We start from the raw sequence: 105,057 nt of genomic DNA on the forward strand, positions 1-105,057 counted from the left end.
AATTCTGTACAGATAATGGTGCGATGATCGCTTATGCGGGTATGCAGCGCTTGAAGAATGGCGAAACAGCGGATTTATCCGTTCACGCCACACCGCGTTGGCCCATTGACCAACTAGAGCCAATTGCGTAATTGGCTATAGTGTTTCGATAAACGGTCGCTTGGTGCGGCCGTTTTTATATATTGTTGCTTTATCAGCTTAACGATGTTCGTAGATAGATATTAGGGAAGAAAATGAATCACTTTACTGTAGATAATCAGTCAATGACCTACCTCGATGAAGGTCAAGGTCCAGTTGTTGTATTCGGTCACAGCTATCTTTGGGATAGTGCGATGTGGAAGCCACAGATCGAAGCATTAAAGACTCAGTATCGCTGTATTGTTCCAGAGCTTTGGTCACATGGTGAATCTCAATCGGCACCCACTTCGATGCGTAACTTGAAAGATTATGCTCAGCACGTTTTGGCTCTGCTTGATCATTTAGAGATCGAAGACTTCTCAGTGGTTGGACTATCGGTTGGCGGTATGTGGGGGGCTGAGTTAGCAGAATTAGCTCCCGCTCGCATTAAGTCATTAGTACTGATGGATACTTTCGTTGGTCTCGAACCAGAAGTGGCTCATACGAAATACTTCAGTATGTTGGATACCATCACTCAAACCAAGACGGTTCCTCAACCAATTGTTGAAGCGGTTGTGCCATTGTTCTTCGCGAATGATGCTCAAACTCAGACTCCGGCTTTAGTCGAAGGTTTTACTCAGCAGTTGTCACAACTTGAGGGGGAGAGAGCTGAAGAGGTGGCGCGCATCGGTCGCATGGTCTTTGGTCGTCGAGACATGATTGAAGCGATAGAGAGTTTTGCATTGCCCGTTTTGATAGCGGTAGGACAAGAAGATAAACCACGTCCGGCACTGGAGTCATACTTAATGCATGATTGCATAACAGGCAGTGAATTGGTGGTGATTCCAGGGGCTGGTCATATTAGCTCGTTAGAGCAACCCAAGCTTGTGAACACCATGCTGAAAACGTTTTTAGATAAACATCTGCTGTAAGCACTTAAAGAGCGAATAGTATTGACCAATCAGATTGACGTCGGTTCAAACGTATCTCGGTTTAAAATGTTCGGCTTAAGCATCAACGTTTAAGCCGATTTTTTTTGTCCGAGTTTTGGTTCACTGCCATCGAGTAGTCGACGGATATTTTGATGATGGCGTAGCACAATCAAACAACACAACATGGCAACGGGCAGAGTATATTGTGGTTTGACGAGCCAAGCGTAAAACGGAGCAAGGAGCACGGTAACCAGTGCGGCTAGAGAAGAGTAACGAAATAGAAACGCCACAATCAACCAAGTTGCCATGAGCATACCGGTTAAGTCGAACCCAATTGGGGCGATGGCTCCGAGAGCGGTTGCCACGCCTTTCCCCCCTTTGAAGTGGAAGAATATCGGATACATATGCCCTAGACACGCGGCAATGGCGACAACCCCTAAAATGATTGGAGCGATATTGAGATAATAGCCAAGCCATACAGGAATGGTGCCTTTAAGCATGTCACACAACAACACAGAAGCCGCTGCGCCTTTACCGCCGACACGCAGAACATTGGTGGCGCCAGGGTTATTCGAACCCACCGTTCTAGGGTCAGGAAGTCTTAAGATTCGGCATATCAAGACCGCACTAGAGATTGAACCTAGCAAATAGGCTGCAATGATCATGATTAGTGCCAATGGGGTCATGTCTTTCCTTAAACGGTTATAAGCCTAACGATGGGAAAATAATGCTCAATCCAAGAGTAATTGATATCATATCTCGAATTACGCAAATAATACGTTTTTTTCCCCAATATGGGTATCCGACCTCTAAAAGGACAAGTCATGGCGCTGGATAAAGTTTTCATTGAACAGCTAGAAGTAATTACAACGATCGGTGTTTACGATTGGGAACAAGAGATTAAACAAAAACTGGTGCTTGATATTGAAATGGCTCATGACAATCGCCCTGCGGGCAAAAGTGATAACGTGGTCGATGCGTTGGATTACTCAACGGTGAGTACTGCCGTGCTTGACCATATTGCGAATGGCCGATTCTTATTGGTTGAACGTGTGGCAGAAGAAGTCGCGGAATTGATCATGACTCAGTTCTCTGTGCCTTGGATTAAAATCCGCTTGGCAAAACCGGGCGCAGTACCACAAGCGAAAGCGGTAGGCGTGATCATTGAACGAGGTCAAGCATGACAATAGCCTATGTTGGTGTTGGCACGAACATAGACCGCGACAAGCATGCAAGGGTGGCATGGACAGAGCTTCAATCGTTAGGGATTAACCTCAAATGCTCTAAAATCTATCACTGTGAGCCTGTGGGGTTTAAAAGCTACCCGTTTTATAACTTTGTCATAGAACTCGATACCTCACTCTCACTGACTGAATTTTCCCAGCAGCTGCGTAACATTGAGTTTAAATGGGGTCGCTCTCAAGATGCACATAAACTCCAAGATCGAACGCTCGATCTTGATGTGGTGTTGTTTGGAGAGGTGGTGTCTGAGCGTGATCCAGAACTGCCTCGCAGTGATATATTTAAATATCCTTTTGTAACACAACCACTTTATGATCTCTGTCCAGCGAGAGTGATCCCGCAGGACGGAAGAACCGTGGATGAAATATGGCAGAAGATGCAATCATTAGACTCGCTCTCTGTCGTAGATATAAAACTATAATTTTTAAGGTGAGTCATGAGTTATTTTGAAGCGTTTATGCTGGCGTTGGTGCAAGGCTTTACTGAATTTCTACCTATCTCCAGCTCAGCACACTTAATTCTACCTTCTGCTGTTTTAGGTTGGGAAGACCAAGGCTTGGCTTTTGATGTTGCGGTTCATGTTGGTACTTTAGCTGCTGTGATCATCTATTTCCGCACAGAAGTGGTGTCTCTTCTGAGCGCTTTCTTTGGTTCGGTATTTAAGGGCGATCGCAGTAAAGAAGCGAAGCTGGCGTGGATGATCATTCTCGCGACGATTCCTGCGTGTATCTTTGGTTTGTTGATGAAAGATATTGTTGAGCTTTACTTACGTAGTGCGTGGGTGATTGCGACGACAACGATTATCTTTGGTCTCTTGCTTTGGTGGGTGGATAAGAACTCAAGCTTGCGTGATGACGAATATCAAGCGGGTTGGAAAAAGGCGCTGTTTATTGGCCTTGCTCAAGCCATGGCGATCATTCCGGGTACGTCTCGTTCTGGTGCCACCATTACCGCCGCGCTTTATCTGGGTTTCACTCGTGAAGCCGCCGCTCGATTCTCTTTTCTCATGTCTATTCCTATCATCATGCTAGCAGGGGGTTACTTAGGTCTGAAGCTAGTAACCAGTGGTGATCCTGTTCATGTGGGCACCTTAATCACGGGGATCGTGGTATCTTTCATTAGTGCTTATATCTGTATTCACTTCTTTTTGAAGCTTATCTCACGTATGGGTATGACACCGTTTGTTATCTACCGTCTGATCCTTGGTTGTGGTCTGTTTGCTTTCTTGATGATGCAGTAACCGTGATGACGTAATTAAATGCTGTTACGTAGACCAATTGTTCGTCCTACCGATTGAAACGGAAAAACCCGCTTAGTGGCGGGTTTTTTAATGCATGATAATCAGCGTTATGAAGATCAATGCGTTGCGAGTTCTGATAGCGCTTTTTCAATGACGACAGCTCTACGTTGCTCTTGTTCTTCTCGAATATCTTTACCTTGAAAACCATCGGCTATGATCGCTTTCACCTCGACTTGAAGCGCTGCTTGGTAAGCGACTTCAAAACGCGCTTTTTGAGGGTAAGGCAGATCTTCTAACCCTTTTCGGCCGGCGTGGTCAGCTTGGCAGCAAAGCAGTATATCGTTGAGCCTATCTGGCTTACGCCAAACATCGAACTTGTTGAGAATCTTGAGAAAAGTGGTTGGCTTGAGCTCTTCTGCACGATGGATATTAGAATGCTGCTCGCACACTAATAGCGCTAGATCTCTAAATTCATTGGGGATTCTGACTCGTTCACATAGCTTTTTGATGATATTAACACCAGTGTGGCAATGCATTTTGTGGCTCGGCCATTCACTTTCTGGCGTGACGCCCTTACCTAAATCGTGCACTTGAGCGGCAAAGCGTACTGGCAGCGATGGACTTAAGCGTGCGGCTTGTTGAGCAACCATCAACGTATGAATGCCCGTGTCGACTTCAGGGTGCCATTTCTCAGGTTGAGGGACGCCAAAGAGAGCGTCAATTTCGGGTAATACAACCGCTAATGCCCCACACTCTCTCAGTACGGAGAGGAACACTTCTGGGTGTGGTGTGCTCAGCGACTTATGCCACTCTTGCCAAACTCGTTCGGCGGTGAGATGTGCGAGTTCGCCTGATTGAACGATGCTGCTCATCATTGTCATGGTTTCTAGGGCAACCGTGAAGTTGAGATGGTGAAGTTTGGCAGCGAAGCGAGCCACACGCAGTACGCGAAGAGGGTCTTCAACAAAAGCGTCCGAAACGTGTCTTAAAACACGATCGGAGAGATCTTGCTGGCCATGGTAAGGATCGTAAAGTTGACCTTTATCATCTTGAGCGATGGCGTTGATGGTCAGATCTCGGCGCATCAGGTCTTCTTCCAAACTGACGTCTGGAGCAAAGTAACACTCGAAGCCGGTATAACCGGAACCGGATTTTCTCTCAGTGCGAGCCAGTGCGTGTTCTTCTTTGGTTTTTGGGTGTAGGAATACGGGGAAATCTTTGCCCACCGCAGTAAAACCAAGGTTTTCCATCTCTTGAGGGGTACTCCCCACCACGACCCAATCTCTATCATAACTGTCGATATTGAGCAGCTTATCTCGTACTGCTCCACCGACGAGATAGCGCTGTAGCGCTCGCTCTTGTGGGCGGCCATCGAATATTTGCAACGTATCACCTCGAAATGTTTTATCACTGCTGGACTTTACTGCAAGCAATGGTACTTTCCATTAACCGTAATTATAGGGCAGCACATGTATAAGGAATATTTTGGCTTCGTTGAGATGCCATTTTCGATTGTACCAAATTCTCGCTATTTGTTTTTGAGTCAGCGTCATCAAGAAGCGATGCAGAACTTACAAGCCGGTTTAGGCGAGGGTGGGGGCTTCGCTATGCTTACTGGTGAGGTCGGTACAGGAAAAACAACGGTCGCTAAAGCGATGTTGTCATCACTCGATAGTCAGACTCAAGCAGGCCTTATACTTAACCCGACCTTTTCTAATGCGGATTTACTGGAAGCTATCTGCGATGAATTTGAGGTCGAGTACCCAGAGCAGGCATCGTTAAAACAGCTCAGTCAGGCCATTCATCACTTCCTGCTTGATAGCCATGCCGAAGGTATTCAAACTCTATTGGTGATAGATGAGGCTCAACATCTCGCAGCCGATGTGTTGGAGCAGTTGCGCCTTCTCACTAACTTAGAAACGGACAGTCGTAAGTTGCTAAAAGTACTGTTGGTCGGCCAACCTGAATTACAACAGCACTTACAAACCACGCAGCTACGTCAGCTAGCGCAGCGTATTACTGGTCGCTATCACTTACTGCCACTCAATATGGAAGAGACCGGCAAGTACATCGCGTTTCGTTTGGAAACCGCGGGTGGCGAGCAGATGTTATTTTCAAATCGTTCTATCAAGCTGATCGCTCAATATACCCATGGTATTCCAAGGCTGATTAACCTGGTATGTGACAAAGCGCTTCAACTCTCTTTTCATGATGGTGAGCTGACTCCTTCGAATGAAACCGTGAACCGAGCTTGTCAGCTGATCATGGCTTTTCAGGCCGATGTCTATCATGTTGAGAAAGTTCGTCGCGTTCATGTCGCCCCTAAATTATTCCAATATGCAGCCATAGCCACACTAAGTGTTGGCTTTGCGATAGCGACCTTTAACATCGCCCCATCATACATCGCGTCATGGTTAGCGACTCAGACTTCAAACGAAGTAAAAAATGAAGTGTTGGCAGGCTCTCAGCGAACTGTGGTAGCAGAGAGTGCTAGGTTAACCGCTGAACCGAAGGCTTCAAAGTTTGCATTACCACAAGATATTCAACAGCATTTGATGCAGGGAACCCATCGCTCTCTCGCTATCAAGGACTTGTATACCCTTTGGGGTTATCAATCTTCACTACGCGATGACTTATGTTTAAGTGAGCCGCAAAGTGTGTTTGTGTGTCAGCAACATCGCTCCAATTTGACGTCGTTATTGGCGTTGGGGGTGCCGGTAGTGCTTCATTTAGAGATAGAGCAAGAATCCGTGTTTGCGGTGCTTTATGGCGCATCTGAAGCGTCTGTCGAGCTACTGGTTAACGAAAAGCTGTTGGTGATGCCGAAGCAATCCTTAGAGCAAATCTGGCAAGGCGATTATGTTGCCATTTGGAAGCAGCCGTTAAGAGAGACCCTTAAAGAGGGCTATCAAGGTGAGGCGGTTGCTATGCTTGACTTGCTACTTTCAGAAGTTTTGGGTGAAGTGGTGTCGGGTAGTGATGTGTTTGATCGCGAGCTCAAAATGAAAGTCGAGGCGTTTCAAACTTGGCAAGGTATGTCTGTTGATGGCATCGCAGGTCAGCGCACCTTAGCAAGATTGCAAAGGTTAGCTCAACTCGACTCGCCGAAGTTGATGTCACTAGAAGGAGGCGAAAGCTAATGTCACGTATTATGCATGAGCTTAAACGGTCGTCTACCAAGCTGTCATCGGTTAATCAATCCAGCTTCAAAGGCTATCAGAACCATCATATGCCTAGTTTAGAGCGAGGAGTTGGCAATAAACGAAGTTCGTTGCGAGCGATAGGGCTGCTCATCATTTTTGTTCCTTCTTTGTTGGTGGGGGGCGCTCTGGTGTATCAATCGTACAGCCAACAACAGGCACATTTAGCTAAGCAATCCGTCAATACGGTAATGGCCGAGCTTGAACCTCAAATCGTTGAGGTTGAGGATGTCGCACAGACGAAAGCGACAGCGTTGGCATCGGCGGAGAATAACACGCTGTTTGCTGTTCGTGTCGCTCCGACAAACAAGGCATTAAAAGCATTACCACGCCAAGAGGTGTATGCGCGGGTTGAATTTGAGACGAAAAGTAACCAGCTTGCTGTTGGGCCATCAGTCACAAGGGCTAATACCCGTGAGACACTTAAAACGACTGTGAGTGCAGCTCCCAAACCGGCTCAGCCAACCGTTCAGCCAAGTGCGAGTGATAAGAGGGCTCAACCATCAGTGGACCATGATTTGTTGCAGGGGCTCGATCTGAGTCAATTCTCACCTGATCTGGCATTGAAGCTCGAGTCCATGATGGGAAAGCAACAAAGCGCACCCGAACCGATGGACTCAAGACCTGCCGGACAGGCGGAGTCACAGGTCATAGAGCTGGAGTCTCATCGCGATAGCTTATCGGGTGTTCTGCCTAAATTAGATCTGCAAACTCATATGTATTCGAGTAGTGAAGCTAAGCGTTGGGTAAAAGTAAATGGCCATGAAGTGACGCAAGGAGATTGGATTGAACAAGGTATACGGTTGCTAGAGATCAAGCCACAGTCGGTGATCATAGAATTCAATCAACAGAAGATAGAAATCCCAGCGTTGTACGAATGGCAAGGTTAGTGAGTTCTAAAGGCATCAAAATGACTGACAAATAAAAAGGAGCACCGAGGTGCTCCTTTTTGATGTTCGATACTGAGTTTACGGTACCGGATACCAGCGCTAAGTTACGCCCAACCGTTTGGTGACTTTCTGCGACGAGGCATTATGTGCGGCAGAACAAGGCCAAGAAGTAGACCAATACCCGCTACACCCCCACCGTACATGAAGTACTTCAACAGTAAGTCGTCTTTTTGTGTGTCTAGTTTCGCACGCAGCTCACGGTTTTCTGTTTGAGAGCTCGTCAGCTGTTGATTGATTTTGCTGTAGTTTTGTTCAAGCTCAGCAATTTGCGTGTTACGAGAGTCTAGAGACTTCGCTAGGCCGGCTTTTTCACTGTCAGCATTTTGGCGAGCGTTTGCTAGCTTGTCTTTTACTTCAGCCAGCTCTTTCTCTAGCTTAGGCATGCGTAATGCCATGCTCTCTTTAGTGCTGACAAGCTTACTTTCAACCCAACCTTTACGACCACGGTTGTCTTGGATTTGAGTGTAACCCGTGCTTTTATTGGTTTGCAGGTAGGTGATCTTCTCACCTGCATCAACACTTCCTATAATACGGAACGTATTGTTTGGACCTGAATGCATGTAAGTAAATAGTTTGTCTGCAATATAACGGTCTTGTGCAAAGGCCGCTGGAGCCGCAAGCATTGCAAACAAAACGAAGCTAATCAGTTTTTTCACAGTAAATCCCTTAACGATTTGAATTGGGTAGGCGTATGAGTCAGCCTCAATCAACAAATAATATTTAGTTTCTTAATGCGGTGCAACAAAGAAGGGAGGCAAAGCCTCCCTTTCTGTGTATTTGAGTCAATAATGACATGTTATTTACATAGTATTATTGAAACTCACGCTATTCTGACGCAATTATTTACGAGCGAAGTCGCGATTACATGCTAAACATCGCCTGAATTGCGTAGAAGAATACAACAGCAAGTAGTGCGCCAGCGGGTAACGTCACAATCCATGATGCAACGATATTACGCACGACACCCAAGTTGAGTGCTGCGATACCACGTGCAAAACCTACGCCTAATACCGCACCAACCAGTGTTTGCGTCGTTGAGATTGGAAGGCCAGTACCCGAAGCCAGTACAACGGTACATGCCGTCGCAAGCTGAGCGGCAAAGCCACGGCTTGGTGTGAGCTCTGTAATTCCAGTTCCTACCGTTGCCATCACTTTATGGCCCATGGTCGCGAGACCCACAACGATACCAACCCCACCAAGTGGAAGAATCCACCATGCGATAGTGCTTTTACCTGTAATCTCACCCATATGTTCAACGGTTGAAACAACTGCTGATAGTGGACCTATCGCATTTGCTACGTCGTTTGAACCGTGGGCAAAAGCCATCGCACAAGCGGTAATAACCATGAGCACACTGAAGATACCTTCTACGCCAGTAAAGCCGTGATCTTCTTCACGGTGAGCAAATTTCTTCTGAATGTATAAGTAGCCACCAACCATGACGACGGCAGATATGCCTGCAGCCCACATCCACGCTTCAGTACCGCTTAGGTGAAGACCAACGTGTTTAAGACCTTTCTTGATCGTAACAAGTGCAATGACCATGGTCGTAATGAACATGTACACAGGCACAAAGCGCTTAGCGTTAAACAACGGATTTTCAGTATCGAATATCAGTCGCTGAGCACTGACAAAAATGAGATAGGCGAAAATGCCGGAGATCAACGGTGTGATAATCCAACTTCCCACAATACCTTGAACGCTGTTCCAATCTACGGCTTCCGTTCCTACTGACACACAGGCGAAACCGATGATTGCACCGATGATTGAGTGAGTGGTTGATACTGGCCAACCCATGTATGAAGCCAGAAGTAGCCACGTACCAGCTGCGAGTAGTGCAGACATCATGCCGTACACAAGTACATCAGGTTGGTGCGCAAACAGAGATGTTTCGATAACACCTTTACGGATCGTGTCTGTTACTTCGCCGCCCGCAAGGTAAGCCCCTGCGAATTCAAAGATCATTGCAATAATGATCGCTTGTTTTACGGTTAGAGCTTTAGAGCCTACTGAGGTGCCCATTGCGTTCGCAACGTCATTTGCACCAATACCAATAGCCATCAAGAAACCGAAAGCTGCTGCAACAATAATCAGGACAGTGCCGTAGTTAGCAAGGATATCCATCGTAATACCTAGTTGTTTGATAACAAGCGGAACAAATTTAGACGCAAAAAACCGCTCAGCGAGAGAAATACTCAACGCTCAAGTGGTTTGGTTAAAAAATGCTCTTCGTTATTTGGTTAACGTATGATTTAAGATCGAGAAAGCATTACTTCAAGACGAGCGCCTACACGCTGCGCTTGATCTGCAATACCACCGACCCATTCAAGAATTTTGTATAAGAACATGATATCAACGGGATTCATATCGAATTCAATTGCCATTAACTGTTGGCGTAATTCGATTTGCATCGCGTCGGTGTCATCTTCAATAACGTCTAATTGATGAATCATTTCAGCAACGAGTGTTACTTCACGGCCTTTAAAGCCCGTTTCAAGCAATTCGTCTAATTCATTGATTACGCTTTGTGCTTGGTTCGCTGCATCTAGACAACGTTTTACGTAAGCAATGAAGTTCTGTTGCATTGGAGCAGGAATGACAAGTTGACGACCATACACACGGCCTGCAATGTCTTTCGCTAGGTTTGCGAGTTTGTCTTGTTGTGTTAATAGCTCCAACATATCGGTGCGATCAACGGGCATAAACAAACCACGAGGAAGTTTAAGGCGAATTTCACGTTTTAGTACGTCAGCTTCTTTCTCAAGGTGAGAAATCTGAGCTCGAATTTCTGATGCTTTTTCCCAGTCACCTTTCGAAGAAACTTCAAAAAAGTTAACTAAGTGAGAACAACATTCGTTCACGCATACTACGTGACGCTGCAAAGGTTTAATTGGGGACTTTGCAAATAACCCCATAATTGTATTTACTGGCATGGTCATCCAACCTAATAAATAATAACCTTAAAACAACATACACCATATTCACGGTGAAATGTTAAGCGATGGCTACAAAGTCGCGCATGTTAACCTAATCAATGTCTCATTAAAACTGTTTTAGATCATCATAAGGGTGATATTTCTGACTTGCTGACTTTTCGAATTGGCAATATCCTGTCCCTATCTTCACAGAAAGGTATAACTATGGAAACCGAGATAGAACTGAAGTTTTTTGTTTCTCCTGATTTTTCAGAGACATTACGCAATAAAATTGCTGAAACTAAAGTACTTCAGCACAGTTGTCGAGCGCTAGGTAACATCTACTTTGACACTCCTGACAACTGGCTACGCAAGCACGATATTGGTTTGCGCATTCGACGCTTTGATGACGTATTTGTACAAACAGCAAAAACCGCAGGTCGTGTGGTTGCAGGCCTGCATCAAAGGCCTGAATACAATGCTGAGCATGATAGCAACGAACCTAAGTTATCGTTACACCCTGAAGACATTTGGCCTAACGGTAAAGACATTGAAACGTTGCAAGCTGAGCTTACCCCTCTATTTTCTACTAATTTTACTCGTGAGCAGTGGTTGATTGGTATGCCTGATGGTAGCCAAGTAGAGGTCGCATTCGACCAAGGTTTTGTTGAATCAGGCGAACGTCAAGACCCCATTTGTGAGGTTGAGTTAGAACTTAAATCTGGCCAAACGGATGCGTTGTTTACGCTTTCTCGACTATTCTGTGAACAAGGCGGCATGCGTTTAGGGAACCTCAGTAAAGCGGCTAAGGGTTATCGCCTTGCTCAAGGTTACCAAGGCGATGAAGTGATGCCTTTGACCTTAGTGGATACGAGCAAAAGTGATACTGTTGAATCGTGCTTCATTCAATCTCTAGAGCATGCACTCGCTCATTGGCATTATCACGAGCAGATTTTCTCTGAGCGTCAATCGATTGAGGCATTATATGAGATCAGTCATTCGCTGAGCTTTATTCGACAAAACTTTACCATTTATGGCGGCATTGTGCCACGCAGAGCGAGTGCTATCTTACGTCAAGAGTTGAAGTGGCTTGAGCAGGAGCTCGATTGGCTTAAGAGCTATGATCACTTGGAATATTTGCTTGAAGATAAAGGCCATGTGCTGCGTAAGTTGGACGCGCGCAAGTTTTTGGTTGCCGAACTGAAAGAGATGCAAGAACAACTCCCTGATCGTGAGGCGTTGCTCACCTTGTTGAGTTCTGCACGTTATACCGGTTTATTGTTAGATCTTAGTCGTTGGATTTTATCTCGAGGTTGGCAGCCGTTCTTAGACGATAAAGCTCGTGAACAAATGGCGCGTGGTATTGAATGGTTTTCGGTACAACAATTAGAGCGAACATGGGCGGATTTAATCGAAGCTTTCCCACCTGAACGCGTAATGACAAGTCAAGCCTATATCGATCAACAATATCGTTTAATGCGAAACCTCTATTCTGGGGTTGGTTTTGCGAGCTTATACGATGATGGCGAGCGTAACAGCTTCCGTTTGCCATGGGACGATCTTGTTCAGGGTATCGATGACTTACTGGCGTTGAGAACACTTTCCCCATTAACGGATAAGTTGGAAGGCAGTGAGAAAGATCAATTGGAGCGTTGGTTAGCTCGTCAGGAAGTGTCGATCTTGCATGCAATGGAACAGACACGTCAAATTAGTGTGGAAGTTGAGCCATATTGGCAAGATTAAGACCAACACGACGATGAATAATAAAATGGGGCTACGGCCCTATTTTTTTGTTTGTTGTTCGAGTTTCTCTAATCGTTTTAGGATCTGTTGTTGTTGTTCTATGATTTTTTCAAGATGCTTCTCTTTGCTTTCCGCTCGTTGATTCTCATGACGAGTTGGGGAGGTAATCAAAGATGTAATTAGGCCTGAAATCATACCAAAAATACCGACACCACAAACAATAATCAGAGAGGCGACCAGTTTCCCTGAACTGGTCACTGGATAATGATCACCATACCCCACGGTGCTTATCGTGACGAAGGCCCACCATAAAGCATCTTGCCCTGTTGTAATGTTGGCATTGGGATCTTGGTGCTCTAAAAGCAGTATGGTCCCTGCGCCTAACGTAAGGAGCATCACCAATAGCAGAATAATTGAGGCGAGAGTGGTCTCTTTTCGGTTGCGGAATAACTCTCTGAACACGCGTTTTCCTGAACGAAGAACAAGAATGACACGCAGAATCTGAAAAATGCGAGCGAAACGAAGCGGTTCGACCATGGGGATGCTTGCCAAGAAATCGATCCAGTGTACTTTCAAATATTCTTTCTTATTTTGTGATCTGAATAGATCTATTGTGAGCTGAAAAAGAAAAACACTACAGATTATAAAGTCGAGGCCGACAAGAACTTGTTTTGATTCTTTATCAATCGGTGCAAACAATAAGCCTGAGATCACAAATAACGCTAAGAAAGAAAGAATCAGTGATAATAAGCTCATTGGCTGTAGGGTATTTTTGATATTATTTAACATTCATACGAGGCTCGAAATAAATTGCGAATGTTGACTGATATAGTCACCTCGCAGATATACAAGCCTTCAATATATAAGAATTAGTGGAGAACTGACAATGACTAAACTGTCATTCAAGTGGTGGGAAAGGATTATCTCTGACATTCGTCTCGTTCCAAAAATGATTATGCTGATGATATTCAGCACTGTGTTGATCATTTCAAAGCAGTTATGGGATGCAAGTATGTTTTATGATTCATTACTTGCGGTCACAAACAATGCACAAGTCGCACAACAACACTATGAGACTTACTTGGTTGAAGTGGTTTGGCAGACAACCTTAATGATCATCGTTTTTGTGGTTCTCCTACTTGCGGCAGCTCGTGTGATGCTGCGTCAAACTCAATACCTTAGCGATGCGATAAAAACCATGGCCGACAAAAACTTATCGGTGCCGATTCAAATGAATTGTAAAGATGAATACGGCGATGTGGCACGCGAGCTTGAAAAAACTCGAGTTCAATTGAACGACATGATCAAAACTCAAGTGGCCTCTTCTGATGAGTTATTCGCTTTAACAGAAGTGATGACCATCAGCATGTCTGAAACCAAAGACTCGACTCAGGAAGAATTCAATGAGATCGACCAACTGGCGACAGCGATGAGTGAGATGACTTCTACGGTATTGACGGTTGCTGAGCATGCACAAAGTGCCTCTTCGTTGACTGAACAGGCTTCAGGCCAAGCATTGACGGGCCAAAAATTCGTGCAAGGTTCGGTGTCTAAAATGAGCGAACTGTCTTCAGATATCGCCGCATCGGCCGCAGCGGTAAATCAAGTTGAAGAGCGTGTTGATTCAATTGGTAGTGTTGTCGGCACTATCCAAGGCATTTCAGAACAAACTAACTTATTGGCACTTAACGCAGCGATTGAAGCGGCGCGTGCGGGTGAGGCTGGTCGCGGTTTTGCTGTTGTTGCCGACGAGGTTCGTAACCTTGCTCAGCGAACTCAACAAGCGACGGTTGAGATTCAAGACATGATTAGCCACCTACAAACCAGCGCTAATTCGGCTGTCGAGTTGATGGAAAAGAGTGTGGTAGAAGCGGCGGAAGGTGTCGAGTTGGTGACCAATGCCGGCTCTGAATTGGATGGTATCGTAAGCCAGGTCAATCAGATAAATGATATGAATTTCCAAATCGCAACTGCAGCGGGTCAGCAGAGCAGTGTGGCTGAAGAGATGAGCGTTAACCTAACCAATGTTCGTGAGCTGGTTGAAGCTTCCGTGGTGGTGATTGGTGAGCTGCTCGATACTTCTCAGATCATGGAAAATAATGCACAAGAACTCGACGGCAAGATTAAGCAATTTAAGGTTTAATCATTGATTGGCCCTCGCCGTTATGCCCAAGACTTATGCATAGAGACATCGGCCTAACTCGACAAGTTCACTGATAAAACGCCCACATTACGAATGTGGGCGTTTTTTATTGGTATAACTTTGATATAACTTACCTTTGGTTTTTAATACTCGTAACTGAAGAACTGAACCGTTCGGCGCGCAGCTTATACAAGGAAGAAACATGCCATTGCCTTCTCAACTCGTCATTCATTCACAGTCTGCCTTTGAGCAATTGTTAGAACACCAACATGAAGCCATTCGTGCTTGGCCCGACCCACTGATTGAAGACCTCAAGCATGTATTGGGTTTGAGTTGTTTTGTTGGTGATAACTTACAGCGTGACACGGTTTTATCGACTCAGTTACCTGAGATGTTGGCATGTGAAAAGCGTGCTGAAGGGTATCGTGATCGATTGGCCGAATTACTGTCGGGTTGCACTGATGAAATGAGTGGTCAACGTGTGCTGCGTCAATTCCGTAATCGAGAAATGACTTACATTGCGTGGCGTGATTTCATGGGGTCATGGGAGCTAGAGCAGAGCTTAAACCATCTATCAATGTTGGCTGAGGCGATGATCTTCGAGACTTATCAATGGCAGTACGATAGTTGTTGTAAAGAGTGGGGTACACCTTGTAATGAGCAAGGTGAAGTACAGCCGATGCTGATCATTGGTATGGGTAAGCTCGGTGGTGGTGAGCTTAACTTCTCTTCTGATATCGACCTGATTTTTACCTATCCTGAAAATGGTGAAACCCAAGGTGCAAGACGCAGCATTGCAAATGCTCAGTTCTTCACACGCTTAGGGCAACGAATTATCAAGGCCCTTGATCAGCAAACCTTTGATGGATTCTGCTATCGAGTCGACATGCGCCTGCGCCCGTTTGGTGAGAGTGGCCCATTGGTGATGAGCTATGCCGCACTTGAGGACTATTACCAAGAACAAGGTCGCGACTGGGAACGCTACGCGATGGTCAAAGCGCGTGTGATGGGCAGTGAAATGTACCCTGAATACCAAGAGCTTCGTCAGATGCTTCGCCCGTTTGTATTCCGTCGCTATATCGATTTCAGTGCGATTCAATCTCTGCGCCGAATGAAGTCGATGATCAGCAGCGAAGTTCGTCGTCGCGGTTTATCAAACAACATCAAACTTGGGTCTGGTGGCATTCGCGAAGTGGAGTTTATTGCTCAAGTCTTTCAATTGATTCGAGGCGGTCGAGAGCCGAGTCTTCGTGGGCGAGGGTTACTGGAAACCTTAAACGCCATTGAGTCACTTCATCTGCTAGAGGCTGAAGAAGTCGGGCATTTGCGTGAGGCTTATCTGTTTTTACGTCGTCTAGAAAACTTGTTACAAGCAATGGCCGATAAACAAACTCAAACTCTACCGGACGGTGAGTTCGAACAATTGCAACTCGCGGTTGCCATGCAATTTGACGATTGGGATAGTTTGATTGGTGAGACTCGTACTCATATGGCGAATGTGCATACGGTGTTCGAAGCGCTTATTGGGGTTGATGAAGATGACGCCAACCCAGTTGCGAGCCATTTTAGTGAACTGTGGGATATGGCCCATAAACCGGACGTGATTGAACATGTACTGGAGCATGATATTGCGGTCGCTAGCCCACCAGAAGCGGCAAAAACCATTATTCAGTTTAAAGCTGATTTAGCAAAGAAAACCCTTGGTCCACGTGGCCGTGAAGTCCTCAATCGTTTAATGCCGAAAGTGTTTCAAGCGTTATATACCGCTAAGGATGCCGAGTTTGGTTTGTCGCGAGTACTGCATCTACTGCATAAAATCGTTACGCGCACCACTTACCTTGAACTACTCGATGAACACCCTGCCGCGTTGACTCAGTTAGTTCGCCTGTGTACCGCTAGCCCAATGATTTCGGAGCAATTAGGTCGTTACCCTATTCTGTTAGATGAACTCATCGACCCTCAGCAACTCTACAATCCAGTGCCTTTAGAGTCATATAAGACTGAATTGCGTGATTATCTGGCTCGTATCCCGGAAGACGATATGGAGCAACAGATGGAAGGTCTGCGTCAGTTTAAGCAGACTTGTATCTTAAGAATTGCCGCCGCGGATATTGCAGGAGTGTTGCCTGTGATGAAGGTCAGTGATCACCTTACCTATTTGGCCGAGGCGATAGTGGAAGCTGGCGTTAACCAAGCGTGGCTGCAAGTCTCTGCCAAATTTGGTGAGCCAACTCATATTAAAGATCGAGAAGGCCGCGGTTTTGCGGTGGTTGGGTATGGCAAGGTAGGGGGCTGGGAGCTTGGCTACAATTCCGATCTTGATATTGTATTTATGCATGACTGTCCGGTGCACATCTATACTGACGGTAAGAAAGAGATCGATGGCCGTCAATTTTATCTCAGGTTGGCCCAGCGCATTATTCATATTTTCTCAACCAGAACTGCTTCCGGAATTCTGTACGAAGTTGACACTCGCTTGCGTCCTTCAGGAGCATCCGGTTTGTTGGTGAGTCCAACCGAGGCCTTCGATGAGTATCAGCATAAAGAAGCTTGGACATGGGAGCATCAAGCCTTGACTCGTGCTCGAATGATTTATGGCGACGAGCCACTGGTCACCGCGTTTAACAAAACTCGCCATGATATTTTGTGCTTGCCACGTGATGAGGCGACGCTGAAAAAGTCGGTTGTGGATATGCGTGAGAAGATGCGCGGACATTTAGGCGGTAAAAAAGCCGACAGATTCATGCTTAAACAAGATGCGGGTGGGATTACTGATATTGAGTTTTTAGCGCAATATTTAGTCCTTCGATACAGCCACGAAAAACCGAAGCTCACGCGTTGGTGTGACAATGTTCGAATCTTTGAAAGTTTATTATCGCAAGGGATTATGGATGAGCAGCAAGGCATGGCTTTGACTCATGCGTATACGACGTTACGGGATGAAATTCATCATCGAAACTTACTCAATTTGGATGCGGATGTGGCAAACGACAAGTTTGAGAGGGAAAGAGAACATGTCGTGCAAGCATGGAAGCAGTGGATGGATATCTCATTAGAGGCTGATGTAGGACACGGCTCCTAACTTTCTGCTTATTTTCTATTGTTTAGCCACTGTAATCAGTGTGCTAGACTCTGGCCAGATTTGATTTTTGGAGATCAATAATGAAACCAATTCTACCTGACTACAGTCAATCAGGTGTTCTTATTGTCGGTGACGTCATGCTTGATCGTTACTGGTATGGTCCTACTGGCCGTATTTCACCAGAAGCTCCTGTGCCCGTTGTGAAAGTAGAAAATAACGAAGAGCGTCCTGGGGGGGCTGCTAATGTAGCCATGAATATTGCATCTCTGGGTGGTCATGCGCATGTTGTGGGTTTAACCGGTAAAGATGAACCAGCCGAAGTGTTAAAAAACACTTTGGGTGCACTAAAGGTGACGTGTGATTTCGTTGAGTTGGACGATTACCCGACGATTACGAAATTGCGAGTGATGAGTCGTGGGCAGCAATTAATTCGCCTTGATTTTGAAGATAAGTTTGAAAATACAGATCCTGAACTTATTTTGTCGCGCATGGAGCAAGCGCTGCCTAATGTTCGTTCAGTTATCCTTTCTGATTACGCAAAAGGTGCTTTGGAGCATGTGCAGAGCTTTATTCAAAAAGCCCGCGCAGCACAAGTGCCGGTATTTATCGATCCGAAAGGCGCAGATTTAGAACGTTACCGTGGCGCGACTCTACTTACGCCAAATATGTCTGAGTTCGAATTAGTCGCTGGAAAGGTGAAATCGGAAGAAGATCTTATCGAGAAAGGCCTAGCTTTGATCGAAAAATATGATTTTGAAGCTTTGTTGGTCACTCGCAGCGAGCATGGAATGACATTACTTCGTAAAGGTCAGGCCCCATTCCATTTACCGACTCAAGCGAAAGAAGTGTATGACGTGACGGGTGCCGGTGATACGGTTATCTCGGTACTGGCAGCTTCCGTTGCTGCGGGTAAGCCGCTGGATGAAGCGTGTGCATTAGCGAACGCTGCTGCTGGTGTGGTTGTTGGTAAGCTTGGCACATCGACGCTGTCTACGATTGAGTTAGCGGAAGCGATTCACGGCAGCAAAGACACCGACTATGGCGTGATCTCGGAAGCGGCATTGGTTGAAGCAGTGAAACGTGCTCGTGCGAAAGGCGAGAAAGTCGTGATGACCAATGGCTGCTTCGATATTTTGCATGCAGGTCATGTCTCTTATATGAATCACGCGGCTGAGTTGGGTGATCGTTTGATCGTAGCCGTGAATACGGATGAGTCAGTGAAGCGTTTGAAAGGCCCGGGGCGTCCTGTGAACCCTACCGATCGCCGTATGGCGGTATTAGCAGGTTTAGGGGCGGTTGATTGGGTTGTCCCATTCTCTGAAGATACACCGCAACGTTTGATCTCTGAGGTATTGCCAAGCATTCTTGTGAAAGGTGGAGATTACAAGCCTGAAGAGATCGCTGGTGGTGCAGAAGTGATTGCTGCGGGTGGCGAAGTGAAAGTGCTTAACTTTGAGGATGGTTGCTCTACCACTGAAATCATCAAGGCGATTAAAGGCGGCCGCGGTTAAGCGCGCAACGTTATGATCGCTAATAAAAATGCCGCTCAATGAGCGGCATTTTTGTAACGGTAACGTGAGTAATTAAGAGTTACTTACTGGCTACTTTTAGACCTGCGTTTACATCCACAATGTCTTGTTCGCTTAGCGTACCAACGGCTTGACGAAGCTGAAGCACACTTAGGATGTAGTTGTAACGAGCATCTGAAAGGTTTTTGTTCGCATCGTATAGGCGACGCGTTGAGTCTAGTACGTCAACGATAGTACGAGTACCTACATCAAACCCCGCCTCTGTCGCTTCTAAAGCAGACTGAGCCGAAACGACAGACTGTTCGTAAGCACGTAGCGCGCCAATCGAAGCTGTGATGTTGTTGTTGAATGCACGTACGTCTTTGACAACGCTACGGTAAGTGGCTTCTAGATCTTCACTTGCTGCAACATAGTTGTATTCAGCTTGTTTGGTCAAAGACGTTGTGTTGCCACCTGTGTATAGAGGAACCACTAAGTTTAAGCCAACGTTTAGGTTGTCTGCATCGTAATCATTAGAACTGTTTGATTGATCTGCAATAGAGTAGCTACCATCTAACGTTAAGCTTGGTAGGTGGCCAGAGCTCGCGAGAGAGATGTTATCTTTTGCTACGTCTTGAGAGATGCGTGCCGCGAGCAGCCTAAGGTTCTTTTGTTCTGCTTGTTCGACAAGGGCAGAAATGGATTCTGAAGATTTACTAGCTGAGAAGCGGTCAGTGTCTAGAATGCTTAGGTTAGAGTGTTCTTGACCAGTAATTTCTCGCAGACCTTCGTAGTTATTAATCAGAGTATTCTCCGCTAAAACTTCGTCCGCTAAAACACCATCATATTGAGCTTGCGCATCATGCACATCAGTAATCGCTGAAAGTCCTACTTCAAAGCGCTGTTTTGTTTGTTCTAGTTGGCGAGCAACGGCGGCTTTTTCTGCTCGAACAAACTCTAGGCTATCTTGAGCTCGAAGTACTTCGAAGTATGTGGTCGCAACACGAAGGATCAGGGCCTGTTGTTCTGCGGCATAAGCAGAATCAGCCTGACGAGCTGTTTTCTCTGCGGTATCGAGCGTGAGCCATGAAGAACGTTGGTACAACTCTTGCGAAAAGTAGATCCCTGCTCCCCATTGATTGTTGTCATTATTTGTATCATTTCGCTCACCACGGTTAATGTCGTAGTTAGCTCTTAAGTCAATTTGTGGTAACAAGTCACTGCGATTTGATGTCACTGCTTCAAAAGCGGCATCACGCTGCGCTGCTGAACGAAGAAGTTGTGGATCGTTCTGTTTTGCTTGGTCGTAAACTTCAGCTAGCGTATCAGCAAAAGCTGACGAACTCAGGCTGACAATTGCTGCACTGATAAGTAGTGGAAGCAGTTTTTTCATTTTCCTATTCCTGCCTTTTATGGAATTTTCTTTAAAAGAGTTTAACCCAGTTTGGTGGTAATTCACTCGAAACTTTGCACTTTTTTACATTTAACTGTCCACTTGTGCAATATTTGTTTTTTCAGGGCTTAACTTTAATTATAAATTTTATATAAAAAGTTGAACCTTATCCTTGGTAGTTAACTCGGACAATGAGTAAACTATAAAGATCACTGAGTGAGGTGCCAAATGCAACAGTATGACAAGCAACGACATGAGTTTACTCCGCAAGATGTGGAAATCGTCTCAAAAGAGACACTGTTTCGTGGTTTTTTCAAAATGGTTAAATATACATTTAAACATCGACTGTTTGAGGGAGGCTGGAGCCAACCCATAGAACGGGAGATGTTTGAGCGTGGTCATGCTGCCGCTTTGTTACCTTATGACCCTATTCGTGATGAAGTCGTAATCGTTGAACAGATCCGAGTTGGTGCTTTAGAGCACGAAAACCCATGGCAATACGAAATTGTTGCTGGGATTATTGACAGCGATGAATCGCCACAAGAGGTTGCTCGTCGTGAGGCAATGGAAGAAGCCGGGGTTGAAGTCGGATCTGTATTACCTATCACTTCGTATTACCCTTCGTCAGGGGGATGTTCAGAAAAGCTCGACGTCTTTATTGGCTGTGTTGATACAACAACAGCAAAAGGTGTACACGGTTTAGATTACGAAGGTGAAGACATTCGTGTGCAAGTGATGAGTCGTGAAGTCGCGTATCAATTAGTCAAAGACGGTGTGTTTGAAAATGGTGCCACGATCATTGCGTTACAGTGGCTACAATTGAACTACCAAGAATTACAGTCAGAGTGGATCGATTAACGTCATGCCAAATATCGCTGTCAAAAAACCGTATCATGTTGATCTTGCTGAATTGATGCGGGTTTATGAGACGAACTACGCGAAGCTTAATGCTCTGTTACCGGTCGCGCATGAGGTTGGTGACGTTCGCTGTTACCAAGCCGTTAATATGGTGTATCAATTGACAGTGAATGAGGTCACAAAATACACCACTTTAATAGATATATGTCAGAGTGATGCGATGCCAGTGTTTCCTTTGCCAAAAATGTCTGTCAGGCTATATCACGATGCTCGAGTTGCAGAAGTGTGCGCCAGTGGGGATTTTTCGCGAGTCAAAGCGAAATATGACTACCCCAACACTAAGCTTTTGCAGAAAGACGAGAAATTTCAATTGAATAAATTTCTTGGGGAATGGTTAACGTTTTGTTTAAAAACGGGTCTCAGCCGAAGCCCTATTACCTTTTAATTGAGCCTATTTAACAACACTTTTAAAGTCTAAACCGTAACGTATCTGGATTTGTTATTTTGGAATTATCACACACTTCAAAATTTGATGAGAGCACGATTAAGCTTGTTCAGCTAACGGACACGCATTTATTTGCGCCGAGCACAGGCAGCTTATTAAGCATCAACACTCAAGATAGCTTTCAGGCAGTCGTCGATGGCATTGTTAGCCAGGGCTTCAATTATGAAGCGATCTTAGCGACCGGTGATATCTCTCAAGATCACAGTGCTGAGTCGTACCAAAAATTTGAATCCGGTATTCAACCTTTAGAAAAGCCATGTTATTGGCTACCTGGTAACCATGACTTTAAGCCGAATATGAGTCGTGTTTTACCATCACCACAAATACAATGTGTTGAGCATGTTTTGCTGGGTGATAACTGGCAGATGGTGATGCTCGACTCTCAAGTGGTGGGGGTACCTCATGGGCGCCTCAGTGATCAACAACTTGATTTACTGGCACGAAAACTAACGGATTTCCCTGAGCGTAATACGCTGGTTTTACTGCATCACCATCCATTATTGGTGGGCAGTGCGTGGTTGGATCAGCATAACCTAAAAGACGCAGAACAGTTTTGGGATGTGGTGCAACAGCATACCAATGTCAAAGCGGTGCTGTGTGGGCACGTTCACCAAGACATGAATCGAGAGCATCTTGGTGTGCAAGTCATGGCAACCCCATCGACTTGTGTTCAATTCAAACCAAACTCGAACGACTTTGCGGTTGATACTTTATCTCCAGGTTGGCGAGAGATTGAATTGCACCAAGATGGAACGGTAACTACGCAGGTTCGCCGCTTGCCTAATGGGCAGTTCTCGCCAGACTTTGATGCAGGTGGTTACTAATATGCCGGACTTTAATCAGCAAGCCGCTAAGCCATCGCTGCTTCTCTATATTCATGGTTTCAACAGTTCGTCACGTTCTCATAAAGCGAATGTGATGATTGATTACTGTGCAGAGCATCGCGCTGATATTAAGGTTATAGCGCCTCAATTGCCCAGTTTTCCTCAGCAAGCGGCGCTTTATTTGCAGCAGTTGGTGGAGCAGTATAAAGATCACTATCGGATCGCACTCGTGGGTAGCTCGTTGGGTGGTTATCTTTCAACATGGCTCAATAGCCACTATGGTTTCAAAGCGGTGGTAGTTAACCCAGCGGTAAAGCCTTACGAGTTGCTTGCGGACTATTTAGGTGAGCAAGTAAACCCATACACAGATGAACGATATGTGTTAGAAACACAACACATTGATGAACTGAAGGCGTTAGAGGTTGCGGCTCTCGCTAAGCCGAGTGACTTCTGGTTACTTCAGCAAATGGAAGACGAAGTTCTGGATTACCGACAAGCGGTAGAGAAGTACCAAGGTGCAACACAGACAGTAGAAGAGGGCGGGGATCATAGCTTTGTTGATTTTGAACGCTTCCCACAACAAATCATCACTTTTCTAAATCTTTAATCTGTTCCACTAACCAAGTAATTTTCTCTTGTTTGCCTGATATTTCATCTATCAATGGTGAAATATCATAGTTTGATGTCTTAGTTTTTAAACTAGCTTGACATCATTCCTCAGCTTCCAGACTATATTCCCCAATACTTCGCTCGTTCGCTCTACTATGAAGGTTCATAGTAATGATTTTGCTTTAGTGAAACTAGAGCCAGCGAATTGATGCAAACTTTTTGAGTAAACTCCGTATTATGACTGAACAATATAATGCAAAAGACCTCGAGGTACTTGAAGGTCTCGATCCTGTGCGACACCGCCCAGGTATGTATACCGAGACAGAAAGACCAAACCACCTTGCCCAAGAAGTCATTGACAACTCGGTCGATGAAGCTCTAGCAGGACACGCCAAGAAAATTAAAGTCGTGCTTCATGCTGATCAATCGTTAGAAGTTACCGATGACGGCCGTGGTATGCCCGTTGATATCCACCCTGAAAAAGGGATTTCGGGTGTTGAGCTGATTTTAACCAAGCTCCACTCTGGCGGTAAATTCTCAAACAACAACTACAAGTTTTCAGGTGGTTTACACGGGGTAGGTATCTCGGTCGTCAACGCACTCTCTAAACGTGTAGAAGTGACGGTTCGCCGTGATGGTCAGGTACATGAAATCGCCCTTGAGGGTGGTCATGCCGTAACAGAACTTACGGTTACGGGGACTTGTGGCCACCGCAATACCGGTACTACCGTGCATTTCTGGCCAGATCCAAAATACTTCGATAGCTCTAAGTTCTCCGTTTTACGCCTTATTAATAACCTACGCGCTAAAGCCGTACTTTGCCCAGGTTTAGAAATTACCTTTATCGATAAGGTTGGCGGTGAAGAGCATAAATGGTTCTATGAAGACGGCCTAAAAGATTACCTTGCCGAAGGCGTAAAAGGTTATACCTTGCTGCCTGAAGAGCCTTATGTTGGCGAATTTGTTGCTGAAACAGAGATGGCGAACTGGGCGATTATTTGGCAGCCAGAAGGCGGTGATATGATCACCGAGAGTTACGTGAACTTAGTACCGACTAAGCAAGGTGGTACACACGTAAACGGTCTTCGCCAAGGCCTACTTGATGCAATGCGTGAGTTCTGTGAGTTCCGTAATCTTCTACCACGTGGCGTTAAGCTAACGGGCGACGACATCTTCGATCGCTGTTCATACGTGCTATCAGTGAAGATGCAAGATCCGCAGTTTGCCGGTCAAACAAAAGAACGTCTATCTTCTCGTCAAACCGCAGCGTTTGTATCTGGTGTGGTAAAAGATGCCTTTAGTTTGTGGTTAAATGAAAAACCACAACTGGCAGAACAGTTGGCAGAAGCTTGTATTGCGAATGCTCATCGCCGTATGCGTGCAAGCAAGAAGGTTGTGCGTAAGAAAATCGCTTCAGGCCCTGCACTACCGGGTAAACTAACAGACTGTTCGGTTCAAGATTTAAGCCGTACCGAAATCTTCTTCGTGGAAGGGGACTCGGCGGGTGGTTCTGCGAAACAAGCCCGTGATCGAGAGTTCCAAGCGGTAATGCCACTTCGAGGTAAAATCCTAAATACTTGGGAAGTGTCGGCTGACCAAGTATTAGCTTCGCAAGAGGTACACGATATTTCAGTGGCGTTGGGTATTGACCCAGATAACGATGATTTATCCGGTTTGCGTTACGGTAAGATCTGTATTCTTGCCGATGCGGACTCAGATGGTCTTCATATCGCGACGCTGCTCTGTGCGCTCTTTACTCGCCATTTTCATGCCTTGGTTGAAGCGGGTCATATCTATGTGGCAATGCCTCCTCTGTATCGCATCGATTGCGGTAAAGAGGTGTTCTACGCACTCGATGATGCTGAGAAAGATGGCGTGCTTGAGCGACTGTCGCAGAAGAAAGCCAAGATCAACGTGCAACGATTCAAAGGTCTGGGTGAAATGAACCCGCTTCAGTTGCGTGAAACCACGATGGATCCAAACACTCGCCGTCTCGTTCAATTAACGATTGATGACAACGACGCGACCAACGAGATGATGGACATGCTGCTTGGTAAGAAACGTGCAGATGATCGCCGTACATGGCTACAGACTAACGGTGATATGGCCGAGGTATAATGGATGTCTAACGAAATTACATATGATGGCGTTGAACAGTTGCCAATGCGCAAGTTCACCGAAGATGCCTATTTAAATTACTCAATGTACGTGATCATGGATCGTGCATTGCCTTATATCGGTGATGGCTTGAAGCCAGTACAGCGTCGCATTATCTACGCGATGTCTGAGCTGGGCTTATCGGCTGCATCGAAATACAAAAAATCGGCGCGTACCGTTGGTGACGTATTAGGTAAGTATCACCCACACGGTGATTCTGCTTGTTACGAAGCGATGGTACTGATGGCGCAGCCTTTCTCTTACCGCTACCCATTGGTGGATGGTCAAGGTAACTGGGGGGCGCCGGATGACCCGAAATCGTTCGCTGCGATGCGTTATACCGAAGCGAAATTATCTAAGTTTGCTGAGGTTCTTCTAGGTGAACTAGGTCAAGGCACTGTTGATTGGCAACCCAACTTTGATGGCACCATGAAAGAGCCGCAAATGTTGCCAGCTCGTCTACCTCATATCCTGCTTAACGGTATCACTGGTATCGCGGTAGGTATGGCGACCGATATTCCACCACACAACGTGCGTGAAGTCGCTAATGCAGCCATTCACCTCATTGATACGCCTAAGTCTGAGCTTTCAGACGTTATGGGTTTCATTCAAGGTCCAGATTACCCGACAGAAGCTGAGATTATCTCTCCGAAATCGGACATCGAAAAGATCTACCGTACTGGACGTGGCAGTATCAAGATGCGCGCGGTTTGGCACAAGGAAGGCTCTGATATTGTTATCACGGCTTTACCTCATCAAGTGTCAGGTGCGAAGTTACTTGAGCAAATCGCCAACCAAATGCGCGCTAAAAAGCTGCCAATGGTTGACGATTTGCGTGATGAGTCTGATCATGAGAACCCAACGCGTATCGTCGTGGTGCCTCGTTCAAATCGTATCGACTGTGACCAATTGATGAGTCACCTGTTCGCGTCGACGGATCTAGAGAAAAACTTCCGCGTTAACTTGAACATGATTGGTTTAGATAACCGTCCTCAAGTGAAAGGCTTAGTTCAAATCCTGAAAGAGTGGATTGAGTTCCGTCGTACAACGGTTCGCCGCCGTTTGCAGTACCGTTTAGATAAAGTACTGGCACGTTTGCACATCTTAGAAGGTTTGCTTGCTGCTTATCTTAATATCGATGAAGTGATTGAGATCATTCGTACAGAAGACGAACCCTGTCCTGTCCTAATGAGCCGTTTCAACATTTCTGAAATTCAAGCCAATGCGATTCTTGATATTAAACTTCGTAACTTAGCTAAGTTAGAAGAGTTTAAAATCCGAGCGGAACAAGAAGAGCTTGAAGCTGAACGTGAAAAGCTTGAAAAGCTACTCGGTTCAGAGCGTCGCTTAAATACGCTGATCAAAAAAGAGATCCAAGCAGATGCGGATAAATACGGCGATGATCGTCGTTCACCTCTGATTGAGCGTGCTGAAGCGAAAGCGCTAACAGAGCGTGACTTAGTACCAAGCGAACCGATTACGGTTGTATTGTCTGATAAGGGGTGGATTCGTCATGCTAAAGGGCATGAGGTTGACGCCGAAGGCTTGAACTATAAATCGGGTGATAAATTCTTAGCCTGTGCTAAGGGTAAGAGTAACCAGCAAGCGGTGTTCCTTGGCAGTGATGGCCGTAGTTACTCCCTTGAATCTCACTCATTACCGTCGGCTCGTAGCCAAGGTGAGCCGATTACAGGGCGCTTAAATGTGAGTCCGGGCAGTTCGATTCGCCAAGTGGTGATGGGAGAGGATGAACAGCTATGGTTAGTTGGTTCTGATGCTGGATACGGTTTTGTTTGTAAAGGCAGTGATTTGTTGTCGAAGAACAAGAGCGGTAAAGCGTTGGTTAACTTACCACCATCTTCAGAAATCATGCTGCCAAGCCCAATAGCTGACCTTGAAAGTAACCAGATTTTGGCGATTACTAACCAAGGTCGTATGTTGTTGTTTCCAATTAAAGATCTGCCGCAGCTTAGCAAGGGTAAAGGCAACAAGATCATCAACATCCCTTCTGCGAAAGCAAAAGCGCGCGAAGAGTTTGTCTCGCATCTCATGGCTATCCCAGACAATGCGACGCTGACGATCTATGCCGGTAAACGTAAGCTAGGTTTGAAACCGACGGATCTTGAAAACTTCCGTGGTGAACGTGGTCGTCGTGGTGGCTTACTGCCGAGAGGGTTACAACGAGTGACCCGTATTGATATCGATGAACCAAGCGAATCTTAGTGTGATAGCTTGCTCTGAGCGATAAAAGAAAACCCAGCCTGAGAGCTGGGTTTTTTGTGTTTATATTTCTATTAGCTTGGGTCTACCACTGTGTAATATCGAGTTACAGGCGAGTATCTTCAGCGATCGTTACCTTGAGAGTTTTATTTTTTCCTTGGCGTAATATACCCACATCGATCACCGTGCCTGGTCGCAGATCAGTAACGATGTCCATGACACTTTGACGGCCATTCACCTGAGTATTGTTGATGCTAACAATAATATCTTGGGCCTCAAAACCAGCGCCAGCTGCTGGGCCATTAGGATCAATACCTAACACAACAATGCCACCAATATTTTTATTACCAAGCAAGCGTGATGTTACTGAGTTGATGTCTTGTCCATCAATACCAATATAACCACGAATCACACGACCATCTGCGATGATCTTCTGCATGATTTTATTGGCTAGTGGGTAGGGTATAGCAAACGATATGCCGTAGGTTTCCATATCAGTGGCTTGTTGGAAAGATGCGGTATTGATGCCAACCAGTTCGCCTTGTGAATTGACGAGAGCGCCTCCTGAGTTACCTTCATTAATCGCGGCATCGGTTTGGATAAAGGCTTGATGGCCATCAGCACTGATCGAAGAGCGCCCTGTTGCTGAGATAATCCCAAAAGTTGTCGTTTGGCCTAGGTTATAGGGATTGCCGATAGCCAGTACTACATCACCAACATTCGCTTTGTAATCGGGATTTAATGGGATAACGGGTAAGTTGTCGCCGCTAACTCTAAGTATCGCGATATCGGTGCGTTTGTCTGAGCCAACCAGTTGTGCCGCTGCTATTCGACCATCTTGAAGTGCTACTACAATTTGGTCGGCTTGAGCCACGACATGAAAGTTGGTAATGATATAGCCTTTTTCGCTGACAATAACCCCAGATCCTAGCCCTTGAGTCAGCAGCTTATTACGTTCGCCTTCTGCGTATTTTCGGCTATAAATATTTACAACGGCAGGTGCTGCGCGGCGTACCGCTTGGTTAAATGAAATCTGAAGAGAGGCGATATTATCGACTTTAGGGGTTGTGGCATCGGAAACAATCGCCGGTCTTAAACTCGGAAATGCGAGAAGAATAAGCGCCGCTGAAACGAGCCCAAGGGAAATAGAACGGAATATAAAGGACAGCATGTTTCCCTCTTCAATAGGCATGGTGTGAAGCCTCCGTTAGTGGATGGCTTGATTACAAGTGAAGCATAGCATCTTGATACATTTAAATAAAAGGGGGGCTAAGTTAGTTTCAAGCTAACTTTTTTAGCCCTCCCTCGGCTTATTTGAATTCCATGTTAGCGAATCACCAGATAGATCGTTCTATCGTCTCGTTGGATATTTAATGCCAAAACGCCAGGCTGTTTCTCTAAAATGTCTCTAAACTGTGCAAGGTTCTTAACTGGCTGACGGTTTACCCCGATGATAATGTCACCTTTCAATAGTTGGTAGGCTTCTGCTGGTGAGTCTTTCGCCACATTCGACACTTTGACACCTGTGACTTTATCGCTGTCGGTTGTGTTGGTTAACTCAGCGCCGGCTAGTCCTTTATGGAGTTTCGCTGCTTGCGTCTTGCTATTGGTCGATTCACCTAACGTGACATCAAAGGCTTTATTTTTTCCGTCGCGAACAACGCCCAGTTCGATCTGTTTACCTGCGCCGAGAGTGGCGACCTTAGCTCTTAACTCGCTGAAGGTATCAATGCGCTTGCCATTAATAGAGACAATAATGTCACCCGCTTTTAATCCAGCATCATCGGCTGCACTGTCAGGGACGACTTGGCTAACGAAGGCACCTTTGCTTGATTCATAACCGAGTGCTTCTGCTAATTCAGAGGTAATTTCTCCACCTTGAACGCCGAGCATCCCCCGTTTGACTTCACCAAAATCGAGAATTTGTTCTGTCAGATTTTTCACCATATTCGATGGAATCGCAAAACCGATACCCACATTGCCGCCATTAGGGCCCAGAATAGCCGTGTTAATACCGATCAGTTCACCGTTAAGGTTTACTAACGCACCACCAGAGTTACCACTATTGATAGCGGCATCGGTTTGAATGAAGTTTTCAAAGTTCTCTAAGTTTAATCCGCTACGCCCCAATGCTGAAACGATACCGGATGTCACGGTTTGACCGAGTCCAAATGGGTTGCCGATAGCGACACTAAAATCACCGACGCGTAATTGATCGGAATCTGCGATTTTTATTTGGATTAAGTTTTTGGCTTTTTCTAACTTCAGTAGAGCGATATCAGACATCTGGTCACCACCAATGAGCTCGGCATTGTATTCTCGACCATCATAAAGTTTTACTTTGATATCATCGGCACCGTTAATAACATGGTAGTTAGTCACGATATAACCTTTTTTAGCATCAATAATGACACCAGACCCTAAACCACGGAATGGTCGTTCTTGTGTTTGCTCTGGACCAAAAAAGAATTGAAATTGTTCAGGAATTTGCTGACGTTGTACCTGTTTGCCTTCTACAGCAATACTAACTACAGCGGGAGTCACTTGTTCAAGCATTGGAGCTAAGCTAGGTAATGGTTCACTGCCTAAACTTAATGGTAGTGCAGCGGTTGCTTGAATGGGGGTGATGAGCGAGCTTAGGCTTAAAGTCAGTACCGATAAAGCAAGCAAAGGTTTTTTCATCATAAATGCCTCTCTAGTTAGGGTCTTCTTTTCATATCGGTTGGAGATATGAGAATTTTCAAATGACCTGAGTGACAGTTATGACTCAAAAACCTTTGTAAAGTTCACTGAAGTGTTAAATGTTTACGACGCTTTTGCTGTAACGACATCCGGAGCGCCCATGATTTCTTTCTTCTGCTCTTTAAACAGGCCTGTTGCACCATTAGCGTAATCTTTAGGTGGTTCCTCAAGTGAGGTCTCTTTCGTTGAAGGCTTATCTTGCAGCTTGTCTGAGTGGGCTGCCGCTGTTTTCACAAATGGGTTGTCTTGCTCAGGTAGGTTAGGAATGAGCTCCGAGCTTGTTTTTTCCATGTGTTGATACAGTTTTGTATAGTCTTTTCCTAGTGTGTCCAACATTTCTGCGGATTTCGCAAAGTGGTCGGCGAGCTCTTGTCGCTGTTGCTCAAGAGCAAACTTTGCGCTGTCTAATTCTTTCTGTACGTTCTTTTGTTTTTTGTATTCAGGTGTCATGAGACGAGAGATAGCGACCCCTAAAATAACTCCAACGAGTAAACCGACAACGGCATACATCCAAGGCATAACAGCTCCTTATTATTGTTTTTTAACATGTTTGTTACTGCTTAGTTACACGTGATACAGCTCCATGGTACTATGAGAAAGCGACAGTATAAAGATAAATGCGTGTGCGCTACATAGCAGTTTAATGCTGCATTATTCGTCGCATAATGTCACGTCTCTTGCTGTTTGAGCTTAATTTACTCGCTGTCTGATATCGCTTTCATTGTGGAAATGCCATCATGAACCCCATCAAAAAATACGAACAAGATATAAAAGAATATGGATTTCAAAGAGATCCAGCGCAAGAGCAAGCCGTTAAATCTTTAGATGAGCTTTTTTATCAGTTCCAAGATTACCTGAACACTCCGGTTCCTCCGTTGACTCGATTTCAGAAGCTTCTTGGCAAAAAACACCCAATCCCCAAGCCACCTAAAGGTCTCTATTTCTGGGGGGGAGTCGGGCGCGGCAAAACTTATCTAATGGATACGTTCTGCGATGCCTTACCGACCACTAAAAAAATGCGCGTACACTTTCATCGTTTTATGTATCGCGTGCATGACGAGTTAAAGGCATTAGGTCATGTCAGCGATCCGCTGCCTTTGGTGGCCGACAAGTTAAAAGAAGAAGCGGATATGATCTGTTTCGATGAATTTTTTGTTTCGGACATTACAGATGCAATGATCTTAGGGACTTTGTTCCAAGCGCTATTCGAACGGAATATTATTTTGGTGGCAACGTCAAATATTCCACCGGAAGATTTATATCGAAATGGTTTACAGCGTGCGCGTTTCTTACCGGCAATTAAGCTCATTCAAGACAACTGTCATATTCTCAATGTGGATAACGGGATTGATTATCGATTGCGGACGTTAGAACAAGCAGAGATCTATCATTACCCGTTAGATAACCAAGCGAAGATAAATCTTGAAAAATATTACGTACAACTGGTGGGGGACGATAAACCGAAGTTGCAGAAGATAGAGGTTAATCATCGTCAATTAGAGGTTGTTGAAGCCAGTGATGGAGTGCTCTATGGCACCTTTGCTCAGCTTTGTCAGTCAGCCCGTAGTCAGAATGATTATATTGAGCTATCTCGAGTGTATCACACGGTTTTGTTGGCGGATGTTTTGCAAATGGACGCGACCTCCGATGATGCTGCAAGACGTTTTATTGCGTTAGTCGATGAGTTCTATGAGCGCAACGTAAAATTGATAATTTCAGCAGAGGTTGAGCTGGAAAGTTTGTACGCTAATGGTCGATTAGAGTTTGAATTTAAGCGTTGCCAGTCGCGCTTAATCGAAATGCAGAGTCATGAATATTTGGCAAAAGAGCATTTAAGTTAGCTTTGATTATTGTGAATAAGAAAGGGAATTAAAAAAATCGTGATTTTGTTCAAAAAGAGGTGATTTTTTCTTCGCTCTTCTCTATAATCCTGCGACCTACCGTTACTGCGGGCCTCTAACGACGAGTAAAATCACGTTATGCCAAGAGTTTTCCAACACTCGAAGGGGTGATGAATGGTAACTCTTAGACAGTGGGAATACGCGAGTATTCCTTAAGTGTAAATTTTTTAAATAGGTAATTATTAGCATGAAAACTTTCGTTGCTAAACCAGAAACTGTAAAACGCGACTGGTACGTTGTAGACGCTGAAGGCAAAACTCTTGGCCGTCTAGCAAGTGAAATCGCTTCTCGCCTACGCGGCAAGCACAAAGCAGAATACACTCCTCACGTAGACACTGGTGATTACATCATCGTTGTTAACGCTGAGAAAGTTGCTGTAACTGGTAACAAAGCTAAGGGTAAGGTTTACTACCGTCACTCTGAGTTCCCAGGTGGTCTTAAAACTATCACTTTTGAAAAGCTAATTGCTAAGAAACCAGAAATGGTTCTAGAACTAGCAGTTAAAGGTATGCTTCCACGTGGTCCTCTAGGCCGCGCGATGTACCGTAAGCTTAAAGTGTACGCTGGTACTGAGCACAACCATGTTGCTCAACAGCCACAAGTACTAGACATCTAAGGGGATTATGAAAATGGCAGAGAATCAATACTACGGCACTGGTCGTCGCAAAAGCTCAGCAGCTCGTGTTTTCATCAAACCAGGCTCTGGTGAGATCGTAATCAACAAGCGTAGCCTTGATGTTTACTTCGGTCGTCCAACTTCTCGTATGGTTGTTAAGCAACCTCTTGAGCTAGTTGAACTAACTGAGAAACTTGACCTTTACATCACTGTTTCTGGTGGTGGTATTTCTGGTCAAGCTGGCGCAATCCGCCACGGCATCACTCGCGCTCTTATGGAGTACGATGAAACTCTACGTCCTGCTCTACGTGCAGCTGGCTACGTTACTCGTGACGCTCGTTGCGTTGAACGTAAGAAAGTTGGTCTACGTAAAGCACGTCGTAAACCTCAATTCTCTAAGCGTTAATTTTTCTTTACGAAAAAGTACACGCTCTCAGTTTTATTACTGGAATTGCGGTTCAAAGCTCGGCTATATGCCGAGCTTTTTGTTTTTATCCCCCCCCTGCTAACTACGCTCTCCTCCTCGTTTTATTGCTAAATTCTTATGTTTTGAACCCTTTTGTTAACCAGTGTGCGCTTTGCCTCATGATTGTTACAAAAAAGTAGCTTTATCTTGTCAAAAAGTAGGGTTTTATTTATCATTTGCCGTTAATAAATAGAACTAAATACATATTTTGTTAGCCATGCTATTTGTACGGAATGATTTTCATTCATAGGGAGCAAGTGGGAGAATGTTTGGATGAGCAACGCGCCTTTAAATAACGGTCGCAGGCGTTTCTTGACTGCAACAACAGCTGTTGTTGGTGGTTTAGGAGCAGCCGCTGTCGCCGTGCCTTTTATTAAATCATGGAATCCGAGTGCTAAGGCGAAAGCTGCAGGAGCTCCGGTGGAAGTGGAAGTCAGTAAGCTAGAACCGGGACAAATGGTTCGTGTCGAATGGCAAGGCAAACCTGTCTGGGTTGTACGCCGAGCTGAGTCGGTACTCGAAAACTTAAAAGCGATCGGTGGTCAACTTCGAGACCCTCAATCTGAAGCAGAACAACAACCTGAATACGCTCAAAATGTATTCCGTTCGATTAAACCGGAGTTTTTCGTTGCGGTTGGTTTTTGTACGCATTTAGGTTGTTCTCCAACTTATTTGCCAGATTCTTTTGCAGAACAAGTTCAGGGGGTTAAGTCTGGTTTCTTCTGTCCTTGCCATGGTTCAAAGTTCGATATGGCAGGTCGAGTCTTCCAAGGCGTACCCGCTCCATTGAATCTTGTTGTGCCGAAGCATATGTATTTGAGTGACACTAAGATCATGATAGGTGTCGACGAGGGAGACGCGTAATGCAAGGATTGCTTGACTGGGTAGAGAAACGTCTACCTGTAATGAATGCTTATAAAAAGCACTTATCTGAATACCCAATGCCTAAGAACTTCAATTTTTGGTACCTTTTCGGTTCTTTGGCAATGTTGGTATTGGTTAATCAAATTCTCACCGGTATTTGGTTGACGATGAACTACGTGCCGTCTGGTGAAGGTGCTTTTGCTTCAGTTGAATACATCATGCGTGATGTGGAGTACGGTTGGTTACTGCGTTATATGCACTCGACGGGGGCTTCGGCATTCTTTGTCGTTATCTACTTGCATATGTTCCGTGGTCTAATCTACGGCTCTTACCAAAAGCCTCGTGAGCTACTTTGGATCTTCGGTATGTTGATCTTTTTGGTACTGATGGCTGAGGCGTTCATGGGGTACTTATTACCATGGGGACAAATGTCTTACTGGGGTGCTCAGGTTATCATATCTCTATTTGGTGCGATTCCTGTTATTGGTGATGACCTAACACTTTGGATCCGTGGTGATTACATCATCTCTGGTGCAACGTTGAACCGTTTCTTCGCATTGCATGTGATTGCTCTACCAATCGTACTGTTATTGCTTATTGTACTTCACGTACTTGCGCTACATGAGGTGGGTTCGAACAACCCTGACGGCATCGAAACCAAACTGCCCAAAGGTGCAATGGGCGACGACTATAAAACTCAGTTCCCATTCCACAAGGATTACACGAAGAAATACGACATCATCGACTCCATTCCTTTCCATCCATACGGAACGGTGAAAGATATGGTCGGTGTTGCGGGTTTTCTATTCTTATTCTGTTATGTGCTGTTCTTTAACCCTGAGATGGGTGGGTACTTCCTCGAGCCACCTAACTTTGAAGCAGCAAACCCACTGAAAACACCTGAGCATATTGCTCCTGTATGGTACTTCACTCCGTTCTACGCGATCCTTCGTGCGGTTCCGGACAAGCTATTAGGGGTGGTTGCAATGGGGGCATCTATTGTTGTCCTATTCCTACTGCCATGGTTCGATCGCTGTAAAGTGCGCTCTTATCGTTACCGCAGTAAGTTGCATTTGGTTAATATCATCCAGTTTACCATAAGCTTTATTGCGCTTGGTGTACTTGGCGCGCTTCCTGCAACGCCAACGTATACGCTACTCGCTCAGATTTTTAGCTTAGGTTACTTCATGTTCTTTGTTCTGTTGTGGTTCTACAGCAAAAATGAAGCGACGAAACCATTACCAGAAAGGGTGACATTCAAATGAAAAAGTGGATTGTAATTTTATTTGCTATGTTGCCGTCGTTGGTGATGGCGGCGGGTGCAAACGTGCCATTAGATAAGGCGAACAATGATTTAACAGATAAAGCTTCATTACAAAATGGTGCCAAGCTGTTCATGAACTACTGTTTTGCTTGTCACTCAACACAGTATCAACGCTATGAACGTGTCGCGAATGACTTGGAGATTCCAGTCGATCTGATGAAAGAAAACCTGATTTTCGATCCTGAAGCGAAAATTGGCAGCTTAATGGTCAATGCCATGCCTGCTGACCAAGCAGCGAGCTGGTTTGGTGCTCCACCACCAGATCTCACCTTGGTTTCTCGTGTTCGTGGCGCCGATTGGCTATACACATACCTTCGCACTTTCTATGAAGATCCGTCTCGTCCATTCGGTGTGAACAACATTGTTTTCCCTAGCGTTGGTATGCCGCATGTTCTTGAAGAGCTGCAAGGTATCCCTAAGCCGATTTACGATACGCATATCGTCGATGGCGAGGAAGTGACGGTTGTTGTTGGCACTGAGACTGACGGCTCTGGCGAATTAAGTGCTGGTGAATACGACGAAGCGGTTCGTGACCTTGTTAACTTTTTGGTTTACTCGGGTGACCCTGTACAACTTGAACGTCATGCGATGGGTTGGTGGGTTATGGCTTTCTTAGTGATTTTTTCTATTGTTGTGATTTTACTGAAGAAAGAGTATTGGCGTGATGTGCACTAATTGTGCTATAATGCCTCGCTAATTTCCAAATTATGTTAATGTTCAATGGAGGCTTTTAGGCCTCCATTGTTTTTATTTAAAGTGTACTGGAGGGCTCCATGGCTGTAGCTGCCAATAAACGTTCTGTGATGACTCTTTTCTCAAGTGCCTCTGATATGTATAGCCATCAGGTGCGCATTGTTCTTGCTGAAAAAGGCGTAAGTGTTGAAGTTGAGTTGGTGGATGAAAAAAATCTACCAGCAGAGCTTATTGAATTGAACCCGTACAAATCAGTACCGACTCTTATTGATCGTGAGCTTGCTCTGTATGACTCAAAGATCATTATGGAATACCTAGATGAGCGTTTTCCTCATCCACCATTGATGCCTGTTTACCCGGTTGCTCGTGGCAACAGTCGTCTTATGATGTACCGCATTGAGCGCAACTGGTATTCCGTTGCAGAGAAAATTGTTAAAGGTAATGCGGAAGAATCAGAAGCCGCTCGCGTGAAACTGCGCAACGACCTACTGACTCTTGCTCCTATCTTTGCTGAGTATGAATACTTCATGAGCGAAGAATTTAGCCTAATTGACTGTTACCTAGCACCGCTATTATGGCGTCTACCTGAGCTTGGTATTGAGCTGATTGGCCCTGGTTCTAAAGAGCTTAAGGTTTACATGAGCCGTGTTTTCGAACGTGATTCATTCCTCGCTTCTCTAACGGAAGCTGAACGTGAGATGCGACTGGTTCGCTAAGCGTGATGGATATTTCAAATATGACTCCACGCCGACCATACATGCTTCGCGCATTTTATGAATGGCTGGTTGATAATGAATTAACTCCTCACCTGGTTGTTGAAGCAACATTACCGGGTGTGCGAGTTCCAGAAGAGTTTGTTCAAGATGGTCAGATTATTCTGAATATCGCGCCTCGTGCGGTTGGACAGCTTGAACTGGGCAACGAAGCGGTAACGTTCAGTGCTCGCTTTAGCGGTCGTCCACACTCGGTGATCGTTCCGCTCTATGCTGTACAAGCGATTTATGCTCGTGAGAATGGTGCGGGTACCATGTTTGAACCTGAAGAGGCATACATGGCGACGTTTGAAGAAGGGATTGAAGAAAGTCCTTTTGAAAAAACAGAAAAAGGCCTATCACTGAGCGTAGCGACGGCTGACGTAGATGCTGAAGAGTCTGACTCAGATCCCGAGCCCCCTCGTCCAGCAAAAGGTCGCCCAAGCCTTCGTGTTATCAAATAGCATTGGCGATAATAACAATGAAACAAAAAAGCAGTGAATCTTCACTGCTTTTTTTTGTTTTTTTAAGCGCTTTTGCCAGTGCTATTGTTCTTTTAGCTGCGCTATTGGTTTTCAGAAACGTTTTCTTCACCGTATTCGAAGGCGCGTATTACCTGTTTTACTCCCGAGATGTTGCGTGCAATATCAGTCGCAATGTCAGCGTGTTTTCGCGAAACCAATCCAAGCAGAAAGACTTCTGAATCTTCAGTGATGACTTTCACCTTAATACCGTTGAGTTCAGCATTGGCGAGTAAAGCCGATTTTACCTTAGTGGTCGTCCAACTGTCTTTACTTATCGCGCTCACAGACAGTGGCTCTTTTACTCTAATTTGATTGTGGATGTTTTTCACACCAGCAACTTTTTTTGCTTGGCTTTCGAATGCACGACGCTCTGAGTCAGTGGTTGCTTGTCCCATCAATACGACGAACCTCGGTAAGAGCTAGCTGTGGCACGAACCCTACCACGGTATGGTTGTTTGTTCGTTATCGCTGCAACTTCAAATTCGATATTGTTATCGTTCCATATCTCTTTGGTGGTTCGTGTGTCAGTGACTAAGTTCGCTGTGGTTGCTGCACCAGCAATGAAAATACCTGCACATCCAGAAAGGGACCAAGTAAGGAGTAAAGCACAGATCAGTTTAAACAGCCTTGTCGAGGTGAGTGGTTGCATTGTGATGCTCCGTATATCAGTCTTCGTGAGCAGGGAAGAGTACTTGATCGATTAAGTCACATAGACAGTGTAATGTCACCATGTGTACTTCATGAATGCGCGCTGTACGGTGTGAAGGAATGCGAATTTCTACATCGTGTTCTCCAAGCAAGCCGGCCATTTCCCCACCATCTTTACCCGTAAAGGCAATGATGGTCATGTCACGAGTTACCGCAGCTTCCATCGCTTTGATGATGTTCTTGCTGTTACCACTTGTAGAGATCGCCAACAAAATATCACCAGCTTGACCGAATGCACGTACTTGTTTAGAGAAGATTTCGTCATAGTGGTAGTCGTTGGCAACGGCCGTTAGCGTGGTGTTATCGGCCATCAGGGCCATTGCTGGAAGGCTAGGGCGTTCTGTTTCAAAGCGGTTGAGCAAGCACGATACAAATTGTTGAGCATTTGATGCCGAACCACCATTGCCACAACAAAGGATTTTGTTTCCGTTGAGCAAGGTCGCCACCATGGCTTGTGCCGCATGTGTGATGGCGTCTGGCAGTGCTTCCGCTGCCGCAATTTGTATTTGAATACTTTCTGTAAAACTTTCTTTAATGCTGTCTAGCATGTTTATCCTTGGGTAATCGCGTTTTGAATCCAGTCGATATGGTCATTCGGCCCTTCAATGGCAACGATATCAAACCTGAAGTCTGTGGAGTGCACCGACAAGCCTTGCTGCATCAGCCATACATGGGCGGTTTTGAGCAGCCGCTGTGACTTCTTTACTGTTACCATTTCAGCGGCATGTCCGTAGCGGGTTTGCTTTCGGTACTTTACCTCAGCAAACACAACGGTGTTGTTATGGCGCATTATAAGATCAATTTCGCCACATTTAGCTATGAAGTTTTCTTGAATTAACGATAAACCGTGACTCAATAAATAGTTTTTAGCCACGGTCTCGTATTGATCACCCACTTGTTTGTGGGTGATCGTCGGTTTAGATAAGAGCTTACGGCTAAAAAGCCCCATGCTCTGCCCAGCTGATTTCGCGTTGTACAACGCAATTGTTATCTATGGTTAATATGCCCGTTTCTCCAGGAATACTGAAACCTTGTACGGCTTTCATTTGGGTTAATGCATCCATGAGGTAGTATGCATCCATTCCCAATGCCTGCAAACGTTTTTGGCCGTTTGAATAGGCCGGCCATAGCTCGTCGAGCTCTTTGTTCAGTTTGTTCTTATTGTCGATGAGTAGTGGGATATCACTGTAGAAGACACCAGTTAAATCTTCATACTGTTTATCCCCGCTGTTACTGCGTGAATTTGAGAAGAGTGCCGGTTGGCGAGCATCTGGGTTAATTGCTACTTCAATAAAAGGTTTGATTAACGTTAGCTCTGAGTTTTTCGCCACAATGTAGACCGAATCGATATCACGACGGCTGCGTGGCTCCGTTTCTAGATCTAAGTTCAGTAATTTGTCCATTTGGGCAATACGTTGTTGGCTTTCTTGCAAACCGAATACTTGATTGACATTACGTTGCAGTTGGCGTTTGTCAGAGAAAAAACTTACGGTGACATCGTTATTGCTGTATTTTTTCCACTCTTCTTTAAACGCTTGCTCCACTCGTTCTCCTAGGTGTCCTTTTGGCGCTAGGATAAGTGGGTATTTATAGCCTTGAGCAAAAAGGTGTTTCGCGGCTTGAGCAACTTCTTGTTCTGGTGACAGAGTGAGATAACAGATATTACTGTTTGGTTCCAACTCCTCAGGAATGTTAAGTGCTAAGGCTGGAATTGAATGTTCTTGGTCTTTCTGTGCTTGTTGCAGCTTGGTGATGTTGCTCTTTATCAATGGGCCAACAATAAAATCCACGTTATTTTTTTCCAGTGCCGCTTCAATTTCAGCGGTACTTTGCACGTTAGTATCCAAAACGGTCAGCGTCGCATCTTCTTCACGCTCTTTGTCATTCATCATCGCAAAGATGAAACCATCACGAACAAGCTGTGCTTGTCTGCCATATTTTCCGGTCAACGGCAATAATAGGGCGGTGTTGGTTGGTTTACTGATATCTAACGCTAAAATGTCAGTGATCGCCTGAGGTGTGTATGTCGCCGCTGGGTGATGAGGATTCTCTGCTAACCAGTCAGACAGTGTTTTTTGGAGATCGGGAAGACTCGAATTTAGTGTTTTCATATAGACAGCCAGTTGCAACCAACCCGCTAAAACATCTTCTTCAGGGGATGTTTTGAGTTCTAAAATCTCATACTGAGAGTAGTTGTTCAGGTTCTGCCAAATACGGTCGGCCGCTTGCTGTTGGGCTTTGTCGTCATCGGTGATGAATTCTGAATAAAGCACGAGCTCACGACTTGCTTCAAAATATTGACTTAGCATCTCTGAAATGTTGGCGCGCAGTTCGTGATAATCTTTCCACTGTTCGTTAGGAAGTTTCCACCAAGGCTGAAAGTTCAGTTGGCTGTAAGCTTGCTCCGGTTGAGAGTTGTTCACAAGTAGCCGTGCTCGGGCAAGTTGCCACTCGGCTTGTTGAACGTCGCTCAGTGCCTGTTTTGCTAAGCGCTTGATAAGCAGAGTGGCTTGATCGGTTTTTCCTGCTTGCACAGAGGCTTTAAGTGCCATGATCAGCCAGTCATTTTGCAGGCTTCCTTTGCTGCTATCCGCTTGCATCATGTAACTTTCAGTGGATTGCGCTGGATCAAGTGTAATATCAACACGCGTCGGTGCTTGAGGGCCTGAAGAACAAGCCGCCAATGTAATTGCTAATGCAATTGGAGTGAGTAAGCGTGGTACACTGAGTCTCTTATGGTTCATCGTTGCCATGAGTTCTTTAAATTCCGTATCAATTTGTATCTATATTAATCGTTGAAGTGATGGTAAACAAATGACAGATAACAAAACCTTGCTCACTGAGAGCCCAACGCTCTATATTGTGCCAACCCCCATTGGAAATTTGGGAGATATCACTCAAAGAGCAATTGAAATCTTATCAAGTGTCGATGTTATTGCAGCCGAAGACACACGCCACACGGGTAAGCTGCTAGCTCACTTCAATATATCAACCAGGACATTTGCTTTACATGATCATAATGAACAAAATAAAGTGCAAGTTCTAGTTGAAAGGTTATTAGAAGGTCAGTCTATCGCATTAGTCTCTGATGCGGGTACTCCTTTAATCAGTGACCCAGGTTACCATCTTGTATCACAATGTCGTCAAGCGGGTGTGAGAGTTGTGCCACTTCCAGGTGCTTGTGCTGTGATTACCGCCTTAAGTGCTTCTGGTTTGCCTTCCGATCGTTTCAGCTTTGAAGGCTTCTTACCGCCAAAGAGCAAAGGTCGTAAAGATAAATTCTTGGAGATAGCAAAGGCCGAACGCACCTGTATTTTCTATGAATCACCGCACCGAATTTCTGATTCCCTACTGGATATGTTAGAGATTCTAGGCCCTGATCGTGAGGTTGTGCTAGCCCGTGAGCTGACGAAGACATTCGAAACCATTCAAGGGTTGCCTTTGGGGGAGCTTATTGAGTGGATTGAAGAAGATTCGAATCGTAAGCGTGGCGAGATGGTGTTATTGATTCACGGTCACCGAGAAGAAGCGACCACAGAACTGCCAGACGAAGCGACTCGCACGCTCGGCATACTAACCAAAGAGCTACCCCTTAAAAAAGCGGCAGCAATGACAGCAGAAATCTATAATCTGAAAAAGAACGCCCTCTATAAGTGGGGGTTAGAACACTTAGAGAACTAATGCTCCTTTCGTAAATTATGAGTTCAGATACAGATAAATGAGTCATTAAGCTTAAGCTACCCTCTTTTATCTGTGTCTCTTCTCTCATTCCTCCTCGTTGGCTTTTCTGCTCAAAACCTCATCAGTTAACCATCGGTGTGCAGCATATTTGTGATCTCGCTAGACACTGCACGCTAATCTCTATACAATCCGCCCTCGGAGTTGAACGGGTAATCGCTGCTTTGCTGATGTCCTTCGGGAGACTGGTAGAGGGGAGGAACGTCCGGGCTCCATAGAGCAGGGTGCCAGATAACGTCTGGGGGGCGCGAGCCCACGACAAGTGCAGCAGAGAGAAGACCGCCGATGGCCTCATTTCTTCGGAAGGGGCACAGGTAAGGCTGAAAGGGTGCGGTAAGAGCGCACCGTGCGACTGGCAACAGTTCGTAGCGAGGTAAACTCCACCCGGAGCAAGATCAAATAGGCCCTCACATTGCGTTGCTCGCGTATGGGGGCGGGTAGATTGCTTGAGCCTGTGAGCGATTGCAGGCCTAGACGAATGGTTACCGCCGCGCAAGCGGAACAGAACCCGGCGTATGTGTCAACTCCACCTATATAAAGAACCCATCATTACTTAACGGTAGTGATGGGTTTTTTGCTTTATATTGACGTAAATGATGGTGATTGCCTTAGAATCTTTCACTCTAATCTGAGTTTGGAGAAAAATTCCTCTAGCCTATACATAATATGGTGGAGATACCGTGTGAAATCAGTACACTAAAACGTTAATAAATGAATTATTGCCGAACTATTGGCTCAATCCACTCACTGAGAAGACTATGACAGAAGCATTCAAACATATTTCAGTATTGCTTAATGAATCTATTGACGGACTTGCGATCAAATCTGACGGTACCTACATTGATGGTACTTTTGGCCGCGGTGGTCATAGCCGTACAATCCTGTCTAAACTGGGCGAGAATGGACGACTTTTTAGTATCGACCGCGATCCACAAGCGATAGCGGAAGCACAGAAAATTGATGATCCGCGTTTTACGATTATTCACGGTCCATTCTCTGGTATGGCTGAATATGCAGAGCGGTATGACTTAGTGGGTAAAGTCGATGGTGTTTTGCTGGATCTAGGCGTCTCTTCACCACAACTGGATGATGCTGAGCGTGGGTTTAGTTTTATGAAAGATGGCCCGCTAGACATGCGTATGGATCCAACCGCAGGAATCCCCGTTTCCCAGTGGTTAGATGAAGCGGATCTGGATGACATTACATGGGTGATCCGTGAGTTCGGTGAAGATAAACACGCTCGTCGCATCGCGAAAGGCATCATTGCTTATCAAGAGAATGAAGAGAACGAACCTCTGACACGTACGGGTCAGTTGGCGAAGCTGATTTCGGATGTTGCTCCGAAAAGCTTTAAAGAGAAAAAACACCCAGCAACTCGTGCATTCCAAGCGTTCCGTATCTATATAAACAGTGAACTTGAAGAGATTGATACCGCATTGAAAGGCGCAGCAAGCATTCTTGCACCTGAAGGTCGTCTGTCGGTTATCAGCTTCCATTCACTGGAAGACCGCATGGTGAAGCGTTTTATTCGTAAAGAGAGCCAAGGCCCGCAGGTACCACATGGCCTGCCATTAACAGAAGAGCAGATCAAGGCACTAGGCAGTGCTGATCTTAAGCCTGTAGGTAAAGCGATCAAACCATCGAAAGGCGAAGTGGATGAGAATACTCGTTCACGTAGCTCAGTATTACGAATCGCAGAAAAGTTATAGTCAATGAAGACCTCCAAACCCAATCTAGCCAAGATAATATTTTTTGATTTGATCTCTGAGGGTAAAGTTCCACTGGTGCTCCTTCTCTGTATATTCGCGAGTGCAATGGGGGTCGTTCTGACGACACATATGTCACGTCAAGCTATCACGCAAAAAGACATCGCGTCGGTGGAACGAGAACATCTTGACGATGAGTGGCGAAATTTAATGCTTGAAGAGACGGCTTTGGCTGAACATAGTCGGGTTCAAGCATCGGCAAAAAGAGAGCTAGGCATGAAACGCCCAGACGCTGACAAAGAAGTTGTGATTACACTGAAATGACCAGTAAAAAGGAAAAAGCACCCACGAAAACGGTGAAGAGATCAGCGAAAGATCATGTGAAGAGTGAAAATGACTCAGATCCAATTCTTATTAAATGGCGTTTCAACGTCGTGATTGCTTTCGTGTTTCTTGCCTTTGCAACACTCGTAGGTCGTGTCGCTTATATTCAAATTATTGAACCGGATAACTTAATTCGTCAAGGTGACCTTCGTTCTGTACGTGTAAAGGCTATTCCCTCTGCTCGCGGTATTATCTCAGACCGTAACGGTGAACCGCTTGCTGTGAGTGTTCCTGTTGAAGCGGTTTGGGCCGACCCGAAAACGATTTTTGATAAAAATGGCATGGCAGAAATTGATCGCTGGTATGCATTAGCTGATGTACTTGGCTTAGACCGGCAGTCGATGATTTCAAAACTCTCCAGTAACAAATCCCGTCGATTTATCTATCTACAAAGGCAAGTTAGCCCAGCGATGGCTAAATATATTCGTGAGCTTAAGCTGGCTGGTATTGGCCTTAAAGCGGAATCTCGTCGTTATTATCCTGCGGGTGAGGTCAGCGCACATCTTATCGGTGTTACTGGGATCGACGGACACGGTTTGGAAGGGGTTGAGCGCAGCTATGATAAATGGCTCACGGGAGAGGCCGGTAAGCGCACGATCCGTAAAGATCGCTATGGGCGAGTTGTTGAAAATATAGCCCTAGAAGAGCGTGAAGAAGGCAAGCCACTAGAGTTGACAATTGATCAACGATTGCAAGCCATCGCTTACCGAGCTATCAAACAGGCCGTGGCTGATTACAAAGCGACTTCTGGCTCTGCCGTCTTGTTAGATGTAAAAACGGGGGCTGTGTTAGCCATGGTTAATGCACCGTCTTACAATCCCAACAATCGTGCCGATCTACAAAGCTTTAAGATGCGAAATAGGGTCATCACTGATGCCATGGAACCGGGCTCGACAGTCAAACCTTTTGTGGTGCTTGCTGCACTCGAAAATGGGACCGCGGATGAAAACACAGTGATTGATACCGGGAATGGGATCATGCGAATTGGCGGTAGCCGCGTGCGAGACTCTTCCAAAGTGGGCAAAGCGGACTTGGCGTTGATTCTCAAGAAGTCGAGTAATATCGGTGTTGCAACACTAGCATTGAATATGCCTTTAGAATCGTTGCTTGGGATGTACAGTTCTGTCGGGTTTGGTGAAATGTCAGGGTTGAATTTGATCGGTGAAACGACGGGTATTTTTCCGAATCGTCGACGTTGGTCCAAGTTCGAGATCGCAACATTGGCGTTTGGTTATGGCTTATCAGTGACGCCGCTGCAGTTAGTTCATGCTTATGCCACGTTAGCGAACAGAGGTGTGTATGAACCGATTCATATCATTAAAAAGAATACCCAAGATTTTTCTAAGCAGATAATCAGTCGTAAGAATGCTGATTTGGTTATCAAAATGTTAGAAGGGGTGACTCACCCGGGTGGAACGGCAACCAAAGCGGCGGTTCCTGGTTATCGAGTGGCAGCCAAAACCGGTACTTCTCGAAAAGCAGATGCGGGAGGCTACAGTGACCAATATGTTGCAATTACGGCCGGTTTTGCTCCTGTGAGTGAGCCTAGAGTTGCACTGGTTGTTGTGGTCAACGAGCCTCAAGGAGACCTTTATTATGGTGGTTCGGTTGCCGGCCCTGTTTTTTCTGAAATCATGAAGGGGGCACTGCAAATACTGAATGTTCCTGCTGATGAAAACAAATTCCAAGAATAAGAATAGAGCCAATTAGGATTCAATATGAGTAGTAGCTTCACGCTGTCATCTTTACTTTCTCCTTGGGGAGATTTTTGCTCCCCTGAGTTGGATGCGATTGTTGTTGAGCAATTGGAGTTGGATAGCCGTACTATCCAGGACGGCGATATTTTTGTTGCGATAGTTGGGCATGCGGTCGATGGTCGTCGTTTTATCAATAAAGCCATCGCTCAAGGTGCGAAAGCCGTGATTGCACAAGCTGACGATGATAAAGCTCATGGCCTAGTTGAGTGGTTAAACGCGGTTCCAGTTGTTTACGTTTCAGAACTTAACTCAATGTTATCTGAACTCGCTGGGCGTGTTTACTCTTCTCAAGGCACAAAGTTGATTGGCGTAACGGGTACTAATGGTAAAACCACCATCACGCAATTGATAGCGCAATGGCTTGATCTCGTTGGTCTGCGTTCTGCGGTAATGGGCACTACGGGTAATGGTTTCTTAGATGAGCTGAAAACGGCCGCTAACACCACCGGCAGCGCCATTGAAATACAGCGTACACTCAGCGAGTTAGCGGCAAACAACGCGGTTTATACAGCGATGGAGATATCTTCTCATGGCTTGGTGCAGGGTCGTGTTAAAGCCTTAGATTTTGATGTTGGTGTGTTTACTAATTTGAGTCGTGATCACCTTGATTATCATGGGACCATGCAAGAGTACGCGCTAGCGAAGAAGAGCCTGTTCACTGAACATAAATGCAAGCATGCCGTTATCAATGTTGATGACGAAGTGGGCAAAGCTTGGATGGCTGATTTACCAGACGCGATTGCAGTTTCATTGCTTCCTCTAACCGATTACCAGCAATCAGTATGGGCTTCTGATGTGGCTTATGCGGAGACCGGCATCCAACTCTCTTTCGATGGGTGTTGGGGACAAGGCGATCTTTCGGTTCCATTGATTGGTCAGTTCAACGCATCAAACGTCTTGGTTGCCTTTACGACCTTGCTTTCATTAGGTATCGATAAGCAAACCTTGGTCGATACTGCGCCTCAGTTGCAACCGGTTATTGGCCGCATGGAATTATTCCAAGTGCCGAGCAAAGCAAAAGTGGTTGTCGATTATGCGCATACGCCCGATGCGCTAGAGAAAGCGTTGACCGCACTACGTGTGCATTGTTCAGGAAAATTGTGGGCAATCTTTGGTTGTGGTGGCGATCGTGACACTGGCAAGCGCCCTATGATGGCAGCAACTGCAGAACAGTTCGCCGATAAAATTATCATTTCCGATGACAATCCTCGTAGCGAAGATCCTGCCTTGATTGTCAAAGACATGCTCGTTGGTTTAAAGGAACCAGAATCGGCGTTCATCGAACACGATCGCTATCAAGCGGTTAAGTTTGCTTTAGAGCAAGCCAGCAGTAAGGACATTATTCTTTTGGCGGGTAAAGGCCATGAGGATTACCAAGTATTGAAAGACACGACGATCCATTACTCCGATCGAGAGTCTGCGCTACAACTTTTAGGTATTTCACAATGATTGATGTATCACTCGAGCAGGTTTGCTCTGTAGTTAACGGGACGTTGATTGAGGCGGGTGCGTCGAGCCGCAGCATCATAAATGCCGTTTCTACTGACACGCGTACCGTTGAGGAGGGCGCATTGTTTGTTGCTCTCGTTGGTGAACGTTTTGATGCACATGACTTTTGTCATCAAGCGGTTGAGGCAAAGGCGAGCGCCTTGTTAGTCGAACGAAAACTTGACCTAAATATTACTCAAGTTGTTGTTGAAGACACTAAACTAGCTTTAGGTCAGCTAAGTGCTTGGATCCACAAACAATGTGATGTGCCAACCATGGCGATAACAGGAAGCTGTGGTAAAACGACCGTCAAAGAGATGGTGGCGAGCATTCTACAACAACGTGGCACGGTGCTATTTACGGCGGGTAACTTTAATAATGATATTGGTGTGCCATTAACCCTGTTACGCAGTGAACTTAATGATGACTACGCCGTGATCGAATTGGGGGCCAATCATATTGGTGAGATCGCCTACACGACACAGCTCGTGAAACCACAGGTTGCCTTAGTCAACAATGTGGCAGCTGCGCACCTAGAAGGATTTGGTTCGATCGATGGTGTTAGGCAAGCAAAAGGTGAAATCTTCCAGGGGCTGGCTGCCGGTGATGTTGCGATTGTGAACCTGGAGAGCAACGGTGGTGATTTTTGGCATGATGTACTCGCGGATAAAACGGTGCTGACATTTTCAGAAAGTGACAATACCGCGGATTACTTTGCTAAGAATATTTGCGTCAATGAACAAGGTGAAGCTTGCTTTGATATGCAGACGCCACAAGGCGCTATCCCCGTTGAACTTGGTATCATTGGCCAGCACAACGTCGCGAATGCGTTAGCGGCGGCAGCGTTGAGCGTTCAATTTGGTGCTACGCTTGACGAGATAAAAACCGGTTTAGCGAATCTTATCTCAGTCAAAGGGCGAGTTGAGGTTCAGCGATTAAGTGAGAATATCAAGCTAATCGATGACAGTTATAACGCCAGCGTGCCTGCGATGAAGGCGGCAGTTAAACTGCTTTCGAGCTTTAAAGGTCAACGTTGGTTGATTTTAGGCAATATGGCTGAATTAGGCGACGAAAGTCTTGCACTTCACCGTCAAGTCGGTGAATATGCTGCCCCATTCGCTTTTGAACATGTACTCACTTACGGTAATGATACCAAGGTGATTAGTGAAGTCTGTCATGGTACTCACTTTGCAACGCATCAAGCGATGATCACGCACATAGAGCAGCACTTATGCTTGCCAGAAAACGCCTCGCATACCTTGTTGGTAAAAGGCGCAAATAGTGCAGGAATGAGTAAAATAGCCGCTGCTTTAAAGGAGAACTTTTCATGATCATTTGGCTCGCAGATTTACTACAGCCACACTTTTCTTTTTTCCGTTTGTTCGAATATTTATCTTTTCGTGCAATCGCGAGTATCTTGACGGCGCTATGCCTGTCGCTGTGGATGGGACCTCGCTTAATTGAGCGTCTGCAAATGCTGCAAATTGGCCAAGTGGTTCGTAATGACGGCCCTGAGTCTCATTTCAGTAAACGTGGTACGCCAACCATGGGGGGTGTCATGATCTTGGCTGCGATCATCATTACTGTGTTGATGTGGGCCGATCTTTCTAACCCATATGTTTGGGCTGTTCTGGCTGTACTTGGTGGTTATGGCACTGTTGGTTTTGTTGATGACTACCGTAAAGTGGTTCGCAAGAATACCGATGGTTTGATTGCACGTTGGAAATACTTTTGGCAATCGGCCATTGCATTAGTGGTCGCATTTGCTCTGTATGCGCATGGTCAAGATACCGCAGCAACGCAACTGGTGGTTCCTTTCTTTAAAGATGTAATGCCACAGTTGGGTTTGTTATACATCGTACTGACGTACTTTGTTATCGTGGGGACCAGTAATGCGGTGAACCTAACCGATGGTCTCGATGGCTTGGCGATTATGCCAACGGTTATGGTTGCGGCTGGTTTTGCGGTGATTGCTTGGGCTACCGGTAATGTTAATTTTTCAGAATACCTACATATTCCATATATACCGTACACCTCTGAATTAGTGGTTGTTTGTACCGCTATTGTGGGGGCAGGGCTTGGTTTTTTATGGTTCAACACCTACCCAGCACAAGTGTTCATGGGCGATGTTGGCTCGCTAGCGCTTGGCGGTGCATTGGGTGTGATTGCGGTGTTAGTCCGTCAAGAGTTTGTACTGGTGATTATGGGGGGGGTGTTTGTTATGGAAACCTTATCCGTTATTCTTCAGGTCGGCTCTTATAAGTTGCGGGGCCAGCGTATTTTTCGTATGGCACCCATTCATCATCACTATGAATTGAAAGGTTGGCCTGAGCCGCGCGTCATCGTGCGTTTTTGGATTATCTCAATGGTATTAGTGCTGATTGGCCTGGCAACATTGAAAGTTCGTTAATTTTCTGTGTAAGCCTCTTTCGTTGGGGGCTTGAAAACAATAAAGAGCATCTTGTTTAAATGGAACAGTGGCAAAATATTCAAAATGTAGTCGTGGTGGGGCTCGGTATTACCGGGCTCTCTGTCGTGAAATATCTCGCCAAATTTCAACCTCACACTCAGGTGAAGGTGATTGATACGCGGGAACGACCACCTGGACGAGAGTCTTTGCCTCAATCGGTAGCACTGCATTCTGGAAGTTGGAACCGCCAATGGTTAGCCGATGCTGATTTAGTGGTTGCTAATCCGGGTATCGCTTTAGCAACACCTGAAATACAAGATGTGATTCAAGCGGGTACTCCTGTTGTTGGTGATATTGAACTGTTTGGTTGGGCGGTAGATAAGCCCGTTGTCGCTATAACCGGTTCTAATGGCAAGAGTACGGTGACCGATCTGACCGGTGCACTGGCAAAGGCTGCGGGTTTAAATGTCGGTGTGGGTGGCAACATTGGTATTCCTGCTTTGGATCTTCTCGAGCTGGATGCTGATTTATATGTTCTTGAGCTTTCAAGTTTTCAGTTAGAAACAACATCAAGCCTAAACTTAGCAGCAGCAGCATTTCTGAATCTGTCAGAAGACCATATGGATCGCTACCAAGGCATGGCTGATTACCGCGATGCCAAGTTAAGAATCTTTAACAATGCTCAATATGCGATTGTTAACCGCGACGACAAAGAGACGTATCCAGACCACAACATGTCATTAGTAACATTTGGACTCGATGACCAAGAGTTTGGTGTCGCGACAGTTGATGGCATCGAATGGCTGATCGATAACGGTAAGCCTGTACTTGCTACCCAAGATTTAACATTGGTTGGACGTCACAATGTGGCAAATGCGTTAGTCTCGCTAGCACTGCTTAAACAAGTCGGTATTGATTACAGCAAAAGCCTTGAAGCCTTGAAGGCCTACAATGGTTTGACACATCGTTGCCAAGTGGTGGCTGACAAACGCGAAATCAAATGGGTTAACGACTCAAAAGCGACGAACGTAGCCAGCACATTAGCCGCTCTATCAGGGCTAGAATATGAAGGTACTTTATATCTCTTAGTCGGTGGTGTCGGTAAGGGGGCTGATTTTAGTGAGCTTGAGCCTGTGTTGTCACGGCTAGAGCGTGTTCAACTGTGTTGTTTCGGTGAAGATGCAGCGCAATTTATGCCGTTGCACCCATCAGCTAAGACGTTTGAAACTATGGATGACATCATCGAGAGTATCTCGAAACAGCTAGCCTCTGGAGATATGGTGATGTTATCTCCAGCGTGTGCAAGCTTCGATCAATTTAATAACTTCATGGCGAGAGGTGATGCGTTCACGGCACTTGCCCATGAGTATGCTTAACGTGTTGAAGGACTAACATTCAGTGCAAAGAGTCAAAGAGATTCGCCTATCTATTTGGCAGTGGCTTAACCGAGCCACTCCAGAAGCGCTTTACGATCGTCAATTGGTATGGATCGCTCTTGGGCTGATGCTGACGGGCTTAGTGATGGTAACGTCTGCTTCGTTTCCTATTAGTGCTCGTTTAACCAATCAACCATTTCACTTTATGTTTCGCCATGCCATTTTCCTTGTGTTGGCTTTGGGCGTATCGAGTGTGATTTTACAAATCCCCATGAAGCGTTGGTTCCAATATAGTATGTACTTATTGGCTTTATCCTTCTTTTTACTGATCGTAGTGTTGGCCATTGGTAAGTCGGTTAATGGTGCATCGCGTTGGATTCCACTTGGGTTGTTTAACTTACAACCGGCAGAAGTCGCTAAGTTATCGTTGTTTATCTTTATGGCGGGCTACCTGGTTCGTAAGCAAGACGAAGTAAGGAAAACTTTCTTTGGTGGTTTTGCCAAGCCTATCATGGTGTTTGGTGCTTTTGCTGTGTTGCTACTGGGCCAGCCCGATTTGGGTACCGTAGTCGTAATGTTGGTAACTCTGTTCGGTATGCTATTTATCGCCGGCGCCAAGCTGTCCCAGTTTATCGCCTTGATGGTCGCGGGGATTGCTGCGGTCGTTGGTTTGATTCTTGTAGAGCCTTATCGTATTCGACGTGTGACCTCATTTTGGGAGCCGTGGAGTGACCCATTTGGCAGTGGTTATCAGTTAACTCAATCGTTAATCGCGTTTGGTCGTGGTGACTGGATGGGGCAAGGGCTTGGTAACTCGATTCAAAAGCTCGAATATCTTCCCGAGGCGCATACCGACTTTGTTTTTGCGGTTTTGGCTGAGGAGTTGGGCTTTATTGGTGTCACTTTAGTGCTAATCCTAATTTTTAGCTTAGTTTTTAAAGCGATTCTCATTGGCAAAAAAGCCTTCGAAAATGACCAAGCCTTCAGTGGCTATTTGGCATTTGGCATTGGTATTTGGTTCGCTTTTCAAACACTTGTTAACGTCGGTGCGGCTTCCGGTATTGTTCCGACTAAAGGTCTCACATTGCCGTTGATCAGTTACGGTGGTTCCAGTCTCATTATCATGTCAGTGGCTGTTTCGATGCTATTGCGTATTGATCATGAATGTCGAGTACAACAAAAAGAACAAGCAGACAATCAAAACGAATTAGTTGAATAAGAATCTACCATGATGAAAAAAAACAAAAAATTGTTAGTGATGGCTGGTGGAACTGGCGGTCATGTTTTCCCAGGGTTAGCGGTGGCTAAAAAACTTCAGCAGCAAGGTTGGGAAATTCGTTGGTTAGGTACCGCGGATAGAATGGAAGCGGATTTAGTACCTAAGCACGGTATTGAAATTGACTTTATTAAAGTGAAAGGTTTGCGTGGTCAAGGCATTACCAAGTTAATCAAGGCACCATTTCAGATCATTAATGCCATACTTCAAGCAAAGCAATACATCAAAGCATGGCAGCCTGATGTGGTGCTTGGCATGGGGGGATATGTGAGTGGTCCCGGTGGTATCGCGGCATGGTTATCCGGTATTCCCGTGGTTCTTCATGAACAAAACGCCGTGGCGGGTTTAACCAATCAATGGCTCTCTAAAATAGCAAAAAAGGTATTCCAAGCGTTCCCTGGGGCTTTCCCTGCCGCAGAAGTTGTGGGGAATCCAGTGCGGGAAGATGTTGTTGCCTTAACTGAACCCGAGCAACGCATGGCTGAACGTGACGGTGATGTTCGTATCCTAGTCATGGGTGGTAGCCAAGGCGCGAAAATTCTTAACGATACTCTGCCTGTGACATTAGCTCAGTTAGGCTCTGGTTTTACCGTGATGCACCAAGCGGGTAAAAACAACCAACAGCAAGTGATTGAACAATACAAATCACATTCTGTAGATAATGTTCAAGTAACTGAATTTATTGATGATGTGGCGCAAGCTTATGAGTGGGCTGATCTATTAGTGTGTCGCTCAGGAGCATTAACTGTATCAGAAGTGTCTGCCGCCGGTGTGGGTTCTATCTTCGTTCCATTTATGCATAAAGATAGACAACAAGCGTTGAATGCCGATCACCTAGTTGAATGTGGGGCGGCGTTAATGATCGAACAGCCTCAACTGACGGCCGATAAGCTTGCGAACACCATCGCTCAGCTTGATAGAAATGAATTAAAAATGATGGCAACAAAAGCTCGTCAAGCCGCCAAGCTTGATGCTGATGTGACCGTCGCTGAAGCGATTAAAGCTTTAGCAAAATAATGAGATTGAATTGATGACGATTGAACATACCCAAGACTTAGCGCAAATCCGTGCAATGGTGCCAGAGATGCGCCGTGTTAAATCCATCCACTTCATTGGTATTGGTGGCGCGGGAATGAGCGGGATTGCTGAAGTCTTGCTTAATGAAGGTTACCAGATCACGGGGTCTGATATTGCTCAAAACCCAGTGACCGATCGTTTAGTTAGCAAAGGTGCTACCGTTTACATCGGTCACCAAGCAAGCAACGTTGTTGATGCCAGTGTTGTGGTAGTTTCAACCGCCATCAACGAAGAGAACCCTGAGATCATTGCCGCTCGCGACGCGCGAACCCCTATCGTTCGCCGTGCTGAAATGCTGGCTGAGCTGATGCGTTTTCGTCATGGTATCGCTGTGGCTGGGACGCATGGTAAAACAACGACAACCGCGTTAGTTACGCAGATTTACTCGGAAGCAGGCTTGGATCCAACCTTTGTTAATGGTGGTTTGGTTAAGAGTGCTGGGACTAATGCCCGCTTAGGCTCTAGTCGTATCCTTATCGCAGAAGCTGATGAAAGTGACGCATCATTCCTACATCTGCAACCAATGGTTAGTATTGTTACTAATATTGAAGCGGATCATATGGATACTTATGGCGGCGATTTTGAAACGCTAAAGCAGACGTTTATTGATTTCTTACACAACCTGCCATTCTACGGCCAGGCTGTGATGTGTATTGATGATCCAGTCGTGCGTGAGCTTATTCCTTTGGTGAGTCGTCAAGTGATTACCTACGGCTTCTCAGAAGATGCGGATATTCGTATTGAGAACTACGTACAAGAAGGCCAACAAGGCAAATTCACGGTGGTACGTGAAGGTAAAGCTAATCTTGATATTACGTTAAACATTCCGGGTCGCCATAATGCTCTGAATGCCTCGGCTGCGATTGCAGTTGCAACGGAAGATGACATTAGCGACGAAGCGATTCTAAAAGCGATGGCGGGGACGGAAGGGACAGGTCGTCGTTTTGATCATCTTGGTGAATACGAAACGGGCAAGGGGATTGCAATGTTGGTTGATGATTATGGTCATCATCCAACTGAAGTCGATGTGACGATTCAAGCGGCTCGGAGTGGCTGGACAGATAAACGCCTTGTCATGATCTTCCAACCACATCGCTACAGCCGCACCCGCGATCTGTATGATGATTTTGCTAACGTTCTTGAACAAGTTGATGTTTTAATCTTATTGGATGTTTACTCGGCCGGTGAGAAACCGATTGCCGGTGCTGACGGACGCTCGTTAAGCCGAACTATTCGTGGACGTGGTAAGATTGATCCGATTTTCGTTGCTGATATCGACACACTGCCATCTGTTCTTGCTAACGTAATTCAAGGCGGTGACCTTGTTTTAACTCAAGGGGCCGGTGATGTAGGTCGCGTAGCGAAACAACTTGAGTCGTTACAACTCGATATTAATAAAATGCAGAATCCTTAACAGAATACGGTTTAAAGACTGTGGTTGATCGCTCACTTCTTGCGATTGACCTGAAATTGACCAAAAATGTTATTATCAACGTTTGATACTTTAATTTTGCTCAGTATAATTCATAGGTTAAAGTAAGTGCTTTAAATCTATTACGATGATAGGGAATAGAATTGCGAACCAACGACAGGGAATGCGGGCTTTGGTAGAAAGTACTTTTAGCGAAAACCGCCACCTATTCAGTATACCATTGTTGAAGAAACATGCGCTTGGTGGTTCTTTTTTAGTTTTGGTATTGCTATTCATTGGGTTTCTTTTCTATACCACGCTGACTTGGATGTGGGACGATCAGCGATTGCCTCTTTCTAAAATAGTGCTTCAAGGTGATTTAACTTATGTAACGGCGGGTGATGTTCAGCATGCTTTTGGTCAGTTAGAGCATATCGGGACCTTCATGTCGCAAGACATTGGTGTGTTGCAAGACAGTTTAGAAGCATTACCTTGGGTGTCTGCTGTCTCTATTCGTAAGCAGTGGCCAGACACAATAAAAGTTTTTTTGACTGAGTACCATGCGGCAGCAATCTGGAATGGTAATATGCTGTTGAATGAAAATGGTCAGGTGTTCAATGGTGATATCGGCCTGTTGAAGGGTGATAGAGTCAAGCTTTACGGCCCAGAAGGCACCAGCCAAGAAGTGATAGAAAAATGGCGACAGATAACCCCTTCGATTAACCGTCTAGGTTTATCCGTCACCTCACTCGTTCTCAACGAGCGTCGCGCTTGGCAAATAATCCTAGATAACGGTATCCGTTTAGAACTAGGTAAAGATTCTTTAGGTGAGCGTGTTGATCGCTTTATTTTGCTTTACAACGAATTAGGTAGTAAAGCGAATCAAGTGAGCTACATCGACCTCAGGTATGATACGGGAGCCGCTGTAGGCTGGTTTCCAGAGCAATAGTTAGAAGAGAGCACAGATGACTAAGACCGCAGATGACAACATAATCGTTGGTCTTGATATAGGCACTGCGACCATATCCGCTCTGGTTGGTGAAATATTGCCTGATGGTCAAATCAATATCATTGGTTCAGGGCAAAGCCCATCCAGAGGTATGGATAAAGGTGGTGTAAACGACCTAGAGTCGGTAGTTAAGTCGGTTCAGAGAGCGATTGATCAAGCTGAGTTGATGGCGGAATGCCGGATCAGCAATGTTTTTATCTCGCTATCGGGCAAACATATCGCAAGCCGAATTGAAAAAGGCATGGGCACTATTTCAGATGAAGAAGTGTCCCAAGACGACATGGATCGAGCGATTCATACCGCGAAATCAATTAAAATAGGTGATGAGCAGAGAATTCTGCACGTGATTCCGCAAGAATTTACCATTGATTACCAAGAGGGAATTAAGAATCCGCTTGGTTTATCGGGTGTTCGAATGGAAGTGAGCGTTCATCTGATTTCTTGTCATAGCGATATGGCGAGAAATATTATTAAAGCTGTCGAGCGATGTGGTCTCACAGTCGAACAAATCGTATTCTCAGGACTTGCCTCAAGTAATGCGGTAATTACTGAAGACGAGCGGGAGCTTGGAGTGTGTGTGGTCGATATTGGTGCCGGTACCATGGATATTTCCATTTGGACTGGCGGCGCTCTTCGACACACAGAAGTCTTTTCCTACGCAGGAAATGCGGTAACCAGTGATATTGCCTTCGCTTTCGGTACACCTGTGAGTGATGCTGAAGAGATAAAAGTAAGCCATGGTTGCGCTTTGAGTGAACTCGTAAGTAAGGACGATTCAGTGAATGTCCCAAGTGTTGGTGGTCGCCCATCGAGAAGTTTGCAACGACAAACGTTATCGGAAGTGATTGAACCACGTTACACTGAACTTATGGGGCTTGTTAACCAAACTATTGATACGGTTCAATTACAGCTACGCGATGAAGGTATTAAACACCACCTTGCAGCTGGTGTGGTTCTGACTGGTGGAGCGGCACAAATTGACGGGTTGGTAGAGTGTGCGGAACGCGTATTCCGCAATCAAGTTCGAGTTGGTAAGCCATTAGAAGTTAGTGGCTTAACTGACTATGTTAAAGAGCCGTATCATTCTACGGCGGTTGGTTTACTTCATTACGCAAGAGATTGCCAGATAAGTGATGAAGGTGATTACAGTGAACCTAAGCGTTCAGCACCTTCTATGTCTTCTATGTCAGGCTTATTTGGTAAATTGCGTAATTGGATACAAAAAGAGTTTTAACCTGAGTTGCAGGAAAAAACGGAGATAACACATGTTTGAACCGATGATGGAAATGTCTGACGATGCTGTAATCAAAGTCGTTGGAGTTGGTGGCGGTGGCGGCAACGCTGTTGAGCACATGGTACGTGAATCAATCGAAGGTGTAGAATTCATCAGTGTTAACACTGATGCACAAGCACTTCGTAAAACGAGCGTGAGCAGCGTGATCCAAATTGGTGGTGATATCACTAAAGGTTTGGGCGCTGGTGCAAACCCACAAGTAGGCCGTGATGCAGCTCTCGAAGATCGAGACAGAATTAAAGAAGTTCTAACGGGTGCCGATATGGTCTTTATCGCAGCCGGTATGGGCGGTGGTACCGGTACAGGTGCTGCTCCCGTTATTGCTGAAGTGGCGAAAGAGCTGGGCGTGTTAACGGTTGCTGTTGTCACAAAGCCCTTTAGCTTTGAAGGCAAAAAGCGTTTAGCGTTTGCTGAGCAAGGCATTGAAGAGCTTTCTAAACATGTGGATTCTTTAATTACGATTCCAAATGAGAAGCTACTCAAAGTGCTTGGCCGCGGCGTAACGCTACTCGAAGCTTTCGCAAGTGCAAACGATGTACTTAAAAATGCGGTACAAGGTATTGCTGAGCTCATTACTCGCCCTGGTATGATTAACGTCGATTTCGCGGATGTTCGCACCGTAATGTCGGAAATGGGTCATGCAATGATGGGTAGCGGTATCGCAAAAGGTGAAGACCGTGCTGAAGAAGCGGCTGAAACGGCAATTTCTAGCCCACTACTCGAAGACATCGACCTCGCGGGTGCGCGTGGTGTTCTTGTGAACATCACAGCTGGCTTAGATATGCGTCTAGATGAATTTGAAACAGTCGGTAATACAGTTAAGGCATTCGCATCTGATAACGCAACCGTGGTGATTGGTACTTCTCTAGACCCTGATATGACGGATGAAATTCGTGTGACTGTTGTAGCAACAGGCATCGGTACTGAGAAAAAACCAGACATTACATTAGTTGCTGGTGGCAAAGCTAAGGTTTCACCAACGCCTCAACCGCAGGTCGCAGCTCAAACTGCAGCAAAAGTGGAAGATAAAGTGGCACAGCCATTGCAGGAAAAAACTGAAGTGAAACCTCAAGTTAAGCCGCAATCAAAGACGTCAACAGTTTCTTCAGGAACAGGCGCTAGCCAGAGTGCGGCACCTAAAGCTGAAAAAGAGAGTGGATACTTAGATATTCCAGCGTTCTTGCGACGTCAGGCTGACTAGTCAATACTCAAAATTTGACTATCGTCGAATTAATGATAAAATTCACGGTCGGTAGATGCTGGCCGTGATTTGTAGCACTGATAAGAGGTAAGTAGATGATTAGACAACGTACTCTCAAAGAGATCGTGAAAACAACTGGTGTGGGTCTCCACTCTGGTCGTAAAGTCACACTTACTCTTCGTCCGGCAGCTGCAAATACAGGTATTGTTTATCGTCGTACTGATGTCAATCCGCCTGTCGATTTTCCAGCTGACCCTGCGTCAGTTCGTGACACGATGCTATGTACTGCTCTTGTTAACGACGAAGGTGTGCGTATTTCGACAGTGGAACACCTTAACGCAGCTTTAGCGGGTATGGGCATCGACAACATCATTATTGAAGTCGATGCACCTGAGATCCCAATTATGGATGGTAGCGCAAGCCCATTTGTATACTTGCTACAGCAAGCGGGTGTCGAAACACTGAATGCAGCGAAGCGTTTTATTCGAATCAAGAAACCCGTTCGTTTTGAGGATGGCGATAAATGGGCAGAATTTGTACCATTTGACGGCTTCCGAATGGATTTTGAAATCGAATTCAATCACCCTGCGATTGAATCCGATGAGCAACGTTTGTTATTTGATTTCTCATCACAAGGTTTTGTAAAACAGATTTCTCGCGCTCGTACTTTCGGCTTCATGCGTGATATTGAGTACCTGCAATCACAAAATTTGTGTTTGGGTGGTAGCTTTGATTGTGCCATCGTACTGGATGAATACCGCATTCTTAATGAAGAAGGTCTTCGTTTCGAGAATGAGTTTGTCACTCATAAAGTACTCGACGCGATTGGCGACCTTTATATGTGTGGACACGCTATTATTGGTGAGTTCCGCGCATACAAATCAGGTCACGGTCTAAATAATCAACTTTTACGTGCAGTGCTTGCTGACGCAGAAGCTTGGGAATGGGCTACATTTGAAGAAGAAGTCGGTTCTCCAGTGGCTTTCGCAGAGCCGGGTATGGTTCTAGCGTAATAAGTGGCTTATAACAATATAAGATTTCAAAAACCAGGTCATCGGCCTGGTTTTTTTGTGTCTATTTTCCAGATACAGTGTCGTTAACCTCCGGAAATTGCTGGCCAATGGGCTGCTGTTTGCTTAATCCAGCAGCAATTAGAAAGAAAAGTTCCAAGCACATCAAACAAATGGTGTTCTAAATGGTCGTTAGTGTGAAAATTACTTACACTAAGGGGCATTAATTTTAACTCAAGCCTTGAAAACTCTACGCTCAAGTACAATATCAAAGATACTAGATTTATCTCAGTATCCTTGGTTAGTAACTGAAGACTAGCTTATCGCTAGTAGAGACTGACGGCATTTAAAATAGATCGCGGACGATCTGAGAACGAAGAGATTCCAAGCACATGATTACTAAGCTGCTGACAAAGGTAATTGGCAGTCGCAATGACAGAACACTGCGCCGCCTTAGAAAAATTGTAAAAGAAATTAATAGCTACGAACCGTCATTAGAAGCTCTATCTGATGAAGAGTTAAAAGCAAAAACGGTTGAGTTTCGTGAGCGCTTAGATAAGGGAGAATCGTTAGACCAACTTCTACCAGAAGCATTTGCAACGGTACGAGAAGCGTCAAAACGTGTTTATGGTATGCGCCACTTCGACGTGCAATTGATTGGTGGCATGGTTTTAAATGCTGGCCAAATTGCAGAAATGCGTACTGGTGAAGGTAAAACTCTTACTGCAACTTTGCCTGCTTATCTTAATGCTTTACCAAGTAAAGGTGTTCATGTCGTAACGGTGAACGATTACTTAGCGAAGCGTGATGCGGAAACAAACCGCCCATTATTTGAATTCCTTGGTATGACGGTTGGCGTGAATGTGCCAAATATGGCTCCGCCAGAAAAGAAAGCGGCGTATCAAGCTGATATTTTATACGGGACTAACAACGAATTTGGTTTCGATTACCTACGTGACAACATGGCTTTTCGTGCTGAAGACCGAGTTCAGCGTGAGCGTTTTTTCGCTGTTGTCGATGAAGTTGACTCAATCCTAATCGATGAAGCTCGAACTCCGCTTGTTATTTCTGGACCGGCTGAAGATAGCTCAGATCTCTACACGCGTATTAATACGTTGATCCCTCACCTTGAGCGTCAAGATAAAGAAGATTCTGAAGAGTACCGTGGCGAAGGTCACTACACCATGGATGAAAAATCGAAACAAGTTCACCTGACTGAAAACGGTCAAGAATTTGTTGAAGAGTTGATGGTGAAAAATGGCTTGATGGAAGACGGAGACACGCTTTACTCTCCAACTAATATCAGTTTATTACACCACGTAAACGCGGCTCTTCGTGCGCATGTTCTGTTTGAGAAAAACGTTGATTACATTGTTACGGAAGACGGTGAAGTTGTTATTGTTGACGAACATACGGGTCGTACAATGCCGGGTCGTCGTTGGTCTGAAGGGTTACACCAAGCTGTTGAAGCGAAAGAAGGTGTGAAGATTCAGAATGAAAACCAGACGCTCGCATCAATTACATTCCAGAACTTCTTCCGCTTGTACGAAAAACTGTCTGGTATGACAGGTACTGCCGATACAGAAGCGTTCGAATTTCAGTCTATTTACGGCCTAGAAACGGTGGTTATCCCAACCAACAAACCTATGGTTCGTAACGATATGCCAGATGTGGTTTATCGTACCGAAGAAGACAAATTTAATGCGATCATTGAGGATATTAAAGATCGTGTAGCAGCGGGTCAGCCATCGCTGGTTGGTACTGTGTCTATTGAAAAATCTGAGCTTCTTTCAAATGCGCTGAAGAAAGCTAAGATTAAGCATAATGTTCTAAACGCCAAGTTTCACGAAATGGAAGCTGAGATCGTAGCGCAAGCGGGTACGCCTAGCGCGGTCACCATCGCAACTAACATGGCCGGTCGTGGTACCGATATCGTGCTAGGTGGTAGTTGGCAGGCACAAGTTGAGAAATTAGAAAACCCAACTCAAGAGCAGATCGACAAGATCAAATCGGATTGGAGAATCATCCACGATAAAGTGCTTGAGTCTGGAGGTCTGCACATCATCGGTACTGAGCGTCATGAATCTCGTCGTATCGATAATCAGCTACGTGGTCGTTCTGGTCGTCAAGGTGATGCGGGTTCTTCTCGTTTCTATCTATCGATGGAGGATTCTTTACTTCGTATCTTTACTTCTGATCGTATGGCAGGTCTTATTCAAAGTGGCATGGACGAAGGCGAAGCGATTGAGTCTAAAATGTTGTCCCGCTCCATTGAAAAAGCACAACGTAAAGTGGAAGGGCGTAACTTCGATATTCGTAAGCAGCTGCTTGAGTACGATGATGTTGCCAATGACCAACGTAAAGTCGTTTATGAGCTTCGTGATGAATTGATGAGTTCTGAAGATATCAGTGAAATGATCGAGCACAACCGTGAAGATGTGTTTACTTCGATCATTGATGAGTATATTGCACCGCAATCACTAGACGAAATGTGGGATATAGCCGGTCTACAAGAACGTTTGAAAAATGACTTCGATCTTGAGTTCGATATTCAAGGTTGGTTAGACGAAGATGATAAGCTCTACGAAGAAGCATTACGTGAACGTATCCTAGGTATGGCGGTTGATTCGTATAAACAGAAAGAAGAAGTGGTTGGTGCTCAAGTACTACGCAATTTCGAGAAGTCTGTGATGCTGCAAACGCTCGATACTCTTTGGAAAGAGCATCTGGCTGCAATGGATCACCTTCGCCAAGGTATTCATCTGCGTGGTTATGCTCAAAAGAACCCAAAACAAGAGTACAAACGTGAGTCATTTGAACTGTTTGAAGGTCTTTTAGAAGCTCTGAAATTAGACGTTATTACTATCCTTTCTAAAGTTCGCGTTCAGCAACAAGAAGAAGTGGAAAGGATGGAAGCTCAACGCCAAGCTCAAGCTGAAGAAGCGGCTCGTCGTGCACAAGCACAACATGCAAGCGCTGAAAATCAGTTAGGGAACAATGAAGCAAACACCGCCTCTCCACAAACGGTAGTACGTGAAGAGCGTAAAGTGGGCCGAAACGAACCATGTCCATGTGGAAGTGGCAAAAAATACAAACAGTGTCACGGTCAAATTAACTAATTGAACCGTTGTCAGAAATAAAAAGAGTCGCTTACGCGACTCTTTTTGTATGTAAATTTCATGGCTTACTTTGTTACGCAAGGAAGTCGTCATTCCCTATAGCGAGGAACGAGCGTAGTAGGGAATCTCGTTTAGTTAGGCTCATGTTGTTTTAGATCCCCAACTCAGTCGTTCCTCCTTCTTGAGGATGACGTATTAAGGAACACCATATGAAAAGAACCCATATTGTTGCGGGTATCATCTTTAACTCAGATAAGTCACAGGTATTCATCACTAAACGCCCGGACGACAAACACAAAGGCGGTTTCTGGGAATTCCCTGGTGGCAAGGTTGAAGTCGGCGAAACCATTGAACAAGCAATGACTCGTGAGCTTGATGAAGAGATTGGGATTAAGGTGACAGAGCAGTCTCTGTTTGAACATCTTGAATTTGATTACACCGATAAGTCGCTTAAGTTCGACTTCATCCTTGTGACCGACTTTGAGGAGCAACCTTATGGCAAAGAAGGTCAACAAGGTGAATGGGTAAGCCTAGAATCATTGAATCAATACACCTTTCCAGAGGCAAATGTGCCAATTTTAGAGCGAGTAATAAAAGAGTTTTCGTAATTGCTAGCCTGAGTTTGAGATTGTTGTTAGTTTAAAGAGATTAATCGATTGAACGTTGCTGCAAGAGATAAGTGGCAACGGTAACCAAAACAATGGAGATATTCGCAGTGGTAAGAATTGCAATTGCAGGAGCAGCGGGCCGCATGGGTCGCAACTTGGTGAAAGCCGCTCATCATAATTCAGAAGCAAGTGTTGGAGCTGGTTCAGAGCGTCCAGAGTCCTCTTTGGTCGGCGTAGATGTCGGTGAGTTATGCGGTGAAGGTCGTTTTGATGTTGTTCTCGTTGATGATTTATCGAAAGCCATCGAAGAGTTTGACGTGATCGTCGATTTTACTGCCCCTGTTAGCACATTAGCGAATATTGAACTTTGTAAACGTCACGGTAAAAAACTGATTATCGGTACGACGGGTTTCTCTGAAGAAGAGAAGCAGGTGATTGATGCTGCTTCAAAAGAGATGGCTATCGTAATGGCACCTAACTACAGCGTTGGCGTGAACCTGGTCTTTAAGCTGCTAGAGAAGGCCGCTAAAGTGATGGGCGACTATTGTGATGTCGAGATCGTTGAGGCTCATCACCGTCATAAAGTCGATGCACCGTCAGGCACTGCGATTGGTATGGGCGAAGCGATTGCGAGTGCGATGGGCAACGAGCTAAACGATGTCGCCGTATGGTCACGCGAAGGTATTACTGGCGAGCGTACTAAAGATGAGATTGGTTTCGCGACGATTCGTGCCGGTGACATTATTGGTGAACATACCGCTATGTTTGCTGATATCGGTGAGCGAGTGGAAATTACCCATAAAGCGACTGATCGAATGACCTTTGCTAATGGCGCAATCAAAGCCGCGGTTTGGTTAAATGATAAACCAGCAGGCTTTTATACCATGACGGATGTGCTTGGTTTGAATGACCTGTAAATAGATATTTATGCGCTGGCAATTGCCGGCGCTTTCTTTGTTTGGTGCCTTTTCCTTAGTAATCTCTTCTCTACGATCTTCCTTCTACTTTCTTTCTATCGCCTTTTTTTCTCTATTTCTATGTTGTTTATGTAGGGTTTGGTGTGTTTTTTATTTTAGATCTTTAAATTATCATGTTTTCTCTTGGTATTTATCGATTGCGTTTTGTTGCTGATATTTTTATCACTCTATAGTTGGCTAAAATGAGGGGTGAAAATGAGAAAATCGTAATATTCGAGCTAAATGAGCATAAAAGTTGAACTTTTGGCGCTTTGAGGAGGGAAATTGAATTAGTCCTTACAAATGTTTAATTTCTTTTGAGTTAAATGTTGACACGTATCACGCAGATCACTAAAATACCGCCAATTTGTCTAATTTCCATAAACACGCAGTTTTTGGTGTTACAGGAAGGTAGATTTGCAAATTAAATCAATTTTAATGCATTTTTATTTCTGGAGGTTGTCTTGAAGAAGTCAGCACTACTCGTCCTAGAAGATGGGACAGTATTTCACGGTGAAGCCATTGGCGCTGTAGGTTCTGCAGTTGGTGAAGTCGTTTTTAATACCTCGATGACGGGGTACCAAGAAATCCTCACTGATCCTTCCTATTCTCAACAAATCGTTACCCTTACTTACCCTCACATTGGCAATACCGGAACCAATTCCGAAGACGAAGAATCTTCTTCAATCCACGCTCAAGGCCTTGTGATTCGCGATCTCCCTCTCATCGCTTCTAACTTCCGTAATGAACAATCCCTCTCTGATTACCTTAAGTCGCAAAACGTTGTTGGTATCGCTGATATCGATACTCGTAAGCTGACGCGTATTCTGCGTGAAAAAGGCGCACAGAACGGCTGTATCGTAGCGGGCTCTTCAGTAAACGACGGGAACCTAGACGGAGCTTTGGCTCTAGCTAAAGCAAAAGAATTCCCTGGCCTGAAAGGTATGGACCTTGCGAAAGAAGTTACAACAAAAGAAGCGTATCAATGGAAACAAGGTTCGTGGACGCTTACGGGTGGACTTCCTGAAGCGAAAGCAGACTCAGAATTGCCATACCACGTTGTTGCTTATGACTTCGGTGCAAAACGAAACATCCTACGAATGCTTGTTGACCGCGGCTGCCGCCTAACGGTTGTTCCTGCTGAGACTTCAGCTGAAGAAGTGCTAGCTCTGAACCCGGACGGTGTTTTCCTTTCAAATGGCCCTGGCGACCCAGAACCATGTACTTACGCAATTGAAGCGACAAAAGTGTTCCTAGAAAAAGGCTTACCAATCTTCGGTATCTGTCTAGGTCACCAGATTCTTGCTCTTGCGTCAGGCGCTAAGACAGTGAAGATGAAGTTTGGTCACCACGGTGCAAACCACCCGGTTAAAGATTTAGATCGTGATGTTGTGATGATTACTTCGCAAAACCACGGCTTTGCTGCTGACGAAGAAACCCTGCCAGAGACACTACGTGCAACGCACAAATCACTATTTGATGGTTCTCTACAAGGTATTCACCGTACAGACAAACCAGCATTCAGCTTTCAAGGTCACCCTGAAGCAAGCCCAGGTCCAGAAGACGCAGCGCCGTTATTCGACCACTTTATTGAACTAATCAAACAGCACACAGCGTAATTCGGAGTAGTAGACAATGCCAAAACGTACTGACATTAAAAGTATTCTTATTCTAGGTGCTGGCCCGATCGTTATCGGCCAAGCATGTGAGTTCGATTACTCTGGTGCTCAAGCTTGTAAAGCGCTTCGCGAAGAAGGTTACCGAGTTATTCTTGTAAACTCGAACCCAGCGACCATCATGACTGACCCAGATATGGCCGATGCCACTTACATCGAGCCTATCCAATGGGAAGTGGTGCGTAACATCATCGCTAAAGAGAAGCCTGATGCCGTTCTACCTACTATGGGTGGCCAAACTGCATTGAACTGTGCTCTAGACCTAGAAAAGCACGGCGTTCTTGAAGAGTTCGGTGTTGAAATGATTGGTGCAACGGCTGACGCTATCGATAAAGCAGAAGACCGTTCACGCTTCGATAAAGCAATGAAAGCCATTGGCCTTGAGTGTCCAACTGCTGATACAGCGAAAACCATAGAAGAAGCTTACAAAGTTTTAGATATGGTTGGCTTCCCTTGTATCATTCGTCCATCGTTCACGATGGGTGGTACGGGTGGCGGTATCGCTTACAACAAAGAAGAATTTGAAGAAATCTGTCGTCGTGGTTTGGACTTATCTCCAACAAACGAACTTCTTATCGATGAATCACTTATCGGTTGGAAAGAGTACGAGATGGAAGTGGTTCGTGACAAAAACGACAACTGCATCATCGTATGTGCGATTGAAAACTTCGACCCAATGGGTATTCACACAGGTGACTCAATCACCGTGGCTCCAGCTCAAACGCTGACAGACAAAGAATACCAACTAATGCGTAACGCATCTCTAGCAGTACTGCGCGAGATTGGTGTTGAAACAGGTGGTTCAAACGTACAGTTTGGTATCAACCCGAAAGATGGCCGTATGGTTATCATCGAGATGAACCCACGTGTATCTCGCTCTTCTGCACTAGCATCTAAAGCAACAGGTTTCCCAATCGCTAAGATTGCAGCGAAACTGGCTGTTGGTTTCACGCTAGACGAGCTAATGAATGACATCACTGGCGGCGCAACACCAGCATCATTCGAACCAACAATCGACTACGTAGTTACTAAGATTCCTCGTTTTAACTTCGAGAAATTTGCCGGTGCTAACGACCGTCTAACGACGCAAATGAAGTCGGTTGGTGAAGTTATGGCTATCGGCCGTAACCAACAAGAATCTCTACAAAAAGCACTTCGCGGCCTAGAAGTTGGCGCGACTGGTTTTGACGAAATGGTCGACCTCGATGCACCAGACGCACTGACGAAAATTCGTCATGAGCTGAAAGAAGCTGGCGCAGAGCGTATTTGGTACATCGCTGATGCATTCCGTGCGGGTATGTCGGTAGATGGTGTATTCAACCTAACGCAAATCGACCGTTGGTTCCTCGTTCAAATCGAAGACATCGTTAAACTAGAGCAAGAACTTAAAGCGAAAGGCTTTGCTGGTCTAAATAAAGACGAGCTAAACAAGCTTAAGCGTAAAGGTTTTGCTGATGCGCGCCTATCTAAGATTCTAGGTGTAGCGGAAAGCGAAATCCGTCGTCTACGTGACCAATACGATATCCACCCGGTGTACAAGCGTGTAGATACATGTGCGGCTGAATTCTCTTCAGATACGGCTTACATGTACTCATCTTACGATGACGAGTGTGAAGCAAACCCAACAGACAAAGAAAAAATCATGATTCTAGGCGGCGGTCCAAACCGTATCGGCCAAGGTATTGAATTTGACTACTGTTGTGTACACGCATCACTCGCGCTACGTGAAGATGGCTACGAAACTATCATGGTTAACTGTAACCCTGAGACAGTTTCTACAGACTACGATACGTCTGACCGTCTGTACTTCGAACCCGTCACTCTGGAAGACGTACTCGCAATCGCTCGTGTTGAGAAGCCAAAAGGCGTTATCGTTCAGTACGGTGGTCAAACGCCACTTAAACTGGCTCGTGCTCTTGAAGCAGCTGGCGTACCAATCATCGGTACTAGCCCTGACGCAATCGACCGTGCAGAAGACCGTGAGCGTTTCCAAGTTGCTGTAGACCGTCTAGGCCTACTTCAGCCAGAAAACGCAACAGTAACAACCATGGAGCAAGCGGTAGAGAAATCTCGCGAAATCGGCTTCCCACTGGTTGTACGTCCTTCTTACGTACTGGGTGGTCGTGCGATGGAAATCGTATACGACGAGCAAGACCTACGTCGCTACTTCAACGAAGCAGTAAGCGTATCAAACGAATCTCCAGTACTACTTGATAGCTTCCTAGATGACGCTGTTGAAGTTGACGTAGATGCGATTTGTGACGGTGAGCGCGTGGTAATCGGCGGTATCATGGAGCACATCGAGCAAGCGGGTGTTCACTCCGGTGACTCAGCATGTTCGCTTCCTGCATACACGCTAAGCCAAGAAATCCAAGATGTAATGCGCGAGCAAGTTGAAAAGCTGGCGTTCGAGTTGGGTGTTCGTGGTCTGATGAACACGCAGTTTGCGGTTAAGAACAATGAAGTGTACCTAATCGAGGTTAACCCTCGTGCAGCACGTACGGTTCCATTTGTATCTAAAGCAACTGGCGCGCCAATCGCTAAGATTGCCGCTCGTGTCATGGCGGGTCAATCTCTAGAGTCTCAAGGCTTTACCAAAGAAATCATCCCACCTTACTATTCAGTGAAAGAAGTGGTACTTCCATTCAACAAGTTCCCTGGTGTTGACCCACTGTTAGGCCCAGAAATGCGCTCTACTGGTGAAGTTATGGGTGTTGGTGCGACGTTCGCAGAAGCATACTCTAAAGCTGAATTAGGTTGTGGTCACATCTACCCTGAAGGCGGTCGTGCGCTGCTTTCTGTTCGCGAAGGCGACAAAGAGCGTGTTGTTGACCTAGCATCTAAGTTATCTAAGCTTGGCTACCAGCTAGACGCAACGCACGGCACAGCAGTTATCCTTGGCGAAGCGGGCATCAACCCACGTCTAGTGAACAAGGTACACGAAGGTCGTCCTCACATTCTTGACCGTATCAAGAACAACGAGTACACCTACATTGTGAACACAGCTGCTGGTCGTCAAGCGATTGAAGATTCGAAAGTTCTTCGCCGTGGCGCACTGGCTGAGAAAGTGAACTACACGACGACGCTAAACGCTGCATTCGCGACTTGTATGGCGCACACTGCAGATGCGAAGACGTCAGTGACTTCAGTTCAAGAGCTGCACGCACAGGTTAAAGCTTCTCTAGCTTAATCGCCTCAAATGTATCGCTGTTAAGCGGATATCAATGCGCAAAGCCCACTCTTCGGAGTGGGCTTTTTTATGTCTGTTATTCGGCGGCAACTCAATGATGAATATTTGGAATAGGTTAGAATCTTGTGTTTCGTTATTGCTCGTCTGTCGTGAGTGGTAACTTGTCGCTACACAGGACTTAAAGGCGTTGGGTATATGGAAATTACATTGGAATTATTGGCAATTTTGTTTGTTGTCGCAACAGGGGCTGGTTTTATCGACGCGATGGCGGGTGGCGGTGGATTACTAACCCTACCGGCATTGTTAGCGGCAGGAGTACCACCAACGCAGGCACTAGCAACCAACAAACTCCAAAGTTCCTTTGGTAGCTTCTCTGCGAGTTGGTATTTCGTGCGCAACGGCATTGTGAGCATTAAAGAGATGCGTCTCGCTATCTTTTGTACTTTTATCGGTTCTGCGGTGGGGGCTGTATCAGTGCAGTACATTGATGCGAGCTTACTGACCAGTGTTATTCCGCTGCTGTTGATCGCCATCTCTCTCTACTTCCTATTAGCGCCACAAACCAAAGTAACTGAAGGTAAACAGAAAATCTCCGAGGCGATGTTTGCTCTGTGTATTGGTGGCGGTATTGGCTTCTACGATGGTTTCTTTGGACCAGGAACCGGTTCTATTTTTACGGTCTGTTTTGTCGTGATTGGTCACTTCTCGTTAGTTGATGCTACGGCGCGAACTAAGGTACTTAACTTCACCTCGAATATTGCCGCATTGACCTTCTTTATCTTAGCTGGCTTACCCATTTGGGAGTTGGGATTAGTGATGGCGGTCGGTGGCTTTATGGGCGCTCAGCTTGGCGCCAAAGTCGTGGTGACAAAAGGGCAAAAATGGATTCGCCCGCTTGTGATCGTGATGTCGATGCTCATGGCGTCTAAACTGCTTTGGGAACAGCATCAACAATGGATTCTATCAGTGTTTTAACTCGAGGAGACTGATAGCTATTTGGTCTCACACAGATATGAATCGGTCGAATCAAGCCAGCTAATTCGGTGAAACTATACAGATATTGAGGCTCAATATTGAGTGTTTTTACGATAGAGAGCGGGATTAACGCTGACCCAGTCCCGCCCAATGCAAGTTGCGCTGCTGCGGTATAGGCATCCATCTCCATCAAGGGTTTGATACCAAACTTCTCTAATACAGAAAGTTGATAAGAATTGGCAGGATTGGTCATGTCGTTAGTGATGACCATTGGAGGGAGCTCCGTTAGCGGCGACTTACTCACTATGTAAAACGGCTCATCAAACAGATGGAAGGTCATCAACCCATGATGCGGTGGCAGTAAGCCAGCACACAACCCCAAGGTCGCCTTGCCAGATTGCACTCGCTCTATGATTCTCGGCGTGTGGTTGGTGGTAATGGTGATGTATTTATCTTGCTGGATAAATTGGCCCATCATCTCACCTAAATAGCCGGCTATCAGAGACTTAGAGCTGTCTAATGTAATGAGAGTGGTATCTTCCAACTCTTGCTGTTCATAAATAAGCCCGCGAAGTTCATTGAATGTAGGGCCAATACTCTCGATTAATGCAATCGCATCTGGCGTGAGTTTTATCTGTCGGCCACTCGGTTCAATGAGCTTTTTACCTAGCTTCTTTTCTAAATTCGCAATCCGTTTGCTGACCGCTGATTGGCTGATATAAAGCAAACTGCCGGTGCGGCTCATGGTCTTTGCTTTGCTCAGCACCAATAGCGTTTCAATTCCTTCGAGTAACATTGAGTCATATTCATGAAAGTTGGGAATGATTGGATCAAGTTACCTGAAATTACAACTATTCTCTAGTCTCTTGCTCATTGATATTAACCCCGCGAGATGATGTGAGGTGTGCGTATTATTTGCTGACGGCAATCGAAAGTGACTTTCTATGCGTAGGAGATATCATCTTCGAGGCTCTGGAGAGCACGACTACGGAGAGACGATTTAAATGACCGATGAGGTGGAAATAAAGAAGGCTCCTTGCGGAGCCTTTTTCTATTTTATAACTCTGGCTTATTTGAGAGCGAAAGTCGGCAATGACAAGTGCCAGCGAATCGCGGCTAGCCTTATAAGCAGTGTTGTAAAGACGCCAGCTAAAAATGCGGTTTCTGAGTCGTGACCCATGCTGATTGCCATGGTATGAAAAGCACCGCCAATGATACAAGCGGTTGCGTAAACCTCGCTTCTTAGAATCATCGGAACTTCTCTTGCTAGAACATCACGGATAATCCCACCACCACAGCCGGTGATAACACCCATGATAATCGCGACTAATGCTGAGTCTTGATACATCAGAGCTTTTTCAACCCCGATTCCCACAAATACGGCTAAGCCTATCGCATCACAGACAGGTAATATCCACCATGCTAAACGTTTTGGTCGTCTCACAATCATCATGGTGAGTAAGCAAGTGATGAGAATGACCCAAAGGTAGGTTGTATTTGAGATCCAAAATACAGGCGTTGCACCTAATGCCATGTCACGAATCGTGCCACCACCAATAGCGGTTACGCTACCCAAAACAGCGACACCAAAGGGGTCCATCTTGAGGCGGCCGGCGACAAATACACCTGAAATAGCAAAGATGGCAGTGCCAAATAAATCGATAATATAAAGCAGCATGGAGTCCATGATACTGTGCTCTTATAGTTGAAATTTTAGGAATGGGTAAGTTGCGAATTGTACGAAAAAATTCGGCAAATAGTTAGCGATTTTGCCTCGCTCTATCGAAGAAATCGCACACTTGCTGAATCGCTTTTAATGTTCTCGTTGTTGGACGATTAATCCAGTCAGAGTTGAGTGACCAAATCTGATTTTGAGCCACTGCCGGGATTTCGTCTTTCCAAGTCTGCCACATCGTTCCATTCTCAATCGCATGCTGAGAAGTGAAGATCACTTGCGGTTTCTTTAGTACGACTTGCTCTATCCCGACTTGTGGGTAAGGGGAGGTACTGTCTTCAAACACATTGTGCCCCCCACAAAATTCAAAGACCTCACTTGGCCAGTTCCCTTGAGCAACGGTGATGATCGGTTTTTCACTCAGTTGATAAAAGTAGTTTACGGGCTGTGCATCTTTATACTTTAACCTCAATGCGTTGAGCTGTTTTCTGTATTGTTGAGCGTTGTTTTGGCCAACACTTGGATCGCTTGAATATTGGCTCAGTTGCTCAATATTGGTTGCGATACTGTCGAGGCTTTTCGTTTTGGAATAGTAGATGTTAAAACCAAACTGCTCTAGCTTCGCGAGTTCTCTTGGCGGGTTTCCGGCTGGCCAAGCGATAATAAGATCAGGTTGCAGCGTGATGATTTTTTCAACCTTGATGCCTTGATAATTAGCTACCTTTTCAAGTTTATCGGCTTGTTGTGGGTAATCACTTCGCTCACTTACCGCAACCAGTTGATCGCCTAAACCGGCGCTATACGCGAGTTCAGTCGCGTGAGGAGCAAGGCTTATCACGCGTTGAGCTGGTTGAATGTTCTTTGGCGTTTCAGCAAAGGATAAAGGCAGCCAAAAACTGGAAGACAATAAAGTAAGGCTGGTAATAAGTGCTGAAGGTTTCACTCTAAACCCCTTGGTGAATAAATAGTAAGGCTAGGCTTTGTAAGAAAATCCAGATAGCGATGCGACCAAACAGCAACTTCTGAACCTGAGATAAATGCAGCGCTGATGGGGCAACTCTCCCCCCTAATTTTGCACGAATGGCTTTGGTGTTGCCATAAATAGCAGGGCCGCCTAATGACAGTTCAAGTTTGTTACCGACAGCGGTAATCAACCACGCAGGGCCGGGTAGCGGCCAAGCACGACTTTGAATCAACATTGTCTTAAATGTGTACGTTGCTTTCTCACCACATACGATCATCAAAGCAAACAGACGCATCGGTATGAATTCGAGAATCGCGACGATCTTGACTGCCGTTGATCCAAATGGAGCAAATTGTTGACGACTTGGCGACCAAGCTCGCGCTAATTCGACCGTTAAGCGATACATTAAAGCGGCGATGCCCCCTCCTATAGCGTACCAGAACAACACACCAACTACGTTCCGGGCATAACCCATGATGATGGTTTCTGTCGCGGCTTTGCCAAGTCCTAGAGACGACAATGATTCGGTTTGACGATTGACGATGGGAGCCAGTAACAGGCGAGCCGTGGCTTTATCTTCTCGACTCAGTGCTTTAATCAGTTGATTCGCCAAATTTTCATTATTGCGCCAATCAATCGCGATCAATAACAGCGCTAATTCAAACAGTTGAGATTGCCAAACTAATGGTTTCAGTGCCAAAAGGACAATCAGAGCGGGCAATACCATTAATACCCAGGCTAATGCACCTGAAATTAAACTTTGGGAGTAATTTTGATTGGTATTCACCCTAGCGACCAAAAGCTCAGCAAATTTATGCCATAAAGTGGTAGGGTGAGCGGCATGGGGGATAGGCAAGATTAAATGAAAAAGCAGTGCTCCCCACATTACAAGGAGCACGCCATTTGCAAATACTTGATCAAACAGTGCTTGCATGTCTAGTTGCTTACTTTAGTAGGGCAACCATCTTGATCACCATTTCAGAAGAGCTCTGTGCGGCTAACGGTAGGAACTCTTCGAAGCTCATCGGAGACTCTTTGTCTGCAACATCAGAGATTGCACGCACCACCACGAATGGTACTTGGAATTGGTGACAAGCTTGAGCAATCGCAGAGGCTTCCATCTCTACAGCAACCACTGATGGGAAGTGCTTGCGGATGAACTCTTGGCGTTCTGCTGTGCAAACAAATGCGTCGCCAGTACAAATAAGACCGCGAACGGCATGCTTATCTTCCATTTGTGCGAGTGCTTGTTCAGCAACCGCCATCAGTTTGTCGTCAGCTTTGAACGCTGCAGGTTGACCTGCCATTTGGCCAATTTCGTAACCGAAAGCGGTAACGTCAGCATCGTGGTGGCGAACTTCAGTTGAGATCACCACATCGCCAAGGTTCAGTGTTGAATCAAAACCACCCGCAGAACCCGTGTTCAGAACGACATCTGGTTGGTATTCGCTGAGTAGGATTGAAGTGCCAACAGCTGCTGCTACTTTACCAATGCCTGATTGGAGCAAAACAACGTCAACACCATTTAGCTGACCAGAGAAAAAGGTACAACCGCCTTTATTAACTTCAGTAATGTCAGAAATTGCTGCTTTTAGGATCGCAACTTCTTGCTCCATTGCGCCAATGATGCCGATTTTCATGTGTAGTCTCTTAATAAATAATATTTAAACAGTAGAGCGAAATTGTAGCATGGATAAGAAGTGTCGAGCGACTGCCCAGAGACACTTCTCATCCGAATAGCCGCGATTTATCTGCGAATTCTATTCTCTATTTGATTAGGCCTTCGCTTTTCAAGCTAGCACGAAGTTGTTCAGCACGTTTTCGGTTTACGCCAAAATCAGAATAACCAGTGCGAGACTCCGAACGCACCATCAGTTTGCCATCCGTGATTTTAAGTTCTAAGTCATCGACAAAACGCATGATGCGAGAAGTACATTCAACACGCAGATAATCTTCTGTTTTACTCGCGGTTTTCGATCCCGGTAAGGTTAGCGCAACCTGCTCAATCGCATCTAAGTTCACTGAATCAGACAACTCAAACGCGGCCAAAGTATGCTGCTCACGGTCATCTTGAGTGGATACGCAGTTTGGTTTGTCTCCACAAGGTGATGAAGTTCTGTCTTTCATGTCCGTGATTCCTTGGCTGCAAGCGGTTAAAGTGAAAAGAGATAGCGAGAGGAGAGCGGCTTTTTTCATAGTGTTTCCTATGGCGTTGTTTTAATTGTAATTGTAGTTCTCGGTATTCGTTAATTTACGATTGTTTTACGTATTCTTTGTTATGCCGTTGGTAAAACGTATCGAACTTAAAAAAGGATCCATATACGGATCCTCTTTTTATAGTAACGGCTTGATTAATAGCGGAAACTTTAGATTAGTCACACTTCTAGGTAATCCAAGATGCCTTCTGCGGCTTTACGGCCTTCATCGATAGCGGTTACTACCAAGTCAGATCCTTGAACGGCATCGCCGCCCGCAAAGATCTTGCTGTTGGTGGTTTGGTATTGAAATTCTTGCTGGCCCGGAGCCTTGATGCGCCCCCATTGATCGAGTTCCACACCAAATGGTTCTAACCATTCCATCGCATGAGGTTGGAAACCAAATGCCATGATAACGGCATCTGCTTCAAGAACATGCTCACTGCCTGCGACAGGTTCTGGGCGACGACGACCTGCTTCATCGGGTTCACCTAGCGCCGTTTTCACCACTTTGACGCCAGTAACGTGACCTGATGAATCCGTTTCCAGTGCTAATGGTTGAAGGTTGAACATGAACTTCACGCCTTCTTCTTTCGCGTTCTTCACCTCACGACGAGAGCCTGGCATGTTTGCTTCATCTCGGCGATAAGCACAAACAACGTTAGCTGCGTGTTGACGAATCGAAGTTCGGACACAGTCCATCGCAGTATCACCACCACCAAGCACGACCACTTTTTTGCCCTTCATGTCGATAAATGGGGTTGGGTTATCCAGTTCCATGACCTTGTAAGTATTGGAAACAAGGAAGGGTAGAGCATCATAAACGCCCGGTGCTTCTTCGTTGTCTAACCCTGCACGCATGTTTTTGTAGGTGCCGACACCCAAGAAAACAGCATCATAATCATCGACCAGTTGTTGTAGTTGAACGTCTTTACCGACTTCGGTATTCATCTTAAATTCGACCCCCATTCCACTAAAGATACGGCGACGGTTTTCCATGATGCCTTTCTCTAGTTTGAATGATGGGATACCAAACGTGAGCAGACCACCGATCTCCGGATAGCGGTCAAATACCACGGCTTTCACACCATTTCGAACTAAGATATCAGCAGCAGCAAGACCGGCGGGGCCTGCGCCGATGATTGCGACCTTTTTGTCGGTCCATTCGACATGCGACATGTCTGGCTTCCAACCCATCTCAAACGCTTTGTCATTGATGTATTTTTCAATGTTGCCGATGGTGACTGCGCCGAAATCGTCGTTGAGGGTACAAGAACCTTCACACAGACGGTCTTGAGGACAAACTCGTCCACACACCTCAGGTAAGCTGTTGGTTTGGTGAGACAGTTCAGCCGCTTCGATAATGCGCCCTTCATTGGCAAGCTTGAGCCATTGAGGGATGTAGTTGTGGACTGGGCACTTCCATTCACAGTAAGGGTTACCACAATCTAAACAGCGGTCAGCTTGCGCCTTGGCTTGTTGTTTAGTGAAAGGTTCGTAGATCTCTACAAACTCAATCTTACGTATTTTGATTGGTTTCTTCGCTGGATCTACGCGATTCACATCAATAAATTGGTATACATTCTGGCTCATGATTGGCTCCTTCCAATTATTGTGCTTGAACACGAAGTTCAGCTGAGCTGCGGCTTTGGTGACCGAGCAAGGTGTTAAGATCTGCCGTCTTCGGCTTCACTAAGTAGAACTTCGGAATCCATTCATCAAAGTTCGCCAGAATCGCTTCAGCGTGTGCGGAGCCTGTTTCTTCTAAGTGCTCCGCAATCAAGCCGCGCAGATGTTCTTGGTGGATAAATAAGTCCGACAGAGAAAGTGCCTCGACCGATTCGTTGTTCACTCGGCCTTGGAAGTCTTCATTTTTATCCATCACATAAGCAAAACCACCTGTCATACCGGCGCCGAAGTTGACTCCGGTTGCGCCAAGAATCGCCACAATACCACCCGTCATATACTCACAAGCGTTATCACCCGCACCTTCAATCACAGCGACGGTGCCTGAGTTACGCACGCCAAATCGCTCGCCGGCAGTACCTGCTGCAAATAACTTGCCTCCGGTTGCGCCATACAAACAGGTGTTACCGATGATGGTCGCTTCGTTACAAACAAATGCAGTACCTTGGTGAGGCTTGATAACCACCTTACCGCCCGCCATGCCTTTGCCGACATAGTCATTAGCATCGCCTGTCAGATATAGCTCGACGCCACCCGCGTTCCAAACTGCAAAAGATTGGCCCGCTGTACCATCGAGGTACAACTTAATTGGTGAGCCCGCCATGCCTTGGTTACCGTAACGCTTCGCTATTTCACCAGAGATACGAGCACCAATCGAGCGATCGGTGTTGATTACGTTGTAGTAAAGGTTGGTGGACTGTCGTTTCTCAATCGCATCGAGTGCATCATCAAGGATTTGTTGGTTGAGCTGAGCCTTATCAAATGGTGCGTTTGGCTCGGTCCAAAACAGCGGGTGACCTTCTGGAGATACCGGAACTTCAAGTATTGAAGAGAGATCGAGTTTGCTCTGTTTCGCCGTGAGGCCTTGAACGGCTTCAAGTAGATCTGTGCGACCAATCAAGTCCGTGAGTTTTTCCACGCCAAGTTCTGCAAGGTATTGGCGTACTTCATCGGCTAGGCCAGTAAAGTAGTTGACCACCATGTCTGGCAGACCTTTGAAGTATTCGCGGCGTAGCGTTTCATCTTGAGTCGCCACACCCGTCGCACAGTTGTTTAGGTGACAAATTCGTAAGAACTTACAACCCATGGCGACCATTGGCGCGGTACCAAAACCAAAGCTTTCAGCACCGAGAATCGCGCCCTTGATAACATCAAGGCCAGTTTTTAAACCACCATCGACTTGCAAGCGGATCTTATGACGCAGGCCATTGGCAACCAATGCTTGTTGAGTTTCCGCTAAGCCAAGCTCCCAAGGACAACCTGCGTATTTTACTGAGGTCAGTGGGCTTGCCGCGGTGCCACCGTCGTAGCCTGAAATGGTGATCAGATCGGCATAGGCTTTTGCTACACCAGTTGCAATCGTACCGACACCCGGTTCGGATACTAACTTCACTGAAACCAAGGCTTTAGGGTTCACTTGCTTAAGGTCGAAAATCAGCTGCGCTAGATCTTCGATAGAATAAATATCGTGATGTGGAGGCGGGGAGATCAGTGTCACCCCTTGAACTGAATATCTCAGCTTAGCGATTTCTGCGGTGACTTTATGTCCCGGCAGTTGACCACCTTCGCCCGGCTTCGCACCTTGTGCTACTTTGATTTGTAAAACATCCGCATTGGTTAAGTAATGTGGCGTCACACCAAAACGACCGGAAGCGATCTGCTTGATACGGGAGTTACGATCAGTCCCAAAGCGTCGTGGATCTTCACCACCTTCACCAGAGTTGGAGTAACCACCCAAGCGGTTCATCGCTATGGCTAATGCTTCGTGCGCTTCTGGGCTCAACGCACCGATCGACATTGCCGCAGAATCGAAGCGTTTAAACAGATCGCTGTTAGGCTCGACTTGCTCGAGTGGTAGAGGTTGGTCGGCTTTTTTGAGGCTCATTAAGTCGCGTAACATCGCAGCGGGTCGAGCATTTACTTGCTTAGCAAAAGAGAGATAATCCGATGCTTCACCGGTTTTTACTGCAGTTTGCAGCGTCCCAACCACATCAGGGTTATAGGCGTGATATTCGCCGCCGTGTACATATTTGAGCAAACCACCGTGTTCGATCGGCTTGCGCTTAGTCCATGCCTTACGCGATAGGTTATAGATATCTTGTTGGAAATCACTAAAGCTAGCACCTTGGATTCGAGTGGTAACTCCGCGGAAACAGAGATCAACTATATCCGAATGTAGGCCAACAGCTTCGAAAAGCTGCGAACAGCGGTAAGAGGCAATAGTTGAAATACCCATCTTCGACATGATCTTATATAGACCTTTGTTGATGCCGTTTTGGTAATTTTGCATTGCGGTACGATAGTCTTTATCTAAAGACCCGTCATCCAACATTTTACCTAACGCTTCATAAGCGAGGTATGGGTAAACGGCGGTAGCTCCGAAGCCAATCAGCACGGCAAATTGGTGTGGATCGCGCGCAGTTGCGGTTTCAACCACGATGTTGGCGTCACAACGTAGGTTGTTGTCAGCAAGCCTGGTTTGCACCGCACCGACAGCCATCGCTGCTGGAACTGGCAGTTTGCCTTTTTCTAAACCTTTGTCTGAAAGCACAATCAGAACAGCACCATCACGCACTTCTTGAACCGCACGATCACACAAGTCATTGATGGCTTGTTCGAGATCTTGCTGAGCCGGATCGTAGTGTAGGCTTAGAAGCGCGTGGCCATAGTGTTTTTGATTTAACTGCAGAAGTTGCTGCATGTCAGAGTAGAGAAGAACGGGCGAATTAAATGTTACACGGTAGGCGTGGCCATCTGTTTCGCAGAATACATTCATCTCTTTACCGATACTGGTCGCTAAAGACATCACGTGTTTTTCACGCAATGGATCGATTGGCGGGTTGGTGACTTGTGCAAACTTCTGACGGAAATAATCAGTGATGAGACGCTCTTTAGAAGAGAGTACGGCCATTGGCGTATCATCGCCCATCGAGCCTACTGCCTCTTGCCCCATATCACCAAGTACTCGCAGCACTTGGTCTGATTCTTCGTTGCTCATCGCAAACTGTTTTTGGTAGGTTTTGAGCGTGTCATCGTCAAAGCTGCGCTTACCGACTTGCTCATCGGGCAGATCGGAAAACGGTGTGAGTTTGTGAACGTTCTTTTCCATCCACTCTTTATAAGGGTGGCGACCTTTGAGGTCATTGTCGATCTCGTTAGATTGCCACAGTTTGCCGCGGCGCGTATCAATAACGAGCAATTCACCTGGACCGACACGCCCCTTTTCAGCGACTTCATCTGGCGCGTAGTTCCATATACCCACTTCTGATGCCAAGGTGATCAAACTGTCTTTGGTGATCACATAACGTGCAGGGCGTAAGCCGTTTCTATCGAGGTTACATGCCGCGTAACGACCATCAGAAAGGACGATACCTGCGGGGCCATCCCACGGCTCCATATGCTTGGAGTTGAAGTCATAAAAGGCACGCAGATCGGGGTCCATATCTGGGTGATTTTGCCAAGCGGGCGGTACAAGCATACGCATCGCTCGGAAGATATCCATACCACCAGCAAGGAATAGATCGAGCATGTTATCTAGGCTTGATGAATCTGATCCTGTCTCATTCACAAAAGGTGCGGCCGTTTGTAAATCGGGCAGCAGAGGTGAAGAGAATTTATAGGCGCGAGCCTTAGCCCATTGACGGTTGCCTTCAATGGTATTGATCTCACCATTGTGCGCTAAATAGCGGAATGGCTGAGCCAGTGGCCAACGGGGCTGAGTATTGGTTGAGAAGCGCTGGTGGAACAGACATATCGCCGATTCCATGCGTAAGTCAGCAAGATCGAGGTAAAATCGCGGAAGATCGGCCGGCATACACAGACCTTTGTAAACCATGACTTGTGTCGAAAGGCTACAAATATAGAAATCTTTGTCTTCGGTGAGCTGCTTTTCAATTCTACGACGAGCAATGTATAGACGTCGTTCAATATCGCGTTCACGCCAACCCGCAGGAGCTGAGATAAAGACTTGCTGAATATTGGGAACTGAATCTTTGGCGATCGGACCTAATACGTCTGTGTTGGTTGGTACAACGCGCCAACCTGCAACCGTTAACGTTTCTTGAGCGAGCTCTTTATTGACGATGTCTTGCGCGGTTTGCGCTTTGATTGGATCTTGGCTGAAGAAAATCATGCCGACAGCGTATTGCTTGCCGAGCTTGAAGTTATTCTCTTCTGCAATAATTCTGAGATAAGAGTCTGGTTTCTGTAGCAATAAGCCACAGCCATCTCCTGTTTTACCATCCGCAGCAATACCACCACGGTGTGTCATACGATCGAGGGCTGAAATAGCCGTTCGTACCAACTTATGACTCGGTTGGCCTTCCATTTGCGCTATTAAACCAAATCCACAGTTGTCTTTTTCAAGACTAGGATCATATAGAGCCATTGCAATTCTCCCTTTTGCTTCTCTGTCATCCAGACAGTAAATGACCAACTATTCATGTACTTATTATTTTTATCAATGGGTTGTTCTATTGCTCGGTTGAAATCTTGTTAATTGTGTTAATGGGTGTGATTGATTTTGTTTTCATCAGTTTTACAACGTATAGCTAATTGTGTTTAAGGTCAAGTTCATGGTTAATTATCATGCGTAAACGCGATTAACCACGTAATAATCTAAAGTAGTAGAATGATATCAAGGTTCTATAACAGAATACTGTTAATGGGATTTAACAGATGTAACTGGGTGATTTTCGAACTGGCAGGGCGTCAGGTAAAAAAAAGGCTAGCATCGAGTGCTAGCCAAATACAAAAGTTTAGGAAGGGTGTTGCTTTTTCTCTAGGCTAACGTCTGTGACATTAGCCTGAGAAATATTATGCGGAAAGCATGAGTGAATCCGCTTTCGCTTCTAAGTTTGAGTTGCCCATTAAGAAGTCATCAATAGCAATTGCACATTCACGACCTTCGTTGATACAGCGAACGACAAGAGATTGACCAGTGCGCATATCACCAGCAGCGAAAACACCTTTTTGATTGGTCGCAAAACCTTCAGAAGCGACGTTGCCGCGGTCGTCCAGTTTGATATCTAGTTGAGCAAGCACACCTGATGGTTCAGGGTGCAAGAAGCCCATTGCTAGGAATGCCATATCACAAGGGATAACACGTTCAGAGTTAGCGACTTCCTCAAAAGCTGGACGCTCACCTGGTTTCGCATCTTGCCAAACGATGTCAGCGATACGTAGACCCGTCACTTGGCCTTGCTCGTTACCGATGAACTCTTTAGTCAGGATGTTCCAATGACGCTCACAACCTTCTTCATGAGAGGTTGTGGTCTTCATGATCATTGGGTATTGAGGCCAAGGCATATTGGCTGGGCGCTTCTCTGGCGGGACCGGCATGATCTCTACCTGAGTAATGCTTGCTGCTTTATGACGGTTTGATGTGCCTACACAGTCAGAACCCGTATCACCACCACCGATAACCACAATGTGCTTATCTTTTGCGTGAATCTCTTCTGTCTTAAGCTCTAAGTCGTTCGCTCGGCGGTTGTTTTGACCCAGGAAATCCATGGCAAAGTGAACGCCTTTCAGCTCACGACCTGGAATTGGTAAGTCGCGTGGCACCGTAGATCCACCCGTTAGTAACACTACATCAAACTCTTGACGTAACTGCTGAGCATTGACATCAACGCCGATGTGTTGGTTCACTTTGAATTCAACACCTGCTTCTGCCATTAGGTTGATCTTACGATCAATCACGTCCATACCCAGTTTGAAGTCTGGGATACCAAAGCGCAGTAAGCCACCCACTTTCTCGTCACGCTCAAAGACTGTCACAGAGTGACCAGCACTGTTTAGCTGCTCAGCAGCGGCTAGACCCGCAGGGCCTGAACCAATCACTGCGACAGTTTTACCTGTGCGAGAACGTGGTGTTTTCGGTTTTGCGTACCCTTCACGGTACGCCGTTTCGACAATCGTTTTCTCGATATTACAGATGGTGATTGGATCTTGGTTAATACCAAGAACGCAGGCACTCTCACAAGGAGCTGGACAAACACGACCTGTAAATTCAGGGAAGTTGTTGGTGGAGCTTAGAATGTTCCACGCTTCTTCCCAGCTGTCACGGTAAACCGCGTCATTGAATTCAGGGATGATGTTGCCAATCGGACAGCCGTTGTGACAGAAAGGTACACCACAGTCCATACAGCGAGATGCTTGAGTATTGATCTTTTCACCAAACTCTTCGTTAAGTACGAATTCTTTGTTGTTTTCAATACGAACTGACGGGTCAAGCTTCTTTGGAAGCTCACGACCGTGCTCTAAAAATCCAGTAGGCTTACCCATTATACTGCCTCCACTTGTTCCGTTTGTGCTTGTTGTGCTTCAGCTTTACGCTTTTCAAGAACCGCTTTGTAGTCTCGAGGCATGACTTTAACCAGTGATGCAACGCTAGCTTCAAAGTTGTCTAGGAAAGACTGAGCAACTTCACTTCCTGTGAATTCAACATGCTTAGTTAGCATATCTAGTAAAAGATCTTTATCTTCTTGTTCTATCGGATCTAGGTCTACAAGTTCTGCGTTGAGTTTGCTTTCGAAGTCGCCCGCTTTATCCCACACATAAGCGACACCGCCACTCATACCAGCAGCAAAGTTACGACCTGTTGCTCCTAGGATTATCGCCGCACCACCAGTCATGTATTCACAACCGTGGTCACCCACGCCCTCAACAACAACCTTCGCACCAGAGTTACGAACACAGAAACGTTCGCCCGCCATACCGCGAATGAAAGATTCGCCTGATGTTGCACCGTAGAAACATACGTTACCAACAACGATGTTATCTTCGGCAACGATGGTTGACTTCGCATCTGGGTACAGTACCAATGTACCGCCAGATAGACCTTTACCCCAGTAATCGTTCGCGTCGCCTTCTACTTCGAACTTCACACCTTTCGCAAGGAAAGCGCCGAAAGACTGACCAGCAGATCCCGTGAACTTCACGTTCATTGGCTGTGGTAAACCTTGGTCTTTGTAAACCTTCGAGATTTCGTTCGACAGCATGGTACCTGCAGAGCGGTCCGTGTTGATGATAGGGAAGCTCGCATTCACGGCTTCGCCTTTCTCAAGAGCTGGAATTGCAGCTTGAATCAACTTGCGGTCTAGAACGTCTTCTAGGTTGTGGTTTTGTTGTGTCTGGTTGTAGATTCCATCTTCTGCACGCGCCTGCTCGATGTGCAGGACAGGGGTTAGATCGAGGTTCTTGTACTTCCAGTGACCGATGTCATCACGAACTTTAAGTTTGTGCGATTGACCCACCATCTCATCGATAGAGCGGAAGCCAAGTTCAGCCATGACTTCACGCAGACCTTCAGCCATGTATTGGAAGAAAGTGACGACGTCTTCTACGCGGCCGTCGAAACGTTCACGCAGAGTCTTGTTCTGTGTTGCGATACCAACAGGACAAGTATTCTTGTGACACTTACGCATCATGATACAGCCTTCAACCACTAGAGCGGCTGTTGCTACACCCCATTCTTCAGCGCCAAGTAACGTTGCGACTGCAAGGTCTCGTGGTGTTTTCATCTGACCATCAGACTGAACAACGATACGGTTACGTAGGCCGTTTTTCAGTAGTGTTTGGTGCGTTTCCGCTAGACCCAGTTCCCAAGGCAGACCGGTGTGACGGATAGAAGACATCGGAGATGCACCCGTACCACCATCAAAACCTGCGATAAGTACTACGTCAGCTTTCGCTTTCGCTACACCCGATGCAATCGTACCTACGCCAGCTTCTGATACTAGCTTCACGTTGACACGGCCGTTACGGTTCGCGTTTTTCAGATCGTAGATCAGCTGAGCCAAATCTTCGATTGAGTAGATATCGTGGTGTGGCGGTGGTGAGATAAGACCTACGCCCGGAGTTGAGTGACGCGTTGCGCCGATCCAATCATCAACCTTATCACCAGGTAGTTGACCACCTTCGCCCGGTTTCGCACCTTGAGCCATCTTGATTTGTAGTTCATCAGCGTTCGATAGGTAGTAAGACGTTACACCAAAGCGACCAGAAGCCACCTGTTTGATTGCTGAACGTTCCCAGTCGCCGTTTTCTTTACGTTCGAAACGTGCTGGATCTTCACCACCTTCACCTGAGTTTGATTTCGCGCCGATGCGGTTCATCGCAACAGCCAGTGTTGAGTGAGCCTCATGCGAGATTGAACCAAAGCTCATTGCGCCGGTTGCGAAACGCTTAAGGATGTTCTCGATTGGTTCTACTTCTGCTAGAGGAATAGAGCCTGCAGGGTTCTTGATGAAATCCAGTTGGCTACGTAGCGTTGCTGCGTTATCGCCTTGGTCATCGACTGCTTTTGCGTACTTCTTGAACTGACCGTAATCTTTGTTACGCGTCGACTCTTGAAGTAGAGAAATCGTTTCTGGGTTGAATAAGTGCTTCTCACCACGCTGTTTCCACTGGTAAACACCGCCAACATCAAGGATTTGAGCAGGGATTTCACGAGCTGGGTAACCAACACGGTGACGGACCAGTACTTCACGAGCGATGTCGTCGATCGTTAGACCTTGGATACGAGAAACCGTACCGGTGAAGTATTTTTCAACCACTGACTTGCTGATACCAAGAGCTTCAAAAATTTGCGCACCGTGGTAAGACTGCAGTGTCGAGATCCCCATCTTAGAGAAGATCTTCAGTAGACCGCCGTTAACACCTTTACGGTAGTTATCGAAGAACTCACGTGGGTGTACGTTTGGATCGAGCTTCTTCGTACGTTGTAGTTCAACAATCGTTTCAATTACTAGGTATGGGTTAACTGCGTTCGCACCGTAACCGATAAGCGTTGCAAAGTGGTGTGTCTCACGAGCGTCGCCCGTTTCAACCACGATGTCACACTTAGCACGTAGCCCTTTACGGATTAGGTGGTGGTGAACCGCGCCAACAGCCAGCATTGCTGGAATAGCGGCATGGTTAGAGTTAACTGCACGGTCGGTCAGTAGGATGATAGAGTAACCATCAATCACGGCATCTTCTGCGTATTGGCAGATACGCTTAAGTGCGCGCTCTAACTTACCTTGGTCGCCATTTGCTTGGAATACGATATCCAGCGTCTTCGCTTGAAGGTGCTCGTTATCGATTGCACGCAGTTTTTCTAACTCCGAGTTAGACAGTACTGGAGACTCAAGTTCTACTTTTTGACAGTGCTCAGGTGTTTCAGCAAGTAGGTTCTGATCTTTACCTAGGTAAGTGTTCAGAGACATAACCATACGCTCACGAATCGGGTCGATTGGCGGGTTGGTGACTTGTGCAAACAACTGTTTGAAGTAGTTTGAAAGGTGCTGCGATTGGTGAGACAGAATCGCGAGCGGCCAGTCAGCACCCATTGCAGAAAGTGGCTCGTAGCCTGTTTTCGCAAGAGGTAGAATGATTTCGTTGACTTCTTCAGAGCTCACGCCAAACGATTGTTGTTTGTGTAGGAGTTTATCTGGAGAAGGTTGGCTAAATTCGTTGCTCGCATCGGGTAGCTTTTTCAAGCTCAGAAGGTTCTCTTCAACCCACTTTTCGTAAGGCTGTGCTTTAGCAATGCTGTCTTTCACTTCTTCATCAGAAATGATGCGGCCTTGCTCAAGGTCAGCAACAAAGATACGACCTGGTTGCAGACGACCACGGTACTCAACGTTTTCTGGTGCGATTTCAACTACGCCAGACTCAGATGCCATCACTAGGAAGTCATCTTTAGTGACTGTGTAGCGAGAAGGACGCAGACCGTTACGGTCTAGTGTTGCACCGACTTGAACACCATCCGTGAAACAGACAGATGCTGGGCCATCCCATGGTTCCATAACGTTCGCGTGGTACTGGTAGAACGCGCGACGAGTTGGATCCATGTTTTTGTTTTCTTGCCATGCTTCTGGGATCATCATCATCAACGCATGTGGCAGAGTACGACCTGAAAGAACAAGTAGCTCAAGCGCCATATCGAAGTTTGATGAATCCGAACTGCCTTCCTGACAGATAGGCAGTAGCATGTCGATTTCAGCTTGTGTGAACAGATCCGATTCTAGGATTGCTTCACGTGCTTTCATCCAGTTTAGGTTACCGCGAACCGTATTGATTTCGCCATTATGTGCGATGTAACGGAAAGGCTGAGCTAGACGCCAACGTGGGAATGTATTGGTAGAGAAGCGAGAGTGTACCAATGCTAGAGCTGTTACCATGGTTGGGTTTTGCAGGTCTAGGAAGTACTGAGGAACTTGTTCAGTTGTTAGCTGACCTTTGTACACCAATGTCTTGTAAGACATAGAGTTGATGTAGAAGTCATCACCGATATTTGACACGCTTTCTAGGCATACACGAACTGTGTAGTTACGTAGAACATACAGTTTACGCTCAAGCTCTTCTGGTGTGATACCAGGGCCGCCAGAAATAAAAACGTGTTCAAATTGAGGTTCAGTGCTTAGTGGGTCAGCACCAATCATTGAATTGTCAGTTGGAAGTTCACGGTAACCGATCACATCTAACTCAAGGCGTTGTGCATTGCGTTCTAGAATGTCACGACACTGTGCACGTTTGTGTTCATCTTTAGGGAAAAGTACAACACCAACACCATATTTTTCAAAAGATGGCAGCTTAATTCCAAGCTTTACGGCTTCTTCTAGCAAGAATTCGTGCGGCTTCTGTAGCAGGATACCTGCACCATCACCAGAACACGGATCGCAGCCTTGGCCGCCACGGTGTTCCATACGTGCAAGCATATCGAGTGCTTGAGTGACTACATCATGAGATTTGCGATTCTTTAGATGCGCAACAAAACCGATACCACAAGCGTCATGCTCCAATTCAGGAGTATACAGACCCTGTGAGTTCTGCTCTTGATCTACCATAGATACATCCTTCCAGTTAAATCTAGGCGCAACTTCTTTGTATAAAGTTAGCCTTGTCCTTTTATATTTATGGGTCTGAACCTGCCTATGCTGGCGGTTCGAATCCTTTCCGTATCTCGCAGGAAAAGTATTGCGAGAAAAACAATCCTTAGTGATATCCGTTTATTTTTAACCACAAACTAGTGGTTTATATAGGTGAGGAGTGGATATCACCGATTTATCAGCAAATCTTTGTTGTAAGTAAACACTCAAAAATAGCCAATATGTGTAAGTATCCTACAATTTTGTCTAGGCGAATTGCAATGAAAGTTGAGCCATGTAGACCATTTTTTTCGTTTTATTTTGAATTTAATGGCTAACATATGTGCAACATTAGGCGAATATAGCTGATTTTTTGCATGTTTATTGATATTTGTTAGGTCGTTTACGAACGGCTTTACGTAAACTATTTGGTCGAATTTTGCAGGGATGTAATTTTTTTTCAACAAAACGAATATTCATTCTTACTTACAGAGCACTTTGAAATTATGCAACTACACGAACTGGTTAATACTATCGGCCAAGACCTTCAACGTCGTTATGGTGAGAAGGTTCATAAATTGACACTACACGGTGGTTTTAGTTGCCCAAATAGAGACGGAACTATAGGTCGCGGAGGGTGTACCTTCTGTAATGTTTCCTCGTTTGTGGACGAACAAACTCAAATTCAAAGTATTTCTGAACAGCTAAAAGATCGTGCGGGTGAGATTGCTCGTGCCAAGAAGTATCTCGCCTATTTTCAGGCGTACACCAGTACTTATGCTGAAGTGCAAGTACTCAAAAATATGTATGAAGAAGCGCTTAGAGCCCCAGAGGCTGATATTGTTGGTTTGTGTGTCGGCACAAGACCGGATTGTGTTCCAGACTCTGTATTGGAACTGCTAGCGGGGTATGTGAAACAAGGCTATGAAATATGGCTTGAGTTAGGCTTACAAACGGCAAACGACCAAACACTGAAGCGCATTAACCGAGGTCATGATTTTGCGGTGTATGAAACGATCACCCGGCGTGCCCGCGATTTAGGGATTAAAGTGTGTACTCACCTTATTGTGGGCCTGCCGAAAGAAACCAAAGCCGATAACCTTGAAACGTTAAGCAAGGTATTAGCTGTTGGCACTGATGGAATTAAACTGCATGGCTTGCATATCGTAGAAGGCAGCACTATGGCTAAGGCATGGAAAGCTGGCAAGCTCGAAGCCCCAACGTTGGAGGAGTACATTGATATCGCGAGTGAGATCATTCAACGCACGCCAGCGGAGGTGGTCTACCATCGTGTTTCTTCAGCGGCGAGACGCCCGACTCTACTCTCTCCTTTGTGGTGTGAGAACCGTTGGTTGGCGATGACTGAGATAGGTCGGTCGCTTGATAAAACCGGCGCACAAGGCATTAAAACAGGATCTGCATTCAAGTACACTCTGCCTATTCTAAACGCAGTGAGTGGATAGGAACTGGTGACGGTAGGTTACAGCAGATAATCCCCACATTTAGTGGTAACATTTCACGCACTGATTTTATGGCATAGATTGAGAGTAAATGGAACTGGTAATGACTTGGTTATGGGACAGGGCGTATGGCTACGGTATGTATATCGTTATTGTATTGCTGATTGCTCTCATTTGCTGGCATCTCTATTCTCGTTATCAGTCGCATATCGAAACGCTTCTACTTACGACCCCATCGCCACTCTACTTTGTTGATGTGCGAAGTGGCGAAATACTCTATGCCAATCGTCAGGCGATGCAATTGCTCGGTATTCGCCAGGTTGGCGTTCATTTTTGCTTTCCTACTGTAGAAAGTGAAAACAACTTTCGTCACTACTTAACCAATCACATCAACTCTCGAACCTTTGAGCAGGTCTCCCTGTGGGCGCTGTCTGAATTTGAGTCATTTAAGATCAACCTAGTCGGTCGTAAGCTCCATTTTAGAAATAAGCAGACTTGGATGATTCATGCATCACTTTATCAAAATACCAATGAAGATCTGTCTCAAGAAGTGCGTGAGCTTAATATCGCGCGCACGATTTTGGATTCGTTATCTGAGCTTATCTATGTGAAAGATCAAAGGGGGGGACTGGTTGCGAGCAATCGCTCGTTTAAAAAGTTTTGGCATGGCCGTCAAGATGAGGGCTCCTCAAGTATTTCAGGTGGTGCTTTGAAAGGGCGTGTGAGTGAGCGATCTTGGACTACGGACCAAGAGGGAAAAAGTTGCCTGCTTGAAACTTATCAAAGTGTTTTACTATCCCAAGATGGGGAGAGGATTGGAACTTTGTCAATCAGTCACGATGTGACGGATTGGCATGACATGCAGCAACAATTACGCGGTGAAATGGAAAAACGAAAAGATACCGAAGTGGCGCTTGCGCAGCGTGAGACCATTTTACAAAATATCTTGGAAGCGAGCCCTGACGCGATTGGTATTTTTAACGAGAATATGGTTTACCAAGCATGTAATAAGGCTTTTGTAACAGCGCTTGGGATCTCAGATGTGAGCGATCTCATTAGTAAGCGACTGCAGGATGTGGTCCCAAATAGCATATATGCGCGTCTTGCCAATACGGATTATCAAGCTCTTCATCACGGTGAAATATTACGCTTTACCGATACCGTGGTTTCTAGTGATGGTCAGTTTACTTGGTATGATGTGGTGAAGTCACCGTTTAGAGACCCAGTATCAAAAACAAACGGTGTGTTAATCATGGCTCGTGATATTACCGAGCGCTATTTGGCTGAGCAGAAGCTTGAAGAGGCTAATCTTGAGCTTGAACGCCTCAGCTTCATGGACAGCCTTACTCAGGTTTCTAATCGACGCAGTTTTGATGAGCAGTTACTGACATTGTGGGGCTATCATGTTCGTGAAAAGTTACCACTAACCATTATGTTATGTGATATCGACTTTTTTAAAGGGTATAACGATTTTTATGGGCATCAACAAGGTGATGATGCATTAATTCAAGTTTCACAAGCATTTAAGCAGGTGCTCAATCGCTCTTCTGATTTTGTGGCTCGCTATGGCGGTGAAGAGTTTGGTTTTATTCTACCGAATACAACGACAGAGGGTGCGAAGTTGGTGGCGCGTCGTATTCATGATGAAGTCCAAAATTTGAAGCTGGCACATGAGAAGTCGACAGTCTCTGAGCTTCTCACGGTGAGCATCGGTATCATATCTTATATTCCTACGCCAAATGACGATATGGAATCTGCGCTTAAGATGGCAGACCGCGCACTTTACCGAGCTAAATCTGATGGCCGAAATCGTTCGTTTGTATCCTCTTTTTCAATGGATTAATTTTTCCGATTAACGTGCTCGATAAAATCGGTGATTGGGGAACTTATCAATTGTTGGCGAGTTCACCTGATATTAATTAAATAACCTTGATATAACTGTGGCTCTCTTGCTACGTGTGATGTGGCTAGCTTACCTGCTTTCTTCAAACACGCTAGAATGTGGCTAGTCTTAACGCATGGAGCGCTAAATGAAACCCATGAAAAACCTCGCCCAGTATTACGTGGATCTACTTGTCAAACTGGGAATTGTCCGCTTTTCAATTTTACTCGCTCTAGCGCTTGTTGCGCTTGCCGTTGTCGTACAGGTCGGCATCACTCTAGCACTTAACGGTAGTGTTGATGATATCGATATTATTCGTTCAGCCTTTTTTGGTTTGGTGATCACTCCTTGGGCCGTTTATTTCTTGTCCGTGGTCGTCGATCAGTTAGAAGAGTCCCGTCAAAGGTTGGCGAAGTTAGTCTCTAAGCTTGGTGACATGCGTGATAGAGACCAAGAACTCAATAATAAACTGCAACTTAATATCGAAAAGCTTAACCAAGAAATTGAAGAGCGTGAAAAAGCCGAAGAAGCACGGGCTGAAGCGATGCACGATCTCGAAAATGAAGTATTCCAGCGAGAGCGAACTCAACTTGAATTGGCTGAACGTACTGCACTACTGCGTTCGTTTATTGATGCGTCTCCGGACCTTATTTACTACCGGAATGAAGAAGGGGTGTTCTCGGGATGTAACCGTGCGGTTGAAGAACTGACCGGAAAAACAGAAAAAGATCTGGTGGGTTTAACCCCTTGGGATGTCTACAGTAAAGAGATCGCGCAGCAAGTTGTTGAAACGGATAAGAAAGTTTTTACCGACAACCAATCACTGACCTACGACCAATGGTTAGAATATCCTGATGGGCGCAAGAGCTACTTCGAGCTGCGTAAGGTGCCTTTTTATAGCAAAGATGGGCGTCATCTCGGCTTAGTGGGGTTTGGTCGTGATATTACTGAACGTAAAGAGCACCAAGAGTCACTAGAAAAGGCCAGTCGTGACAAAACCACTTTTATCTCCACCATCAGTCATGAACTAAGAACACCGCTTAATGGCATCATAGGCTTGAGCCGTATGTTGTTGGACAGTCATTTGACCACTGAACAGCGTAAACAGATGCAAACCATCAAAGTGTGCGCCGTGACATTAGGTAATATCTTTAACGATATTATCGATATGGATAAGTTTGATCGCCGTAAACTGGAATTATTCCCAACCCCAATAAACTTTGAAGATTTCGTCGTTGAAATTGAGAGTATTTCTGCATTGATGGCAGAACAAAAAGGTTTACGGTTCGATCTTGAACGACTCTCTGATTTACCTATTTCAGTTGAAGTTGATGGTACGCGTCTAAGACAAGTGTTGTGGAACTTGGTTAGTAATGCCATGAAGTTCACCAAAGATGGCGGCGTGGTGATGACAGTCAGTGCGTACATTGACGGTGATTTTGCCGATATCACGATGGAAGTTGAGGATACAGGGATAGGTATTCCAGAAAGTGAAGTGGATAAAATTTTCGCGATGTACTATCAGGTGAAATCGGGTTCTGACAATTTGCATGCCGTGGGAACAGGGATTGGTCTTGCGGTCTCTAAGCAACTTATCAATATGATGGATGGCGATATTAATGTCACCAGTGAAGAGGGTTTTGGCAGTACCTTTACGGTTTCTATTCGCGTGCCAGTGAATCACGATACTCAGGCGCTGATTAAGAAACCGAGAAAGCAATCTAACCTTAAGATCTTTATGGTAGAAGACATAGAACTTAACATTACGGTTGCTCGTTCTCTGCTTGAAAGTTTGGGTCATGAAGTCACGGTGGTAATGACAGGGCAAGAGGCACAAATTGTTTTCAATCCTGACAATTATGATTTAGTGCTGCTGGATATCCAACTGCCTGATATGACTGGTTTCGACATAGCTCAGTATTACCGAGAGAAATACAGCAAGCTACCACCTTTAGTCGCTTTAACAGCGAATGTTTTAAATAATAAACATGAATATCTACAAAAAGGAATGGATGAAGCGATCAGCAAGCCGCTATCGGTGAAAGCGATCCAAGACGTTATCGCTAAATTTATTGAGAACACATCTGAGGTGCTAGAAGAAGATCAGGTTGTTAAGCCGATTGTTTCTTCGATTGATCCGACTTTGCTTGATATTGATATGTTAGAGTCTTATGTTGGCATTGTGGGGACGAAACCGGTTCTCGATAGCATTGCGATGTTTGAAGATATGATGCCGGAGTATATGGAAATATTGAACTCTAACATGGTCGCCAAAGACCAAGCTAGTATCGTTTCTGAAGCGCATAAGATTAAAGGTGCAGCCGGTTCTATCGGCTTGAAACGAATACAACAAGTGGCCCAGAAAGCTCAATCACCCGATATGCCAGCGTGGTGGGAGAATATCTCGGATTGGGTCGATGAAATTAATAATGAATACCAAAATGACATTGAAGTGTTAAAGAGTTGGTTAAATCAAAGGTAGAAGAATCATGAAAAAATTAGCATTCGTCGCATGCATTTTGGCGTTAGTCGGCTGCTCTGCCCCACAAGTAGAGTGGCAGCAAGATAATCAAGTTGAAGTATCTGAAGCGACCGTCACCATGAAAAGTAACCTTTGGCACAGCAAGATGCCAACGATCGAAGAGGCTCAAGATAAGACACTATACGGTTCTATCTACCTAGAGTCTGACTCACAACTTCCAGCGACGCTTGCAGTTGAGAGTGTTACGGTTAAGCAGGGGGCGGATACCTTGTTGGTCACCGCCGACGATCTTGATTTAAAAACTCACAGTGAAACTCAATGGGAAGTTGCTTTTGTATGGCAGTTAGAGATCGACAGCGAAAAGCCAGTAGACGTAGCCGTTGAGCTTAAAGACGGTGAAATTGTGAAGTGGCTGGTCGAGAAAAACGTTAAGGTGGATACGGTTTACTAAAAACTGATTCAATTAAGAATAATAAAAAGGGAGAATGCGTTGGCATTCTCCCTTTTTTATCACTATTGATTTTACGCTTCGATTGTTAAAAACACTGACTGGTTAGCAATGCTAACCAGTGAGAAGTTCAATCGACTTAGTCTTCTAGGTCACCACAAAAGCGGTAGCCTTCACCGTGAATCGTTGCGATGATTTCTGGTGTACCAGAAACTGATTCAAAGTGCTTACGAATACGACGGATTGTTACGTCTACAGTACGATCGTGTGGTTTAAGCTCACGACCAGTCATCTTCTTAAGAAGGTCTGCACGTGTTTGGATTTTACCTGGATTCTCACAGAAGTGAAGTAGAGCTCGGAACTCTGAACGAGGTAGCTTGTAGCCTTCGCCATCTGGGCTAACCAAAGAACGGCTGTTGATATCGAGTACCCAACCGTTGAACTCATACTTCTCAACAATACGTTTTTCTTCTTGAACAGAGCTTGTGCTCATTGAACGGCTAAGAAGGTTACGAGCTCGGATAGTCAGTTCACGTGGGTTGAAAGGCTTAGTGATGTAGTCATCTGCACCAATTTCAAGGCCAAGTATTTTATCAACTTCGTTATCACGACCCGTTAAGAACATAAGCGCTACGTTTGCTTGTTCACGCAATTCACGCGCAAGCAATAGGCCATTCTTGCCAGGCAGGTTTATGTCCATAATAACAAGGTTAACTTGGTTGTTAGATAGCACTTGGTGCATCTCTTCACCGTCGCTAGCCTCAAAAACAGCATATCCCTCTGCTTCAAAAATACTCTTTAGAGTGTTACGAGTTACTTGCTCATCTTCAACGATCAGAATCTGCGGGGTTTGCATTTGGCGGTACCTAAATTTGTGACGAAACTGTGTTAGTAGAATAAATTCTAGGCAAAAAAGTAACATACAGGTAATAGAATTTTGATGATAACGTAAAGTTTTCAAAAAAACACTTACTTCTAGCTATCTGCCTTCCTTGAAGTATTGCCCAATAACGTAGATCCAGTACGCCTTTTAATCATTCTTTTAGTAATTGCAGAGGATTCTATAATGTTAACAGCATGCTAACAATACGAGAATGTTAATTCCATTCACTTTGTTGATTTACATCAATTGCCGTATCGCAACAAACTTTAATAGTATGGCTACAACTCAACCAATGTTATGGTGAGTATTTAGTAATAAAAAAAGAATGATTATTCGATATGGTTCTCACCTGCTTTTCGGTTAAACACAAGAATATGAACGAATGGGACTGAAAGCTGTCTTTAAAATTTAGTAGATAAATATGCTCAATCAATGGTGATTCTCTATTGAATTGAGCGTGGAACCATGGGAAAGGGATTAATTTTAATAACATATAAATGTATCGAGGCGCATCTGACTTAACAGGTAACGCTTCACTCACGGAGGATATATGCACGATATAACACCCGACTTGTGTGATGAGTTTGAAAGCAAACTCACATTATTGAACATACCATTGCAGAATTTTGGTCAACGTGGTGCGTTCTGGGGGGAAATTGTAACCGTTCGTTGTTATCACGATAATTCCAAGGTTCGCGAGGTTTTAGAGAGTGAAGGCTGTGGAAAAGTGCTTGTTGTTGATGGCAATGGTTCGTGTCAGAGAGCGCTATTTGGTGACCAATTGGCGATTCTCGCTATAGAGAATGGTTGGGAAGGTGTGATTGTGAACGGTGCAGTGCGAGATGTTGGGATGATGTCTCAAATGGATCTTGGTGTGCAGGCACTTGGCACATCACCATTTAAAACCGAGAAACGTGGAGTGGGGCAGGTTAATGTGACTCTTTCTGTGCATAATCAGCTGATTCAGCCAGGTGATTACATTTATGCTGATTGGAATGGGGTCTTAATTTCATCTGAATTGTTAATTGAAGCTTGAAGGTTTAGACGTAATGTCATTGGATTGGTTAGTCGATATAAACTTTAGAGTTAAGACGCAATCTACGGTTTTATCCATAATAGCTCGACCAAATTAGAATCTAAACCCTAATCCGACTTCAACACCTTGCTGCCATTCTTCATAGTCAAGGGTGGCATGCAAATCTAGATTTTCGGTCAGTTGCACTCGGCTTGATATCTCTGCGGCAACTGAATTTTCTCTGTCTTCGGAATCATCTTTATAAGTATGCAGGGAGCTGTTGAACGAGATCCTATCTGAGAGTTGATAACTTACGCCACTCAAAAAACCATTTTCATTTTTAAGTGAAGCGCTATTGATTCGTGTACCGACATAAAGATCAACATCAGAAAAGAGTCGATAGGAATAGCCACTGTCTATTTTCCATGTATCAAAGCTTTCACCAGAGGCGTTCTGTGTTGAGATAAAGAATTTATGATAAGAGTGGTCTATTGGGTTCGCCAGCAGAGGTAAGCTATTGAATCTGGGGAGGCTATTCGCAGAGCAAACAACAGGTGCAATAAAGGACAAAATAATAAGTAGCCTCTTCACTTTATCACTCCTGATACCCTTGTTATTGTTTTACGAGCCCCGTCGTTCAATTAAAGCACAATAACGGTACGTTTGCTGTGCAATTGGTGCAATATTTTATTAGGGCGATATGTGTCATCGTGACCTATTGGTTGTTGACTCAATCGTGCATCTGGAATGGGACGTTTATATCGGGTGTTTTACCCCTGAAATGATGGTTTGCTCTGAAAAATGATGCGAATGTAAAAAAGATGCAACTTTTCATTGACGTCTGGTGGTAAAAATTGGTACACGTAGAGTAAAGCACAAACAGAGAAATTGATATGCAGCACGTAAGCCCACTAGTAATGACCACCACCATTATTATTACCGACATTTACATTGTTGGGGCAGGCTGCTAAGTAACATATTTTAAAAAAAAGGCCTGTATCCAACAAGATACAGGCCTTTTTTTGTACCATTTTTATGACTTATGGAGAAAGGGATGCGCGTTTTAAAGTTTGGAGGTTCATCATTGGCTGATGCTGATCGTTTTTTACGAGCGGCTGATATTATCGCCAATAATGCCCAGCAAGAAGAGCTAGCCGTTGTACTATCGGCTCCAGGAAAAACAACCAATAAGCTAGTTGCTGTAATTGAAGCAGCATTAAAAAATGGTGAAGCAGACGCTCAAATTACAGAGATCGAATCCTCATTTTCGGATCTGTTTACAGAGATTCAAACGGTATTGCCAGCGGTTGATGGGGCTGCGTTTCAAGAGCAAGTGGATACGTCTCTTGCTCAACTGAAACAGTTCGTGAATGGTATTAATCTACTGGGCATGTGCCCCAATCACGTCAATGCTCGAATCATCAGTAAAGGTGAGCGAATCTCAATCCAGTTGATGAAAGCAGTCCTTGAAGCAAAAGGCCAACCAGCAAGCCTGATTGACCCAGTTCAATACCTATACGCTAAAGGTGATCACCTTGAAGCGATGGTTGATGTGGATGTCTCGACTCAGAACTTCCGCCAATCGCCACTTCCACAAGGTCATGTCAACATCATGCCGGGTTTTACTGCTGGTAATGAAAAAGGCGAGTTAGTGACACTCGGACGTAATGGTTCTGACTACTCGGCTGCGGTTCTTGCTGCGTGTCTACGTGCTGATTGCTGTGAGATCTGGACAGATGTAGACGGTGTTTATAACTGTGACCCGCGTTTAGTCGATGATGCTCGTCTTCTTAAATCATTAAGCTACCAAGAAGCGATGGAGCTTTCTTACTTTGGCGCTTCGGTACTACACCCGAAGACTATCGCTCCTATCGCACAATTCCATATTCCTTGTCTGATCAAAAACAGCTTTAACCCGCAGGGAGCTGGGACTTTGATTGGTCAAGATACTGGCGAAGATAACCTTGCGATAAAAGGTATCACGACGCTTAGCGACCTAACCATGGTTAACGTATCAGGCCCAGGAATGAAGGGTATGGTAGGCATGGCGAGTCGTGTATTCGGTGCGATGTCTTCAGCCGGGGTTTCTATCGTCCTAATTACCCAATCTTCTTCAGAGTACAGTATTAGCTTCTGTATTGAATCGGCTGATAAAGTGAAAGCCAAGCAAGTGTTGTCCGATGCGTTTGAACTTGAACTAAAAGATGGCCTATTGGAACCGGTTGAGTTTATGGATGATGTGGCAATCGTGACGCTGGTGGGAGATGGTATGCGCACTTCTCGTGGCGTTGCTTCTCGATTCTTCTCTTCTTTGGCTGAAGTGAATGTCAATATTGTTGCTATTGCTCAAGGATCATCTGAGCGTGCGATTTCTGCCGTGATTCCTGAAGATAAAATTTCAGAAGCGATTAAAGCGTGTCACGAGAACCTCTTTAACTCTAAGCACTTCCTTGATGTATTCGTTGTTGGTGTTGGCGGTGTGGGCGGTGAGCTTGTTGATCAGATCCAACGTCAACAAAGTAAATTGGCTGACAAAGGTATCGTGATTCGCGTCTGTGGTTTAGCAAACAGTAAAGGCTTGTTGCTAGACAGCGACGGGCTACCACTCGAGCAGTGGCGCGACCGCATGTCGAGTGCGACGGAAGAATTCAGCCTAGCGCGTTTAGCGGCTCTGGTTCAACGTAACCACATCATCAATCCTGTATTGGTCGACTGTACATCTAGCGAAACCATCGCTGCACAGTACGCAGACTTCCTAGCGTCTGGTTTCCACGTAGTCACACCCAATAAAAAAGCCAACACAGCAAGCATGGCTTATTATCATCAGCTTCGTGAAGTTGCACGTAGCTCGCGTCGTAAGCTGATGTATGAGACAACCGTTGGTGCAGGCCTTCCCGTCATTGAAAACTTACAGAACTTAATTTCTGCGGGAGATGAACTTGAGAAGTTTAATGGCATTCTGTCTGGCTCATTGTCTTATATCTTCGGAAAGTTGGATGAAGGTATGACGTTAAGCCAAGCAACCAATATCGCAAAAGATAACGGCTTTACTGAGCCTGACCCTCGTGATGACTTATCCGGAATGGATGTAGCGCGTAAGCTGCTCATTTTGGCTCGTGAAGCGGGCATGGCACTTGAGTTAGAAGATGTAGAAGTCGATCAAGCACTACCACCGGGTTTTGATGATTCAGGCACGGTTGAAGAGTTTATGGCTCGCCTACCAGAAGCGGATGCTTACTTCCAAGAGCAGGCAGCAATCGCGGCAGAAGAAGGCAAAGTACTTCGTTATGTTGGCGAAATCGCGGCAGGTAAGTGTAAGGTTCGTATCGCTGCTGTTGATGGCGATGACCCAATGTTCAAGATTAAAGATGGCGAGAACGCGCTGGCATTTTATAGCCGTTATTACCAACCGATCCCTCTCGTACTTCGTGGCTACGGTGCGGGTACTGAAGTAACAGCAGCCGGCGTATTCTCTGATGTGATGCGTACTCTTGGTTGGAAATTAGGAGTTTAGGAATGAGTTCAAGTGATATGGATGTTGTCGTTTATGCTCCTGCATCAATCGGTAATGTAAGTGTAGGATTTGATGTGCTGGGGGCCGCAGTGTCTCCTGTGGATGGTACACTGCTGGGCGACCGAGTTATGGTTAAAGCTGGTGATGAATTATTCTCACTTAAAACAGCAGGCAGCTTTGTTTCTAAGCTGCCAACTGAAACCAAAGAAAACATTGTCTACGATTGCTGGGTGGTGTTCTCTCGAGAGCTTGATAAAAAAGGTGTTGCGCTCAAGCCTTTGGAAATGACACTAGAAAAGAACATGCCTATCGGTTCTGGTTTAGGCTCAAGTGCATGTTCAATTGTCGCGGCACTGGATGCGCTAAACCGTTTTCATGGCCAGCCACTGAATGAAACTGAACTGCTGGCTCTAATGGGTGAAATGGAAGGTAAGATTTCAGGCGGTATCCATTATGATAACGTTGCACCATGTTATCTTGGTGGTGTGCAGTTAATGCTCGAAGAGTTAGGTATTATTAGCCAAGAAGTACCGTGTTTTGATGATTGGTACTGGGTAATGGCGTATCCGGGGATTAAGGTTTCAACAGCAGAGGCGCGCGAGATCTTGCCTTCTCAGTATCGTCGTCAGGATGTGATTGCCCATGGCCGTCATCTAGCCGGCTTTATCCACGCGTGCCACTCTGGTCAGCCGGAGCTAGCCGCGAAGATGATCAAAGACGTGATTGCCGAACCATATCGTGAGAAACTGCTGCCAGGGTTTGCTGATGCGCGTAAATACGCAACCTCAGCGGGAGCACTGGCGACGGGGATCTCCGGTAGTGGTCCAACGCTATTTAGCATTTGCAAACAACAAGATGTCGCCGAGCGTGTTGCACGCTGGTTAGAACAAAATTACGTACAAAATGAAGAAGGATTCGTCCACGTTTGTCGCCTAGATAAGCAAGGTTCGATCGTTACAGGAAGTGAGTTATGAAGCTGTACAATATCAAAGAAAATGATGAACAAGTCTCTTTTGGCCAAGCCGTTCGTCAAGGTTTAGGTCGTAATCAAGGTCTATTTTTTCCATCTGAACTGCCAAGGTTTGATGATATCGATGCGCTGCTAGCAGAGGACTTTGTCCCTCGTAGCTCAAAGATTTTGTCTGCATTGATTGGTGATGAATTACCAAAAGAACAGGTTGATCAATTAGTGGATGCGGCATTCCAATTCCCTGCGCCGATCAATCAAGTGAAAGATGGTGTTTACGCACTGGAACTGTTTCATGGCCCAACACTCGCATTTAAAGACTTTGGCGGCCGCTTTATGGCTCAATCGTTAGCGGCGGTTTCTGATGGCGGGCAGATCACGATTCTTACAGCAACATCGGGTGATACTGGCGCAGCGGTTGCGCATGCTTTCTACGGCATGGAAAACATCAATGTCGTGATCTTATACCCGAAAGGTAAAATCAGCCCACTACAAGAAAAGCTATTCTGTACGTTAGGTAAAAATATTCATACCGTCGCCATTAATGGTGATTTTGATGCGTGTCAGGCTCTGGTTAAAGAGGCGTTTGACGATGCAGAGTTGCGCAAAGAGATTGGCTTAAACTCTGCAAACTCAATCAATATCAGCCGTTTGATGGCTCAGATCTGTTACTACTTTGAGGCGGCTTCTCAGCTGACTAAAGCGCAACGTGACAACCTCGTGATCTCTGTTCCAAGTGGTAACTTTGGCAACCTAACAGCAGGCCTATTAGCGAAAGCGTTGGGCTTACCGGTTAAGCGTTTCATTGCAGCAACCAATGAAAATGATACCGTTCCTCGTTATCTTGAAACAGGGCTATGGGAGCCAAAACCAACGGTTGCAACGACTTCAAATGCAATGGATGTCAGCCAACCAAACAATTGGCCTCGTATCGAAGAGCTTTGCCAACTGAAAGGTTGGGGCTTAGATACTTTGGGTAAAGGTAAGGTATCTGATGAGCAGAGCGCAGAGTCCGTTCGCGATCTAAAAGAACAGGGCTACCTATGTGAACCACATGGTGCAATTGCTTACCGTTTATTGGAAGAGCAGCTGCAAGAGAACGAAACCGGCATCTTCTTATGTACGGCACACCCAGCTAAATTCAAAGAAGTGGTCGATGATATCTTAGGTACAGATATTGAATTGCCTGGCCCACTGGCTAAACACGCTGCGATGGCGTTGTTGTCTGAAGATTTAGACAATGATTTTGAAGCGCTAAAAACCGTGCTTCGTCGAGTTCAGCCGTAACGTCCATCGAATAAATAAAAACGGCGCTCGATGAGCGCCGTTTTTGTATTCGAATCTAAGTTCTAAAAATTATAGAGACTCAGTAAAAGTACGAGCGATAACGTCACGTTGTTGCTCTGGTGTTAGTGAGTTGAAACGCACTGCGTAACCAGAAACACGAATCGTTAGCTGAGGGTAGTTCTCTGGGTGAGCAACAGCATCTTCTAGTGTTTCACGCTTAAGAACGTTAACGTTTAGGTGTTGGCCACCTTCGATGCGTGGAGCTGCTTCAATTGCTACTTCGCGGCTTTCGTAGTCGCCTAGGTCTGCTGCTGAGATAACTTGGTCAGCTTCGAAGCCTGCTGTAGCAACAACACAACGAGCTTCATTCTTTTCGCTGTCTAGTAGCCAGATTGAGTTTAATAGGTCATCGTTTGCTGCTTTAGTAATTTGAATACCTTGGATCATAACTATCTCCTAGTCCACTGAATGTGGTTTGATTATGGTGTTAACTTTCGATTTTTATTGAGCTGGGTAATATATACCTAATACCCGCAAGGTTAACATTGATTTAAGTCAAAAAACAACCAAAAACCATATTTTTACAAAGGTAATTATATTGAGGTAAATCAATAAAACCTTTGAAAACAAAACAATTACAAAATATTTTAAAGTATAAAAAATATTTAACAGCCAAATTTGTTGTAAGTTTACTACATTTGTTGTGTTTTTATTGAACTACAATCGATACGGCCCTTTATTTAACCAGCATTCTGAAAGTGTAAAGTGATTTAATGACAAACAATCGTTCATCCTCAAAACCTGAAACCAAGATTAAGTTTATTGGCGCTCATGTATCGGCAGCGGGTGGTGTTGATCAGGCGCCGATGCGTGCGCGTGAAATTGGCGCCAATGCGTTCGCACTGTTTACTAAGAACCAGAGACAATGGGCGGCAAAACCGCTAGAAGCCAAGACCATTAGTGCCTTTAAAGCCAATTGCAAAATGTTAGGCTTTGGTGCTGAGCACATTCTTCCTCATGACTCTTACCTGATTAACCTAGGAGCACCAGAAGAAGATAAGCTAGAGAAATCACGCGCTGCTTTTATTGATGAAATGGAGCGTTGTCATCAACTTGGATTAACGCTTTTGAATTTTCATCCAGGGAGTCATTTAAAGAAAATCTCAGAAAGCGAATGTTTGGCTAAGATTGCTGAATCGATCAACTTAGCTCATCAAGCGGTGCCTGACGTTATCGCCGTGATTGAAAATACGTCAGGGCAGGGGACTAACCTAGGTTGGAAGTTTGAGCACCTAGCTGAAATTATCGATCAGGTAGAAGATAAGTCACGTGTGGGTGTGTGTTTAGACACTTGCCATACGTTTACGGCTGGTTACGACTTACGTACTAAAGAGGCGGGTGAGCATACTTTTGCTGAGTTCGACCGCATCGTGGGTATGCACTATCTAAGAGCAATGCACATCAATGATTCAAAAGCTGAGTTCGCGAGCCGAGTCGATCGACACCATTCTTTAGGAAAAGGCGAAATTGGCTGGGATTGTTTTGAGTATATTGCCTCTGATTCGCGCTTTAATGGTATCCCTCTTATCTTGGAAACTATTGATTCGACGATCTGGAAAGAGGAAATTCAACAACTTAGAATGTTTCATCGCTCAGCAACGCTAGCGAGCGAAGAAGCGTAATAATAGAGGGGAAAATTTATTTCCGTCTCTTTCTAAAAATTGGCACCTTTCTTTCATAGTATTAAAGTGAATATGTAGTTCACGATGTCTTAGAGGAGGTGCCTTTATGTATTCAATCACCCAAACTTCAACTATTGCTGTCGCACGCCGTTTACCAACACCAAACCGTCATGTGCATAACCATGGTCACCATCGTACACAGCAGAAAAGTGGTTAATCGAGATAAACACAACTTGAACTGATTATTATGATTCATCAACAAGTGAACCCTACACATCATGTTTATTGATAGCGGTATGAGGTATAACTAGAGCCTTATTTAGGACCGTTAGCCGATACCGCTATTTTTTTGTCTGGCAAAAGATCCCCCTAAAAACCTTGATGATTGGGAAGTAAAACGATGAGCGCACCAAAGACTTGGGAATCCATTATTAGTGATGAACGTGAAAAAGAGTACTTTCAGAGTGTGCTGGCGTTTGTTGAACAGCAACGCAATAGTGGTAAAACCGTCTATCCTCCACAGGAACAGGTGTTCAGTGCCTTCGAGGTGACGCCTTTTGAGTCGGTGCGAGTGGTTATTTTAGGTCAAGACCCTTATCACGGTGCCAACCAAGCTCACGGTTTAGCATTCTCCGTGCTGCCTGGTGTTAAAATTCCGCCTTCGCTGCGTAATATGTACAAAGAACTCGCTCAAGATATAGAGGGCTTTGAGATCCCTAATCATGGATATCTTGATGCATGGGCGTCACAAGGTGTGTTGATGTTGAATACGGTACTGACGGTAGAAGAGGCCAAAGCGCACTCACATGCAAAGTGTGGCTGGGAACATTTTACTGATGCGATCATCGCTGAGTTGAATCAACGTTCGGAACCGGTCATTTTCTTGCTTTGGGGAGCACACGCTCAAAAGAAAGGCCAAGTGATTGATACGAACAAGCACTATGTCTTGGTTGCGCCTCATCCATCGCCATTATCTGCACGCCGTGGCTTCTTTGGTTGTCAGCACTTCTCAATAACCAATAAGCTGCTTTCTTCGCTTGATCAACAACTTATCGATTGGCGGTTACCAACAGAACTGTAGATCGATGGTTTTCTGAGCAGGGTCAAACCATAAATAAGCATCTTCGTATACACTTGTAAACAGTAGGTGTAATGGAGTGCAATACTATGATGATTGAAAGGATAAGACGAGAACATGGCTATATGGCTCGTTTGCTTGCGATTCTCAATAATAAATTAGAGTGTCTAAAACAAGAGCATGAAATAAACTATAGCTTGATCGCGGAGGTGGTTCACTATTTGATGAATCATTCGGAAAAGGTGCATCATCCTAAAGAAGATGTCATTTATCGTTATTACCTCAAGCAATATGGAAGTGACCAAGTCATTGAAGACCTGGAGCTAGAGCATCAATTGCTTTCGGAAAAAACGGCCGACTTTTTGGCTTTAGTCGATATGATCCTCCAAGATGCAGTCGTGCCTCAGCAAGTGTTTATTGAACAGCTTGAAGCCTTTGTTGAGGCGCAGCGAAAGCACATGGAATTTGAAGAAAAGCATGTACTGCCAATGATTGTTGAGTCATTTACTGTTAAAGATTGGCAAGAGGTCGAATCGCAATGGCTTCAACCTGAAAACGACCCCGTCTTTGGAGAGACGATTGCCGATCAATACCGTCAGCTTGCAGCCCGTGTGCGACAAAATGAACAAGAGTGTGTTTAGTCTATAAGCACCGTTAGTATGAGTATTGAAGCACCTCTATGTAGAGGTGCTTTTTCTATTCGTCATTTTATACTCACTCGTCCTTTGTCATCGATCATTGGCGTTCAAAAAGACGCTTTGAATCGGTGAGCTAGCCCAGATATTAAAAAGGCACCGATATAGGTGCCTTTTACTATCTAATTTCTTATCGTGCTGATTAAAGCTTTATATCGTCAAGGTCGAAGTCAAGACCTAGGTTCATCTCTCTCAGCTCTTTCTCAAGCTGCCTACGATCATTGATGGCTTCGATTTCACGCCACTTATGCTTGAGTGGTTTTGAGCGTGTTTTTTGAGTTGATCGAGGCATTTCTAGTTCTGATATTTCATCGAATTGAAAGCTATCCATAAGCCATATCTCCTTCCGTGGGACTCGTGCTTGCGAGCTAATAAATATCATATTTAGGCTCACAATAACCT

At 45.4% G+C, this 105,057-nt stretch carries 84 protein-coding genes, 1 other RNA gene, 1 pseudogene and 1 other annotated feature (1 of these 87 cut by a window edge); of the genes and pseudogenes, 58 read left to right on the plus strand and 28 right to left on the minus strand.

The window, feature by feature from the left end:
- Together tsaD and L4B77_RS01210 are read left to right on the plus strand one after the other, a co-directional pair.
- A protein-coding gene (tsaD, locus tag L4B77_RS01205) for a tRNA (adenosine(37)-N6)-threonylcarbamoyltransferase complex transferase subunit TsaD (protein ID WP_019826876.1) crosses the window boundary here: on the plus strand, nucleotides 1-131 show its end. It extends 886 nt beyond the left edge of the window; the window shows 131 of its 1,017 coding nt (coding positions 887-1,017); its start codon lies beyond the left edge, outside the window; the stop codon is at nucleotides 129-131.
- A 102-nt stretch (nucleotides 132-233) separates the two neighbouring features.
- Nucleotides 234-1,049 (plus strand): alpha/beta fold hydrolase, encoded by an 816-nt coding sequence (locus L4B77_RS01210; RefSeq protein WP_429748176.1) that lies wholly within the window; start codon nucleotides 234-236, stop codon nucleotides 1,047-1,049.
- An 89-nt stretch (nucleotides 1,050-1,138) separates the two neighbouring features.
- On the opposite strand, the gene plsY is transcribed toward L4B77_RS01210, so the two are convergent.
- Nucleotides 1,139-1,735 carry a glycerol-3-phosphate 1-O-acyltransferase PlsY gene (gene plsY / locus L4B77_RS01215; protein ID WP_261838814.1) on the minus strand — a complete coding sequence of 199 codons (597 nt, stop codon included), beginning with the start codon at nucleotides 1,733-1,735 and terminating at the stop codon, nucleotides 1,139-1,141.
- A 138-nt stretch (nucleotides 1,736-1,873) separates the two neighbouring features.
- Between plsY and folB the strand changes: the two genes are divergently transcribed.
- Genes folB through L4B77_RS01230 form a run of 3 tightly spaced genes read left to right on the plus strand, consistent with a single transcriptional unit; the run spans nucleotide 1,874 to nucleotide 3,531 of the window.
- The gene (gene folB, locus L4B77_RS01220; RefSeq protein WP_429748177.1) at nucleotides 1,874-2,233 is read left to right on the plus strand and encodes a dihydroneopterin aldolase; all 360 of its coding nucleotides are present in this window, start codon (nucleotides 1,874-1,876) and stop codon (nucleotides 2,231-2,233) included.
- On the plus strand, nucleotides 2,230-2,712 hold the full coding sequence (gene folK / locus L4B77_RS01225; RefSeq protein ID WP_429748178.1) for a 2-amino-4-hydroxy-6-hydroxymethyldihydropteridine diphosphokinase: 483 nt from the start codon (nucleotides 2,230-2,232) through the stop codon (nucleotides 2,710-2,712). Before folB ends, folK begins: the two co-directional genes overlap by 4 nt.
- Before the next feature lie 15 nt (nucleotides 2,713-2,727).
- On the plus strand, nucleotides 2,728-3,531 hold the full coding sequence (locus L4B77_RS01230; RefSeq protein ID WP_261838816.1) for an undecaprenyl-diphosphate phosphatase: 804 nt from the start codon (nucleotides 2,728-2,730) through the stop codon (nucleotides 3,529-3,531).
- Nucleotides 3,532-3,647: 116 nt separating this feature from the next.
- On the opposite strand, the gene L4B77_RS01235 is transcribed toward L4B77_RS01230, so the two are convergent.
- Nucleotides 3,648-4,964, minus strand: coding sequence for a multifunctional CCA addition/repair protein (locus tag L4B77_RS01235; protein ID WP_429748179.1), 1,317 nt, complete (start codon nucleotides 4,962-4,964; stop codon nucleotides 3,648-3,650).
- Nucleotides 4,965-5,000: 36 nt separating this feature from the next.
- On the opposite strand from L4B77_RS01235, the gene L4B77_RS01240 reads away from it, so the two are divergent.
- Complete coding sequence (locus L4B77_RS01240; protein WP_429748180.1) at nucleotides 5,001-6,671, plus strand: ExeA family protein; 1,671 nt, start codon at nucleotides 5,001-5,003, stop codon at nucleotides 6,669-6,671.
- A complete protein-coding gene (locus tag L4B77_RS01245) occupies nucleotides 6,671-7,621 on the plus strand; it encodes a general secretion pathway protein GspB (RefSeq protein WP_429748181.1) in 951 nt (316 codons plus the stop codon). Before L4B77_RS01240 ends, L4B77_RS01245 begins: the two co-directional genes overlap by 1 nt.
- A 104-nt stretch (nucleotides 7,622-7,725) precedes the next feature.
- Here L4B77_RS01245 and L4B77_RS01250 read toward each other — a convergent pair whose 3' ends face one another.
- The 3 genes from L4B77_RS01250 to L4B77_RS01260 form a co-directional block, all read right to left on the minus strand.
- A complete protein-coding gene (locus L4B77_RS01250; RefSeq protein WP_429748182.1) occupies nucleotides 7,726-8,337 on the minus strand; it encodes a TIGR04211 family SH3 domain-containing protein in 612 nt (203 codons plus the stop codon).
- 205 nt (nucleotides 8,338-8,542) lie between these two features.
- Nucleotides 8,543-9,805 carry an inorganic phosphate transporter gene (locus L4B77_RS01255; RefSeq protein WP_261838821.1) on the minus strand — a complete coding sequence of 421 codons (1,263 nt, stop codon included), beginning with the start codon at nucleotides 9,803-9,805 and terminating at the stop codon, nucleotides 8,543-8,545.
- Between the two features lie 128 nt (nucleotides 9,806-9,933).
- Nucleotides 9,934-10,614: a TIGR00153 family protein gene (locus L4B77_RS01260; RefSeq protein ID WP_261838822.1), complete on the minus strand. Its 681-nt coding sequence runs from the start codon at nucleotides 10,612-10,614 to the stop codon at nucleotides 9,934-9,936.
- A 207-nt stretch (nucleotides 10,615-10,821) separates the two neighbouring features.
- Between L4B77_RS01260 and L4B77_RS01265 the strand changes: the two genes are divergently transcribed.
- A complete protein-coding gene (locus tag L4B77_RS01265; RefSeq protein ID WP_429748183.1) occupies nucleotides 10,822-12,339 on the plus strand; it encodes a CYTH and CHAD domain-containing protein in 1,518 nt (505 codons plus the stop codon).
- A 39-nt stretch (nucleotides 12,340-12,378) separates the two neighbouring features.
- Here L4B77_RS01265 and L4B77_RS01270 read toward each other — a convergent pair whose 3' ends face one another.
- Entirely contained in the window at nucleotides 12,379-13,128 is a 750-nt protein-coding gene (locus L4B77_RS01270; RefSeq protein ID WP_261838824.1) for a potassium channel family protein, read from the minus strand.
- Between the two features lie 97 nt (nucleotides 13,129-13,225).
- Between L4B77_RS01270 and L4B77_RS01275 the strand changes: the two genes are divergently transcribed.
- The 3 genes from L4B77_RS01275 (at nucleotide 13,226) to hldE (ending at nucleotide 19,075) form a co-directional block, all read left to right on the plus strand.
- Entirely contained in the window at nucleotides 13,226-14,482 is a 1,257-nt protein-coding gene (locus tag L4B77_RS01275; protein WP_429748184.1) for a methyl-accepting chemotaxis protein, read from the plus strand.
- A gap of 202 nt (nucleotides 14,483-14,684) precedes the next feature.
- On the plus strand, nucleotides 14,685-17,564 hold the full coding sequence (gene glnE / locus L4B77_RS01280) for a bifunctional [glutamate--ammonia ligase]-adenylyl-L-tyrosine phosphorylase/[glutamate--ammonia-ligase] adenylyltransferase (protein ID WP_429748185.1): 2,880 nt from the start codon (nucleotides 14,685-14,687) through the stop codon (nucleotides 17,562-17,564).
- A gap of 80 nt (nucleotides 17,565-17,644) precedes the next feature.
- Nucleotides 17,645-19,075 carry a bifunctional D-glycero-beta-D-manno-heptose-7-phosphate kinase/D-glycero-beta-D-manno-heptose 1-phosphate adenylyltransferase HldE gene (hldE, locus tag L4B77_RS01285; protein ID WP_261838827.1) on the plus strand — a complete coding sequence of 477 codons (1,431 nt, stop codon included), beginning with the start codon at nucleotides 17,645-17,647 and terminating at the stop codon, nucleotides 19,073-19,075.
- A gap of 79 nt (nucleotides 19,076-19,154) precedes the next feature.
- Here the strand turns inward: hldE and tolC are convergent, their stop codons facing one another.
- Complete coding sequence (gene tolC / locus L4B77_RS01290) at nucleotides 19,155-20,465, minus strand: outer membrane channel protein TolC (protein WP_429748186.1); 1,311 nt, start codon at nucleotides 20,463-20,465, stop codon at nucleotides 19,155-19,157.
- A 228-nt stretch (nucleotides 20,466-20,693) separates the two neighbouring features.
- Here tolC and nudF point away from each other — a divergent pair, with 228 nt between their 5' ends.
- The 6 genes from nudF (at nucleotide 20,694) to parC (ending at nucleotide 27,641) form a co-directional block, all read left to right on the plus strand.
- Complete coding sequence (gene nudF, locus L4B77_RS01295; RefSeq protein ID WP_261838829.1) at nucleotides 20,694-21,323, plus strand: ADP-ribose diphosphatase; 630 nt, start codon at nucleotides 20,694-20,696, stop codon at nucleotides 21,321-21,323.
- Nucleotides 21,324-21,327: 4 nt separating this feature from the next.
- Entirely contained in the window at nucleotides 21,328-21,768 is a 441-nt protein-coding gene (locus L4B77_RS01300) for a DUF1249 family protein (protein ID WP_261838830.1), read from the plus strand.
- Nucleotides 21,769-21,827: 59 nt separating this feature from the next.
- On the plus strand, nucleotides 21,828-22,652 hold the full coding sequence (gene cpdA / locus L4B77_RS01305; protein WP_429748187.1) for a 3',5'-cyclic-AMP phosphodiesterase: 825 nt from the start codon (nucleotides 21,828-21,830) through the stop codon (nucleotides 22,650-22,652).
- 1 nt (nucleotide 22,653) lies between these two features.
- Nucleotides 22,654-23,259 (plus strand): esterase YqiA, encoded by a 606-nt coding sequence (gene yqiA / locus L4B77_RS01310; RefSeq protein ID WP_429748188.1) that lies wholly within the window; start codon nucleotides 22,654-22,656, stop codon nucleotides 23,257-23,259.
- Nucleotides 23,260-23,498: 239 nt separating this feature from the next.
- Nucleotides 23,499-25,379 carry a DNA topoisomerase IV subunit B gene (parE, locus tag L4B77_RS01315; RefSeq protein WP_261838833.1) on the plus strand — a complete coding sequence of 627 codons (1,881 nt, stop codon included), beginning with the start codon at nucleotides 23,499-23,501 and terminating at the stop codon, nucleotides 25,377-25,379.
- A gap of 3 nt (nucleotides 25,380-25,382) precedes the next feature.
- Complete coding sequence (gene parC, locus L4B77_RS01320; protein WP_261838834.1) at nucleotides 25,383-27,641, plus strand: DNA topoisomerase IV subunit A; 2,259 nt, start codon at nucleotides 25,383-25,385, stop codon at nucleotides 27,639-27,641.
- Nucleotides 27,642-27,744: 103 nt separating this feature from the next.
- Here parC and degS read toward each other — a convergent pair whose 3' ends face one another.
- The 3 genes from degS to zapG form a co-directional block, all read right to left on the minus strand.
- A complete protein-coding gene (gene degS / locus L4B77_RS01325; protein ID WP_261839671.1) occupies nucleotides 27,745-28,809 on the minus strand; it encodes an outer membrane-stress sensor serine endopeptidase DegS in 1,065 nt (354 codons plus the stop codon).
- Nucleotides 28,810-28,964: 155 nt separating this feature from the next.
- Complete coding sequence (locus L4B77_RS01330; RefSeq protein ID WP_372068004.1) at nucleotides 28,965-30,320, minus strand: DegQ family serine endoprotease; 1,356 nt, start codon at nucleotides 30,318-30,320, stop codon at nucleotides 28,965-28,967.
- A gap of 123 nt (nucleotides 30,321-30,443) precedes the next feature.
- Nucleotides 30,444-30,899 carry a Z-ring associated protein ZapG gene (gene zapG / locus L4B77_RS01335; RefSeq protein WP_261838835.1) on the minus strand — a complete coding sequence of 152 codons (456 nt, stop codon included), beginning with the start codon at nucleotides 30,897-30,899 and terminating at the stop codon, nucleotides 30,444-30,446.
- 218 nt (nucleotides 30,900-31,117) lie between these two features.
- Between zapG and zapE the strand changes: the two genes are divergently transcribed.
- From zapE to sspB, 8 genes are all read left to right on the plus strand, one after another.
- Nucleotides 31,118-32,221: a cell division protein ZapE gene (gene zapE, locus L4B77_RS01340; RefSeq protein ID WP_372041154.1), complete on the plus strand. Its 1,104-nt coding sequence runs from the start codon at nucleotides 31,118-31,120 to the stop codon at nucleotides 32,219-32,221.
- Nucleotides 32,222-32,468: 247 nt separating this feature from the next.
- Entirely contained in the window at nucleotides 32,469-32,897 is a 429-nt protein-coding gene (gene rplM, locus L4B77_RS01345; protein WP_010434689.1) for a 50S ribosomal protein L13, read from the plus strand.
- A gap of 13 nt (nucleotides 32,898-32,910) precedes the next feature.
- Nucleotides 32,911-33,303 carry a 30S ribosomal protein S9 gene (gene rpsI, locus L4B77_RS01350; RefSeq protein WP_004740758.1) on the plus strand — a complete coding sequence of 131 codons (393 nt, stop codon included), beginning with the start codon at nucleotides 32,911-32,913 and terminating at the stop codon, nucleotides 33,301-33,303.
- Between the two features lie 333 nt (nucleotides 33,304-33,636).
- Nucleotides 33,637-34,227, plus strand: coding sequence for a ubiquinol-cytochrome c reductase iron-sulfur subunit (gene petA / locus L4B77_RS01355; RefSeq protein ID WP_261838837.1), 591 nt, complete (start codon nucleotides 33,637-33,639; stop codon nucleotides 34,225-34,227).
- Nucleotides 34,227-35,492: a cytochrome b gene (locus L4B77_RS01360; RefSeq protein ID WP_429748189.1), complete on the plus strand. Its 1,266-nt coding sequence runs from the start codon at nucleotides 34,227-34,229 to the stop codon at nucleotides 35,490-35,492. Before petA ends, L4B77_RS01360 begins: the two co-directional genes overlap by 1 nt.
- Nucleotides 35,489-36,226: a cytochrome c1 gene (locus tag L4B77_RS01365; protein WP_429748190.1), complete on the plus strand. Its 738-nt coding sequence runs from the start codon at nucleotides 35,489-35,491 to the stop codon at nucleotides 36,224-36,226. The genes L4B77_RS01360 and L4B77_RS01365 overlap by 4 nt, the downstream gene beginning before the upstream one ends.
- A 98-nt stretch (nucleotides 36,227-36,324) precedes the next feature.
- Nucleotides 36,325-36,960: a stringent starvation protein SspA gene (gene sspA, locus L4B77_RS01370; protein ID WP_261838840.1), complete on the plus strand. Its 636-nt coding sequence runs from the start codon at nucleotides 36,325-36,327 to the stop codon at nucleotides 36,958-36,960.
- A gap of 5 nt (nucleotides 36,961-36,965) precedes the next feature.
- Nucleotides 36,966-37,460, plus strand: coding sequence for a ClpXP protease specificity-enhancing factor (gene sspB / locus L4B77_RS01375; RefSeq protein ID WP_429748191.1), 495 nt, complete (start codon nucleotides 36,966-36,968; stop codon nucleotides 37,458-37,460).
- 101 nt (nucleotides 37,461-37,561) lie between these two features.
- On the opposite strand, the pseudogene L4B77_RS01380 reads toward sspB, so the two are convergent.
- From L4B77_RS01380 to L4B77_RS01395, 4 genes and pseudogenes are all read right to left on the minus strand, one after another.
- Nucleotides 37,562-38,169: pseudogene (locus tag L4B77_RS01380) on the minus strand (BON domain-containing protein).
- A gap of 16 nt (nucleotides 38,170-38,185) precedes the next feature.
- Nucleotides 38,186-38,776, minus strand: a complete 591-nt coding sequence (locus L4B77_RS01385) for a phosphoheptose isomerase (protein WP_261838843.1) — start codon at nucleotides 38,774-38,776, stop codon at nucleotides 38,186-38,188.
- A gap of 2 nt (nucleotides 38,777-38,778) precedes the next feature.
- Nucleotides 38,779-39,177 (minus strand): YraN family protein, encoded by a 399-nt coding sequence (locus L4B77_RS01390; RefSeq protein WP_429748192.1) that lies wholly within the window; start codon nucleotides 39,175-39,177, stop codon nucleotides 38,779-38,781.
- A complete protein-coding gene (locus L4B77_RS01395; RefSeq protein ID WP_429748193.1) occupies nucleotides 39,164-40,981 on the minus strand; it encodes a penicillin-binding protein activator in 1,818 nt (605 codons plus the stop codon). Before L4B77_RS01395 ends, L4B77_RS01390 begins: the two co-directional genes overlap by 14 nt.
- A gap of 61 nt (nucleotides 40,982-41,042) precedes the next feature.
- Between L4B77_RS01395 and rsmI the strand changes: the two genes are divergently transcribed.
- The 22 genes from rsmI to L4B77_RS01505 all read left to right on the plus strand — a co-directional run bounded on the left by rsmI (nucleotide 41,043) and on the right by L4B77_RS01505 (nucleotide 69,889).
- Entirely contained in the window at nucleotides 41,043-41,909 is an 867-nt protein-coding gene (gene rsmI, locus L4B77_RS01400; protein WP_429748194.1) for a 16S rRNA (cytidine(1402)-2'-O)-methyltransferase, read from the plus strand.
- Between the two features lie 197 nt (nucleotides 41,910-42,106).
- An RNA gene (rnpB, locus tag L4B77_RS01405) (RNase P RNA component class A) lies at nucleotides 42,107-42,498 on the plus strand.
- 226 nt (nucleotides 42,499-42,724) lie between these two features.
- The gene (gene rsmH / locus L4B77_RS01410; protein ID WP_261838847.1) at nucleotides 42,725-43,675 is read left to right on the plus strand and encodes a 16S rRNA (cytosine(1402)-N(4))-methyltransferase RsmH; all 951 of its coding nucleotides are present in this window, start codon (nucleotides 42,725-42,727) and stop codon (nucleotides 43,673-43,675) included.
- 3 nt (nucleotides 43,676-43,678) lie between these two features.
- Nucleotides 43,679-43,996, plus strand: a complete 318-nt coding sequence (gene ftsL / locus L4B77_RS01415; protein WP_261838848.1) for a cell division protein FtsL — start codon at nucleotides 43,679-43,681, stop codon at nucleotides 43,994-43,996.
- Complete coding sequence (locus tag L4B77_RS01420) at nucleotides 43,993-45,750, plus strand: penicillin-binding transpeptidase domain-containing protein (protein ID WP_261838849.1); 1,758 nt, start codon at nucleotides 43,993-43,995, stop codon at nucleotides 45,748-45,750. Before ftsL ends, L4B77_RS01420 begins: the two co-directional genes overlap by 4 nt.
- 24 nt (nucleotides 45,751-45,774) lie before the next feature.
- Complete coding sequence (gene murE / locus L4B77_RS01425) at nucleotides 45,775-47,262, plus strand: UDP-N-acetylmuramoyl-L-alanyl-D-glutamate--2,6-diaminopimelate ligase (RefSeq protein WP_429748195.1); 1,488 nt, start codon at nucleotides 45,775-45,777, stop codon at nucleotides 47,260-47,262.
- Complete coding sequence (locus L4B77_RS01430; protein ID WP_372091802.1) at nucleotides 47,259-48,632, plus strand: UDP-N-acetylmuramoyl-tripeptide--D-alanyl-D-alanine ligase; 1,374 nt, start codon at nucleotides 47,259-47,261, stop codon at nucleotides 48,630-48,632. The genes murE and L4B77_RS01430 overlap by 4 nt, the downstream gene beginning before the upstream one ends.
- A complete protein-coding gene (gene mraY, locus L4B77_RS01435) occupies nucleotides 48,629-49,711 on the plus strand; it encodes a phospho-N-acetylmuramoyl-pentapeptide-transferase (protein WP_261838852.1) in 1,083 nt (360 codons plus the stop codon). The genes L4B77_RS01430 and mraY overlap by 4 nt, the downstream gene beginning before the upstream one ends.
- A 59-nt stretch (nucleotides 49,712-49,770) precedes the next feature.
- Nucleotides 49,771-51,087 carry a UDP-N-acetylmuramoyl-L-alanine--D-glutamate ligase gene (gene murD / locus L4B77_RS01440; protein ID WP_429748196.1) on the plus strand — a complete coding sequence of 439 codons (1,317 nt, stop codon included), beginning with the start codon at nucleotides 49,771-49,773 and terminating at the stop codon, nucleotides 51,085-51,087.
- A 22-nt stretch (nucleotides 51,088-51,109) separates the two neighbouring features.
- Nucleotides 51,110-52,306, plus strand: coding sequence for a cell division protein FtsW (ftsW, locus tag L4B77_RS01445; RefSeq protein ID WP_372041158.1), 1,197 nt, complete (start codon nucleotides 51,110-51,112; stop codon nucleotides 52,304-52,306).
- A gap of 12 nt (nucleotides 52,307-52,318) precedes the next feature.
- A complete protein-coding gene (murG, locus tag L4B77_RS01450) occupies nucleotides 52,319-53,380 on the plus strand; it encodes an undecaprenyldiphospho-muramoylpentapeptide beta-N-acetylglucosaminyltransferase (RefSeq protein ID WP_261839672.1) in 1,062 nt (353 codons plus the stop codon).
- A 13-nt stretch (nucleotides 53,381-53,393) separates the two neighbouring features.
- Nucleotides 53,394-54,854: a UDP-N-acetylmuramate--L-alanine ligase gene (gene murC, locus L4B77_RS01455; RefSeq protein ID WP_261838855.1), complete on the plus strand. Its 1,461-nt coding sequence runs from the start codon at nucleotides 53,394-53,396 to the stop codon at nucleotides 54,852-54,854.
- 190 nt (nucleotides 54,855-55,044) lie between these two features.
- On the plus strand, nucleotides 55,045-55,800 hold the full coding sequence (locus L4B77_RS01460; RefSeq protein WP_261838856.1) for a cell division protein FtsQ/DivIB: 756 nt from the start codon (nucleotides 55,045-55,047) through the stop codon (nucleotides 55,798-55,800).
- A gap of 16 nt (nucleotides 55,801-55,816) precedes the next feature.
- Nucleotides 55,817-57,094: a cell division protein FtsA gene (gene ftsA / locus L4B77_RS01465; protein WP_261838857.1), complete on the plus strand. Its 1,278-nt coding sequence runs from the start codon at nucleotides 55,817-55,819 to the stop codon at nucleotides 57,092-57,094.
- 31 nt (nucleotides 57,095-57,125) lie between these two features.
- Nucleotides 57,126-58,355, plus strand: coding sequence for a cell division protein FtsZ (gene ftsZ, locus L4B77_RS01470; RefSeq protein WP_429748197.1), 1,230 nt, complete (start codon nucleotides 57,126-57,128; stop codon nucleotides 58,353-58,355).
- A gap of 95 nt (nucleotides 58,356-58,450) precedes the next feature.
- Nucleotides 58,451-59,368: a UDP-3-O-acyl-N-acetylglucosamine deacetylase gene (gene lpxC / locus L4B77_RS01475; RefSeq protein ID WP_261838859.1), complete on the plus strand. Its 918-nt coding sequence runs from the start codon at nucleotides 58,451-58,453 to the stop codon at nucleotides 59,366-59,368.
- Nucleotides 59,369-59,757: 389 nt separating this feature from the next.
- Nucleotides 59,758-62,484: a preprotein translocase subunit SecA gene (gene secA, locus L4B77_RS01480; protein WP_429748198.1), complete on the plus strand. Its 2,727-nt coding sequence runs from the start codon at nucleotides 59,758-59,760 to the stop codon at nucleotides 62,482-62,484.
- 209 nt (nucleotides 62,485-62,693) lie between these two features.
- Nucleotides 62,694-63,092, plus strand: coding sequence for an 8-oxo-dGTP diphosphatase MutT (gene mutT, locus L4B77_RS01485; protein ID WP_261838861.1), 399 nt, complete (start codon nucleotides 62,694-62,696; stop codon nucleotides 63,090-63,092).
- A 92-nt stretch (nucleotides 63,093-63,184) separates the two neighbouring features.
- Nucleotides 63,185-64,009, plus strand: coding sequence for a 4-hydroxy-tetrahydrodipicolinate reductase (dapB, locus tag L4B77_RS01490; protein ID WP_261839673.1), 825 nt, complete (start codon nucleotides 63,185-63,187; stop codon nucleotides 64,007-64,009).
- A gap of 503 nt (nucleotides 64,010-64,512) precedes the next feature.
- Complete coding sequence (gene carA, locus L4B77_RS01495; protein WP_429748199.1) at nucleotides 64,513-65,667, plus strand: glutamine-hydrolyzing carbamoyl-phosphate synthase small subunit; 1,155 nt, start codon at nucleotides 64,513-64,515, stop codon at nucleotides 65,665-65,667.
- Between the two features lie 16 nt (nucleotides 65,668-65,683).
- Complete coding sequence (gene carB, locus L4B77_RS01500) at nucleotides 65,684-68,914, plus strand: carbamoyl-phosphate synthase large subunit (RefSeq protein WP_429748200.1); 3,231 nt, start codon at nucleotides 65,684-65,686, stop codon at nucleotides 68,912-68,914.
- A 195-nt stretch (nucleotides 68,915-69,109) separates the two neighbouring features.
- A complete protein-coding gene (locus L4B77_RS01505; RefSeq protein ID WP_261838863.1) occupies nucleotides 69,110-69,889 on the plus strand; it encodes a TSUP family transporter in 780 nt (259 codons plus the stop codon).
- Here L4B77_RS01505 and L4B77_RS01510 read toward each other — a convergent pair.
- The 10 genes from L4B77_RS01510 to gltB (L4B77_RS01555) all read right to left on the minus strand — a co-directional run bounded on the left by L4B77_RS01510 (nucleotide 69,840) and on the right by gltB (L4B77_RS01555) (nucleotide 87,241).
- Nucleotides 69,840-70,685 (minus strand): LysR family transcriptional regulator, encoded by an 846-nt coding sequence (locus L4B77_RS01510; protein WP_261838864.1) that lies wholly within the window; start codon nucleotides 70,683-70,685, stop codon nucleotides 69,840-69,842. The two genes, L4B77_RS01505 and L4B77_RS01510, sit on opposite strands and share 50 nt — an antisense overlap.
- Nucleotides 70,686-70,958: 273 nt before the next feature.
- Nucleotides 70,959-71,576 (minus strand): TRIC cation channel family protein, encoded by a 618-nt coding sequence (locus tag L4B77_RS01515; protein ID WP_261838865.1) that lies wholly within the window; start codon nucleotides 71,574-71,576, stop codon nucleotides 70,959-70,961.
- A gap of 73 nt (nucleotides 71,577-71,649) precedes the next feature.
- Entirely contained in the window at nucleotides 71,650-72,507 is an 858-nt protein-coding gene (btuF, locus tag L4B77_RS01520) for a vitamin B12 ABC transporter substrate-binding protein BtuF (RefSeq protein ID WP_429748201.1), read from the minus strand.
- Nucleotide 72,508: 1 nt separating this feature from the next.
- Nucleotides 72,509-73,462, minus strand: a complete 954-nt coding sequence (locus L4B77_RS01525) for a cobalamin biosynthesis family protein (protein WP_261838867.1) — start codon at nucleotides 73,460-73,462, stop codon at nucleotides 72,509-72,511.
- Nucleotides 73,463-73,472: 10 nt separating this feature from the next.
- Nucleotides 73,473-74,168 (minus strand): 5'-methylthioadenosine/S-adenosylhomocysteine nucleosidase, encoded by a 696-nt coding sequence (gene mtnN, locus L4B77_RS01530; protein WP_012603226.1) that lies wholly within the window; start codon nucleotides 74,166-74,168, stop codon nucleotides 73,473-73,475.
- A 127-nt stretch (nucleotides 74,169-74,295) separates the two neighbouring features.
- A complete protein-coding gene (locus tag L4B77_RS01535) occupies nucleotides 74,296-74,724 on the minus strand; it encodes a DUF1499 domain-containing protein (RefSeq protein WP_429748202.1) in 429 nt (142 codons plus the stop codon).
- Between the two features lie 179 nt (nucleotides 74,725-74,903).
- Nucleotides 74,904-76,316, minus strand: coding sequence for an FAD-dependent oxidoreductase (locus L4B77_RS01540; protein WP_429748203.1), 1,413 nt, complete (start codon nucleotides 76,314-76,316; stop codon nucleotides 74,904-74,906).
- A 16-nt stretch (nucleotides 76,317-76,332) separates the two neighbouring features.
- Complete coding sequence (gltB, locus tag L4B77_RS01545; RefSeq protein ID WP_429748204.1) at nucleotides 76,333-80,796, minus strand: glutamate synthase large subunit; 4,464 nt, start codon at nucleotides 80,794-80,796, stop codon at nucleotides 76,333-76,335.
- A 428-nt stretch (nucleotides 80,797-81,224) separates the two neighbouring features.
- The gene (locus L4B77_RS01550) at nucleotides 81,225-82,694 is read right to left on the minus strand and encodes a glutamate synthase subunit beta (protein ID WP_261838871.1); all 1,470 of its coding nucleotides are present in this window, start codon (nucleotides 82,692-82,694) and stop codon (nucleotides 81,225-81,227) included.
- Nucleotides 82,694-87,241 carry a glutamate synthase large subunit gene (gltB, locus tag L4B77_RS01555; RefSeq protein WP_261838872.1) on the minus strand — a complete coding sequence of 1,516 codons (4,548 nt, stop codon included), beginning with the start codon at nucleotides 87,239-87,241 and terminating at the stop codon, nucleotides 82,694-82,696. The genes L4B77_RS01550 and gltB (L4B77_RS01555) overlap by 1 nt, the downstream gene beginning before the upstream one ends.
- A gap of 527 nt (nucleotides 87,242-87,768) precedes the next feature.
- On the opposite strand from gltB (L4B77_RS01555), the gene mnmL reads away from it, so the two are divergent.
- The 4 genes from mnmL (at nucleotide 87,769) to L4B77_RS01575 (ending at nucleotide 93,537) form a co-directional block, all read left to right on the plus strand.
- On the plus strand, nucleotides 87,769-88,725 hold the full coding sequence (gene mnmL / locus L4B77_RS01560; protein ID WP_429748205.1) for a tRNA modification radical SAM protein MnmL/YtqA: 957 nt from the start codon (nucleotides 87,769-87,771) through the stop codon (nucleotides 88,723-88,725).
- An 88-nt stretch (nucleotides 88,726-88,813) separates the two neighbouring features.
- The gene (locus L4B77_RS01565; RefSeq protein WP_429748206.1) at nucleotides 88,814-90,565 is read left to right on the plus strand and encodes a GGDEF domain-containing protein; all 1,752 of its coding nucleotides are present in this window, start codon (nucleotides 88,814-88,816) and stop codon (nucleotides 90,563-90,565) included.
- Nucleotides 90,566-90,752: 187 nt separating this feature from the next.
- Nucleotides 90,753-93,086, plus strand: coding sequence for an aerobic respiration two-component sensor histidine kinase ArcB (gene arcB, locus L4B77_RS01570; RefSeq protein ID WP_261838875.1), 2,334 nt, complete (start codon nucleotides 90,753-90,755; stop codon nucleotides 93,084-93,086).
- A gap of 7 nt (nucleotides 93,087-93,093) precedes the next feature.
- Complete coding sequence (locus L4B77_RS01575) at nucleotides 93,094-93,537, plus strand: hypothetical protein (protein ID WP_261838876.1); 444 nt, start codon at nucleotides 93,094-93,096, stop codon at nucleotides 93,535-93,537.
- Nucleotides 93,538-93,673: 136 nt separating this feature from the next.
- On the opposite strand, the gene arcA is transcribed toward L4B77_RS01575, so the two are convergent.
- A complete protein-coding gene (gene arcA / locus L4B77_RS01580) occupies nucleotides 93,674-94,390 on the minus strand; it encodes a two-component system response regulator ArcA (RefSeq protein WP_261838877.1) in 717 nt (238 codons plus the stop codon).
- 577 nt (nucleotides 94,391-94,967) lie between these two features.
- Here arcA and L4B77_RS01585 point away from each other — a divergent pair.
- Nucleotides 94,968-95,453 (plus strand): putative 4-hydroxy-4-methyl-2-oxoglutarate aldolase, encoded by a 486-nt coding sequence (locus L4B77_RS01585; RefSeq protein WP_261838878.1) that lies wholly within the window; start codon nucleotides 94,968-94,970, stop codon nucleotides 95,451-95,453.
- Nucleotides 95,454-95,546: 93 nt separating this feature from the next.
- Here the strand turns inward: L4B77_RS01585 and L4B77_RS01590 are convergent, their stop codons facing one another.
- Nucleotides 95,547-96,023, minus strand: coding sequence for a ribonuclease regulator (locus tag L4B77_RS01590; protein WP_261838879.1), 477 nt, complete (start codon nucleotides 96,021-96,023; stop codon nucleotides 95,547-95,549).
- A 315-nt stretch (nucleotides 96,024-96,338) separates the two neighbouring features.
- Nucleotides 96,339-96,457: a sequence feature (Thr leader region), on the plus strand.
- 29 nt (nucleotides 96,458-96,486) lie between these two features.
- Here L4B77_RS01590 and thrA point away from each other — a divergent pair.
- The 3 genes from thrA to thrC are packed head-to-tail and all read left to right on the plus strand — an operon-like array spanning nucleotide 96,487 to nucleotide 101,200.
- Nucleotides 96,487-98,946 carry a bifunctional aspartate kinase/homoserine dehydrogenase I gene (gene thrA / locus L4B77_RS01595; RefSeq protein WP_429748207.1) on the plus strand — a complete coding sequence of 820 codons (2,460 nt, stop codon included), beginning with the start codon at nucleotides 96,487-96,489 and terminating at the stop codon, nucleotides 98,944-98,946.
- 17 nt (nucleotides 98,947-98,963) lie between these two features.
- Entirely contained in the window at nucleotides 98,964-99,920 is a 957-nt protein-coding gene (thrB, locus tag L4B77_RS01600; protein WP_429748212.1) for a homoserine kinase, read from the plus strand.
- Nucleotides 99,917-101,200, plus strand: a complete 1,284-nt coding sequence (thrC, locus tag L4B77_RS01605) for a threonine synthase (RefSeq protein WP_261838881.1) — start codon at nucleotides 99,917-99,919, stop codon at nucleotides 101,198-101,200. Before thrB ends, thrC begins: the two co-directional genes overlap by 4 nt.
- Before the next feature lie 69 nt (nucleotides 101,201-101,269).
- Here thrC and grcA read toward each other — a convergent pair whose 3' ends face one another.
- Nucleotides 101,270-101,647: an autonomous glycyl radical cofactor GrcA gene (gene grcA / locus L4B77_RS01610; protein ID WP_261838882.1), complete on the minus strand. Its 378-nt coding sequence runs from the start codon at nucleotides 101,645-101,647 to the stop codon at nucleotides 101,270-101,272.
- Nucleotides 101,648-101,973: 326 nt separating this feature from the next.
- On the opposite strand from grcA, the gene nfo reads away from it, so the two are divergent.
- The 3 genes from nfo (at nucleotide 101,974) to L4B77_RS01625 (ending at nucleotide 104,601) form a co-directional block, all read left to right on the plus strand.
- On the plus strand, nucleotides 101,974-102,882 hold the full coding sequence (nfo, locus tag L4B77_RS01615; RefSeq protein WP_429748208.1) for a deoxyribonuclease IV: 909 nt from the start codon (nucleotides 101,974-101,976) through the stop codon (nucleotides 102,880-102,882).
- A 400-nt stretch (nucleotides 102,883-103,282) separates the two neighbouring features.
- The gene (gene ung / locus L4B77_RS01620; protein ID WP_429748209.1) at nucleotides 103,283-103,963 is read left to right on the plus strand and encodes a uracil-DNA glycosylase; all 681 of its coding nucleotides are present in this window, start codon (nucleotides 103,283-103,285) and stop codon (nucleotides 103,961-103,963) included.
- Nucleotides 103,964-104,049: 86 nt separating this feature from the next.
- Nucleotides 104,050-104,601, plus strand: a complete 552-nt coding sequence (locus tag L4B77_RS01625; protein ID WP_261838885.1) for a hemerythrin domain-containing protein — start codon at nucleotides 104,050-104,052, stop codon at nucleotides 104,599-104,601.
- Between the two features lie 196 nt (nucleotides 104,602-104,797).
- Here L4B77_RS01625 and L4B77_RS01630 read toward each other — a convergent pair whose 3' ends face one another.
- On the minus strand, nucleotides 104,798-104,986 hold the full coding sequence (locus L4B77_RS01630) for a DUF3545 family protein (RefSeq protein ID WP_429748210.1): 189 nt from the start codon (nucleotides 104,984-104,986) through the stop codon (nucleotides 104,798-104,800).
- Nucleotides 104,987-105,057 lie beyond the last annotated feature (71 nt).

The sequence above is a fragment of the Vibrio minamisatsumaniensis genome (assembly GCF_050337445.1).
Taxonomy (GTDB): domain Bacteria; phylum Pseudomonadota; class Gammaproteobacteria; order Enterobacterales; family Vibrionaceae; genus Vibrio; species Vibrio artabrorum.

What these genes read in the sequence shown, in the direction of transcription:
- L4B77_RS01210 (WP_429748176.1), top strand. Translation starts at nt 234, where the DNA reads ATGAATCACTTTACTGTAGATAATCAGTCAATGACCTACCTCGATGAA.
- plsY (WP_261838814.1), bottom strand. Translation starts at nt 1,735, where the DNA reads ATGACCCCATTGGCACTAATCATGATCATTGCAGCCTATTTGCTAGGT.
- folB (WP_429748177.1), top strand. Translation starts at nt 1,874, where the DNA reads ATGGCGCTGGATAAAGTTTTCATTGAACAGCTAGAAGTAATTACAACG.
- folK (WP_429748178.1), top strand. Translation starts at nt 2,230, where the DNA reads ATGACAATAGCCTATGTTGGTGTTGGCACGAACATAGACCGCGACAAG.
- L4B77_RS01230 (WP_261838816.1), top strand. Translation starts at nt 2,728, where the DNA reads ATGAGTTATTTTGAAGCGTTTATGCTGGCGTTGGTGCAAGGCTTTACT.
- L4B77_RS01240 (WP_429748180.1), top strand. Translation starts at nt 5,001, where the DNA reads ATGTATAAGGAATATTTTGGCTTCGTTGAGATGCCATTTTCGATTGTA.
- L4B77_RS01245 (WP_429748181.1), top strand. Translation starts at nt 6,671, where the DNA reads ATGTCACGTATTATGCATGAGCTTAAACGGTCGTCTACCAAGCTGTCA.
- L4B77_RS01255 (WP_261838821.1), bottom strand. Translation starts at nt 9,805, where the DNA reads ATGGATATCCTTGCTAACTACGGCACTGTCCTGATTATTGTTGCAGCA.
- L4B77_RS01260 (WP_261838822.1), bottom strand. Translation starts at nt 10,614, where the DNA reads ATGCCAGTAAATACAATTATGGGGTTATTTGCAAAGTCCCCAATTAAA.
- L4B77_RS01265 (WP_429748183.1), top strand. Translation starts at nt 10,822, where the DNA reads ATGGAAACCGAGATAGAACTGAAGTTTTTTGTTTCTCCTGATTTTTCA.
- L4B77_RS01270 (WP_261838824.1), bottom strand. Translation starts at nt 13,128, where the DNA reads ATGTTAAATAATATCAAAAATACCCTACAGCCAATGAGCTTATTATCA.
- L4B77_RS01275 (WP_429748184.1), top strand. Translation starts at nt 13,226, where the DNA reads ATGACTAAACTGTCATTCAAGTGGTGGGAAAGGATTATCTCTGACATT.
- glnE (WP_429748185.1), top strand. Translation starts at nt 14,685, where the DNA reads ATGCCATTGCCTTCTCAACTCGTCATTCATTCACAGTCTGCCTTTGAG.
- hldE (WP_261838827.1), top strand. Translation starts at nt 17,645, where the DNA reads ATGAAACCAATTCTACCTGACTACAGTCAATCAGGTGTTCTTATTGTC.
- tolC (WP_429748186.1), bottom strand. Translation starts at nt 20,465, where the DNA reads ATGAAAAAACTGCTTCCACTACTTATCAGTGCAGCAATTGTCAGCCTG.
- nudF (WP_261838829.1), top strand. Translation starts at nt 20,694, where the DNA reads ATGCAACAGTATGACAAGCAACGACATGAGTTTACTCCGCAAGATGTG.
- L4B77_RS01300 (WP_261838830.1), top strand. Translation starts at nt 21,328, where the DNA reads ATGCCAAATATCGCTGTCAAAAAACCGTATCATGTTGATCTTGCTGAA.
- yqiA (WP_429748188.1), top strand. Translation starts at nt 22,654, where the DNA reads ATGCCGGACTTTAATCAGCAAGCCGCTAAGCCATCGCTGCTTCTCTAT.
- parE (WP_261838833.1), top strand. Translation starts at nt 23,499, where the DNA reads ATGACTGAACAATATAATGCAAAAGACCTCGAGGTACTTGAAGGTCTC.
- parC (WP_261838834.1), top strand. Translation starts at nt 25,383, where the DNA reads ATGTCTAACGAAATTACATATGATGGCGTTGAACAGTTGCCAATGCGC.
- degS (WP_261839671.1), bottom strand. Translation starts at nt 28,809, where the DNA reads ATGCTGTCCTTTATATTCCGTTCTATTTCCCTTGGGCTCGTTTCAGCG.
- L4B77_RS01330 (WP_372068004.1), bottom strand. Translation starts at nt 30,320, where the DNA reads ATGAAAAAACCTTTGCTTGCTTTATCGGTACTGACTTTAAGCCTAAGC.
- zapG (WP_261838835.1), bottom strand. Translation starts at nt 30,899, where the DNA reads ATGCCTTGGATGTATGCCGTTGTCGGTTTACTCGTTGGAGTTATTTTA.
- zapE (WP_372041154.1), top strand. Translation starts at nt 31,118, where the DNA reads ATGAACCCCATCAAAAAATACGAACAAGATATAAAAGAATATGGATTT.
- rplM (WP_010434689.1), top strand. Translation starts at nt 32,469, where the DNA reads ATGAAAACTTTCGTTGCTAAACCAGAAACTGTAAAACGCGACTGGTAC.
- rpsI (WP_004740758.1), top strand. Translation starts at nt 32,911, where the DNA reads ATGGCAGAGAATCAATACTACGGCACTGGTCGTCGCAAAAGCTCAGCA.
- petA (WP_261838837.1), top strand. Translation starts at nt 33,637, where the DNA reads ATGAGCAACGCGCCTTTAAATAACGGTCGCAGGCGTTTCTTGACTGCA.
- L4B77_RS01360 (WP_429748189.1), top strand. Translation starts at nt 34,227, where the DNA reads ATGCAAGGATTGCTTGACTGGGTAGAGAAACGTCTACCTGTAATGAAT.
- L4B77_RS01365 (WP_429748190.1), top strand. Translation starts at nt 35,489, where the DNA reads ATGAAAAAGTGGATTGTAATTTTATTTGCTATGTTGCCGTCGTTGGTG.
- sspA (WP_261838840.1), top strand. Translation starts at nt 36,325, where the DNA reads ATGGCTGTAGCTGCCAATAAACGTTCTGTGATGACTCTTTTCTCAAGT.
- sspB (WP_429748191.1), top strand. Translation starts at nt 36,966, where the DNA reads ATGGATATTTCAAATATGACTCCACGCCGACCATACATGCTTCGCGCA.
- L4B77_RS01385 (WP_261838843.1), bottom strand. Translation starts at nt 38,776, where the DNA reads ATGCTAGACAGCATTAAAGAAAGTTTTACAGAAAGTATTCAAATACAA.
- L4B77_RS01390 (WP_429748192.1), bottom strand. Translation starts at nt 39,177, where the DNA reads ATGGGGCTTTTTAGCCGTAAGCTCTTATCTAAACCGACGATCACCCAC.
- L4B77_RS01395 (WP_429748193.1), bottom strand. Translation starts at nt 40,981, where the DNA reads ATGGCAACGATGAACCATAAGAGACTCAGTGTACCACGCTTACTCACT.
- rsmI (WP_429748194.1), top strand. Translation starts at nt 41,043, where the DNA reads ATGACAGATAACAAAACCTTGCTCACTGAGAGCCCAACGCTCTATATT.
- rsmH (WP_261838847.1), top strand. Translation starts at nt 42,725, where the DNA reads ATGACAGAAGCATTCAAACATATTTCAGTATTGCTTAATGAATCTATT.
- ftsL (WP_261838848.1), top strand. Translation starts at nt 43,679, where the DNA reads ATGAAGACCTCCAAACCCAATCTAGCCAAGATAATATTTTTTGATTTG.
- L4B77_RS01420 (WP_261838849.1), top strand. Translation starts at nt 43,993, where the DNA reads ATGACCAGTAAAAAGGAAAAAGCACCCACGAAAACGGTGAAGAGATCA.
- murE (WP_429748195.1), top strand. Translation starts at nt 45,775, where the DNA reads ATGAGTAGTAGCTTCACGCTGTCATCTTTACTTTCTCCTTGGGGAGAT.
- L4B77_RS01430 (WP_372091802.1), top strand. Translation starts at nt 47,259, where the DNA reads ATGATTGATGTATCACTCGAGCAGGTTTGCTCTGTAGTTAACGGGACG.
- mraY (WP_261838852.1), top strand. Translation starts at nt 48,629, where the DNA reads ATGATCATTTGGCTCGCAGATTTACTACAGCCACACTTTTCTTTTTTC.
- murD (WP_429748196.1), top strand. Translation starts at nt 49,771, where the DNA reads ATGGAACAGTGGCAAAATATTCAAAATGTAGTCGTGGTGGGGCTCGGT.
- murG (WP_261839672.1), top strand. Translation starts at nt 52,319, where the DNA reads ATGAAAAAAAACAAAAAATTGTTAGTGATGGCTGGTGGAACTGGCGGT.
- murC (WP_261838855.1), top strand. Translation starts at nt 53,394, where the DNA reads ATGACGATTGAACATACCCAAGACTTAGCGCAAATCCGTGCAATGGTG.
- ftsA (WP_261838857.1), top strand. Translation starts at nt 55,817, where the DNA reads ATGACTAAGACCGCAGATGACAACATAATCGTTGGTCTTGATATAGGC.
- ftsZ (WP_429748197.1), top strand. Translation starts at nt 57,126, where the DNA reads ATGTTTGAACCGATGATGGAAATGTCTGACGATGCTGTAATCAAAGTC.
- lpxC (WP_261838859.1), top strand. Translation starts at nt 58,451, where the DNA reads ATGATTAGACAACGTACTCTCAAAGAGATCGTGAAAACAACTGGTGTG.
- secA (WP_429748198.1), top strand. Translation starts at nt 59,758, where the DNA reads ATGATTACTAAGCTGCTGACAAAGGTAATTGGCAGTCGCAATGACAGA.
- mutT (WP_261838861.1), top strand. Translation starts at nt 62,694, where the DNA reads ATGAAAAGAACCCATATTGTTGCGGGTATCATCTTTAACTCAGATAAG.
- dapB (WP_261839673.1), top strand. Translation starts at nt 63,185, where the DNA reads ATGGAGATATTCGCAGTGGTAAGAATTGCAATTGCAGGAGCAGCGGGC.
- carB (WP_429748200.1), top strand. Translation starts at nt 65,684, where the DNA reads ATGCCAAAACGTACTGACATTAAAAGTATTCTTATTCTAGGTGCTGGC.
- L4B77_RS01505 (WP_261838863.1), top strand. Translation starts at nt 69,110, where the DNA reads ATGGAAATTACATTGGAATTATTGGCAATTTTGTTTGTTGTCGCAACA.
- L4B77_RS01510 (WP_261838864.1), bottom strand. Translation starts at nt 70,685, where the DNA reads ATGTTACTCGAAGGAATTGAAACGCTATTGGTGCTGAGCAAAGCAAAG.
- L4B77_RS01515 (WP_261838865.1), bottom strand. Translation starts at nt 71,576, where the DNA reads ATGGACTCCATGCTGCTTTATATTATCGATTTATTTGGCACTGCCATC.
- L4B77_RS01525 (WP_261838867.1), bottom strand. Translation starts at nt 73,462, where the DNA reads ATGCAAGCACTGTTTGATCAAGTATTTGCAAATGGCGTGCTCCTTGTA.
- mtnN (WP_012603226.1), bottom strand. Translation starts at nt 74,168, where the DNA reads ATGAAAATCGGCATCATTGGCGCAATGGAGCAAGAAGTTGCGATCCTA.
- L4B77_RS01535 (WP_429748202.1), bottom strand. Translation starts at nt 74,724, where the DNA reads ATGAAAAAAGCCGCTCTCCTCTCGCTATCTCTTTTCACTTTAACCGCT.
- L4B77_RS01540 (WP_429748203.1), bottom strand. Translation starts at nt 76,316, where the DNA reads ATGAGCCAGAATGTATACCAATTTATTGATGTGAATCGCGTAGATCCA.
- gltB (WP_429748204.1), bottom strand. Translation starts at nt 80,796, where the DNA reads ATGGCTCTATATGATCCTAGTCTTGAAAAAGACAACTGTGGATTTGGT.
- L4B77_RS01550 (WP_261838871.1), bottom strand. Translation starts at nt 82,694, where the DNA reads ATGGGTAAGCCTACTGGATTTTTAGAGCACGGTCGTGAGCTTCCAAAG.
- gltB (WP_261838872.1), bottom strand. Translation starts at nt 87,241, where the DNA reads ATGGTAGATCAAGAGCAGAACTCACAGGGTCTGTATACTCCTGAATTG.
- mnmL (WP_429748205.1), top strand. Translation starts at nt 87,769, where the DNA reads ATGCAACTACACGAACTGGTTAATACTATCGGCCAAGACCTTCAACGT.
- L4B77_RS01565 (WP_429748206.1), top strand. Translation starts at nt 88,814, where the DNA reads ATGGAACTGGTAATGACTTGGTTATGGGACAGGGCGTATGGCTACGGT.
- arcB (WP_261838875.1), top strand. Translation starts at nt 90,753, where the DNA reads ATGAAACCCATGAAAAACCTCGCCCAGTATTACGTGGATCTACTTGTC.
- L4B77_RS01575 (WP_261838876.1), top strand. Translation starts at nt 93,094, where the DNA reads ATGAAAAAATTAGCATTCGTCGCATGCATTTTGGCGTTAGTCGGCTGC.
- arcA (WP_261838877.1), bottom strand. Translation starts at nt 94,390, where the DNA reads ATGCAAACCCCGCAGATTCTGATCGTTGAAGATGAGCAAGTAACTCGT.
- L4B77_RS01585 (WP_261838878.1), top strand. Translation starts at nt 94,968, where the DNA reads ATGCACGATATAACACCCGACTTGTGTGATGAGTTTGAAAGCAAACTC.
- thrA (WP_429748207.1), top strand. Translation starts at nt 96,487, where the DNA reads ATGCGCGTTTTAAAGTTTGGAGGTTCATCATTGGCTGATGCTGATCGT.
- thrB (WP_429748212.1), top strand. Translation starts at nt 98,964, where the DNA reads ATGGATGTTGTCGTTTATGCTCCTGCATCAATCGGTAATGTAAGTGTA.
- thrC (WP_261838881.1), top strand. Translation starts at nt 99,917, where the DNA reads ATGAAGCTGTACAATATCAAAGAAAATGATGAACAAGTCTCTTTTGGC.
- grcA (WP_261838882.1), bottom strand. Translation starts at nt 101,647, where the DNA reads ATGATCCAAGGTATTCAAATTACTAAAGCAGCAAACGATGACCTATTA.
- nfo (WP_429748208.1), top strand. Translation starts at nt 101,974, where the DNA reads ATGACAAACAATCGTTCATCCTCAAAACCTGAAACCAAGATTAAGTTT.
- ung (WP_429748209.1), top strand. Translation starts at nt 103,283, where the DNA reads ATGAGCGCACCAAAGACTTGGGAATCCATTATTAGTGATGAACGTGAA.
- L4B77_RS01625 (WP_261838885.1), top strand. Translation starts at nt 104,050, where the DNA reads ATGATGATTGAAAGGATAAGACGAGAACATGGCTATATGGCTCGTTTG.
- L4B77_RS01630 (WP_429748210.1), bottom strand. Translation starts at nt 104,986, where the DNA reads ATGGATAGCTTTCAATTCGATGAAATATCAGAACTAGAAATGCCTCGA.